The organism is Anaeromassilibacillus sp. SJQ-5, from assembly GCF_054108045.1.
In genome coordinates this window covers 2,535,793-2,649,681 of record NZ_JBPJWQ010000001.1, presented here as the reverse complement: position 1 = coordinate 2,649,681, position 113,889 = coordinate 2,535,793, and the positions used below count along the sequence as shown (strand labels likewise).

Below are 113,889 nucleotides of genomic sequence, written 5' to 3'. Positions count from 1 at the left end.
TGGAGGGGGAACGGGCGGCCTTGGCGGAGGCGCGGGAGGCCCGGCGGGAGAGCGAGGCCCGGCGGGCCCTGCTGGCCGACTGCCTAGAGCGGGAAACCACGGAAAGACGGCTGATTTTATCGCACAAAAGCGCGCAAAAGCGCGCCGAAGCGGCCCGGGAAGAGGCGGCGCGCGCACAATACCGCCTGATTCAGCTCCAAATCGCCCAGTTACAGGCCCAGGCCGGGTGGCTGGCCCGGGATTTGCAGGAGGGGACGCCCTGCCCGGTGTGCGGCAGCCCCCACCATCCGTCACCCGCCCCCCTGCCGGGGGAGGCACCTGACGAGGCGGCGGTGGAAACCGCCCGGCGGGAGAGCGAGCGGGCGGGGGAGGCAGCGGCCCTGGCCGACCGGGAGGAGGCCCAGGCCCGCACCCTGTGCGAAAGCCACCGGGAGGCCCTGGAGGAACGGCGGGAGGCGGCGGGCCTCGCCGCCGGGGAGGAGACGGCCCCCGCTCTGCGGCAAGAGGAGGAGCGGCTGGCGGCGCTGACCGCCCGGGAGGCGGCTGGACAGCGGAAGGCCGAACGGCTGGCGGCGCTGCCCGCCCGGCTGGAGGAAGCCCGCCGGGCGCTGGACGAGGCGGAAGCACGGCGGGGCGAGGCGGAGGAACGGCTGGCCACCGCCCGGGAAGCCCTGGCCGCCGCCCGGGCGGCCCGGGAGGAGGCGGGACGGAGCATCCCGGCGGCCTACCCGGCCCGCCGGGACGTGGAAGCCGCCCTCGAGACCGCCGTCCGGGAGCGGGAGGCCCTGGAGAACCGGCTGGCCGCCGCCCGGCAGGGCCGGGAGGAGGCCGCGGCATCCCTGCGGGCCCTGGAGGGCCGGGGCGAGGAGCTGCGAAGCCGCCTGACGGGAGCGGAGGAAGCCCTGGCCCGGGCCGCAGCCGCCTGGACGACCGGGCGGGAGGCGGCGGGCTTTGCCGACGACGAACAGGCCGAAGCCGCCCGGATGGCGCCCGAAGAGCGGGACGCGCTGCGCGGGCGGCTGGAGGAGGAGGAGATCCTTCTGCGTCACACGCGGCAGGAGGCGTGCCGCCTGGAGGAGGAGACCCGGGATCAGCCGGCGGATCCCGCCCCTCTGGAGACGGCCCTGCTGGAGGTCACGGCCTCCAGCGAGGAGCTGCGCGCCCAGGCGGGCCGCGGCCGAAGCCGCCTAGACAGCAACCAGCGGATTCTCCGGGAGCTGCGGGACATTCTCGCCCGGCTGGCCGAACGCCTGCCCCGGCACAGGACGGTGCAGGAGCTGGCCCGGGTGGCGGCGGGCAGTGCCAAGGGGGTGCGCAAGGTGCGTTTCGAAGCCTATGTGATGGCGGCCTTCTTCGACCAGATCCTGCGGCAGGCCAACAAACGGCTGACCCGGATGACGCAGGGGCGCTACCAGCTCATCCGCTACGAGTTGGACACGGATCTGTCCAGCCGTGGGCTGGAGCTGGGGGTGCGGGATCAGTACACCGGCAAGCCGCGATCGGTGCGCTCCCTGTCGGGCGGGGAGAGCTTCAAAGCCTCCCTGGCCCTGGCGCTGGGCTTGTCCGACGTGGTGCAGCGGCGGGCGGGAGGCATTTCCATCGAGGCCATGTTCGTGGACGAGGGGTTCGGCACGCTGGACGCGGAAAGCCTGGACGCGGCGGTGAACACCCTGCTCAGCCTGGCGGAGGATGACCGGCTGGTGGGCATCATCTCCCACGTGGACGAGCTGCGGGAACGCATCGACCAGAAAATTGTGGTGAGCAAGACCCCGCAGGGCAGCACCCTGCGGGTGGTAGGAAACGGCGCTTGAAGACACGTGAGAGAATCCCCATACAGGCCGTGAAGCGCGGCCCGTATGGGGGATTTTATCTGTCAGCGTTTATTCAGGTGGGTGTTGACGTACAGGCTGCGGTATTGGGTGGGGCTCATCTTCTCATGGTACTTAAAGTAGTGGGTGAATTGGTTTTCGTTTTCCCAGCCCAGGTAGGCGGCGAGCTGCTTGATGCTGTAATTGGAGGTGAGCAGCAGATTCCGGATATACTGCAGACGCTGCTCATCTATGTATTGTTTCAGGGGGGTGCCCCGCCATTTTTGAAACAGAGCGCTGAGGTGATCCGGATGATAACCGAACCGCTCGGCGGCCATGGCCACGGTGATGCGCCGGTCGCTGTTGATACGGATCCATTCGGCGCAGTCCTTGAGCAGAGCCGCCTGGGGCATGTCGTCGGCGCTGGAGGCGGCGGCCTGCGCCAAAATCAGCCCCACCGCCAGATCGGCGGCGTGAAACGGATAGGGCGACGGGGCGCCCGCGATATGCAGCAGCTGCTTGAACAGGGGAGTGAACCGGTAGCCGTCGGCAAAGGCCATGTGGGTGGGGAACCGGGCCATAACCGTCGCGTCGGACACGAGGAAATGCACCCAATAGAACGAGACGCCCGCCGGGCTGCTTTGAACGCCGCCGTGGGGAACGCCTGGACGCAGCAGAAGCAAATCGCCCTTTTCCAGCGTATAGGAGGCGTCCGCCTGCCGCATGTGAACGGCGCCGTTCAGCATATAGATCAGTTCCCAGGAGTCTATGACCCGGTCGGCGTGAATCCATTCGTCGTGGGCCACGAACAGGCCGGAGGATACATAGGAAAGGGAAATCGGGGGAGAACCCAAAGCGATCATACCGGATTTTCTCCTATCATCTCGTTTTTTCTCTCTTGTACTGTGCGAGAGGCCTGTTTATAATAGTACTATAGGCCTATGTCAAACGCAAGGAAAATCCCTGTTTTCAGCGAAAGAGAGGAGCATGAGGGTGAAAAGATACCAAGCGGTTCCCTTTCAGCAGGTGGATTTGGATCAAGGATTTTGGCAGGATCGGCAGCGTATCAACAGCGACGTTACCATTTGGAACGTGTATAAGCGGTTTCAGGAAACCGGGAGGTTTGACGCTTTGAGCTGCGATTGGCGAGAGGGAATGCCCAATAAGCCCCACGTTTACTGGGATTCCGACGTGGCCAAATGGATGGAAGCCGCCGCTTTCATCCTGGAAAGGAAGCCGGACCCCCAGCTGGAGGCGGCGGTGGACGAATTGGTGGATCGCATCGCGGACAATCAGGGGGCGGACGGGTACTTCAACACCTATTTCACCGTCTGCGAGCCGGAGGCGCGCTTTACCCGCCGGACGGATCACGAGCTGTACTGCGCCGGGCACTTGTTCGAGGCGGCCGTGGCTTATGCCCGCGCCACCGGCAAAGAAAAATTCCTTGGGCTGATGCGCCGGTACGCCGATTATATCGAGCGTGTATTCAAGGACGAAAAGTCCGCCGCTTTTGTCACCCCCGGGCATGAGGAGATCGAGCTGGCGCTGGTAAAGCTGTATCGCCACACCGGTGAAAAGCGATATCTGGAGCTGAGCCGGTGGTTTGTGGAGGAGCGGGGGCGGCATGAGGAAGGGCTGTATGAGATGTTCCCATCCAAACATGCCCAGGATCATCTGCCGGTGCGCCGGATGGAAACGGCGGAGGGCCACTGCGTCCGGGCGCTGTATCTGTACAGCGCCATGGCGGATTTGGCGTATGAATATCAAGACGAGGAGATGCTCGAGGCCTGCCGCCGGATTTTTCTCAACATCGTGCGCCGGCGCATGTACGTCACCGGCGGCGTGGGTTCCACCGCCTATGGCGAGGCGTTCACCGTCGATTACGACCTGCCCAACCAGACGGCGTATGCGGAAAGCTGCGCCTCCATCGCACTGATTTTCTTCGCCCGGCGCATGCTGTGCCTGGAGGCGGACTCCCTATACGCGGACACGATGGAGCGGGTGCTGTATAACGGCTTCCTGTCCGGCGTTTCCCTGGACGGACGAAAGTTTTTCTATGTCAATCCGCTGGAGCTCATTCCCCAGCTGCTGAATCCCGGCCAGCCGCAGCGGGAAGACGCGGTGCAGCGCGTCGAGGTGTTTAGCTGCTCCTGCTGCCCGCCCAACATCACCCGGCTGATGGCGTCGGTGGGGGATTTGCTTTATACATTGGACGACAGCACCGTGTATGTCCATCAGTATATGAGCGGCCTGGCCACGCTGCCCATGGGAGAAAGAGAGGTCGTCATCCGCCAGGAGACGGCGTATCCCTGGGAGGGCCATGTCCGCCTGGAGGTTTCCGGGCTGCGGGGAGGGCGGCTGGCGCTTCGCCTTCCCGGATGGTGCGATAAGGCGGCGCTTACCCTGGACGGCCGGGAGGCCGCGTATACCCTTCAGGGCGGGTATGCCGTTCTGACGGTGGAACAGGATGCGTGCGTGCTGGAGCTGGACATGGAGATGACGGCCCGATTGGTAGAGGCCTCGCCGCTGGTGCGGGCGGACACGGGAAAATGCTGTGTGCAGCGGGGGCCGGTGATCTATTGCGCCGAGGCGGTGGACAACGGCGAGGGCCTATGGGCGCTGGAGCTGGACGAGGACGTTTCGGCGGCGCGGCTGGAGTACGCGCAAGAGCTGGGGCTGAACCGGCTGGTGGTCAGGGGCTGGCGCAGGCAGCCGGAGGGGGACGCTCTGTATCAGCCGGCGCGGCAGCCGGTCAGGACGCCCTGCGAGATTCGGCTGATCCCATATTTTGCTTTTGCCAACCGGGGGGTCAGCGAAATGGCCGTCTGGCTGCACAAGCGGCAGGGATGAAGCAGGGGCGGACAAAGGCCCTTGAAAAATAGACGGCGCGGGTCAAATCACTGGGCAATGAACGAATAAACGGCCTCTCCCGGCGGAAACGCCAGGAGGGGCCGTTTAGGGCTTGAGGGGGCGGATGGATTCAGGTGATCAGCCGGATGATATCCTGCTTAAGAAATTTCCGGCAGGGCAGGGCGGCGGTCAACGCGCTGTAGCCCAGCACGGCGGCGGCAAACGCCAGAAGGGCGGGCAGGGGCAAAAACGCATGCACGTCAAACAGGAGAAGCAGGCCCAAGGCCAAGAGATGAAAGAGAATCAACGCGCCGGCCATGGCCGCGGCCGTGCGCAGCAAGCGTTCCAGGATAATACCGGCCTGCACCCGGCTTCTGGGAATATTAAACACCTGCAAATAGCCGATTTCCCTGCGGCGGTAGAACAGCTCCAGCTGGATTTCGCTGTACAGAAACAGCAGCGCGACAAAGGCAACCAGGAGAACCAGGGCCAGGACAAGCAGGGAAATGCTGTCTATCAGCGATTGCAGGTTCATGACCTTGGCGTCCCAAATGGAAATGGGGCGGTTCCCCAAATCCGCACGCAGCTGCTTATACAAATTCTGTTCGTAAACGGTATCCAGCCGCACCAGGATTTCGTTACAGGCCGCTTCCGTCCCCCTTTGACGGATCGTTTCATAGGGAATAAATACGTTGGCTGCGGTTTCCACCCGGTAATAGGGATTGTCATACACCAGATCCTGCTGCTCCTGGGTTTCCAGGGCGGAAAGAACGCCGGAAACGGTGTAGGAAGCGCCGCCAAGCACAATGGTTTTACCCACGCAGCTGGCATAATCGGTGGTATGCAGAAGCTGATTGGCATAGGGCTGATTAATCAAGACCTCGTTTCCAGCTTCCGGAAAGCGGCCGAAAGCAATAACGCCGCCATAGGCCAGACCGCTGTGCGCCTTTTCCAGCAGCGGCAGGCCTACGCAGTCTTCGGCCTGGACGCGGAAGTTTTGATAGGTCTCAAAGGCATACCGGCCATCCAATTCGCCGTATTGGTTATGGGTCAGCGGAAAAACGGTCACGGGATAGCGGGCCGTCATCCCACGGATAAATTCCCGCTGAAAATTGCTTTGCAGAGACAGACCGGCCAGCAGGATCAAAAGAATGAGAAGGGGAGGAAGCAGCTTATGCGGCCGCAGCTTCTCCCGGCTTCTTTTATACACGTATTTTAAGAGGGAATAGGCCTTGTGCGGCCCGTCGTCCCGCGCGGGCGGCTCCGGCTCCGGAAGGGGAGGAGGGGACGGGCGGGTGACCACCGAGGCGATCGCCCCATAATCTAACGTGAGAATTTCATCCGCGATATCGTCAAAACAGGACTCGTGGGTGGCAATGATGACCACGGCGCCCGTTGAGCGCAGACGATTCATCATTTGAGCCAGCGCGCGGGAATTGGCACGATCCAGGGAGGCGGTCGGCTCATCCGCCAGGATCAGGGTGGGGTTATGCAGGAGGGCCCGTATCATGGCCATCCGCTGCCGCTCCCCGCCGGACAGCTGATCGGGGAACTTGGTCAGCAGATCCTCCACCCCCAGTTCCCGCGCACAGCGGCGGATGCGCTCCGGACAATTTTCAATAAACAGCAAATTTTCCCATATAGTCATATGGGACAGCAGCAGGCTGTTTTGAAACAGGTAGCCTATGGAGCGGCGATAGCGGCTGATCTCATCAGGGTCCAGGGAGTTTACGGAAACCCCGTTGCTGATATACGCGCCTTGATACGCGGTGTCCAGGCCCCCCAGAATATTCAACAGGGTGGATTTTCCGCAGCCGCTGACGCCTTTTATCACATATATTTTCCCAGGGTAGAAGGTATGGCTTATGCCTTTGAGCACGGGGGTTTCCCCGTACGATTTGGTAACGGCTTGAAGTTGAATCACAGCAAATCCCTCTGTTCCAATAGAACCGCATACCAGCCGACGGAGCGAATGGAGCGGATGGTGCGAACCGACAAGAGCACGCAGAGCAGCAGAATAAAGCCGATCAGGACGGCCAGCAGCGCCAGGTTGAAGGTAAACAGCTGAAACGGGATAACCACCCAGTGAGAATTCGCCGCATTGACGAGGAGCATGACGGGAAAGGCGATCAACAGGGAAACCGCCTGGATTATAAGCATTTCCTTCAGATTCCCAAGCAGCAGACAGCGGCGGATCTCCTTGAACGAATAGCCCAGATAATCGTAAACGGAAAAAATGTGCCGGTTATACTGAAATTCGATTTTCTGCATTTGAAAGTAGAACAGGACGGCCAGCGCGATAATCACGAGGGCCATGGGAAACAGGATCACGAACAGATTATCAAACAGGGAACGCAGGTCGGGATCGATGTCGGTATACGAGACAATGGCATCCGGCAGGGAGGCGCGCAGGAAATCGCAGCCCTCCTGCATGGCCGAGAAGGAGCTGTAGTATACCACATAGACCCGTTCGCCGTGAGGCGTGAAAAATTCCGTGTCGGCTATATATCTTTCGGTGAACCCTCCGCTAATAAAGACATTCCCGAAATCGTCGTTCCCGATGCCGCTGGCCCGCAGATACTGCTTTTCCGTTTTGGTAAAGGGCTTGAAAATCCCCCGAATTTTCATCCGATAGCTTTTGTCGTACAAATCCAGCTGGAGTTCACTGCCGATGAGATCCGCCGGCTCGCCGAGCTGCGCGGCTTTTTCCGCGGAAAGGAGCACCTCGTCGGGCCCGGTGAAATAGGAACCGTACTGGATTCGATCCGCGAGGGCGAAGGCGTCCCGGTTTATGGGCAGCGTATCGACCGTCAAATCATAGGGGGTCGTCACGGTTCCGCCGTCTTCCACCGCCTCATAGGGAACCGACCGGTTATATTGCAGCACAACCTCCTTGACGGACGGATCCGCGCGCAGGCGCGCCAGCGTGGCCTCCTGAATGCCGGAGGTGACGATGGAGAGCTGGTTGAGCCCGTATGTATATTCCAAATTGGAATGCAGCTTGTTTTCCGGCGTATCGCACAGGCAGACGCAGAACACGGCCAGCACGACAACCAAGATCAGCTGCCATTTGGAACGCCGCTCCCGCTGGCCGGACGTGTACCACCGGTTGAAAAAGGGCCACAGCTTTCTTTTGGGCGGTTCTACCGCCGGAACGGCGGCGCAGGGCGGCGGCAAATCCGGCAGGGCCTCGGCCGGCGGCCGGAGGGCGTGAAAATCGAGAACATCGTCCGCGTACTTTCTGGCTTCCTCGTCATGGGAGCTGCAAATAATCAGCTTGGCGGATTTCAGCTTTTCCAGGATTCGGAACAGGTTTTCCTTATTCTCTTTATCCAGCGCGGAAGTCGGCTCGTCCAGAATCAGCACGTCTTTTCCGGCGAGCAGGGCCTGCATAATGGCCAGGCGCTGCTTTTCGCCGCCGCTCAGCGTGCCGGGAAAATGATCCCTCACCCGCTCCATTTCGAAGCGCTGCAGGAGGAGGGAAACGGCCTCGTCGTCCACCGAGCACAGCCGTAAATTGTCCTCTACGGTGAGATAATCGACAAAGTGGGGATCCTGCGTGATATAGCCGACAAAAGGGCGCACCTCTTCTTTAGACACCTGTTTTTCGTAGCGTTTGCCGCCGACCCAAACAGCGCCGTTATCAAACGGGATGAGGCCCGCCAAAATATTCAGCAGGGTGGTTTTCCCGCAGCCGCTTTCTCCATACAGCAGGACAAAGCCGGCGGCGGGAAAGGTATAGCTGAAGTTCTCAAGCACCCGTGTTTCCCCGTAATTTTTCGACAGATTTCTGCACGCAATCATAATAGTCCCTCAACGTTCCCGTGAGCCGGTTTCCTCAATTTGTCCGGCGAGGTGGGCAAGCCGTTTGAAGCTTACGCCATGCAGTTGTGCGGGAGAGGCCTCCAACAGAAAGGACTGTTTTTCCAATATAAACGTTTCCAGCTGCTTGGACGCCTCATAAATCTGGCGCTGCTCCGGCGTGGCTTTGCCGTCGGCCACCAAATCGGATAAATAGGAATCCCCTTCATACAGCAGCTCGATGCGCGCGGCCAGAATGTTGCCGTGGCTGCAGAAATAGCCGATCTGCCACCGGTAGCCGTCGATGGGGGTATCTTCTTGAAAAATATCCGCTTCCGGCAGCGCCCCGTATTTGCCATCGGGCTGGGGTTCCTGCGCCAGGGTATCGTTGACGATTTCCAAGAAGTCCTGTTTATTAAAATAGGTGAGCTCCAGGCCGTCCAAATCGGACATGTCAATGGAGGTTCCCAGTCTTTTTTCTTCGAAATACGTATTGATATTCGTAACGTCCTGAGTGACTTCCGGATTCAGAGAAAGATTGGGCAGAGAAGTCTTGGCATAGTCGACGACCTCGCCGGTGTCCTTATCCACAATCGGAATGTCATAGCCATCAATATGCTTGTATTTCAGGTTGTACGCGTTATAGGCAAAGCTGTTGTATCCGGTTGTATCCGTATAAGAGTAGGACGAAAAATAATACCAACCGTCTTCTCTTTCATTGACTACAGCTTTTGTTTCAAAATAGAAGGCTGGAGAGTCCGGCGCGGCGCAGCCGGCAACAAGAAAAACAAGAATGGCACATACGCTTAGAATCACACCTTGCTTCTTCATAGGAACTCCTTTTTATGGTTTCAATTGCTCTCACTATAACATATTTATAAAAAATGTCAATATTTTTCTGAAAATTCAGGACTATGATTTTATAATATGTGAGAAATATATGTTTTTACATGGCGAATAGGTGGGCGTTCCTTAATGTAAACCGAAAGTAAAATAAAGAAAGCGCCGGAAACCCTGACGGCTTCCAGCGCGGTTATTCCTGGTTATCTGGGATATACTCCACAATTTCAGTCAGCGAGCAGTCCAAAATCCTGCACAGGGCGTCCAGCGTGTTGGTGGACACCGATTCATTGGCCTTGAGCCGCCGGATGGTAGAGCTGCTGATTTCCCCTTTCACCTGCAGCGTGTAGGTAGTGGCGTGCTTTATCTTCATGGTTTCCCATAAGGGGGCATACGAAATCATATGAAGATTTTCACTCCCCTCCCCTTTACTATGATTCCATTATTGTCTATAATGGGATAGAAGTGTTATAGGCAATATTGTCTATATGCGCCGTGTTTGCATGAAGGGGAGGTACTATTTTGGAAAAAAAGAAACCATCTTTACCATTGAGCGAGCCTGTAACCATTCACTTGGCTGAACAAATGCGAAAGCTCCGCAAGCAACAGAAGTGGACACAGGCAGAGGTCGCGTCCGTCATATCCATGGATCGCTCTACCTATTCCTACTACGAAACCACACAGATTCGGCCTTCGTTGGAAAATCTCGTTAAGCTGGCCAAGATATATCATGTTACCCTTGAATACCTGATAGGGGTGGAATAGGCCGCGCCGGAGGCCTGACGGCCTCCGGCGCGGGCGCGGTGGAATTTACTTCTTCAGCTCGAAGGATTTGCAGTCGGTGCACTGATCCATGGTCGGATTGGTCTCGTGGGTACCCACGGTGATGCAATCCAGCGCGCAGTAGTTCTGCGTCTGGCAGTGGTTGGCGCACTGCTGCACGGTGCATTTGATGCAGTGGTTCGCTTGGCATTTGTCCATGATTGGCAGCTCCTTTCCAGCTTGGGGAATATTCATGGCCCGCCCGCCAGAGGCGGTTTCCCGCGATTCCCGGCGGACGGGCCTCTATCCATAACTAAATACCGTTTTACGCGATCCGGCGTCGGCCCGATCGGGCAAAGCTGTATTTAGCTGCTATTAGAATGCCCGCGCCGGGCGGATTTATCAGCGGATGCGGCGGTATTTTTCGGGAAATACCAGGATGGGCTGGATAGCGCTTCCAAAAAATTCACGAACGGCGGCTGAGGGCGATCCTATAAAAAATAAAAAGAGCGGCCGCCCGGTTTATTCCGGGCGGCCGCTGGCTTGTTCTGCCGGTTATTTCAGGATTTCGCCCATGGTGCCGGGGGCCACGCCCGCAGCGTTGGACTCGTCGGTGTCGATGTGCATGGCCAGGGCGAACTTATCGCTGACCCGCACCACCACGTCGCCGAAGGTCAGGGCCCGACCGTTGGCGGAGGGGACGCGCACACTCACGACGTCCTTATCTCGCAGGCCCATGGCCGCCGCGTCGGCGGTGGTCATGTGGATGTGCCGTTTGGCGGCGATGACGCCCTCGGACAGCGTGACCTCGCCTTTGGGGCCCACCAGCTTGCAGGGGGCGGAGCCGGCCACGTCGCCGGATTCCCGGATGGGGGCGCTGACGCCGATGGACCGGGCGTCGGTGAGGGACAGCTCGATTTGGGTGGCGGAGCGGACGGGGCCCAGAATGGACACGCCCGTGAGGGTTTTCTTGGGGCCGACAACGTCCACCCGCTCCTCGCAGGCGAACTGTCCGGGCTGAGACAAATCCTTTTTATGGGTCAGGGCGTAGCCCTTGCCGAACAGGGTTTCCAGGTCTTCCTGGGTGACGTGCACGTGGCGGGCGGAGGTTTCCACCAAAACGAGGTTCTCCATGGTAATCTGACACATCCTATACTTGAAAAATTCTGTAAACATACAGGCCTGTTGTTTATTGTACCCCCAACCCCCTGTTTTTTCAAGGGGAAATTGCATGATAAACAGGCGGTTTGCGCGGGGCTTTGCATTTTGCGCCTTGGCAGGGCGGCGGGTTTATGCTAAACTGGAGAGAAGACTGAAAAAGAAGGGGACGACGCCATGACGCCGGAAATGGACTGGAAAACGCTGGAGGAGACGTGCCGGGGCTGCACCGCCTGCCCGCTGGCGGCGACCCGCAAAAACGTGGTGTTCGGCGTGGGCAATCCCGCGGCCGAGGTGCTGTTCGTGGGCGAGGGGCCGGGGGCCAACGAGGACGAGCAGGGGGAGCCCTTTGTGGGCCGGGCCGGGCAGCTGCTGGACAAGATGCTCGCGGCGGTGGGGCTGTCGCGCCAGCACAATATTTACATCGCCAACATGGTCAAGTGCCGGCCGCCCCAGAACCGGGATCCGCTCCCGGAGGAGCAGGACGCCTGCCTGCATTGGCTGAAGGCGCAGACGGCGCTGCTGCGGCCGAAGATACTCGTGTGTCTCGGGCGGGTGGCGGCCTGCCGCCTGATTGCGCCGGATTTCAAGGTGACGAGGCAGCACGGGGAATTTTTCGAGAAAAAGGGGATGCTGCTGATGGGGACGCTGCATCCGGCGGCCCTGCTGCGCACCCCCAGCCAGAAGCCGGACGCGTTCGAGGATTTTCTGAAGCTGCGGGAGAAAATCGGGGAGGTCTGCGAACGGACCGAGCTGGTATACCCGGAATAAATGAAGAAGGGCCGTCCGAATGGGCGGCCCTTCTCAGCGTGTCGACAAAGTCGACACGCTGCTGGACGGGGATGCCGGATCGCGGCGGCTCGTTATACTCGCCTTGCTCCCTCTATCCCCGCCAGTACCACCCCTGCTCTTGAAAAATAGCGGAAACACACGTGTTTCCGCTATTTTTCGCCTATAAGGAGTGTTTGCGAGGCACATGTCCTCGCAAACACCGATCGGTAACCCGCCTCCGCCTTTTTCGTTTCACGAATGGCGGATTCCCCTTTTTCGACAGACTGAGAAGGGCCGTCCGAATGGGCGGCCCTTCTGTTTTTATTTCAGCAGCTCCTTGGCGGCGGCGGTCAGGCGGTCGGCCATGGCGGCGGCCGCCGCGGCGTCGGTGCCGGTGGCGGTGACGTAGGCTTTAACCTTGGGCTCGGTGCCGGAGGGACGGACCACCAGGCCCGCGTTCCCCTCCAGGGCGAAGGCCAGGACGTTGGATTTGGGCAGGTCGATGGCTTCCTCCCGGCCGGTGGCTAGATCCTTCTTCACGGACAGCAGGTAATCGGACACCTTGACCACCTTGAGGCCGGCGATGGCGGCGGGGTGGTTGTTCCGCAGGGAATCCATCAGGTTCTGCATGGCGATCATGCCCTGGGCACCCTCGAACTCCGCGTTGACCAGGGAATGGCGATAGACGCCGTGCTCCCGGTACAGGCCGTTCAGCACATCCAGGAGGGAGAGACCTTTTTCCTTATAATAGGCGGCCATTTCGCACACCAGCATGGAGGCCACCACGCCGTCCTTGTCCCGCACGTAGCTGCCGGACAGGTAGCCGTAGCTTTCCTCGAAGCCGAAGACGTACCGCTCGGGATGGCCTTCCTTCTCCAGCAGGCCAATCTGCTCGCCGATATACTTGAAGCCGGTGAGCACCTCCACCAGCTGGCAGCCGTATTTCTCGGCGATGCGGGCGGCCAGGTCGGAGGTGACGATGGTTTTGACCACCACCGGATCGGCGGGAAGGGTGCCGGCGGCGGCGCGGCAGGAGAGAATATAATCGAGCAGCAGGCAGCCCACCTCGTTGCCGGTCATGAGGGTATAGTCGTCCCCGTCCTTGACGGCGATGCCCACCCGATCGCAGTCGGGATCGGTGGCCAGGAGGAGATCCGGGCGCACCGTTTTGGCCAGCTTCAGGGCGCACTCGAAGGCCTGGCGGATTTCGGGATTGGGATAGGGGGCGGTGGGGAAACGGCCGTCGGGCAGCTCCTGCTCGGGCACGACGGCCACTTCGGAGACGCCGATGCGGCGCAGAATTTCCCGTACGGGCTTATTGCCTGTGCCGTTGAGGGGGGTGTAGACCACCTTCAGGGGCACCCGGGCGCAGACGCCGGGATTGACCTGCTGCGAGGCGACTTGGCTGAGGAAGTCCTCCAGCAGGGAGGGCCCGATGAGGGTGATGCGGCCGGCGGCGACGGCGGCGTCGTAGTCGGCGGCGGTCACCCCGTCGAACACGTCGATCTGGCGGATGAAGCCGGTGACCTCGCCGGCGTCCTTATCGGTCATCTGGCAGCCGTCGGGGCCGTAGCATTTATAGCCGTTGTATTTGCTGGGGTTATGGCTGGCGGTGACCATGATGCCGGCCTGGCAGTGCAGCTCCCGCACGGCGTAGGACAGGACGGGGGTGGGCTCCAGCTCGGGGAAGAGGTGCACGGTAATGCCGTTGCCGGCCAGGGTGCGGGCGGCTTCCCGGGCGAACAGGTCGGATTTGATGCGGGAGTCGAAGGAGACGGCCACCGAGGCGGAGGGGTAATGAGCCTTGAGGTAGTTGGCCAGGCCCTGGGTGGCCTTGCGCACGGTGTACATGTTCATCCGGTTGCTGCCGGCGCCGATGACGCCGCGCAGGCCGCCGGTGCCGAATTCCAGCTCCCGGTAAAACCGGTCGTATATCTCCTCGTCCCGGCCTTCCACGTCGCCGAGTTCCCGGACGAGATCCGGATCCTCCACGGCGCGGGCGCGCCACAGGGCGTAGCTGTCCTGAACTTCCTTGGTCATCATGAGGCATGCATCCTTTCTACGGTACGGTCGGTTTGGTTGGCAGATTCTTCCTTAAGGTGAGGGGAAGCGAACCCACCCCGCCTCAGCCGGTGTATTTTGCCATTCTGCCGCGTTATCGTCCTAGGTGGGCGCCAGCCCACCGTCGTCCTCTGCCTTGCCGAATGACAAAATACGCAGGCTGAGGTCAAAGAATTTTTGGGGCTGAGCGGGGGTTCACAGCAAGGCGGCCGATCGCGCCATGCTGTCGCATGGCAAGAGAGGCCAACGCCGCTGTGGGCGCTCGCTCTCCCAAAAATCGGAGGTTGTTCGCTCCCCCTCGCCTTATTTATACCATTTTTTCGGGGCCAATGCAAGACAAACCGCCGGACAGGCCTGCAAATCCGTCCGACGGTTTCCGACAAGGGAAAATTTTCCGGGGGGGTGCAACAAATGGCGGGCGAACCGCCACTCAAACAATATCAGGCATGAAAAAGGGAGGAAGGGAAGATGGGCAACTGGAAACGGGGGCTGCGGCTGGCGGCGCCGCTGCTGATCCTGCCGCTGGGCTTTCTGGCGTATCGGCCCCTCAACCAATGGGTGATTCTGCCCTGGCTGGGGTGCGGGTGCCCGGTGATGGACGCGGCGGGGAATCTGAGGGCGCCGGTGTTCTGCGCCAACGATTTCACCCGGCTGACGGCGCTGCTGCTGGCGGCGGGGGCGCTGGTGTTCGCGGTGGTCAACCTGCGCCGGCTCGAGAAGGCGCGCACGAAATGGCTGTATATGGCGGTGTGCGCGGTGTGGATCGGGCTGCTGGCGGTGGGGTTCGTGCGGGCGCAGCTGTGGAAGTAGGCGCTCAGCCGCGGCTTTTATCCCGCAGCAGGAAGGTACCGAAGAAGAGGGCGGCGGCCACCAGCACGATGGTGGGGCCGGCGGCCACGGCGTTGAAGTAGGAGAGAAAAAGGCCGAGGACGCCGGAGAAGAGGCCGAAAATCAGGGCCAGAAGATGATAGCTGCGCATGCTGCCGGCCACGTTGCGGGCGGCGGCGGCGGGGAGAATCAGCATGGCGTTGATGATGAGCAGGCCCACCCACTGGATGGCCAGCATCACCACCACGGCGATGATCACCACGAACAGGTTATCCAGCCAGCCCACGGGGATGCCCTTGCTGCGGGCGAGGGCGGGGCTGATGCTCACAGCGTGGAGCTGGTTGAAGCACAGGAGCCAGACCACGGCCACCACCGCCAGGGTGACCGCCAGGGCGATGAGCTCGGGCGCGGAGATGCTCAGAATGTCGCCGATGAGCAGGCTCTGGTATTTGGCGAAGCCGCCGCCCCGGGAGAGCAGCACCAGGCCGAGGGCCACCCCGCAGGAGGAGAACACGCCGATGACGGTATCGGTGGAGGACAAGCGGGAGTGGCGGATGCGGTTCATCAGCAGGGCGAAAACGATGGCGAAGACCACCATGACGGCGCTGTACCGGGTCATGCCCAGCAGCACGCCGATGCCCACGCCGGTGAGGGCGGAGTGGCCCAGGGCGTCGGAAAAGAAGGCCATGCCGTTATTGACCACCATGGTGCCCAGAAGGGCGAACAGGGGCATGATGAGCAGCACCGCGAACAGGGCGCTGCGCATAAAATCGTATTGCCACCAGCTGAAAAGCGCGTCCATATCGTTCCTCGATTCGTTGATTCGTCTGCCGCCCGGCCGGGCGGCGGTTTTTATTTGTGCCCGGGGAAGGCGTCTCGGAAGGCGGGGGAGGCGAAGACCTCGGCGGGGGTGCCGGCGGCTTTCACCGAGGTATCCAGCAGCAGCACCCGGTCGGCGCTGCGCCGGACGTAGTCGAGATCGTGAGAGATGAGAAGGATGACCAGGTCGGCGGTGGCCCGCAGCCGGTCGATTTGCTCATAAAAAAGCTGGAGGCCGGCGTTGTCCACGCCGGAAACCGGCTCGTCCAGTATCAGAAGGTCGGGCTGAGGGAGGGTGGCGACGGCCAGCAGCACCCGCTGCAGCTCGCCCCCTGACAGGCGGCCCACCGGCTTGTCCAGAAGGCCGGCGGCGGCGAAGCGGGAAAAATGGGATTCCAGGGCGGTCACGGCCTTTTTGCGGCGGGGGAGAAAGGCCGGATACCGGGAGGTGAAGGACAGGGCCATATCCAGCACGGTGGCGGGGGAGCCCTTGTCCACGTTCAGGGTCTGGGGCACGTAGCCGATGCGGGGGGTGCCCGTGGGACGGCGGCCGTCGTGGCCGCTGAATTCCACCGTGCCGGTGTGGCGGATTTCGCCGAGGATGGCTTTGAACAGGGTGGATTTCCCCGCGCCGTTGCGGCCAATGACGGCGGTCAGCTCCCCGCAGTGGGCGTGGAGGCTGACATCGTCCACCAACAGGGTGTCGCCGGCTTTGACAGTGATATGCTGAATCTTCAGGCAGTGCAGGCCGCAGCCGCTCATGCGCCGTCTCCTCCTTTCGCGCCGGAGAGCCCCTCCAGCAGGGACAGGTTATAGGTCATGGCGTCCAGCCAGGCGGACGGGACCGGGTCGCCCGACACGCCGGTGCGCAGGGCCAGCACCCGGCTTTCCCGGGCGGAGGCGCCCACGTAGGCGTATTCCACCGGGTATTGGGAGTCATACAGCAGCAGGATTTGGCCGGCGGCTTTGGCTTGCTGTTCCGCCTGGGCCAGGTCGGCGGCGGACACCCCCGACTCCTCCCCTATGGACAGGGAGGCGGCCACCGTCAGCCCCCAGTCGGCGGCCATGTAGGACAAGGAGTCGTGGAAGGTGACGCAGGTTTTGAAGGGCAGGGATGCGGCGGCGGCCTTCAGGCGGCCGCCGATGGCCTCGATCTGCCGGATGTAGGCGGCGGCATTTTCCTCGTACTGCTTGGCGTGGGCCGGGTCATGGCGGCACAGGCCGTCCCGCAGGTTTTCCACCTGCCGGCGGTACCGATCGGGGCTCGTCCAGATATGCTCGTTATAGAAAACCTCTTCCTGCTCCGAATGGTCATGACCCTCGTGCTCGTGGTGCTCCCCGCTTTCGATCAGGGGGACGCCCGCGGAGGTATCCACCACGGGGAGATCGGGAGACTGGGCCAGGACGCCGTCCAGGAAGGATTCCGCCCCCGCGCCGTTGACGGCCAGCAGGGACGCGCCGGAAAGGGTGATCCGGTTGTCGGGGGAGAGCTGATAATCGTGCAGGCAGCCGGTGGTGGGGCCGGTCAGGCTGACCACCTCCACCCCCTCCACCCCGTCGGCCAGGTTGAGGGCCGCGATATACACGGGATAGAAAGAGGCCACAATCCGGGTTTTCCCAGCGGGACGCCTGTCCACGCCGACCGCCAGGGTCAGCAGGACGGAGGCCGCCAGGATCCCCGCCATCAGCAGGGCGACCTTGCCGTAAATTCGAGTGGATCGGGTCATAGGAGATCTCCTTTATTGCAACTGGTTTGCAATAAACAGTATACACCGGTAAGGGGGAATGTCAAGCGCTTTTTGTCGTCCAGGGCCGATTCATTGACATCCGGAGGGGTTTTGACTATACTGAGGGAGAGGAAAACCGGAGGAAGGAGGCGGCACGATGGCGGGAAAGCCGAGGGTGACCAAGCAGAAACAGCTGATTATGGCCATCCTGAAGGAGTCGGCGGTGCCGCTGACCGCCGGGGAGATTTACGAAAGGGCCTGCAGGCAGCAGCCCACGTTGGCGAAATCCACCGTGTACCGCAACCTGGAGGCTTTGCGCGAGCGTGGAGAGGTGTCCCACGGGCTGCTGGAAAACGGGGAAAGCCTGTACGAGGCCGTCCGGCCCCATGAGCACAAGCATTACATGATCTGCAAGGGCTGCAACGCCATGGTGGATCTGCCCGCCTGCCCCCTGCACGCGCTGGAGGAGGAGATAGCCGGTGCGGCCGGGTTCACCGTCACCGACCACGTCATCCAGCTCTACGGCTACTGCAAGGATTGCCGGAAGGACGGGAAGGACGAACGGTAAGGATAAAAATCGGCCGGCCCCGCTAAGGGCCGGCCGATTTTGCAGCTTGTCGACAAGCTACTGGATGGGGACGCCGGATAGCACGTGCCCCCCTCCGCCCATTCGGGCAGAGGGGGGCACCCCACTGCCAATGAAAAAGCAGCGCTCTCCAACGGCTTCGTTCGCTGTGGAGAGCGCTGCTTTTATGCACGAATTTCCTCTGTCCGGCTTATTCGGCTTCGAACATGTCCTTGCCCACGCCGCACAGGGGGCAGACGAAATCGTCCGGCAGAGCCTCGAAGGCGGTGCCGGGGGCGATGCCGGCGTCCGGCGCGCCCTCTTCCGGGTCGTAGACATAGCCGCAGACGGTGCATACGTATTTTTTCATAATGCTCTTCCTTTCTGTTGGGAGATGAAGATATTCAGGCGGGGCAAGGCCCCGGAACCTGACAGTAGTATCGGCCGGGATCGGCCGATTATGCGGCGGGCCCGTCCAGCGCGTCGGCCAGGGAGGCGAACTGCGGCAGAGTCAGCTCCTCCGCCCGGGCGGTTTCCGAGATGGAGACGGCCCGCATGGCGGCCTGGACGGCCGCTTTGGAGCAGCCGGCGGTCACCAGGGCGTTGGGCAGGGTCTTGCGCCGCTGGCCGAAGGCCGACCGGATCAGGCGGAACAGCAGCGCCTCGTCCCGCACCGCGCAGGGCGGCGTTTTCCGGACGGTCAGGCGGATGACCGCGCTGTCCACGTTAGGAGCGGGCAGAAAGCTGCCGCGGGAGACGGAAAACAGGGTTTCGGCCTCAGCGTAATATTGCACCGCCAGGCTCACCGCACCGCATTCCCGGGTGCCGGGCCGGGCGCACAGACGTATCGCGGCCTCTTTTTGCACCATGACCGTGATGCCGGTCACCGGCAGGCGGCTTTCCAGCAGCCGCATCAGGATGGGGGAGGTGATGTAGTAGGGCAGGTTGGCGCACACAGCCACCTCCCGGCCTTCGAACCGCTCCCGGATGAGGGCGGCAAGGTCCAGCTTCAGCACGTCGCCGGAGACGATCTCCACGTTGTCATGCTCCGCCAGGGTTTCCCCGAGGACCGGCAGGAGGCGCTCGTCCAGCTCGATGGCCACCACCTTGGCGGCCCGCTGCGCCAGCTCGTGGGTCAGCACCCCGATGCCCGGCCCGATCTCCAGCACGCCCCCCTGGGGGGACGCGCCGCAGGCCTCCGCCATGCGGGGGCAGACCGAGGGGTTGATGAGAAAATTCTGCCCCAGCTTTTTGGAAAACTGGAAGCCGTGGCGGGATAAGATGTCTTTGATGGTGCCGATATCGGTTAATCTGGTCATATAAAAGTCCTTATGTTTGAATTTTTGGATACCGGTCACGCGAGATCCCGGCGGGTAAAGGCGTCCGGCAGGAGGGCGGACAGGGTGGTTTCCCGCAGGGGATCCCCCTGGGCTCCCGGCTCGCCGGCGGCGCAGATCACCGCCATATCCCCAAATTCGGCCAGCAGCTGCCGACAGACGCCGCAGGGGGGAACAGGCTCCTCCCCCGCCGCGACGGCCAGGGCGACAAAGGCGGTCTCCCCGGCGGTGACAGCGGCGGTCAGGGCCGCCCGTTCGGCGCAGATGGTGGCCCCGTAGGAGGCGCTTTCGCAGTTGACGCCGCAGTAGACCTCCCCGGAGGAAGCCAGCAGGGCCGCCCCCACGGGGAAGCCGGAATAGGGACAGTAGGCGTGCACCCGGGCGGCCCGGGCGTAGGCGACGAGCAGGGCGGAATTCACAGCCATAAAGGTCATCCTTTCTGAGGGGGCGAAGGGAGGCGAGGCGTCCCTCTTCGCCGGATGGTCTTGCATCCGGGCGGAAAATCCGGTATCATGGAGAGGTAGGATGCAGGCAATGCGGGACGGGAAAGGAGTTTGCGTATGCAGCGAAGGGACCGGGAAAACTATTATCTGGACATCGCCCAGGCGGTGCTGGGCCGGGGCACCTGTCTGCGCCGGAATTTCGGCGCCATCATTGTCAAGAACGATCAGATTCTGTCCACCGGGTATGCGGGCGCGCCGCGGGGGCGGCAGAACTGCAGCGATCTGGGCGTCTGCCTGCGGGAAAAGCTGGGGGTCCCCCGGGGGGAGCGGTACGAGCTGTGCCGATCGGTGCACGCGGAGGCCAACGCCATCATCCACGCCTCCCGCAGCGAAATGACGGGCGCCACCCTGTATCTGGTGGGCGTGGACGCCCAGACGGAGGAGCTGGTGCCCGACGCGAGCCCCTGCTCCATGTGCAAGAGGATGATCATCAACGCGGGGATTTCCCGGGTAATCATCCGGAACACGCCCGACTCTTTCACGGCCATTTATGTGCAGGACTGGATCGAAAACGACGGATCCCTCCAGGGGGAACGGGGCTACTGAGGCAGCCGCCGGAAAACCGCTTGCGGGCCATGGACAGTGGCCCGCCTTTTTTATGCGGCCGGGCGGCTATTTGTATTTTTTGACCTTCTGCATATTGTTTTTCCGGCGGTTGCGGTTGTGGACGATATTGAGAATAATATACAGCACGAGCAGGCCGACCAGCAGGCCGATGCCCGCGTAGAACCAGGGGGAGGACAGGAAGCCGCGCACCTTTTCCCACACGGCGAGAATCTGGCTTTGCTCCACCGATTCCCCGGCCACCAGCTCCACCTCGCCGATTTTTTGATCCAGGTTGACGTACAGCTCCACCTTGCCGTACACCGTCCCCTTTTCCACCGGCGCGTCCACCGTCTGCTTATACAGGGTGATTTTGGGCAGGATGTCCTCGCTTTTCAGGGCGTTGTACACCACGGTGGCGAACTCCTCCTTGGGCACAAGGGGCACCTTGTCCTTGCTCCAGGCCAGGTTCACGCCCACATGGGCCAGGATTTCGTTCTTGGTCAGCACCGGCTTATAGGTGAAGGAATTGAAGGCCCATTTATACAGGGCCTTGGTATCCAGATAAAACGGGTTGAGGGTGCCGTCGGCGGCCTTTTCCGGGCAGCCCATGACGATCACCATGTAGTCGTAGCCCTCGGCGCTGGCCACCGAAGCCAGGCACCAGCCGGCCAAATCGGTGAATCCGGTGCGCCCGAACTGCATAGGCTCATAGTAGTAGGGGGAGGAGGGCTTCATCATGCTGTTGCCGGTCGTCAGCGTCCAGGGCTTACCCTTGGCGGTGGGGTTGATGTCGTAGGACCAGACCTTTTTCGTCAGGGTGTTGAACAGGGGATAATCCATGACCGTGCGCATGATGCGGTAGATGTCCCGGGGGGTGGTGTACTGGGTCAGGGCGTCCAGGCCGGTGACGTTGGCGAAGGAGGTGTGGGTGCAGCCGAGCTCTTTGGCGTAGGCGTTCATCCCCTTGACGAAGTCCCCCACCTTGCCGGTGGGGCTGAGGGTGGCGGCCAGGGTGACCGCCGCGTCCCCGGCGGTCTGCAGCAGGGAGGCGGCCAGCAGATCCTTAATCGTCCAGGTCTCGCCGAAATCCATGTTGGCGGTGGAGATGCCGGTGCCGGCGACGAAGCTGTTGAACATCCACACCTCATAGGTGCCGGTGGCGGTTGCCACGTCAATATTGTTTTCCTCGATGAGTTTGAGGGCGTAGGCCCCCACCATCAGGCGCACCAGGGCGGCGGGGGCGCGCACCTCGTCGGCGTTTTTCTCAAACAGCACGGTGTCCTGCTCCGGCGTCAGGCCGAGATAGACCACCAGGGCGGCGGGAGAGGCGACGGTCAGGTCATCGGGCAGCTTATAGGGCGAATCCGCCGCTGCGGGCAGGGCGAGCCCCGCGCCCAGCAGGCAGACGGCCGTCAGGAGGGCCAGAGCAGATTTCCAACGATGTATGATTTTCTTCATAGACATTCCCCAATGTTCTCTGGTATACTATTGTACGGGGTGACCCCCGGTTCATTCGGATAAAAGGCGGCGGCTGTACGAGCCCTGACGGGCCGGCAGCTACCGGTTGTTCTTTAGTATACCACAATCATTTCCAATTTTCAGCGGGAATTTTGAGTTTTTGCGATTGTTTTTCAGAAAGTGTGGAGGAGTTATCGATGGTTTACATCACCGGCGACCTGCATGGGGATCTGGCCCGCCTGTCCGCGCCCGATATGCGGCAGGTGAAAAAAGGGGATACCCTGATTGTCTGCGGCGATTTCGGCTTCATCTGGAATGGGGACCGCCGCGAGAAAAAAATCCTCAAGCGGCTGGGGGCGCTGCCCTACACGCTGCTGTTCCTGGATGGTCGGCACGAGAACTACGATTTGCTGGCCGCGTATGAGGAAAGCGAATGGCATGGCGGGCGCGCGCAGGTGATCGAGGGAAACCTCGTGCACCTGATGCGGGGAGAAATCTACGACATCGAGGACGAGAGCTATTTCGTGTTCGGCGGCGGGGAAAGCGACGATCACGACCTGCGGGCCGACAGCAAGACCTGGTGGGAGGCGGAGATGCCCACTGCCGGGGAGATGACCCATGGGCTCGAGAACCTGGAGGCCCATGGCAACCAGGTGGACTACGTCCTGACCCATGAGCCCTCCGCCCGGTCGAGCGGGTATCTGGCCAGGGGGGCGCGCATCAACGGGGTGAACGTCTACCTCAACCAGGTGGAGGAAAGGGTGCGCTTCAAGCGGTGGTTTTTCGGCTGCCTGCACATGGATAAAACCATGAGCAAACAGCATATCGCCGTGTTCAGCCGGGTGGTGCCGGTGCACGAGCCCCATCACAAGAAAAAGTAGGGGACGGGACATGGAGCTGGACAAACATATCCGGGACAACGCCGCTCGCCGGGAGAGCTTTATGGCTTTGGCCGAGCGGGTTTTCGGGCTGTCCTTCCGGGAGTGGTATGCGGGGGGCTGGTGGTCGGAGCGATACCGGCCCTACGTGCTGGCGCACGGAGACCGGGTGCTGGCCTGCATAGCGGTTAACGTCATGGACACCGCCTGGCGGGGGAAGGATCGGAGGTATATCCAGCTGGGCACCGTCATGACCGATCCAGCCTGCCGCGGGCAGGGGCTGAGCCGCCGGCTGATGGAGGCGGTGCTGGCCGACTGGGAGGACGCCTGCGACGGCATCTATTTATTCGCCAACGAGACGGTGCTGGAGTTCTATCCACGGTTCGGCTTCGAGCGAGCGGCGGAGTACGAGTGGACGCTGCCCGTCCGACAAGAGGCGGGGCCCTGCCGGCGGCTGGACATGGACAGCGCCGCCGACAGGGAGCGGCTGCGCCGGGTGTACGATCGGGGAAGCCCCTACGCCGCGCTACCGGCGCGGAACAATTTCGGGCTGCTGATGTTTTACGCCGGCTCCGTATATAAAGAAGCGGTGTATTATATGGAGGATTGGGATATGGCCGCGGTGGCGGCGCGGAACGAGGGGCGGCTGATCTGCCTGGACGTGTTCGGCGGCGGGCAGGTTCCCCTGGCCGCGGTGCTGGCCCGCCTGGCACGCGGGAAGGAGGACGTGACCCTAGGGTTCGCGCCGCCGGACGGGACGGGGGCCGCCGTCCGTCCGCTGGGCGGGGACGACGCGCTGTTCGTGCTGCGGGGGAAGGAGAACCCGCTGCGGGAGGGGCGGCTGCGGTTCCCGGCCCTGTCCCATGCGTAAGGACGCAAAAAACCGCCGCGGAAGCAACTCTTCCGCGGCGGTTTTTTGTATTATCCGTTCATTTCGGTGGCGGTGGGGGCGAAGCCGCTGCTGCTCTGCCGCCGCAGGCGGCCGAGCACCAGGGCCACCGAGAAAAAGGCGGCGGCGAAGCCCAGCTGCACCAGTATGTCGCCCACGACAGGGGCGAGGACGGCCCAGTCGTATCGGGTCAGCGCGGTAATTTTCTCCAGCGCCGAGGTATACCAGAAGGTAGGGGTGAAGCGGGAGACGGTGAGGATGCCGTCGCCGAGCAGCTCCAGCGGCACGAAGGCGCCGCCCAGGAAGCTGAGAGCCAGGGCCAGAAAGTTGGCCACCGCATTTTGAACATTGCCCCCCCTGATGAACAGGGAGACGAGAAAGCTCAGGCTGAGGGCCACGATCAGGTAGACGAAGGAGTTGCCGATCATCAGCAGGACGGTGCGGGGATCCGCCCCGCCCAGCCGGCCGCCGTAGATAAGGAAGCCGATGATCACCGTCAGGCACCAGAAGGCCGCCCCCACCAGGCCGGTGCACAGGCTCAGCTGCAGGTTCATCGTCCGGGGGCGGATGGGGGCGCACAGGTTACGCATGCGCAGATCCGGACGGTTGAACACCATCATGACGTTGCTGACGGTGAGCACCAGCAGCACCATCAGGATATACCCCATCATCCGGTAGTATATCGCGAAGGTTTCGTCCACCGGGGAGCTGCCGCCGAACCGCTTTTTTTCCACCGGCGCCTGTACCTTCAAATCCTCCGAGACGGCGGCCAGGCGCTGGGCTTCGGACAGGCCGGGCAGGGCGGTTTGATACAGGCGGGCGGCGGACAAATACTGCTCCACCAGGCGGTTCATATAGGTGCCGGAGGCGGAACCGGGGACGGCGGTCTGCTCCACCCGCATGGATCCGCCCGCCGCAAAGTCGGCGGAGAAGCCGGCGGGGATGACCAGGATGTAAGAGACCTGGCGGAAAAACAGGGCGTCCTGCAGGGCCTCCTTGTCGTCCGGCAGCTCTTTGAGATCGGCGTTCTGGGCGAGATAGGCGATGAGGCCCTGGGAGAGGGGGGAGCCGCCGTCCCGATCCACGACGGCGACGGCGGTTTTGGTGCGGTTGAAGGTCTGGTCGTTCTGCTGCACAGACATGGAGGTCATCACCACCGACAGGGCGGTGAAAATCACCAGATAGATGAGAAACGCCGCGTACCGCCGCCGGATGACCAGGGCGCAGGCATTAAATACTTTCATATTTCCGCCTCCGAAGGAAGAGCACCGCGCCGCCGAACAGCGCCGCGGCCATGGCCAGCAGGACGCCGATGTCGAGGAAGAAGCGGTGGTAGGTGTCGAAATAATACAGGCAATAGAAGGCGTCCGCGATGCGGGCGGCCGGGTTGAGCCAGGCGACGGCGGGGGCGTTCTGGGCCACCTGGTAGCTGATGCCCTCCATCATCAGGCCGGCCAGGAAGCAGCAGACCATGGACAGGCTGACGAGCAGGCCGGTTTTGGTTATGGGGCTCAGGCGGGTGGCGGCCGAGAGGAGGGCGCCCAGGGAGACGCCCACCAGGCTGCCCGCCAGGCAGGTCAGCAGCACGAGGCCGAAATGCGGGCCGAAATCCACCCGCAGCACCAGGGCGATGTAGGCCAGGGTGGTCAGCAGGCAAGCGCTGTGGATGGTGAAGCCGCTGAGCAGGTCGGCCAGCACCATCTTCATCTTTTTCACCGGGGCCAGGCTGCGGCGCGCGCCCAGGGGGGAGAGGTTGGCCTGCAGATAGGTGATGATGTCCATGCCGGTGAAGCTGCCGTACAGGCAGACCATGGCCAGCAGGGCGTAATAGTAGTTAACGGTGGCGGAGGGCCTGGCGGCCGAGAGAGAGAATTCCCGGATGTAATCGGCGCCGCGGCTAATGGCGGCGATGGCGGCAGGCAGGGCGTCGGGGTTTTCCCGGGCGACGCGGGACAGGGAGGCGGCGGTCTGCCGGTACTCGTCCAGAAAGCTTTTCAGGATGGTCTGGTTCAGGCCGTCCTCCTTGACGATCAGGCAGGGGACGCCCTGCGCGTCCAGGCGAAAGTAGCCGGTGACGGCCCCCTTATCCAGCAGGGCGTCGGCCTCCTGCACAGAGGCGGCCCGGGTGAGGAGAAGCAGGCGGCCCTCCCCCTCGGCGGAAACGGCGTCCAGAGTGCCGGAAAAGGCGGGATCCGCCTGATAAGCCTCGTCGGCCACCACGGCGGCGGGGATGGGGGCGAAGGCATCGGCGCTGTCCAGACGGGAAAAGGCGAAGAAGAACAGGGTGGCCAGCAGGAGGGGGAACACCCAGGTCCAGAACAGGGTGTCCCAGGTGCGCACCGAAACCCGCAGGCGGTAGATATATTGGTTCCAGAACATGTCATTTCCGCCTTTCTCAGTCCCGCAGTTCCTTGCCGGTGATTTCCAGGAAAACGTCGTTGAGGGTGGGGGGCTCGGAATACACCCGGCCGAAGGACAGGTCCTGTTTGTTCAGGCAGTCCAGCAGGGTGATGAGGTTATGGCCGCCGCTTTGGCACCGGACGGTCAGCCGGGCGTCCGCATAGTCGGCGCCGGTGACGCCGGGCAGGGCCCGCACCGTCTCCAGGGTATCCGGCCCGAGGGCGTAGATCTCCACGGTGATGGTCTCCCCGGTGCGGATCATGGCCTTGAGCTCCTCCTTGGTGCCGGTGGCGATGGCCTTGCCCTTATCCATGATCATGATCCGGCTGCACAGCTGCTCCACCTCTTCCATGTAGTGGCTGGTATAGACGATGGTTGCGCCCTCCCGGTTGAGCCGCTCGATGCCTTCAAGAATGGCGTTGCGGCTTTGGGGATCCACCGCCACGGTGGGTTCGTCCAGGATGATGAGGCGGGGCTTGTGGGCGACGCCGCAGGCGATGTTCAGCCGCCTGAGCAGGCCGCCGCTGAGCTTTTTGGGCAGGAAGCGGCGGTAATCGCCCAGGCCGGTGAAGGCGACGGCCTCCTCGACCAGAGGGGCGCGCTTTCGTTTATCCGGCACATACAGGCTGCAGAAATAGTCGATGTTTTCCTGCACGGTCAGCTCGTTGAAGACCGCCACGTTCTGCATGACAATGCCGATGTCCCTCTTGATGTCGTAGGCGTCGGGGGACATGGGCTTGCCGAAGATTTCCACCCGGCCCTTGTCGTATTTCAGCAGGGACAGGATGCAGTTGATGGCGGTGGTCTTGCCCGAGCCGTTGGGGCCGAGAAGGCCGAAGATCTCCCCTTCGGCGATTTGCAGGCCGAAATGATCCAGCGCCACCAGGTCGCCGTATCGTTTGACCAGATTTTCCACTTGAATGACCATAGAGCAGCCCTCCGTTTCTATCTTCCAGTATACCAGGGTGCCGGGGTAAGGGCCAGTGAAAAGGATCACAACCGGACGTGACAAATGTCACCAGTTGGCGCGCCGTTCTGTACAAGGCGGGCGGGATATGCTAGAGTAAAGACAGCGGTTCTATAGCGAAAGAGGGGGATGTCGTGCGACGGTTGGCGGACAAGGGCATACTGCTGGCCTGCGGACTGACGCTGCTGTTTTACCGCCCGCAGGTGGGGGCGATAGATGTGGCGGCGCTGCTGACCGCGGTGACGCTGTGCGCGCTGGGCTCTTACTGCGGGGAGAGGTTCCGGCTGGCGGCGGGGATCCTATACCCCGCGCTGTGCTGCCTGAACGGGGCGTTCCTGCCCTTCCTGCCGGCGCTGACCTACGACGGCTTCAGCGGCCGGCGCCGGCTGCTGTATGGGCTGTGGCTGGCGCCGGTGCTGCTCCGGCTGGGAACCGTCCCGCCGGCCCTGACCGTGTCGGTGCTGGTTTTCACCGGGGCGGCGCTGCTGCTCGGGTTGCGCACCCAGGGGCTGCTGCGGTACCGTAGCCAGTACCAGGAGGCGCAGGACGGCGCCCGGGAACTGTCCCTCCATCTGGAGCGGCAGAACCGGGAGCTGCTGGACAAGCAGGATTACGAGGTGCGGCTGGCCACCCTCAACGAGCGCAACCGGATCGCCCGGGAGATCCACGACAACGTAGGGCATCTGCTCTCCCGCTCCCTGCTGCAGGTGGGGGCGCTGCAGGTGGTCAACCGGGACGAAACGGTGCGGCAGGGGCTGGACACCATGAGGGACACGCTGTCGGGGGCCATGGACAGCATTCGGCGCAGCGTCCACGATCTCCACGACGAGTCGGTGGATCTGCATATGCAGCTGGAGGCGATGCTGCGCGATTTCACATTCTGCCCGGTGAAGCTGGACTACGACTCGGGGGAGATGGACCGGGGGCTGAAGCTCGCCTTCCTGGCCATCGTGCGGGAGGCCCTGTCCAATGTGATGCGCCATTCCGACGCCACGATGGCATCCGTCACGGTGCGGGAGCATCCGGCGCTGTACCAGCTGATCATCCGGGACAACGGCACCAGGCGGCCCGAAAGCGACGGGCGCGGGATCGGGCTGAGCAACATGGCCGAACGGGTGGAGGCCTACCGCGGCACCTTCCGCATCGATAGGGACGCGGGCTTCAAGCTGTTTATTTCCATACCGAAGGAGGGGGTGCGCCCATGAACATCGTCCTGGTGGACGACGACGCGCTGGTGTGCGCGTCGCTGAAAACCATCCTGGAGGCTGGCGGCGAGGTGCGGGTGGCCGCCACGGGGAGCAGCGGGGCCGAGGCGGTGGCGCTCTACCGGGCGCACCGGCCGGACGTGCTGCTCATGGACATCCGCATGGCCGGGATGACGGGGCTGGAGGCAGGGGAAAGCCTGCTAAGGGAATTCCCCGACGCGCGCATCCTGTTCCTGACCACCTTTTCGGATGACGAGTATATCGTCCGGGCGCTGCGCATGGGGGCCAAGGGCTACCTCATCAAGCAGGATTTCGAGAGCATTCTGCCCGCGCTGCGGGCGGTACACGCGGGACAGAGCGTGTTCGGCGGCGAGGTGATGGGGCGGCTTCCGGGGCTGATGCAGAGCGGGGGCGGCTTCGACTACGCGGCCCGGGGTCTGAGCGAGAGGGAGCGGGACGTCATCGAGCTGGTGGCCAAGGGGTGCAGCAACAAGGAGATTGCCGACGCGCTGTTCCTCAGCGAGGGGACGGTGCGCAACTATCTCAGCGGGATCCTCGACAAGCTGGAGCTGCGGGATCGTACCCAGCTGGCGGTGTTTTATTACCACCACCCGGCCGGGTGAGGGCATGAAGGGCGGGCGGCCATTGGCCGCCCCTACAAACAAAAAGCTGCCGCCATCTGCAATCCGAGCAGACAGCGGCGGCTTTTTCTATTTGTTCACCGGCTTGTTATCGGTTCTTCCCACCAGATAATCCAGCGAAACGTCGAAGTAATCGGCAATTTTCAGCAGGATTTCCAGCTTGGGTTCCCGCGTCGTCAATTCATAGTTTTGATAGGCCTTTTCCGTTATATCGCAGTAAATTGCCACTTGATTCTGCGTGCAGCCTTTGTCCTTCCTGCACGCTTTCAAGCGTTTTGCTAGAATATCTCTCATTCAAAACACCTACAATCGTTCTTAACACAATCAGTTTAGGCGTTTACAATAGAGAAGATACTAACGATTGTTGGTGATCAGCCTTTTTACGGGTAAAATGGAGAGAAGCGGGAGAAATCCGGGCGATTTCTCCCGCTTATGGGCGCCCGCACCTATTTTCGGGGCGGTTCGTTGCGATTGGTCCGGCCGAGTATGTAGTCGGTGGATGTTTTGTAAAAGTCGGCCAGGATCAACAGGTGTTCCACCGGTATGGTTCTATCGCCCCTTTCATACCGGGAGTAGACCGTCTGGCGGATATGCAGCAGTTCAGCCACCTCCACCTGACGCAGATCCATGTCGTTGCGCAAGTCCTTCAGCCTGGGAAAGTACATGACACACACCTCCGTCGCCCTGAAGCAAGAGAAAATAGAGCCGGCGCGTCTGCCCGGGAAATCGATTCGGTCGGTTCCGTCACCCCTTGCTGGAATCACTTCCTGGTATTGACATTAGCATGTGAAAATATTACACTAATTATGGTAGTACCGTGTGGTACTATTTCACACCAGAAAACGTTTGGCGATGCCCGACGCCATATAGGCCGCCATGTCAATCGCCACATTTTTGCACAGGGGCGCGGTGTTTACAAAGGCGTCGTACTGGCCCTGGCAGGTGGCCCGGGCGATGGAGGTGATCAGCTGGGTCTGGTGGGAAATCATGGCGCTCCATTCCAGCTGTTTCCAGTGGGGGTTCATTTGGGACAGGTGGCGGGCCATCTGGGCGCCGTTCTCCGCCCATTTGCGCCGGGCGGATTCGACGGCGGCGGGATCCCGGTGGCGGCAGCGCTGAGCGTAGATGATGAACAGCCGGTTGTTTTCGTCCAGCAGGCTGACCTGCCGCTGGCCTTCCGGGCCGGGATAGTAGGCGGTGATCAGCCCTTCGTAGGGCCGCTTCTGGGCCAGCAGCTTTTCTTTGACCTCGCTCGCGTTGGGGGTCTGGAACAGGACGGCGTTCAGAAAGGTCAGAGACCAGAACAGGTTGTCGACGGCGAAATTGCCATAGTCCTGGTACAGCTCGAGTTCGTCCTGCAAACGGGCGGCGTCTTCCGTCATGGGCGCAATCTCCTTTCGTGCCTGGCAGAGTTACGATGGATTTCTTTCCAGCGTATGCGCCGCGGGCTCGTCCGGTTCCGGCAAGCGAAGGCATAAACGCGGACTGGTTCCCGTATACATGTTCCATAGCCTGTCTCCTGCGTGCGCGGGGGACGAAGGAGTGTGTCATACGTGAACGGAGCGGATTTCGAGCAGAAAGGACTGACGCCCGCCGAGGTGGTGCGGTCGCGGGAAGAGCATGGGTCCAACCAACTGACCCATAAGAAGCGCAACAGCTTTCTTCGTCAATTTTTAAGCAATTTTGGGGATCCCATCATCAAGGTGCTGCTGGTAGCCCTGGCGGTCAACCTGATTTTCTTGTTCCACCATTTCGACTGGTACGAATCGGCGGGCATCGCCATCGCCATTTTTTTGGCCACCTTTGTGTCCACGCTGTCGGAATACGGCAGCGAATCGGCGTTCAGCAAGCTGCAAGAGGACGCGGCCAGGCTGACCTGCCGGGTGCGCCGCCGCGAGGGGCTGCAGGCGCTGCCGGTGGCGGATGTGGTGGTGGGGGACATCGTGCTGCTCCAGGCGGGGGAACGGGTGCCGGCGGACGGCATCTTGCTGTCCGGCCGGGTGTTCGTGGATCAGGCGGCCCTCAACGGGGAAACCAAGGAAGCGGAGAAGCTCCCCGGCGGCGACGGCACGGATCCCCGGGATCTGCTGGCGGGCAACCGGCTGTTCCGGGGGAGCGTGGTCTGTTCGGGCGAAGGGGTGCTGCTGGTCCAGAAGGTAGGGGACAGCACCTTCTACGGCGGGCTGGCGCAGGAGATCCAGGAGGAGACCCGGGAGAGCCCGCTGAAGGTGCGCCTGGCGGGCCTGGCCAAAACCATCAGCAAGCTGGGCTACGCGGCGGCGGCGGTGGTGGCCGTGGCGGATTTATTCCACGCCTTTTACATCGACAGCGGCATGAACTGGGCCCGGATGGCCCAGGTGTTCGCCTCGCCGGCGGCGGTGTTCGGCCATGTGCTTCACGCCCTGACCCTGGCCATCACGGTGGTGGTGGTGGCGGTGCCGGAGGGGCTGCCCATGATGATCACGGTGGTGCTGTCCTCCAACATGCGGCGGATGCTTAAGGATCATGTGCTGGTGCGCAAGCTGGTGGGTATCGAGACCTCCGGCAGTCTGAACATCCTGTTCACCGACAAGACCGGCACCCTGACCAAGGGGCGCCTGGAGGTGGGCAATTTCCTGACCGGCAGTGGGGAGGCCTATCGGAAGGCGGCGGATCTCAAGCGGAAAAAGGGGCTGTGGGACTGGGTGGAGCGCTCCTGCTCCCTCAATTCGGAAAGCCTGACGGCGGCGGGCAAGGCCCTGGGGGGCAACGCTACCGATCGGGCGCTGCTGGACTATGTTCTGCCGCTGGCCCCGGGAAGGGAGGAGGCCAAGGGCCGGCACGTGCCCTTTGACAGCGCGCGGAAGTTTTCCGCCCTGGAGCTGCCGGGCAGGCGGCTGACCCTGGTCAAGGGGGCGCCGGAGAAGCTGCTGGACGCCTGCAACCGGTATGTGGACGACACGGGGGCGTTCCGGCCCCTGGGAAGCACCCATCTGCTGCGGGCCAAATGGCAGGAGATGACCAAACAGGCCATGCGGGTGCTGGCGCTGGCGATTTCCGAAACCGCGGTGACCGAGCAGGGGGAGTTCAGCCGGCTGATTCTGGTGGGGCTGGTGGGCATCCGGGATGAAATCCGGCCGGAGGCCCGCGCTTCCGTCGAGCAGGTGCGGGGGGCCGGTGTGCAGGTGGTCATGATCACCGGCGACAACAAGGAGACCGCTTCCGCCATCGCACGGGAGGCGGGGCTGCTGGACGCCGCGGACGGTGAGGACGCGGTGCTCACCGGCGGGGAACTGGCCGGCCTGAGCGATTTCCAGGTGCGCAAGCGGCTGCCGGCGCTGCGGGTCATCGCCCGGGCGCTGCCCACCGACAAGAGCCGGCTGGTGCGCATTGCCCAGGAGATGGGACTGGTGGCGGGGATGACCGGGGACGGCATCAACGACGCGCCGGCCCTCAAGCGGGCGGACGTGGGCTTTGCCATGGGAAGCGGCACCGAGGTGGCCAAGGAAGCGGGGGACATCGTCATCCTGGACGACAACATCGCCTCCATCGCCCGGGCCATCCTTTACGGCCGGACGATTTTCAAGAGCATCCGGAAATTTATCATTTTCCAGCTGACCATGAACCTGTGCGCGGTGGGGGTATCCATCATCGGGCCCTTCATCGGCATCGACACGCCGGTGACGGTGATTCAGATGCTGTGGATCAACATCATCATGGACACCCTGGCGGGGCTGGCCTTCGCCGGCGAGCCGCCGTTGGAGGAATATATGGCCGAGCCGCCAAAAAAACGGGACGAACCGGTGCTCAACCGCTATATGCTCAGCCAAATCGTCTGCATGGGACTGTTTACCATCGGGCTGTGCGTGGTATTCCTCAAGGCGCCGATTTTCAAGACCTGGTTCCGGTACGCGGGGGATCCGATTTACCTGATGACCGCGTTTTTCGCCCTGTTTATCTTCTCGGGGATTTTCAACAGCTTCAACGCCCGCACCCATCGAATCAATTTGTGCTCCCACCTGTTCGGAAATTTGTCCTTCGTGGGAATCATGACGGCGGTGGCGCTGGTGCAGCTGCTGCTCATTTATTTCGGCGGCAGCCTGTTCCGCACGGCGGGGCTGCAGCTGTGGGAGCTACGGCGGGTGATGGCGCTCGCCTTCCTGGTGGTGCCGGCGGACATGATCCGCAAGCTGGTCATGCGGCTGTTCGGCCGCAAGGGGACGCTGTAATGGGAGCGGGGCGCGTTGCAAAATCTTGTATTTTGCAACGCGCCCTGCGGAAGTGCCGGCTTTTCAGTCGCCGGAGTTGGCTTTGCGGAATTCGCTGACGACGCCGACGATGCTGAACATTTGGGACTCGGTCAGTCCATCCAGAGAAAAGGGCGATTCGGCTCCCACATGCACGTCGAGAAAGAAGTCGGCGGATACCTGAAAGATGTAACACAGTTTGACCAGAATTTTGTACGACGGGGTGCGCATATAGGTCTCGTACTGGCTGATGGTGGATTTGTCCACACCCAGCAGTCCGGCCAGATGCTTTTGCGTCCATCGCTTCTTCAGACGCAGATATCGGATTTTCTCTCCAACATCCAAAAGGTTTCCTCCTTTCTGAAAAGCAGTCCCCCTCATCCCCTTTGCCAGGCGGCTTTTTCTATTGTATAATTTTGAAATTTACATGATGACATTTTTTATGACAGCCAGATAATATAGCATAACATGTTTTCCACAAAATGAAAATACACCCAAAAATTAGAATACACAAATGCGTTTTAAACAGCAAGTTTCATGGGAATATGCAAACAATATGGAGAAAACCAAAGGAGAAGAGGAGGGAAACCGATGGGCTTATGCGGAGAAAAGCTGCTGTCTCTGCGCCAGAGAGAAGGGCTGACCCAGAAGGAAGTAGCGGTTCAGCTGCATCTGGAGCGTTCCTGTTATACCTATTATGAGCTGGGGCGTTCCAACCCGTCCTACCGGTCGCTGCTGGGGCTGGCGCGGTTGTACGGAGTGACGGTGGAATACCTCATCGACGACGAAATACCGGTGCTGCCGCTGCCGGGGCACCCGATGGGCCGGCCGCGGCGATAACGGCGCGGCGCGGGGAAAACGGAGGTAAACGATGGTCGTCGCGCTGCAGGTCGCGGGGCCGGCACCCCGCCGATGGTTCCGCCGGCGGAAGGCGTCGGCGCAGATGGAGAAAATCCGGGTCGGGGACGGGATGTATTATCTGATTACCGCCCGGCCGGACAAGCGGGGCCGGCTGCCTTGGGAGGAGATCCGCCGGCTGGCGGGCCGGGGCGCGGGGCGGATGCTGCTGCCGGGCGGGCTCGAGGTGCCGGACGAAGCGGGGATAAAGCCCTTTTGCGGGGAGCTGCTGGGGCAGGAGATGATGGCGATCACCGCCGTGCACCTGCTGCGCGTCGGGACGGCCGCGCCGCGGCGCACCATGGCGGCGATTTACGATCCGCGGGGGCGGATGCCGCAGCTGGCCCCCGCCCTGCTGCCTTATACGGCGGACGTACGGGTAGTGACCTCCCGGCCGGAGCTGTACGAGGAGCAGGAGGAGAAGGCCATGGATCAGTACGGGGCCACCTTTTTGGTGACCGGGGACACGGCGGCGCTCCACCGGGCGCCGCTGGTGCTGGCGCCGGAGGGGCTGGGCGGGCAGCGGGCGGGCACCCGCGGCTACGTGCTGTCGGGGGTGCAGGAGACGGGGCGCAACGTGGTGGGCGGCTACATCCCCCGGATCCCGTCCGATTGGCTGGCGGCCAAGCCCGCCTTCTGCGATCCCTGGATTTTTTTGTCCGCCATGTATGAATGGGGGGGCCTGCGGGGCATACTAGCCCGGCCGCCGGCGGCGCTGTGGATGAACGGGCGGTATATCCGCATCGAGGAGGCCGCGCTGAAGCTGGCGGGACTTGACATCGGGATTTCGGTTTAGTATAATACATCTATTGTGGAGCCGTACCTTCAGGGAGGCGGCTCCACCCAGGCCGGGAGGAGGAAAGCCTCCGGCATATCCGGCCTTCGATCATGACCCCGCCGGTTCATCCGGCCCCGGGAGAAATGGAGCGCGGCATGGCAAAAGAATCGATTATGACCAGCGAAGGGCTCAAACGCCTGGAGGATGAGCTGGAAGAGTTAAAAACCGTCAAGCGCAAGGAGATCGCTGAGAAAATCAAGGTGGCGCTGTCCTTTGGCGACCTGTCGGAAAACAGTGAGTACGACGAAGCCAAGAACGATCAGGCCATCATCGAGGGCCGGATCGCTGAAATCGAGAATCAGCTGAAAAACGTCCGCATTCTGGACGAGAGCGAACTGAATACCGAGATCGTACACGTCGGTTCCCGTGTGCGTATCCGCGATGAGGCCGACGCGTCGGAGGAAACCTACAAAATCGTCGGATCCACCGAGGCGAATCCCATGGAGGGAAGGATTTCCGACGAATCCCCGGTGGGCAAGGCGCTGCTGGGCAACGGGGTGGGCGACACGGTGGAGATCGAGATCCCCGCCGGCGTGCTGAACTACACCATCCTGGAGATTTCGAAATAAAGAACCGGCATGGCGTCATGCGGGTTCTTACGGAACCGGGCGAGGCGGCCGGCAGCGGAGAGCTGTCCGGCTCGCCCGCCCGTTTTCGCATACTAGTGTTTTGACCAAGTGATATTTTAGTTTCGCTGCTGCGCCCTCCGCCTTGCGGACAGCCAAGATTCTTGCAGGAATTCCTAATGTATAACCCGGTCAAAGCACGAGTTGACAAGTACAGCTGTCCGCTGCGGGCGGACAGGAAAGGACGGACATTATGAGCGAACCCACCGGTACCCCCTCCCCGATCAGCGAGGAGCTGAGCGAGCAGCAGCTGAGCGAGCTGCTGCAAATCCGCCGGGACAAGCTATTAGCGCTGCAGGAGGCAGGGCAGGATCCCTTTGCCATCACTAAATTCGACGTTGACGCCCATAACGCGCAAATCCGCGAACGCTTCGACGAGCTGGAAAACCAGCCGGTGGTCATCGCGGGACGGATGATGAGCCGCCGCATCATGGGCAAGGCCAGCTTCATGGATCTGCGGGATCACACCGATCGGATGCAGGTGTACGTCAAGCGGGACGACGTGGGGGAGGACCGGTACGCGGATTTTAAAAAGTGGGATATCGGCGACATCGTGGGGGTGGAAGGGTTTGTGTTCCGCACCCAGAAGGGCGAAATTTCCGTGCACGCCCAGAAGATCACCCTGCTGTCCAAGTCCCTGCTGCCCCTGCCGGAGAAGTTCCACGGCTTGAAGGACACGGACACCCGGTACCGCCAGCGGTATCTCGATCTCATCGTCAACCCGGAGGTCAAGGACGCGTTTGTCAAGCGTTCGCGGATCATCACCGAAATCCGGAACTATCTCAACGCCCGGGAGTTCCTCGAGGTGGAGACTCCGGTGCTGCACAACATCGCAGGCGGCGCGGCGGCCCGGCCCTTCATCACCCATCACAACACCTTGGACATCGACATGTACCTGCGCATCGCGCTCGAGCTGCATCTCAAAAGGCTGATTGTGGGCGGGTTTGACCGGGTATACGAAATTGGGCGGGTGTTCCGCAACGAGGGGATGGACACCCGGCACAACCCGGAGTTCACCCTGCTGGAGCTGTACCAGGCGTACACCGATTACAACGGCATGATGGACCTGACGGAAGAACTGATCCGTACGGTGGCGAAAAAGGTGCTGGGCACGGCGCAGATTTCCTACGGCGGCACGGCCATCGACCTGGAGAAGCCGTTCGAGCGGCTGAGCATGGCCGACGCGGTGAAGAAGTACGCGGGGGTGGATTTCACCGCCGTGTCCACGGTGGAAGAGGCCAGGGAGCTGGCTAAGGCGCATCACATCGAGTTTGAGGATCGCCATGGAAAGGGCGATATTCTCAACTTGTTTTTCGAGACCTATGTGGAGGAAAAGCTGATACAGCCCACCTTCATTATGAATCATCCGGTGGAGATTTCGCCCCTGGCCAAGCGGATGCCGGGCAACCCGGCGTATACCGAGCGGTTCGAGCTGTTCATCGTGGGCCGGGAGCACGCCAACGCGTTCTCCGAGCTCAACGACCCCCTCGATCAGCGGGGACGATTCGAGGCGCAGGCGGCCCTCAAGGCCGCGGGGGACGAGGAAGCCAACGACGTGGACGAAGATTTCCTCACCGCGCTGGAGTACGGCATGCCGCCCACGGGCGGGCTGGGCATCGGCGTCGATCGCTTGGTCATGCTGCTGACCGACAGCGCGTCCATCCGGGACGTGCTGCTGTTCCCGACAATGAAGCCACTGGGAAAGTAAAGAGGCTAAAAACCGCATAAAATCAAGGACTTTAGGGTTTTGTGCAGGATAAAAATACGCCAACTTACGCCAGTTTTACGCCAATATGTGCAGTGGTTTATACACAATAGGGTTGCTCTTAGTTCAAGAACCGTGTCTTGCATATAAAGTAAGACACGGTTTTTTGATACATATTTTTATGGTGTAAAGAGTGATGCCCATCCTTTGTTTGAGAAGGTCAATTTACGCGGCCCCGCATTTTTTAATGCGGGGCTTTTTTTATTTGGAGGTGTTTTATGTCAGAGTATCAGTTAGAAATAAAACAGGTCGTGGATTATCCGCGATGCCGTATCTACCGGAAATTTATACAGGCCCTTATAGAAGACCAGAGCATTCGCCTTGGAGGCAGCTCCGGTCTTTTTTATTACACCGTCCTTTGCAGCTATGCAAATTTCCGCACGTCATACAAACGCATAGACGGTATCAGCTATACCATATATCCCGGCGAGTGGCTGTGCCGGATAAGCGAACTTACAGAGTGGTTCCGCACACGGTTTCAGCATCAGGCGGTTTCCATTCTTCAGGTTTTACAGGAACGCCACCTGATTACCTATTCTCGTCTCGGCCGCGGGAAGCTGGTGAAATTCAAAATCCTGGGCTGGCAGAAGCATAACCGCGTGTTGGACTATAACGCGCCCTGTTCTAAGGACAACGGCTTTTTCTTCCTGCCGGTGTCTATCGCCAACGAACTTCTCAGCCAGGGCCGCTGCTCGGAGATGGACGCCCTGCTGGATTTGTGGATCAACACGGTGTATAACGATGAACAGGTACAGGGATCGGACGCTGGCCCAGTGGTGTATCTGCGCAACGGTACGGGCAGCCCTTTGCTCGGCTATACTGAACTTGCACAACGCTGGGGCATATCAAAAGCAACGGTTGGACGGTATCTTGGAAAACTTCGCAGCCAAGAATATATCTCTGTCTTATCCTTCCCTGGGGCTCATGGGAGCGTTATTTGCCCAAACAATTACCTGTCCACTATGTTTGAGGTGTCGGACGTAATGGTAGATAAGGACGAGATTGCCATGTTGCTGCACATCGGTTTGACATTACCAGAAGATAAACGAGAGGAAGAGGAATATGGTTCCGTCAGCGTTTCAGAAAATGAGCATAGCGTCTCAAATCCGTATATTGCATATATTCTTCAAAAAGTCGAGGGAGTCCTTGCCGTACAAGGCTTTTCGTGTTTTTTCTGCCCAAAGATTCAGTATAAGTTATTACCATTATCTCCCGATTGCGAAGGAGAAGTATTTCATATTTCTGGTGATGTAGTGGAGTTCAAAGCTTTACTGGTTATTTTATGCGGGGAAAGCCAGGAACTGTTTCGTTTTGAGTTAAGATTACTGCCGGAGGTGGAAAGAAGATGATAAAAGAGATGGAAAACACAGAGGCTGAGAATCCGCTGTACCATGACACATAGATGCTTCTCAGGAAATACCGGGACGTAGTGTGGAGCCTGGAGCTATCCGTCCAGCAGGTACGCCGCCAGTTCCAGATTGAGTTTGGCAGCAGCATTGAGGATTTTCTGGAATCTATTTACCTTGCCGGCGTGGATTTTGCAGATACCGATATTCAGGAGCACGCCCGGAGCATCGAACGCAGCTACAAAATGCTCAAGCTGATGGAAAACGCCGTCAACCTGCTGCGGAACAAGCACAAGTTTGGTGAGACCTACTACTGGATCCTGTACTACACCTACCTTTCCCCTCAGCAGTACAAAAACACCGAGGAAGTCATTGGACAGCTTCAGCCGCATATCCAGGATATCAGCTACCGCACCTATTTCCGCAAGAAAAAAGAAGCGATTGACGCCTTTTCTTCTATTCTGTGGGGGTATTCTTCCAAGGACAGCTTAAAACTTCTGGAGCATTTTTTCCCAGAGAACGAAAAAGGCAGATAATTGGCAGTACATTGGCTCGGTTTTGCGATTGAGGCGTAAATCCCCCTATGTTAAAATGAGTATGCTGAAAATTGTATCGAGAGCCGGAACAGGCAGTGAGAACACCATTTTGACGAATGGTGTTTTTTTATTGCCTTCTTCCTGCTTCCGACCGGCAGGCCGTCCATTCTATGGGCGGCTTTACTTATTTTCAAAGGAGGATTGCGCATTGAAAAACAAACCAGTTTCAGCGCCGCGTAAGCCCCGCAGGCATATCAATTACAGCCGTGTCCTATACATGACGTTTCTGACGGTGTGTATGTTGGCGTGCTTTTCTCAGCAGGCTTTTGCGGCGACTACCGTGTGGCAAAAAGCGGAAGAAATCATGAAGGACGTCTATAACCAGATCCTGCTGATTTCCACGATTGCGGCGGTTGTCACGGCGTCCATCGCGCTGCTGATGATGAATTTTTCCAAGAGCGGTAAAACAGTGGACGAGGCCCGTGCCTGGCTCAAGCGGATTATCATCACGTGGGCGATTTTAAACGGCTTGGGCTTCATCGTCAGCTACATCACGCCCTTCTTTGCGGGCGGCAAATGGGGCAGCCCGTAAGTACCTATAATCCAACGTCTTATGAATTCAAAAGGAAGGTGATGCCGTGGGCATATTAGACGGGATTGTGGCGTGGATAGCGGAACAGGTCATGCATGGGCTGGATTTAATCAGCACATCGGTTTTAGGCGCACTGGGCTGCGATATGAGTACATTTTTACGGTATTTCCCGGCAGCCCAGACCATGTATAACATCTTTGTGGCGTTGGCAATCGGCCTGATTCTCTTAAACTGGGCGTGGCAGCTTTTCCGGAACTACGGCCTCGCCGCAGGGCTTGAGGCGGAAGATCCGGTAAAGCTGTCCATCCGCTCGGTGCTTTTTATTCTATTGGCCTACTTCTCGGATGAGATTGTGAGCACTATTCTCAAAATCGGCGGAACGCCTTATCAATGGGTGCTTTCGTCCTCTTTGCCGCCATTGGATTTTGCCAACTTCAATTCGGCAATTACCACCATATTGGGTGTATGTGCCAGCGGCGCGGTCGCCATTATCGCGCTCATTCTTGTGCTGATTATGGCCTGGAACTACATCAAACTATTATTTGAAGCGGCCGAAAGGTATGTCCTGCTCGGCGTGCTGGTGTTTACGGCTCCAGTCGCTTTTGCGATGGGAGCATCGCAGACTACATCGGAAATCTTTAAGTCCTGGTGCCGGATGCTGGGCGGACAAATCTTCTTATTGATTATGAACGCCTGGTGCCTGCGGCTGTTTACCAGCATGGTCGGCACCTTTTTATCCAATCCACTTTCGCTTTGACCGGAGGTGATTTCAATGCGAAAAACACGAAAAATTCTGCTGGTTTTTGTGCTGGCGCTGGTTTTTACCAGCCTCTTTGCTGTCCCTGCCTTTGCGGTGACGGAGGACGAAGTACAGCAGCAGGTAAATGCCATAGGCCGGGAGGGCGTTACGGGAAATATCTTTATCTGGTTTCTCTGCGCTATCGGCTTTTTGAAAGTATCCCAGAAGATCGACAGCTTTATGTCATCGCTGGGCATCAATGTGGGACATACTGGCGGCTCCATGCTGGCGGAAGCCATGATAGCCGCCCGCGGCATAGCGTCGGTCAAATCCTTCGGCGGGCACGGCGGGGGCGGCTCCCGCAGCGGTGCTTCGTCCGGCGGGTCTTCCGGCGGCGGATTTGCCAGTGGTGGGCTTGCCGGTGTTGTCAGCCGCAGCTTCCGGAACAGTGCGGTCAAAAACGCCACCGGAAGCAAGGAAGGCGGCCTTGGCGGCAAGGCCTTTGCTTCCTCGTTGGAAAAGGGCGGCGGTTTCGCCAACCGCGTCATCGGCACTGTGGCAACCGGCAATATTTCAACCACTGGCTCCATGACTGGGGAAAAAGCTTCTGCCGCTTTGTCTTCCTATCTGGGCTATACCGCTTTGGGAGAAGATGCGGAAGACGTGCCCAACTTTTCCAATGTAGAAATCGGCGGCGGGCGGATCATGGCGACCGAGACTTCTTCAGAACACCCGGAAGGGATTGCCATAGGTATGTACCACACAGACCAGTATATGGCGCCCAGCGGGGAGTATTCCACGGTGACAGCCGCCGATGGGACGACCTGGTACAAGCAGTACGCGGCTGATACGGTAGAGCGTAAGCCCTATAAAGCGCCGGACGGCAATATTGCCTACAACGAAAGCATTATAAAAAAACTGCCTGATCCGCCGAAACGGAAGGATAGAATCTGATGGCAGAAGAAAAAAATAACCATTCCAATCTGGCCGCTAAAAGCGCACAGGCCGCCAACACGGTACGTGGTGCGGTCAAGACTGGGAAAGCGATAGCCGGGGCCGCCAAAGGCGCCGCTGCCGGCGGACCATACGGCGCGGTAGCCGGGCTGGTATGGGGAAACCGGCATCTGATCGGCAAAATCATCATGGTAGTGGTGGCTATTTTCTTACTGCCGATACTGTTTATCCTCATGCTGCCTGCCCTCATTTTCGGCGGGCTGGTGGATGCTTTTACCCCGGACGACCCGACAGTGCCTGTCTTAAACGACAGCGCCTATATCACAGAAAACATGACAGATATAACCAATTCCGTGAGTGATGTGCTGTCTGAAGCCCTGGAAGATGTGCTGGTGGAAATTGAGGATGATTTTTCATCGTCCGATGCCGATCAGCGGGAAATCATCAATCCCCATGAAAATGCGCCGGCATATAACGCCAACGCCTTTGTCTCCCAGTTCTGCGCCTCCAAAAACGAGGATTTTGAATCCATTACCTTTGACGATATGGAGTCCACCCTGCGGAATGCCAAAGGAGAGCTGTATTCCTTTACATCGAAGGAAGAAACCCGGACACGGGTAGAAGTGACGGTAACGGTGGACGCCAGTACCGGTGATGAAACAGAGACGTCTACTACCATAACGGAAACGTGGATGGTCTACACCATTGTCTACAACGGCGAGGATTATTTTGCCGACAATGTGTTCCACCTGAACGCTGAGCAAAAGGAGTTGGCGAACAACTACGCCCAAAACCTGAGCGTGTTTTTGGGAGACGGCATGTTCCAGCGCCTGCCGAATGGGTATGAAGCGATCACTTCCCTTGGCGACATCAAATTTACCGACGGGCAGACGCCGGTTGTCTATTTCAACCAGCTCGATGAACGCTATGCCGATAAGCCTTATGGGACGGACAACATCGGAGGCTATGGCTGCGGCCCTACCGCGATGGCGATTGTCGTTTCTTCTCTCACCGACGAAACCGTTGATCCGGTAGAAATGGCAAGGTGGTCGTATGAACACGGCTACTGGGCGTCGGGCAACGGCTCCTATCATGCTTTGATACCCGCTGCCGCCAAAGCATGGGATTTGCCTGTGGAGGGATGTGGAAAAGATGAAGGCCAGAAAATCGCAGACGCCCTCAGCGATGGAAAGCTGATTGTTGCGCTGATGGACAAAGGGCATTTCACAAATTCCGGCCATTTCATCGTTCTGCGGGGCGTCCGGGATGAAAAAATCCTAGTGGCAGACCCGGCAAGCTATCAGCGAAGCGAACAGGAATGGGACTTATCCATCATCCTCGACGAAGCCCGGGAAGGAGCGGCGGCAGGCGGCCCATTCTGGATTATCGGATAGGAGGCATTGATGAGCAAACAAAAAGATTCTGAATTTGAAACCTATACGATCCCGCCGAATTTCATTGAGGGTTCTACCCTGTTCGGCGGGCTTTTTAAGTTACGCAACGCAATCGAGGCCGGTGTCCTTGCCATAGGGGCAGGCTTGCCGGTTTCCCTGCTGAATATACCGCTGACGACGCGGATCATTATTTTGTGCCTGACAGCCCTCCCCCTTGCGTTGCTCGGGCTGTTCGGCGTATCGGGCGAGTGTTTGTCGTCCTTTATCTTTGCTTTCTTCAAGTGGCTGAAAAACCGGCGCGTGGTGGGCATCATTCCTGAAAAGGAGGCGCCTGCAAAGCCAGCAAAAAAAGAGAAGCCGGTCAAGAAAGCGGTTTGTGGAGAGAAGAAGGACGAGCGCAAAGACAAGGAGCCGTCCATGATGGCTGAAATTCTGGGGGTTATCCGGAAACGGTCGGCTAAAACCAAAAAAGAAAAACCGGCCAGGGAAACCGCGCCAAAGGAACAAAAACAACGGAAAGAAAGGGCGCGGCCACGCCGCCTGCAGTCCGAACCAGAATTTTTGAATCCGGTGGCTGCCTATCTTCCCATTGAAAAGATTGAAAACGGCATTATTTACACCAAAGACCACCGGTACGTCAAGGTTCTTGAAGTGGAGCCGATCAATTTCCTACTGCGCAGCGCCAGAGAGCAGCGTAGCATCATCTATTCCTTTATCAGCTATCTTAAAATCAGCCCGGTCAAAATCCAGTTTAAGGTGCTGACAAAACGGGCGGATATCAACAAGCATACGGAAATCGTGCGCAGGGAGATGGAACGGGAGACAGATCCCCATTGTCATATGCTTCAGGAGGATTACCTGAAGCTGGTGGGGCGCATCGGTTCCCGCGAAGCGACGACCCGCCGATTTTTCGTTATCTTTGAATATGAAGCATTCGGGCGCCACGGCGGCGATGAGGAGGCGGATGCGGTATCCACCTTGCAGGTGGCGGCCCGTACTGCGGTCAATTATCTGAAGCAGTGCGGGAACGAAGTGCTGATGCCGGAAAACGAGGACGAGTTCACGGTGGATGTGCTGTATAACATTCTTTGCCGGCAGGAAAGCTCGGATATTCCGCTGCCTGCTCGCGTACAGGATATTGTATCTCGGTATGTGGAACAGGGCAAGAATACCGACGCTATCCCTTGCACCGAATTTTTTGCACCGAAAACCATTGATTTCACTCACGCAAAATACATCTGCATCGACGGGCTGTACCATTCGTATCTGCTGATTCCGTCTGACGGGTATAAATCCCGTGTTACGGCTGGATGGTTAAGCCTGCTGGTGAACGCAGGCGACGGCATCGACATCGATCTGTATTTGGCAAAGCAGCCCAAAGAACGTATGGTGCATAAGCTGGGACAGCAGCTGCGGATCAACCGTTCCAAAATCAAAGAAACAAGCGATACCAACACCGATTTTGATGACTTGGATGGGGCGATCCGCAGCGGCTATTTTTTGAAAGACGGCCTTGCTAATAACGAGGACTTTTACTACATGAATATCCTAATTACCATCACCGCCGAAACGCCGGAGGACTTGGCCTGGCGCGAAAGGGAAATGAAAAAGCTGCTGGTCTCTCAGGATTTAGCAGTGAGCGCCTGTTCTTTTCGGGAAGAGCAGGCTTTTTTGTCAGCGCTGCCGCTCACCAGTTTGGAAAAGCACCTGTTTGGGCGCTCCAAGCGCAACGTGCTGACGGCCGGTGCCGCAAGCTGCTACCCATTCACGGCTTTCGAGCTGTGCGATGACAACGGTATCCTGCTCGGGACAAACAAAATCAACAATTCCCTCGTCATCGTGGATATCTTCAATTCCAAGGTTTACAAGAATGCGAACATGGCGATCCTGGGAACCAGCGGCGCGGGAAAAACCTTTACCATGCAGCTCATGGCATTGCGGATGCGGCGCAAGGGTATCCAGGTGTTTATCGTCGCGCCCCTCAAGGGCCATGAGTTTCACCGGGCCTGCAAAAACATCGGCGGCGAGTTCATTCAAATCAGTCCGGCGTCAAAAAATTGCATCAATGTCATGGAGATTCGGCCGGCTGATACATCGGTGGACGAACTGCTGGAAGGCGGCACCTTGGAAAAGTCGGCGCTGGCGTCCAAAATCCAGCAGCTGCACATCTTCTTTTCCCTTTTGATACCGGATATGAATCACGAAGAACGTCAGCTTTTAGACGAGGCGATGATTAAGACCTACAACCAAAAGGGCATCACCCACGACAACACATCGCTGGACGATCCGAAAAATCCGGGCCATTACCGGGAGATGCCCATACTGGGCGATTTATATGAGGTGCTGGTGTCTTCCCCGGAGACCAAACGGCTGGCAAATATCTTAAACCGTCTTGTCCACGGCTCCGCCCGTTCGTTCAATCAGCAGACCAACGTGGATTTATCCAACCGGTACACAGTGTTAGATATATCAGAACTGAGCGGCGACCTGCTGACTGCTGGTATGTTCGTGGCGGTCGATTTCGTCTGGGATAAAGCGAAGGAAAACCGGACGATGGAAAAGGCTATCTTTATCGACGAATGCTGGCAGCTCATCGGCGGGGGCGGAAACAGCCTGGCCGCCGAGTATGTGCTGGAGATTTTCAAAATTATTCGAGGGTATGGCGGCAGCGCAATTTGCGCCACTCAGGATCTGAACGACTTTTTCGCACTGGAAGGCGGGAAATACGGGAAAGGCATCATCAACAACTGCAAGACCAAAGTTGTGCTCAATCTGGAAGACGAAGAGGCTCAGCGGGTGCAGGATGTCCTGCACCTTTCTGAAGCTGAAGTGATGGAGATTACCCACTTTGAGAGAGGAAACGGGCTTATCAGCTCGAACAATAACAATATCACGGTGGAGTTTAAGTGCAGTGATTTGGAAAAGTCCCTGATCACCACCGACCGCCGTGAGCTGCAGGAGTTGGTAGAACAGCACAAACTTCAGCAGGCAGCAATGCCGACTTAATACGGTCGGAATACGCATTAGCCGCCCGTATGCGGCTTTTTTACGGATTTAATACGCATTGAAGGAGATGTGGAACAATGAAAACCAGAGAACAGCTTTACGGCAAGGAGGCCGCCAGCCTGCTGCGGGACATATCCAATTATCACTGCATCCGACACGAACAGATATATCGGCTTTATCCCGACAAAGACAAGGCGGTGATGGATAACCTGCTTTTCTATTTGACAAAGCAAGGGCGGATTTTTTACGACCAGCCGGCCGACATCTTCTGCGACAGCCCCGATTTGGAGGTTGACAGGGAGATGCTGGCTGCCCTGTGGGTGCTGGCAGATTTCGCAGATCGGGCGGAATACCATTCCCCCGATGACTTCCCGACAAAAATCATCTTTTTTGCAGACGGCGAAACCTATGAAATCATCTGTGTCCCGCCGGATAAGGAGGCGCTGATTGAACACGCGCTTTCCCAGTCCGGCGAAGAGGACGGCAGACGGATTTTTATTGTCGAGGACGCGGAGCAGATTGCCCGGCTCCGTGTCTCCGGTTCCGCCGCTTTCTGCATGGTAACAGACACGGGCGAAATTCAGTATTTTAAGCAGAAACAGGAGGAACCTTATTGAACCGAGCACATATTTCAAAATACATAAACAGTCTGCTTGCGGATATCTCCAAGCTGTCCAATACGCTGTGCGCGATGAACAATACGGATATAGAGCGATACCCGGACAATTACGGGATGCTTTCAACCGACGCCGCGCTTCACAGCGAATTGATTGCCTGTAAGATGCGGCATCTGCTGTATGGCAGCACGAACATGAAAAAGTCCGAGTATCTTACTTCTGCCGGTGTCGTACAGGGCATTCGGATTTCTGAAAAAGACGGTGTACTGAACATCTTTCTTCCCCGCCTGATGCCCAGGCGGAAGGGACGGAAAAATTCAGAGTTTCTGACAGATCCGCTGTACTTCACCCTGAGCCAATACGCGGACAGCCATGAATTGCCGAAGTTTCAGCATTGTGTGATTTGCTTTTCCCATATTTACAGCAAAGAGCTTCCCTTATCACGGGTAAGGGATTACGACAATCTGGAATTAAAGCAGCTGCTGGATGTGATTGCCGCTTTCGTCATGGAGGATGACAGCGGCCTTTTATGCGACGCCTACAACACGACGGAACTTGGCGAACAGGATTGTACCTGCATCTCCGTTATGGGAAAGGAACGCTTTTTTGAATGGATCGCAGAGCGTGAAAACCGCCTGAAATCCATATCCGATTTTTAGCGTTTTCCGGGGCTTCCAAACGGGACGCGGGAAATCGGCAAGAAAAATACGGCTTTGCCCGCATCCAGCCGGCAAGCCGAAAACAGATTTTTACCCAGGTCAATCGTAACTGGGTAATTTTTATGAAGGGAGGCGTCCGCTATTCCATCCCCGCAAATACTTCCCGGCAGACACACGGCGGGCTATCGTCTTCTGGAGCTTATCGCCATATCCGGCGAACTTCCGGCCGGCCAGCTTTCCCGTCTGCCCGGTGGAGACTATTACAAGGAAAATGTTGTGAAGGAGCTAAAACGAAAACGCCTCCTCCGCACCTTTTACAAGGACGGGCTGCGCGGATACCGCCTGACGGCAAAGGCAAAGGAACTTCTCATAGCCGACCGGCCGGAACGGTTTTTCCCATTCCTGACCGGCGCGGCGGAAACGAACCACATCAAAAGTGAGGCCGCCCGCCGTTTGCGCCTTCATCGCATTGCCGAGTCCACCGTCACCATGCAGAACGCAGGCGCGGCGGTCTACCGGGATGAGAAGCCCGAAATTTTTTCTCCTGTGTGGGACGAAAGCGCAGGGGTTTCCATCACAGCTCCTGCTTTCTACAATTCCCGCGAAATCAAGGAACTGGGCACGGTATTCGTCAAAATCAAAGGCGCCCGTTCGGTCGGCGTCCTGCTGACAGAAAACGCTGTTTTTGTGGTATATAACCTGGGCGGCTCTCTGATGAAATGGCAGTACCGGGCGGAGATGCGTACAAAGGCTCTGATGCAGACCATCCTTTGCCGGGAACGTCTGCCGGAGCAATACGAACCGGAATCTATAAGGGGCCTGCTTTTGGGAGACGGTATGGAGCTGGCGGCGGCTATCCTTACCGGAGACGGCGGCAAGCAGTATTTTCTCCTTGACGGCAGTTATGAGCATTTTCATTATCTTACCAACGACCGCAGGGGCGAAAAGCTGCTGCGGATGCTGTGCAGCACAGAACTGTCCGAAAGGCTGGAAGCCCTCCTGCTGACGGATCTGTGGGAGAAGGACGAAGGGCTTCCCATAGAAAACGACGCCATCGACGGCAGCGGCCGTCCCGTCCTTTTCGCCTACACCTGCGACCTGCCCCGCATCAAGCGGTTTGACACGGCGCTCCGGCTCCAGAATAAAGCCGGCACGCTTATCTGTTTTGATTTTCAGGCGGAAGCTCTCCGCCGCTGCTGCGGGGAGCAGATACGGTTTCAAACCATCGACTTTGAAAAATGGGAAAGGAGATTTTGCATATAAGACGCAAAAGACTGTTTTCGATTCTCTTCGGACTGCCGCCGCTTCTTTTCGCCCTGCTCTACGGCGGCGGGTACATCGCGCAGTTTATCCGCAACTACAGGGAATGGCAGGCCGCGGGCGGCACACCCGGAGGCGGGACGTCACCGGAAATGCCGTCCTTTTCTTTGGATGCCTGCTTTGAGGCCATGTTCACTTTCCCGTATGGGATTATCGGCGCACTCATTTGCGTCGGCGTGCTGGCTCTGCTCATTGTTATGGTGATGCGGATGGGCTATGGGGATACAGGCGAATATGACAAGGACCGGAATTTCATCTATTCCAAGAAGGGCACTTACGGCACATCCGGCTTTATGTCCGAAAAGGAAGCAGAGGAAGTGCTGGATTTGACCTCCAGCCTGAAAAAGCACACCGGCACCATACTGGGTACGTTAAACGGCAAGTATGTGTGCGTGCCGGAGAACAGCAGGCTCAACCGGAATATCGCCGTATACGGCGCCAGCGGCTCGATGAAAACCAGAGCCTACTGCATCAACCGTATCCTCCAGGCAGCAGCGCAGGGTGAATCGTTGATTATCTGCGATCCCAAATCCGAACTGTATGAAACGACCAGCCAGTATTTGCGGGACAAGGAATATACTGTCCGCGTTTTCAATCTGGTGTCGCCGGAAAATTCGGACTCCTGGGCCTGCCTTTCGGAAATCGAAGGCGACGAACTGATGGCACAGCTCTTTTGTGACGTCATTATTAAAAATACCGGCAGCGAGCGGGGCGATCACTTCTGGGACAGCGCAGAAATGAATCTCCTCAAGGCTTTGGTTTTGTATGTGGAACAGGGATACCCGGAGGGACGGAAAACCATGGAAGAGGTCTACAAGCTGATTACGCACACATCGGAAAAGGAACTGAGCAGCCTGTTCGACCTGCTGCCTTCCACCCATCCGGCCAAAGCGCCCTATGCAATTTTCAAGCAGGCGTCCGATACGGTGCGCAGCGGCGTCATCATTGGTCTCGGCTCGCGTTTGCAGGTTTTCCAGAACAAGAAGATCTGCAACATGACAAACTTTGATGAAATCGACCTGGAGCTGCCGGGGCAAAAGCCCTGCGCCTATTACGTCGTCAATTCCGATCAGGACAGTACCTTTGATTTTCTTTCGTCGCTGTTTATATCCTTTTGTTTTATTAAGCTTGTCCGGTACGCCGATAAAAACTGTCCGGGCGGCAGGCTGCCTGTCCCGGTCCATGTGTTGGGTGAAGAGCTGACCGCCTGCGGGGTCATAGAAAGCTTGTCACGTCGCATTTCAGTCATTCGTTCGAGAAATATCAGCATGTCGTGCGTGTTCCAGAATTTGGCGGGGCTTCAGAACCGTTATCCGCAGAACCAGTGGCAGGAGATTTTGGGAAACTGCGACATCCAGTATTTTCTCGGCTGTTCCGATCCGCTGACCGCTGAATATATCAGCGAGCGGTCCGGCGAAGTGTCCGTCCATGTGCAGAGCAAGGCCAAGCAGCTTGGCACATGGCGGGTGAGCAATTATGTGCCGGAGTACCGGGAAACCAGCGGCGTCGGACGGCGCAAGCTGCTGACGATGGACGAAGTTCTGCGGCTCCCTGTATCCCAGGCGCTGGTGATAATCCGCGGGCGGAAGATTTTGAAGGTGGATAAGATGGACTACACCCAACATCCGGAGGCCTCCAAGCTTCACCCCTGCAAGGCTTCCACCCATATTCCGGAGTGGAGCAAATTCCCGCGAGAGGAGGTGAGCGTTCCGCCAAAGCCCAGAAAACGCACCGGCCGGAACCCAAAACCGCCGGATGCGCAGAAATCCCAGCCGGGCGTTATTCCGGCAACCAAGGACGATATCATGTCGTCCGACCATTAACCGAAGGAGGTAACCTATGCCAAAAAAGAACACAGAAAATTTGGATGCGGCTGAGGAATTAACGGTACATCCTGAGATTTTAGCCGCTGAAACGGAGAAAATGGATGAAAAAACAGACGCCGCGCAGGTTCCGGTTTCAGAAATTCCAGAAGAGGCACCCGCTGAAGCTGTGGAAGTTCCCAAGCCCAAACGCACTCGCCGCAGGAAAGCGGCTGCTGAGGAGGCCGACAGCGTACCCCTCACTGAAACACCGGAGGCCGCGCCCACGGAGGAAACCGTGCCGGCCGGCGAAGAACCGGCAGTTGGGCCCGCTGTTTCAAAACCAAATCCCACATCATCGCGTCCGGCACCGATTCTGACGCTGGAGGCGGGCGCTGATGTTGAAACTGAAGAAAACCTTGCCGATATTATCTGGCATGAAATTCACAATGCTTACCGTACCCGCAGGATGCTGACCGGGACGCTCGGCGGCCTGGAGCAGACGGACAACGGGAAGACCATCGCCATAGTGGAGTACAAAGGATATCGCGTTATCATCCCGCTGAAAGAGATGGTGATGGGATATCAGAACAATCTCACCGGAGAGGAATACACTGCCATGATTGTCCGCCAGCATAAGCTATTGAGCCGTATGCTGGGCGCGGAGATCGATTTTATCGTCAAAGGGATTGATTCCAAGACGCGCAGCGTCGTTGCCAGCCGAAAGGAAGCTATGCTCAAAAAACGCAAAATCTTCTATATGGATACCGACGCCGGAGAGTACCGTATTTATGACGGCCGGATTATCCAGGCGCGGGTTATTGCAACAGCCGAAAAAGCTATCCGTATTGAAGCGTTCGGCGTCGAAACATCTATCATGGCGAGGGACCTGTCCTGGGATTGGATCGGCGACGCCCGCGACCGTTTTTCGGTGGGCGACCAGGTGCTGGTGCGTATTCTCAGTGTCAGCCGGGAGGATATTGAGCATATTTCCATCAAGGCAGACCTGCGCAGCGTATCGGACAACCGGCAGGACAATCTCCGCCTGTGCCGGGTGCAAAGCAAGTATGCTGGGACGATCACCGATGTTCACAAGGGCGTGGTGTATATCCGGCTTACCAACGGGGTCAACGCCATCGCCCATTCCTGCTACGACCGCCGCCGTCCCGGGAAAAAGGACAACGTCAGCTTTGTCGTCACCGGCATTGATGAAGATCGCGGCGTAGCTTTGGGTATCATCACCCGCATTATCCGTCAAAATCTCTGATTGTTGAAAAACGGCGGCGCTCGGTAGTATTATAGATACAAAGACGAAATTTCCATTCAGGAGGGATATACATGCGTAAACTATTCTTCGTCTTGCTGTCTGCCTTGCTGATTGCTTTCACCGGCTGTCAGTCAGGAAATACACCGGATGCCGCAGTTTCTTCTTCACAACCGGAGGGGGCGGAAACCGTATCAGGCACATCTTCTATGGATACCAGCCACAATGAGGGGGAATCATCGGAGAAACCGCTGGCTTCCAGTACAGGTGATGCTTCCTCAACCGCATCTTCTGATGCAGCGGAAAACCCATCCTCTGCTGGACGGCCGAATACGGCGGGTACGGTTTCCCAGAAACCTGCTACATCTGCGGAGCAAAAGCCAACGGCAGCGCCGGAACAGACCAATCCGCCGGAGAGCGCCAGCGGCAGCACTTCTTCTGCATCGACTTCGTCCAGCCCGCCGGTAACACCGCCTTCGGAGGAACGACCTACTACACCGGAGCCGGAGATATCTGAGTTACCCGAACCGGTGAAGAGCATTTATGATTATCCATTTGATATTGAAAGCATCAAGGCGGCAATGATACAAATAGGCATGGAGGAAATGGGGTGGCGGCATCAGACGCATTATGACGATGGGACGCTGATTACGCCGGACAATTCTTCCTGGAGCGAAACGGTTGTTGCAAACCAGAATATCCAGAGGGAACGGCTAAAGAAGCAACTCTATGAATTGATAACACTCTTTACAGATGAGTTTATGGAAAGCTACGGCGGGAACCCGATCACGGAATTCACCGTCTATACCGAGCCCCTCGGAAACGGCTCATTTGTTTTCTATCTGCTCTACTGAAAATGAAATATCTACGACTAAAGAGACATTCCAAATTTCAATTGGAATGTCTCTTTTATTTGAACAAGGAGGATGATTTGTTGAAAAAACGGATCTTTGGACAAAGCAAAAAATGGGCGGCTTTCTTGATGGCCTTTGTCCTGATGATAGCCGCTATCCCCATGAACGCCTTTGCGTTTAATTACGCAAGCGGTGAAAAAGTGCTTGCCCGTGTCGGCCGGCAGTTCGTGGGGTACGACGGTTCAAAAGTATATAGCAATCCAGACGATCAAGCCCTGCGGTACCGTTCCGACGGCAGCACATACTTTCAGGCATATGGGAATTCTGTGGCCCGAGGGCATCTTTATCTTTACAAGGAATTTAACAAAGATGAACAATGGGTATTTTGTGTTGAGTTCGGTGTAGACTTTGGAAATGGGCACCAGTACATTTCCGAGAACGGGAACAACTCCGACTACTTTATGAATCTGCCTGCCGACGTAAGATACGGCATACGTCTGGCGTTGGCTAATGGTTGGCAGCCGGGGAAAGCCCTACCCATTTCCGGAATCAATGATGACGACTTTTTCTATGCCACGCAGGTTATTATCTGGGAATATCAGCAGGGATTACGGAAAAGCCCGACGACAATCGTGGACAACGGGCCGATTAAAGCCGACCAGTTCTACAAAGCAATCAAGGGGACCAGCTATGAAAAAGCCTACCAGTGGATTTTACAGCAGATGGCCAGACATGCAACTGTCCCCAGTTTTGCCAATGCGAATAGGGACGCGGCACCTACCTACGAACTGAAATATGACAGTGCTACTCAAAAATATAGTCTTACTCTAACAGATAGCAACAATCTCGGCATCGACCTGACGAAGGTAAGCGGCGGGAATGTGAGCGTTATCCGAAGCGGCAATCAGTACACATTTACTTCTTCTGAAATCATTCAGGAGCCAGTTCTTTTTGAATATAAAAAGAATATTACGCTCCCTAATAACCCCCTGTTGCTGTGGGGTACGCCAGAATATCAGACGATGGTAACCGGTTTGGAAGATCCCGTTCGGTTCTACCTGAATATTAAGACTGAATCCTTCGGAAGCGTCAAACTGGTGAAAACCAGCGAGGACGGCAAGGTGGGCAACGTCCCGTTTCATATCAGCGGAAATGGTGTCGATCAGAATATCCGCACCATGTCGGACGGAACCTTTTTGCTGAAGGATCTCCGTCCCGGCATCTATGAAATTACCGAGCAGACGGAAAACAAGTATGAGCCGCAGGCCACGAAAAGAGTCACGGTTGTCCCGGGCCAGACGGCCACGATAACTTTCAGCAATACTCTCAAGCGTGGGGACTTAACCGTTACCAAAACCGCAGAGGACGGTTTTGTGGAGGATAAGACATTCCACCTGTACGGCACTAGTTTATCCGGTCTTCCTGTTGATGAATACGCTGTCACCGATGAGCGTGGCGTCGCCACTTTTGAGGACGTTTTAATCTCCGGAAGCCAGACTTATACCCTCGAAGAGGTGGGTACGGAGAATAAATACGTTATCCCCGACCCGCAGCAGGTCACGATTGAATGGAACAAGGTAACAAACAAATCCTTTCATAATACTTTGAAAAAATGGCGGGCCACCCTGACAAAATCCGACAGCGAGACCGGTACGGCCCAGGGCGATGCCAGTCTGGAAAATGCCGAATATGGCGTATTCAAAGGCAACCAGCTTGTGAAAAGCTATTTCACGGGGCCGAACGGCGATTTTACGACGGACTGGTACAACTGCGGCGATGACTGGACGATCAAGGAACTGGAGCCGAGCGAGGGTTACAAATTGAATCCGGAGGTCTATCATGTCGGCGCGGAACCGGAGCTGTATGAACTGGAGTACAACGAGGTAGCCGTCGATGCGGACGAAGACGTGCTGAAAGGCCGGGTTGCCATTATCAAGCACAGCGACGACGGCTCCACAGGAATTGAAACGCCGGAAGCCAGCGCGGAGTTTGAACTGTTCCTGCGTTCCGCCGGCTCTTACGAGAACGCCAAGGAGACTGAACGGGATATCCTGATTTGCGATGAATTCGGTTATGACGAGAGTATCGACCTGCCTTTCGGCTGGTACCGGGTGCATCAGACAAAAGCCGGCGTCCCGGGAACAGAATTCGTCAAGGATTTTGATGTGTTCATTTCCAGAGATGGCGCGGTTTACCGCTATCTGTTGAACAACGCGCAGTTTGAAAGCCGCGTGATGGTTGTCAAAAAGGATGCCGAAACGGGCAATACTGTCCCGCTGGCCGGACACGGTTATGAGCTATACGATCCGGACGGCAATCAGATTACTATGACCATCACCTATCCGGAGATCGTGGAGCTGGATACCTTCTACACGGCGGAGGACGGGACGCTCATCACCCCGGAGAGCCTGCCCTACGGCGAGGGATATTCCCTGGTCGAGGTACAGACGGTGGAGCCCTATGTGCTGGATTCCACGCCGGTCTATTTCAATATAGTACCGGAGGAAGCCAGTGAGCAGGATGGTGTGACGATAGTTGTCGTTGAGAAAGCAAACATGCCGCAGAAAGGCACCATCTCCCTCTACAAAGACGGCGAAGTGTTTTCTTCTGTCACCACTGCCGGCGGCGGGGACAGCCCGCTGTTGTATCAGCCGGTCTATGCCAAAGCCGGGCTGGCTGGCGGTGTATATGATGTAGTCGCCACAGAGGATATTATCTCCGGCGGCGTGCTCCGCCATCACAAAGGCGATACGGTTGCCACCTTAACCACCGGCCCGGACGGTTGGGCGACCAGCGAGCCTCTGTATTTATCCACCTATCAAATTTTTGAACGGCAAGCCCCCTACGGCATGGTGCTCAATCCCGAACCGATTACGATTGTATTGAATTACGCGGGCCAGCATGTGCAGTTCACCACCGCTGAGGCACACATCACCAACGAGCGTCAAAAGGTGCAGATTGACCTGACAAAAGTTCTCGAACAGGACGAAACCTTCGGTTTAGGGATGAACGGTGAAATCCAGCACGTCGCTTGGGGCCTGTATGCCGCCGAGCAACTGACGGCTGCGGACGGCAGCATTATTCCGGCAGATGGACTGCTGGAAATCCTTTACTGCGATGAGAACGGCAAGGCGACGTTCAAAACTGACGTGCCGGCGGATTCCAAGTTGTATGTAAAGGAGTACGCTACCGACAGCCATTACATTATCTCCGATGAAAAGTTTCCGGTCGTGTTTTCTTATCAGGGCCAGGAGACGGCGCTTGTCCACATCAGCGTGAACGATGGGCAGCCTATCGAGAATGAGTTGATCCGCGGCGACATCTACGGTCTGAAGGTAAATGAAGACGGCGAAGGGGTTGCCGGAGCAGTATTTGGTTTATTTGCGCCGGATGAAACCGAATTCACCGAAAGGACCGCTTTGATGACCGATGAAACCGGGGATTCGGGAGAATTTTCCTTTTTGGGTATCCCTCGTGGCGACTGGGTCATCAAGGAATTGTCCTGTCCGCCGCAGTACGTTTTATCCGGTGAGCTCTTCCGGGTGACGGTGAGCGAGCAGGCACAGCGCATTGAAATCGAGGCGATCAACAAGTGGATTACCGGTTCGGTTCAAACGACCAAGGTGGATGCGGACTATCCGGACAACAAGCTGTCCGATGCGCTGTTCGGGATTTATCTCGACGTCAACGGCAACAAGACCTACGATAAGGACATCGACACCTTTGTAGACCATATGGCAGAGATCGAGCCGGGCGTCTACCGGCTGGATGGGCTGAAACATAACGGGTATTTTCTTTACGAAGAGCGCAGCCCGGAGAATTTCATCAAGGATGACCGCTACTATTACTTTGAAATTCTTGAAGACGGTCAAACCGTTGTGATCGAGAACGAGGCCGGTATCGGTTTCATTAACCAGCCGATTATTCCCCTAGAAGAACCGGAAGAACCAGCGCAGCCGCCTAAAACCGGGGATACATCAAATCTCTGGCTGTGGGTTGGGCTTGCTTCCACTTCTCTCGGCGCCATTGTTTTCATGGTGATGCGAAACCGCAAAAACCGTACTTCTGTGGAATAAGGAATGGAGGTGTGCCGGGGCATTGCGCAACGCAGTATCCCGGCCTCTCTCCCCTTTTGAAAGCGACTGCCGGGGGATCTTCGGAAAAAAATTGAATAATAATAGTAGAAGGGTATTTTTTACCCGGCTTGAAAATTGGAGGGGAAATGAATAGCCAGATTACTGAACTTTATGCGTTCCTGCGTTCGTGCAGGGGCAACTGGCGTGAAGCCATATACATAGAGTGCCGATGCTGCCCTTATGGCAACCTGGCATGTTCGGGTTACCTGCTGACCGCAGATCGAGACGGCACGCCGCTTCCTTTTTCTATCGGCCGTTTTTTTCAACTGACCGGAGACAAGGTTCAAAAGGAAGAATGTGCTGCTGTTTTGAGCAGGCAGGCGTTTGAACATCTGTATTCCTGTTGGCTGGCCTGGAGAGTCGATAATCCCAGGCAGTGTAGCCTCCAACAGATGGAGAAAGCGTTAACACACGGCAATGCGTATTAAATCTGTATTAAAACCGTATTGGAGGTGATGATTATGAAAAAAATTCAAGTCCGTTGTCCTTACTGCGGCGCAAAGGCCACGCTGCGCCCTTCAAGTGCCATTTACGGCGAGGCAGCAAAAACAGACAGGTATCTTTACGTCTGCGACCGATACCCGCAGTGCGACGCCTATGTTGCAGCCCATCGGAAATCTAAGCTGCCGATGGGGACCCTGGCGAACAGCGATCTGCGGCACAAAAGAATAGAGGCGCATAAAGCCTTCGACTGGATGTGGCGGAGCGGTTTGATGTCAAAGCAGCAGGCCTACAAGTGGATGCAGGCAAAGCTGGCGCTGAACGAGAAACAGGCACATATCGCCATGTTCAGTGAGTATATGTGCGACCAGTTGATCGCCATCTGCACACAAGCGTATGACAATATCCAGTCGGCAGCATGAAATGCGAAGGAGGCTTCGAAAATGAGGAGCGTGAAAAAGTATGGGAGAAAGGATTTTCCTGAGTGACAGCCAGCGGCGGTTGGCGGAACAAAATTTGAATATTGTGTCCTGGGCTATCTACCGGTACATTATCGTAAACGAGACCATGGTTGGTTTTGAATATGACGACTTATATCAGGAAGGCTGCATCTGGCTGTGTAAAGCAGCAGCCAGCTTCCGGCCGGAAAAGGGTGTCCCATTTACAGTGTATGCGGAAACAGTGGTTGCCAACGGGCTTCGTACATATTGCCGGCTGATGGGCGGCAAGCAGAAATGGAGCCGATGTATCCCTATGTATTCTGATTCGGATATCATGCGGTCCACTTTGGAGCAAATTCCGGACTCTGCACATCAAGAAGATGAAATGCTTGCCGAACTGGACGCCATACAACTCTTGCATCATATGAAGCAGCAGTATACCGGCACAACCCGGCTCGGCATTGAGGCGATTGAACTGAAGGTAAAAGGCTATTCCGGAAAAGAAATTGCAGCCATGTATGGCGTCAAGCCCAATCTGGTTGGCGCATGGATTTCAAGAGCAAAGCAGAAATTGCGCCAAAATCAAGTGTTTATTTTATGGATGGACGATTATATGGGACAAGCTGCATCATGATGTAAAAATTGAGAGGTGTTGTTATGAACAGGTTATTGACGGCCGTAGGCCATTTTCACATCGAGAAGCGAAACAAGGGCGGTAAAATTCCCGTTGTGATTTTGAAAAACCGGGAGTACATACTGGACATTCAGGAATTTGTGGTGTGGTCATCCTTAAATTGGAGGATTCTCAGGCCTGACCAGATTCGGGAATTGTATCAGAAAAAAGAGCTGGAAACCGGCTTCTATTCTTCCCGCAGCTTTGATGACTGTATGTGTAGGCTGATTCAGCGCGGCCTTGTTGCCGAGGGCTGTGGAGATACGGAGGTGCAGGCATTGTATCGTCTACTGTCTGACTTGTATATCATGCCGATTTCGGAGAATCCACTTCTTCGTCTTTGCTCTTTCTTTCGGCTCTGCGTTTTTGGAGAGGTTCCTTATTCCACAGCGAAAAAGATATTTTGTAAGGACAAGCGAACGGCTGACGAAAAGAAAGTAATCCGTTTGGCGAAGCAGACGCTTCTTTCTACAGCGGAGATCATCAAGTGCTTTGAAAGAAACAAGCTGGACTTTTGCTGTGAAGAGGAACTGCTGGATACTTTGTATTATGATGAATTTACTACCAGCGACAATATCGCCGATATGGTATCCTACTTGCCGGAATGCCGTCCTGTCATGCTATCCGTGGCGAACCTTTATCTGCGTAAGCAAATCATCTTTGAAAGGATCTGAGAAATGGATAAAATCTTAAACGCTCCGGCACCGCTAAGGCGTCGGCTGTTACTGACGGTACTTCTGGGCTTCGCCTGCCTTTTAGTCGGGCTTGCCATGTTTCTGTTTGCAAAGGACAGGATCATGCTGCTGTTGAGCGCCGCAGTCTGTATTCTCAGCTTTTGCAGGGCATACACGTTTTACCGGGCCATCAGCAAAAAGGAATATGAAGTCGTGGAGGGCACCTGTGTCGGTATTGTACCGAAGCCTTTGCGCAAATACCGGAAAATCCGGATTATGGACGATGACGGCAACGAGTCTGCCCTTCTGCTGGGCAAGCACTCCAAAATTCAGATCGGCTTCCGCTACCGCTTTTATTTCAAAAAAACGCAGCGGCTGACATTGGGCAGCGAGTATTTTGATTCTGCCCTTTCCTCCGACTGCTTTCTCGGCTTTGAAGAGCTGGGAGAATTGGACGACCATTCCGAACCGCCAGAAAAGGCGGATTGAGATCTCTTTCTATGTTCATTGACAAACCGCTTTTTTGATGATATAATAATTGCAGAATAAAAGAATATATTTTGCATATAATATATCAAAAGGAGGTGCGGCGATGAAAGAGCAAACTTACACCCAGTTTATTCAGGAAGCGATTGATAGCTTTCAATCCGGTGAGCCGATCCTTATCCGGGAGCTTGGAAATCGAATTGCTGATGCGTACCACATGGAGAAAAAGAAAGCCTGCGCTGCAGCAGCTGTTGCAGTAAAGCGGCTGATCGATACCGGCACATGCCCCAACCTTCGCTTTTTTGCAAAGGGCGTCTACTATGTAGCAAAGCAAACCGTTTTCGGCGAAACTGGCATCAACAAAGATAAATTGATTGAGCTGAAATATCTGAAGGACGGCACCGGGTATGAGACGGGCGCTGCGGTTATGCACAAGCTGGGCCTTACGACGCTTATGCCGGCCGAAAGGACCTTTGTTTCCAACAGCGCACAGCACAGAGCCAAGCGGGATGACGCACTGGGTATTGTCATTCGTGCGCCGCGGATTCCCGTAAATAAAGAAAACCGCTTTTATCTTCAGTTCTTGGATTTGCTCAACATGTATGATGACGTGCCGGTGGACGCAGAAGATCCGTACCTGCTGCTCGGCCGGTTTGTGCAGGCAAGAGGATTGGATTACGGTACGCTTCTGCATCTGGCAGATACCCACTATAACGGAAATACAATTATGAAGCTTGCCCATGTGGCAGGCAGACAAGGAGTATAAAAATGAAGCTGCATTTGGACTCGGATGCTTTTCGCGTCCTGATAGAGCAGGTATCCGAAAACACCGGATACCGTCAGGACGTTATTGAAAAAGATTACTACGTTTCTATGCTTTTGCAGGAGCTGGCACAGTTCCAAAGAGAGGGTCTGCCCGCCTATTTTAAGGGCGGCACAGCTCTGTATAAGGCGCTGCACAGTGTCCGGCGTTTTTCAGAAGACGTCGATTTATCCGTCGATGTCCGGGAGTGCAGCCGCACGCAGGGAGACAAGCGCCTGGAGCGGGCGACCAAAAAATACACCTGTATGGAGCGCAATCCCAACGAGGGCCGCACCAACCGCTCGGAGGTAATTTCCTACTACCGTTATCTCCCGGTTGTGGAATACGATTTTAACGACGTTTTGCAGCGGTTCGGAAAAGTAAAAGTTGAGGCCACGTCCTTTACCATCAGTGAACCGTATGAGCCTGTGGTAATTGCCCCACTGATTTACGAGCAGGCGGGGCCAGACCAGCAGCTTATTTTGCTTCAACAGTTCGATGTCCACCCCTTTGAAATTCTCACTATGACAATTGAACGGATTTTCATAGATAAGCTGTTTGCAGCGGAAGCCTACACCCGAAACGCAGAAAAGGAGCACCGTGCCTTTGAAGCGTCAAAACATATCTATGATTTGGCAGTTATCGCAAGCGAACCGCGCATCGTTTCATTGCTCCAGGATAAAGAGCAGTTGGCAAAGCTGCTGACAATTCGGCTGACCGAGGAACAGAACCGCTTGGACGGTATCCCTGGCGTTCTTCCCAAAGACTTTATCTTTTTTGACAAAGCATGTGCAAATACGCACATTACGAAGGCTTATGCAACGATGCAGAATCAATATGTCTTTATTCCGGACGACCGGATTTCGCTGGATGAAGCGCAGTACCAACTGCATTGTTTGCAGGATCAGTTAAACCTAAATCCGGCATGGAGCCTTACAACTATTAGGGAATAGTTTTCAAGTCGGCCCGAATAAAATCCTCCTCATGGCCTTTGAACGCCGTGAGGAGGATTTCTATATAGGAGGATAAACTGTACTCATGAAAGAATCGCCTTTGGACGTACTGTATAGGTTAGTCGGATGTGAATACCTGTCGGACATGCGGCTGAAAGAATACGATAATCGAAAAGCGCGAACCATATTGCATCAGTTGGATCCAAAAGATTTTTCTGCTGCACAGTGGAAAGACACAATAGAGTATTTGTATGGGGACACATAAGAATTTATTACAGTAAATATCTATATATTGATTATACGCGCTTGACAAACACAAGATATAGTGTTACAATACCCTTGTAATTGATTTTTTGTGCGTGATCCGTTAGGATTTGCAGGCATACTTGCTTGTATCGTGGGAAGCTTCTCACATTGCACACGTTTGTCAAGTTTGTATTCAAAGTGCCGACAGTACGGTTTTGCCCTCATGGGCGAAACCTGTGTGCCGGCGCTTTTTTGTATATAGATATTTTAGCCGAAAGGCAGAAAGGAGCGAGATGGCACAGACCTATGTAATTGGCCGGGTAACCGCTGATTTGGAACTGAAGACCAGTATCAACAAGCATCCGTATGTGCGCTTCGACATTGCTGAGAATATCGGCAGCAAGGAGCATCGCAGGACGCAATACCTTCAAATCTGCGCGATGGGAGACGATGCTGAAAGACTTGTCCGGGCCCGCGTAAAGAGAGGCAGCCTTATCTGGGTATCCGGCTCTTTGGAACTGGAGGTATACACCAGGAGGGACGGTACTGCTACGGATAAGCGGCTGAAAGTATTGCTTGATAACTGGGGTTTCGTCCCGGTCGGTACAGACAAGGCGGCAACAAAAGCCTTGGACAGTAAATTCTCCGAATCACTGGAAGAAATTCCGAGGGTGATTGACGGGGAAAGAGAAGCCTTGCCGGACTGAGTTCGGCGCCAAGAGGGACCGTATGTGTTCAGAAAGGAACGCATATGGTCCCTCTTTTTTTATTTTAGGGGAAAAAGTCTCAGAAAGGATGAAACGAATGAATAAGAAAACAAGCCTGTGGTCAGGCGTATCGGTACTGATTGTAGCCGTGCTGGCGGTTATGGCCTTTATCCGGGGAGATGCACAAATCTGGCTGTTAAGTGCTGCTTTTGCGGCATGGTCGATATGGGCGGCAGTAAAATTTCTGTTTCCCTATCTGAAAGCACAGAAGTACCGCTACGAGGCCAAGAAGCTGCGTAAAAAGAGCAAACAGCAGTCTCCAAAGAAAGCGTTGTCCATACCGGACATTTCCGATCCGGTGGGCCTTGTCCTGCTTCGTCATGTGAACTTCCGTATTTCCGCCTATTTGCAATCGGCTTACCCAGAGGCAACCTGGCAGTGGTTAGAGGAATTTCCTGAAAAAATCATCGCCAAAGGTGGAACGGGTAGGATTCAGCTGCACGGCGTACCGGATTTTAATTATGCCGATGTCAGCTTTGACCAGAAAGCAGATATTAGCTGCTCACTGCTGAAAATCGTGCCGATGGCCGAAGTACAGCAGAATTCAGGGGAAAAGAAGACCATCCCCCAGCAGCAGACCCCGGTAGACCCCCAGGTTTGGTACGAGAAGCAGGGGCGCAGCGTGCTGGAGAGCTTGATTGCTGACCTGCATTCCCGCGGCCATCACAGCCTGACAATCCGGGAGAACGGAGAAATCGCTATTCAGCAGGCAGATTCTGAAATTACCCGTTCGGCGTTTGAAAATGTACCGGAGAAAACCTACTGGCCGAGGCTTGTAAAGGTTTTTGAGCGCGAAGGGATGGCAGCCGATATTACAGAAAGCGGCATGGTGCTGTCCTGGTGAAAGCCAAATCAGAAAGAAAGGAGTGACGAATAATGAAATCCGGGTTGACAATCCAGGAGCTGGCAGCGGAAATTCTGCGTCAGAAGGATTCCAAGGAGGATTATATCGTCAGTACCCGGCGTTTGCAGATGGAGAGCTTCGGTTCTGATGTTGTCCTGCGTGTACTGGATGAAAATGCTTCCGACCGTATTGAGCCTTTGGACATTGGGCCAAACGCACACCGGCAGATCGGCACGCATTTATCCATACCCGTAAAGTATTACGAGAAAATGCGGGAGGAAAATCCTGAGTTGTTGAGCGTCAATGTCAACAGCTGGTTTGAGCGTTCCGATTCCCAACGGATGCTGCGGGTGATGGACGGTAAGGCACGGGCTTTTCTCAGCAACCGCTATCTGCGCCTGGATCATTTGCAGATAGCCGAGGCGGTCTTGCCGATCATCGGTGAAATACCGGACGCACGGTTTGAGAGCTGCCAGATTACAGAGGACAGAATGTATATCAAGGTGGTAAACCCCCGGCTCCAGCAGGAAGTCGTACCGGGCGATATTGTGCAGGCCGGCGTCATCATCAGCAACAGCGAGGTGGGGCTTGGCTCGGTCAATATCCAGCCTTTGGTTTACCGGCTGGTGTGCAGCAACGGCATGGTGGTAAATGACGCCGCAACCAGGCGCAATCATGTGGGCCGTATCAATTCGGCGGACGAAAACTTTTTGCTTTATTCCGCTGAAACATTAGCGGCAGACGACCACGCATTTATGCTGAAAATTCAGGATACCGTCCGTGCGGCGGTTGATGAAGTGAATTTCAGCCGTGTGGTCGGCATGATGCAGGAAGCAGCTACCGTCAAGATGAATACGGCAAACGTGCCGGAGGTAGTCCGCCTGGCAAGCCGTGATTTTGGTATTACGGATGAGGAACATCTCGGCGTATTGCAGCATCTGATTGAGGGCAAAGACCTGACGCTTTACGGGCTTGCCAACGCGGTTACGCGGTACAGTCAGGACGTGGCAAGTTACGACCGGGCAACCGATTTGGAAAGCATCGGCTACAACATCCTGTCGATGCCCGCAAAAAGATGGAACAGTATCAACCAAATGGCAGCGTGATTGCTGCCCTAAAATGATATTAGGAGGATTTGATTTATGACGTACAACAATGAGAATGCTTTGGCTGAGGTCAAAAACTTCACCCTTCCCGCTATGATTGAGAGCGATTTTTCCAACGAAGAACTGTCCGAGGATTTCGACGGCTTGCAGATGAGTTTTCAGCGGGTAAAAATTCCTTCCGGCGGCGCACTTCAATTTGAAGTGCCGGGAGATGACCCGGAAGATCCGGATTACGAAAAGACACTGAAAGGCGTTATCGTCTATAACCATCAGGCCGGCGCTTACTGGCCGGAGGGTGCGGAGTATGACGATAACGTGGCTCCCTTGTGCTCTTCCGTTGACGGGAAGCTCGGGATCGGTACGCCCGGCGGGTCCTGCGCCCTGTGCGAGCTTAACAAGTTTGGCACAGACGGGAAAGGCAAGGCCTGCAAAAATATGCGGCATCTGTATATCCTGCGCAGCGGGGAATATATCCCGATTCTTCTTTCGCTGCCGCCCACAAGCATCCGCCCGTTCAGCGATTTTATGAACGTATCCTTTGTCTCCCGCCGCCGCCCCGCCTGGAGCAGCATTGTGGAGATTGGGTTGAAGCGTGTGGACAACGGCTCAAACACCTATAGCGTGGCGACTTTCCGGAAACTGTATGACTTTTCCGGGGAAGAGCTGGTGCAGGTGAAGCAATATGCGGACAATTTCCGGGAGCAAATCAAAATGATGCTCCAACAGCGCGCCGCAGATTCAGAAACCCGCACGGAGGCGGAAGGCATGTATGACAATGATTCCCGCTATTCGACACTGGAAAGCGGCGAGCATTTCGCAATTTCCAGCCCAGGGACAATCGACGGCGAGCGTGAGGCTTTGCCGGCATAAAGAAACCATATGCGCGGCTGTGCTGCGCGAAAAGTTGGGAAAGAGGATGCTGCTGGTTAGAGCTGGCAGCACCCCTTTCTATTTTTGGAGGGATAAAAATGACGATGAAAGCCTTGACGGATGAACAGCGAAAATTCGCTGAAGAAAACCACGACCTGATGTACGCGTTCTTAAAAGAGAACGGTTTGGAGTCAAGCCAGTATTACGACATAGTGGTCTTTGGATATTTGTGCGCGGTACAGGAGTATTGCGAGAAACCAAAGCTGCAAAAATATAAATTTGCTACTGTGGCATGGAAGAAAATGCTGTGCGCCCTGAAGAACCATTATAAGCATATGGCCAGGGATATTCTGTTTCAGGAAGACACGGTTCATATTGAGGATACGAGCGCTAAACGTGCCCATGTCCCACTGGAAAATATCGCTGGCAGACAGGATGAGCTGATGGTGCAACTGGAGACGGAGTTAATCCTCCATGCGCTGGCAAAAAAGCTGCCGTCCAGAGAAATGCGGATTATCTGCATGAAGCTGGATGGCGCCGGAATGCACGATATTGCCAAAGCCGAGCGCATTACCTTCCATGATATTAAGCAGCTGCTGGCCGGAACATATGATACGGTCGTGCAGGTCTTACTGGGATAAGAAAAAAGCAAGGAGGTCAGCACAAGAATGAAAAGACATGTTTCCCTGAGCGGACGCCTTCTGTTTCCCTTAAAAGAGGGACAGTGTGCGCTTATACAGCGCGGCGGCGACATTATCCGCACCTCAAGGGTTGTGGAGATTTTGGAAGTCACCGATGTATTCGTTCATTTTGAAACCATGAACACTATTTATCAGATATCAATGGCTCCCGTCCCTGCTGCCCCAGCGATCCAAACGCTGCGCATGTGCGCATGAATTTAGGACAAAGGAAAAGTGGAAGAGACAGCGCAGCTTACCGGCTGTGCTGTCTTTTCATTTCATTATTATTAAATATGGAGGATCCTATGAGACAGCAAATCATTGCCTGGAACACACAGCAAGCATTGTTTTTGACGTGGCATCAGCTACGGCGTTTCGTAGCCAAACGACTTTATGAAGTTTTAGGACGAGATATTCATCCGAAACCTTTTCAGGATAACGGATATTGGGATATGTTAACCAATAAAATGCAACTGGCTGAAATTGAGAAACTATGCCCGTATTTTACCGAAAACGCCAGAGAAAAGCGGTCGTTTTGGGCGTATTATTCCAGATGTAAGCGAGAGATAGGTTCAGAATTTATAGAAAAGTTGGTAGAAAAAGAAGCCCCGTTCCCTATCGTGGGGAGTGTTGCCAACCATGCAGGCGTTTGGTTTCTCGGCAAAAGCACGCCATATTTTATAAATTATGAAGATAGGAGGAACAAAAGGTGAACGCTTTAGATAAACTGGCTGCCGTACAAATTGAAGCGGACAACCGGGTTTCGGAGACGGACAGGCAGTTTTGCGAGGCACATCAGGCGGCGTATATGGACGCAAAGGCTTCATTAAACGAATTGGAGTATATGTGGACAGATATTGTCAGCCGGCAGTCAAAGCTTTTAGAGTCGGCCACAGCGGTCTGGAACAATGTGCAGGAGTATACGCATCTTTCTCGATTTTCCGAACAGGACATTCGAAATCAGCTGGAAGAGTTGAACGACCTGTTTATTTCCAATCTGGTGCGCTATTTTAACCACAGGTATAAGGTATCCCTCGATGCCGACAGCATCATTGATATGCTGCTGCCGCATAAGCCCAAGAAAGATTATTTTTCTCCGAATACGGAGGCAGTAACCGAATACCATCAAAAGCTGCGCACTATGACGGTGGACTACAAGGAGGTATTGGAGCAAATATTTGTCCAGCTCGGGGGCCGGACTTTTCTGGAACGGGCGCTGGATGAAATCAAGGAAGGGTGCCATAAGGCGGCCTGGTGTACTTACAACGGGAAGGCGGAGTATGAATTGAAAAATGATACTGTCCGGTTTACCTATGGCTGCCGTTTTGACACGATATTTGAGAAATGGAGTTTGAACGACAGCATGAAAGAAATCCTGCGGGGGCTGGCATATTTTGAAACAGAGGCTTTAGGATATTATCCCGCCGGCATCGCCAACCTGCTTGACTGGAGCTATAAGGAGGAACCGGTTATCAGTTTTTCTACTTACACCAAGCTTCAATCGCTGCGAATGTTCAAGAATGGCCGCGTAGATATCAAATTCAAAAGCAAGGACTACGCGAGCCGATTTGTTTCCGAGTTTTTGGGACTTGTCTGCTGATGGAGGTGAGAAGATGAAGTATGCGGTTTATGATACCGTTGTACCGCATGACAAGCGGCAGGAAACGAATGAAAAACTGCTGTATCTCATTGACAGCGGCAAAGCCGAGAATTATGGGATCAGCGGCGATGACATCTATAACCTGTATACAGGTGACGGAGGCTTGCACGGCCTGCGCCGGCAGGATTATGAAAATTATGCTTCGTACAGTGAGGCAAAGAAGGGGATTGAGAACGGACAGTTTTTTACCCCGCCTATGCTTTGCAGCCTGGTGGCAGAAGCATTATCCCCACCGTCGGACGCGGTTGTTGCCGATCTGACCTGCGGTGCGGGTGCCTTTTTCAATTTCATGCCGGCAGAAAACAATCTGTACGGCTGTGAGCTGGACATTAAGGCATATAAGGTAGCGAGGTATCTCTATCCCCGGGCGAATCTGGTAAACGGCGATATCCGCTCCTACCAGCCGTCTGTCCGCTTCGATTATGTGGTCGGGAACCCCCCGTACAATCTTCGATGGTGGGTGGACGATGATGATGAGGTGCTTTCACAGCTTTATTACTGCCGGAAGGCGGCGGAGCTGTTAAAGCCTTTTGGGATTCTGACAATGATTGTCCCTGCGGCCTTTTTGTCGGATGATTTTTCTGATGGGACATCTATCCGGGAGATGGAAGAACGCTTCAGCTTTTTGGGGCATGTCGCCCTGCCTGCAAACGCTTTTTCTTCTTTGGGAGTGCAGCACTATCCGATTAAGCTGCAGTTCTGGCAGAAGCGCGGTGAGGGCGTTGAGGCACAGCCGTATCACATCAAAGTGGACCGGTTTTTAACCATCGGCTTTGATCGTGAGAAAGAAGCGGCGTGGATTTCCGAGCATCTGCTGCAAGCCGCCGCCCGGCTGCTGGAAAAGAACCGGTATTCCGCCGTGCGGGAGCTTGCAAAGGAAAAGGAAGTGTCGTCGGGATTTCTGTATCAGGTGCAGAAAATGCTCTATCAGATAAGGTGCCATCCGAAGCTGAAGGAAAGCTATACCAAGTGCTACGAGTATTTTTACCGGTTTTGTACGGAGACGCAGCCGATAAATATGGAGTACCAGGAATGGGCAAAGAAGAGGCTGACGGAGGCTAAGGTGCTTGCCTATCTGAAACGCACCCTTCAAAAGCAGAACGCCCGGCCGCCGCAGGATAAGATTGCCCTGGTGAAACGGGACTATGATTTTGTTTATAAGGGCTACAGCGGCAAGACACGCCGGCAGATTCCAGAGGAAAAACGGGAGCCTGTCCCGATATACGAGATTGTTTCTTCCGACGGCGCATGGGAATTTCCCGGCTATGAACGTCTGGTGAGAAGAAAACAGCGAGAATATGTCGAACAGAACAGGCCCTTTGCTACTATGGAGGAAGACCCGGAGATCGGCGCATGGTTGGAGAACTTTCACCTATGGGATTCGGAGAACGAAGAAGAAATCCGTCTCAACGATATCCAGCGGCACGATCTGAACCTGATGCTGCAAAAGCGGTACGGGCTGCTTCAGTGGGAACAGGGCAGCGGCAAAACGCTGGCCGGTATCGCCTCGGGGTTGTACCGGATGGAGAAGCAGCACATCCACCATACCTGGGTGGTATCCCCTGCTATTTCTATCCGCAACAACTGGGACGTGGTCTTACCAAACTACGGCTTGTCCTATGTATTCGTGGAGCATCTTGCGGATTTGCAGAAGATACGCCGGGGCGATTTTGTCCTGATTACACTGAACAAGCTGGGCACATATCGCCGCCAGATTAAGCGGTGGGTGCGAAGGCATAGTCAAAAGCTGCACCTTATCTTTGATGAGAGCGATGAGATGACCAACCCTTCCAGCATCCGGGCCAAGTCCGTACTGGACTGTTTCCGGCGCTGCCGCTACAAACTGCTGACAACCGGCACAAGCACACGGAACAACATTTCGGAGTTTGCGCCGCAGCTGGAACTGATGTATAACAATTCGGCCAACATGCTGTCATGGAGCCCGAGGATTTATCATTATGACCGCGGCGATGATTTTCTGTCCAGTAAGGATAATCCCTGTTTTGGGAAGCCCATCCCTGCCTATAAAGAGGGTTACCGACTTTTTACGGCATCCCATCTGCCGGAGAAAATTACTGTATTCGGCGTAGGGCAGCGTACACAGGACATCTACAATGCGGACGCGCTCAGCGAAATTCTCGGCAAGACGGTCATCACCCGTACCTTTCCGGAAGTCGTCGGCAGAGAAATTCGACGGATTCATCAGGAGCCGGTATCGTTTACCCAGGATGAACGAGTCGTGTATCAGATGGCGATGGAGGAGTTCTGGAAAATGCGGGAAAACTACTTCGCCAGTACGGGAAATTCCCGAAAGGACGCCATGATGAAGCTGATGCAGCAGATTACGTTACTTTTGCGGATCAGCGCGGCGCCGGATACGGTTGTAGAATACCAGGGCAGCTTGCCCACCAAAATACGCCGTGTTGTGGAGATGGCCGGCCAGTTCGACAATGAAATTGTAGCCATAGGCGTCCGCCATAAGGTGATTCTGGATTCTTACAGGGCCGCATTGGAGGAAGCATTCCCTGACCGCCCCATTTTTGCGGTGACAGGCGGGACAACCAGCTTTGCACAAAGGCGGAAGCTGCGGAAGACGCTGAAAGAGAGCGGCAACGGGATTTTGCTGTGTACGCAGCAGAGCCTTCCGTCAAGTGTCAATTTCGAGTATGTGAATAAGGTTATTATCCCGGAGCTGCACTACAACAACGCGAAAATGAGCCAGTTTTATATGCGGTTTGTCCGCTACAATTCTACAGAATGGAAGGACATCTATTTTGTCACCTATGCGGGAAGCATTGAGTCCAACCTAATGCAGATGGTGCTGGCGAAGGAAAAAATCAATCTGTTTATGAAAGGACAGAACACTGATTTGGATGAGATTTACGACCGCTTCGGCGTGGATTATGACCTGCTCTCTCTTCTCATGCACCGTGAGATGGACGAAAAGGGGAATTTCCATATCCGCTGGGGCGAACAGCAAATAGCATGATAGAAAGGATAGATTACAATGCGAGACTTACTATTTCGGGGACAGACCCGCAAAAAAGGAGAAAAAGTTTTTATGGACGGCAGACCCATGGATGCCAACTGGGTTTACGGTGGTATTTTTCAAGGGAAATGTGATTTTTCCGTTATGTATACCTATGAGCCGATTGAGAAGAGGCCGGTTTACACAGACACAGTGGGCCAGTACACAGGGTTCGACGACAAAAACGGCACGAAGGTCTTTGAAGGCGATATTCTCAAATTGAAGCGCCACTTATATGTGATTGAGTGGGTAAATGGCTGTCTATATGCTTCTCAAAAAAACTTTCTAAAAAGCAATGTCAGTGCAAGATATCTTCTGATTAAGGGTCTTGTTAAAGATGGCGCAGAGGTTATTGGAAATATCTATGAAAATCCGGAACTACTGGAGGGATGAACAGATGAGATATTACAGTACACAGCGCCCACTCACACCGGGCAGCTATCCTGAATCTGCTTTTAATCAGGTAACAGCTATCCACAATTATGATTTCAAGACCTATTGTGAGGAAATCGGACGGGAGGCATGGGGATATATCGAATACAAACAGCCCCTTCACCCGGAAAATGCCATTGACTTTGAACTGACTCCGCCGCCCGGCAAGATAAAGAAAATCAGGTTTATCGGCATAGACAGCTGGAGATGTATGGTTTTTAAGGATGAATCCGGAATGCTGTGGAAATATGCGGAACCGGGAGACCTTCCGATGAAACGTCACGACCGCTTATATTCATCCACGAACAATGCACTCGATGGAGAACCGTGCTGGCCGATGAAGCCGGACATTGACTACCGGATTGAAACAGACCGCCAGGACACGAAATAACGGCAAGTACTTAACCTGCAAATAAACTTGTTTGATTGACGTACAGGTTAAAACATGGTATACTATGAAAGGAACCGAAAATGAATAATAAAGATATTCCGTCATGCCCGTTCTGCGAACAATTTGAAAAGTTCAAGCAGGTAGAGGCCGACTATATTGAAATGCGGCGTGGTTAACCAGGTAAAGCAACGGCAGCATATAAAGCCGCTTTGATACATGAATTATATTATGATAGCTACCCCTGCGGCAGTACGGCATATCATACGGAAAAATTGAATTATTGTCCCGTGTGTGGGATCAAATTGAAAGTGGGTGATGCGGATGGATAACGCTATTGTGAGCGAGTATACGGAGTTGCTGGAGAAAAAGGCAAGATTGGAAAAAGACTTGTCCGTTCTTCCGCAGGGGTATATCTCGAAAAAGAATATCAGCGGCAAGACTTATTACTATCTGCAAAACAGAGTCTCAGGGAAAATGACCGGAGAATATCTGAAAAAGGACGAGGTGGACAGGGTTTACGAGCAGATTCGTCTGCGTAAACAGTACGAAGCAGAGCTTCCAAAACTGAATACCCGTCTTAGCGAGCTGGAACAGGCCACCCGGCTGATCGGTCACGGCTTGGACCGCCGGTTGCTTTTATTAAAACTTGGAGCGGGAATGGATAAACTTTCCGCCGAGCAGAAAGAGCGTTGTATTTCCTTTGCTGACGCGATGAACGCTATCGAGGGAGTCCCGGCCAGCGAGCAGACCGCCAAAGGGCTTACCGACTGGCAGAATGGGAAAATGTCTTACCTTTCCGTTTTTGAAGCAACGCTTCGGCGGTATGGCTTTGGAGCAGAGGTGTAGTCATGAGGGACCCTTATTTGTATGATGATGCGGATGTGCTGAAAAACCTTGCCGGCATTAAGGACGCCGATCTTTTGCGACAGGCAGAGGCAGACATCACGAATTTAGCTATGGCTGGTATCTATAACCGGCAGTATGAAAAATTCAGTACAGAAACCTTGCAGGATATTCACCGCACAATTTTCGGCCAGATTTACGAGTGGGCCGGAGAGTTTCGGGAAATCCAGATGATGAAACCGGAAGATGTGCTTAGCGGCGATACCGTCCGGTATGCCTATCCCAAAGAAATCAAGAAGCAACTGGCGGCTTCTATGAAGGAAGTTGCTAAGCTCCGCCGAAACGGTGAAAATGACCGGGAGATTGTCTTCCGTATGGTTCGCATTATCGCGCAGATTTGGCAGACGCATCCCTTCCGCGAGGGGAATACCCGGAGCGTGATTGTGTTTGCCGTACTGCTTGCCAAATCGCTCGGGTTTGAGGTGGAACATGAGTTGTTCCGCGTCCATGCGTCGTATGTGCGAAACGCACTTGTCTGGGCGTCACAGGGAATCTATTCCAAATATGAATATCTGGAACGGATATTTTATGACGCTGTTCTCGGGGAAGAAACCGAGCAGGAAACTGCCGGGGATTCTTCCAACGGGAAATATGAAACAATCGGGGACTACAAGGTATCCGATTACAAAGAACGGCCGCATCAGTATCTGGATGAGAAATAATCTGGAGCACTGTGCAAACAGGTCAAGAGAGAACGAAGCCGAGAAATCAGCTTCGTTCTCTCTTTTTAATTAGAAAGGTGGATTATACAATGAAGAACCAAATATTTGAATACGGCGGATTCCATTTTATCCCGGAAAGACAGCTTACAGCGGAAGAGGATTTTTGGGAAATATCTCACCGGCAGCGTATCGATCAGGGCCTTGGCTTTTGTATCCCTGGATATATTTACGAAAGCAGGTACCCCTATTCGCACGAGGCCTTTTATGAGGCGGCATCGGATAAGGACTGTGACTTGTTCCGCTGTATCGAGAATGGAAAGCTATACCTGCCTTGTGAAAACGACTTACAGGAGTATATCGAAAACAAGCGCCGGAAGAATGAATGCATGGAGTGTGACTGTTACGATCCGGACGAGGGCTGTGCGTTGGAAAGCGAGCTGAAAATAGAGTATTGCCCGAAGTGCAGCGGATACAGTGAAATATGCGGACTTTACCGCGAATTCTATGATGACATCACCGCACTGCACGACTGCGATGACTGCGGTATAAAATCAAAATGCAAATTTGCCCCGGAGCCAGGTCAAATGGTCCGTATCAACTGCCCTCTATGGGTGGAGAAATAAAAGGAGCGATAATCTTATGAAAAAAGTTTCGATTTTATCTGAACTGAAAACCCAGCGCCCGTATCTACTGCGGGAATATGGCGGCATACCGGGCAAAATGGGAAACGGCCTTGTCAGCTGTAAAAAAATCTGCCATATCCGCGCCGATTACGATGGATACAGATGGTGGAACAGTATTTGGCCGTGCCGTAAAGAGCTTGCTACACCGCAGGTCTCCCAGGAAATCGACCAAACTTATGAGCGCCTGATTGCGGATGACGCTTTTCGGGATCTTGCGGCTCTCAGAGAGTTTTGCAGGCAGCACCCGGAGGCGGCAGTCAGTGGGTACAAGGACGAATACAACTTCTATTTTGAAGGTGAGTTATGCACATATTGGCTGCGCTGCATCACGCGGAGTAAGGACTACAACATATACCTGCACGCTTACGATAACAAGGAGGAGCCGCATGGATAAACTGCGCTGGCTTGGAATCTCCTGCCCGGTCTGCGGGCAGGAGTTGAACAGTTGGGACGTCCGCTGCTCGAAAGCGGTCGGGTATCTGAAATATCAGGTATGCGAACGCTGTCTTTGCAGAGAGTACGATTTAGACATTGATGTTTTTCGTGACCGTATGGAAACCTATTTCGGAATACGTCCATGCAAGGGGCTGTGATGATGAAACTGAATTTGTTGACACAGCGGCTGTTGAGCGAGGGATGGACAAAAGAAAACCATCCGGATTTTGTAAGGGACTGGGCCTATTACAGTGATTTCTATGGAGGATTCGAATACACCGCTGAAAGGCTGCATCGTATGGTCTTTTCTACGCCATGCGGCTTATTGGTAAAAGGTTCTCATTGGAGCAGCGGCCATATGTCCTATATGGGAGTGGAGTGGATGCCGGAGAATGATAATCCTGCAATCAACTGCCCATACCGAAAGTTAGGCTGTGAGAAAAACCATCAGCTGCTCCGACATCATGCGTCAGGCGGTGGTTTAAGCAAAATGGTGTTCTGTGCCTGTCACGAGGTGCCTGTCCCATACTGCTATGAACTGTCGATCGACAAGGCGCTGGATGAACGTGCTCAGAGAAAAGAGTCGCTATTTCAGGAATTTGCAAAAGGTCAGCAACGGATTTGCCGTCACCACTGTTATTTCGATGAGCATAACGAAACGTGGACGCAGCGTTATAATCCGTTGGAATGTGCCAGAAGCCATGTCGGTTGCCGGTACTGTACCATTCTTGAAAAAGAATTGGATACACGAAAAGGAAATGTGTTCTATGATATCAAGATCACCAGCAGGCCGGAGGAAAGGACGCTGTTCAGCAAGGAGTTTGAAGTAAGCGTTCACAAAGATAAAAGACTGCTGGAGCGCAGCGTATCGCTGGACATTTGCAAGGCCATTTTAGAGGTATGCCCGGATGCGGCACAAGAGCAAGTGGAATCCAAATTCTTCAGCGAGCTTTTCTTCGCCAAATATCATGGCAAGTATTTCACGGCCGAGGCCGTCAATGTCCGAGCAGAAAATCGGGTCAGCCGCGATTTGATGCAGGATCTCGCCGATGTGCAAGCCGGTTATACCGTGACCCATGAGGCGGATGTCCTTGCAGCGGTGAAAAAACAAAAATCTGAGCGACGACAAAAGGCATTGCAGGCCCGTGTTCGCAAAGCAAAACGGTTACTTTTAGAACATGGACTGGAAGACATGGACGCAGCGGAACACCATTGGGTGCAGAAAATGATAGACAAAGGACTGATTACCGATGAAGAACTTTCAAGGATCAACCAACTTCGTCAATCGCAGCAGGCGGTTGAACAATTAACTTTATTTTAGGGAGGGTTATATATTGCACATACATGAATTGGCGGACTACTGTACCTTTGACGAAGTGGCAATCGGCGGCACTCTGCCGGCCACAGAAGAATACCGCGCCTTTCTGAAGCGCCTGCACCCAAAGCAGATGCTGAATATGCGGATTACGATACCACTGTACCGTGTCCGATATTCCTACACAACGCGGCGCGGAAACACCCGGCAGAGCGAGAAATTCTTTTTTGCCACAGCTGGTGAACACGAGGAACTGTCTCTTGAAGTGGAGATGAAGCTGAAGGACTGGTTTGAGGACGAAAACCGGGAGCGGCCTTACAGGGCGGTATCCAACGTAGAAATTCTGGATATCGACCGTGTGGCCTACGCTACGCTCCCGCTGTGATTTTATCCTTTTACAAGATGCGAGCCGCTTCCCTTGTTTAAGGGTTGCCGCGAGGCGTCAGGTGATTGCGCACCGAAACGCCGAAAAAGGTATCGGCCAGCGGTGTAAAAGTACACGCCGGAAAGGATGGACTTTTCCGTTTTCAGCAAAATACTTTGTTGGAGATGGAATGGTGAAGCATATTGTAAGCTGGTCTGGCGGCAAGGACTCGTCGGCCATGCTGATCCGCATGGTGGAAGAGGGTATGCCGATTGATGACATTGTTTTTATCCACGTAATGGCGACACCGACGCTCGGGGGCGAATTTCCGGAGATGTATGAGTACATTCACCGGATGGAACGCTACATCGACCGGAAAATTACCATTGTCCAGTCGGTTTTGGATTTTGATACGGTCTTTCACAGAACCTATCAGAAAGGCAAGTGGGTCGGTAATATCTATGGATTTCCTCGAACATGCGGCGCATGGTGCAACAGCCGGCTGAAGATACGGACAATCCAGAAGCATTATAAAACCTATGGCGAACATATCCGGTATATCGGTCTGGCGGCTGATGAGCCGGAACGGATTGCCAAACTGGAGCCGTTTTGCCGTACTCCCTTAGCTGAATGGGGCATGACGGAGCAGGACTGCATAGGTTTTCTGAAAAAGCGGGATATGCTAAATCCCCTGTATCAGAAATTTCGGCGGCTCGGCTGCTGGTTCTGTGTCAAGCAAAGCCTGGGCTCCCTGCGCGTACTGCGGCGGGATTATCCCGAATACTGGGCGATGCTGCTGGAATGGGATAAGGAAAGCTTCCGGACCTTTAAGCCGGAATATACAGTTGCGGATTTAGAACGGCGGTTTTCAATGGAAGACCGGCAGCTCAAACTTGCTGCGGCTGATGAGGCGCCATTGAAGGCGGCATGAATCGCTGAGACTTAACAATAAACAGAATGATAAAGGAGAGATGCTCCATGGAAATGAATTACAAAGCAAAAATCAAGAAGCTGCTGGCGCTGGCTGAAAGTCCTGTGGAGGCAGAAGCCCAGGCGGCTTTGCTGAAAGCCCGCGAACTGATGGCAAAACACAAGCTTTCGGAGCGTGATCTGAAAGATGTGGGCAAGCGGGAAGTTAGAGACGTCGAGCTTGAAATCACCTGCAGCAAGCGGCGTGATCCGTGGATTGTAAATCTGTCAGGGGTTATCGCGGAAAATTACTGCTGCCAAGGCTATCGGCGGCATTCGCCAGGAAGCCAGACACAGCGCATGGGCTTCATTGGATTCGAGGATGACGTGGAGATTTGCGCTGCAATTTTCAAATATGCTGTGGATTGCGTTCTGGCGAAGATAAAGAAAATCAAGAAAGAATACAAGCAGTATGGACTTCGAGCTGATTACATCAAGAGAATGTGCGACAGCTATGGGTACGGCTTCGTGAGCGGTACAGATAAGGCTTTCAAAAGGCAGCAGGAAGAAAAACAACAGGAATGGGGACTTGTGCTGGTGACGCCCAAAGAGGTACAGGAAGCATCAGCGCACTGGAGCAAACGTGGGTTTAACGCACGTGCAGCTCAAAGCGAAAACCTCCACATGAGCGCATTTAACAGCGGATATGCGGATGGCAAACGGTTTGACCCCAAGCACAGATTGAATGCGGGCGCATAGGTTACAAAAGGCATTGGTGGGAGCAGAAGATTTCTGCTCCCATTCTTTTTTGTTGAAATAACACGCATTCAAGTCGTATTAAATAAGTATAAACCAAATTTCAAAGGAGTTAATGCCATGTTAATCAGTATCGACCATGGAAACAAGCAAATCAAAACCATCCACAAAACCTTTACTTCCGGCCTGTGTGAAAGCGACACACGGCCGCCGTTCGGCCGGGATGTTTTATCCTACAACGGGAAGTATTACACTCTGTCCGATCAGCGTATCCCGTATATGCGGGACAAGACCACGGATGAGCGTTTCTTTATCCTTACGCTCTTTGCTATCGGCTTTGAACTGCGGCGGATGCTGCCGTCGGAAAAAACGGTCAGCATTCAGTTATGCGTCGGACTGCCGCCTGCCCATTATGGCACGCTGTATCGAAAATTCGAGCAGTATTTTCTTGATCGGGGTATACTCGATTTTCAGCTCGACGAAGAGACTTTTTCCGTACATATCACCGAAGCCGAGTGTTTCCCACAGGCTTATGCGGCGGTCATGCCTGTCTTCCAGAATCTCAGGCAGATGCCCAAGGCGGTGATTGTGGATATCGGAGGGTTTACGGCGGATTATCTTCAAATCAAGCATGGAGAAGTAGATCTTTCGGTCTGCGATTCGCTGGAAAACGGCGTCATTGTCCTTTACAACCGAATCCGTTCCAAAATCAACGCGGATTTTGATATGTTGCTGGATGAATCGGATATTGACGCTATTCTAATGGACAGTACGCAGGAGTATGTCGAGCCAGTCTGCCAGATTGTCCGGGAACAGGCGCAGCTTTTCATCGATGACCTAGCCGGCAAGCTGCGGGAGCGGATGATCGACCTGCGCTCCGGTAAGACAGTTTTCGCGGGCGGCGGGTCTATCCTGCTGAGAAAGCAGATTGAAGCGTGCAGCAAAATTGGCCCGGCTCTTTTTGTGGATGAGCTTTCAGCAAACACCAGGGGATATGAACTGCTGTACCGGGCTTCCAAACTTGGAGGATAGCCTATGGCGGAAAAAAAGGAACAGAACAAATTTACCATCCAGTTCAATGCCGCTGATCCGTCCCACCGGCAGGTTGCTGATCTCCTCAACCAACAGGGGCGGCGCAAGGCGCAGTTTCTCGTCAACGCCGTCCAGCACTACCTGCACTGTCCTGAAACACCGGATATTCCCCAGCCGGCGCCGGTGGATATCCATACCATCGAAGATATTGTCCACCGTATTGTAGAAGAGCAGAAAAAACTGGCTCCGAAAAAACAGGAGCCGGTAAAAGCACGATCATCCAGCCCGCAGATTGAAAATTTTTACGATGATGATTCAGAAGAACAATTGGGCAAAGAGGGACTGACGGCTATCGCCCATACAATAGCCGCATTCAGGAAAGGCTAAACAGGCATCTGTTTAGCCTTTGTAAATACCAGTATATTTGTATTACGGCAGTCCACCATACAATGTCAATTCCTACGCTGCGGACGGTGCGTAAACCACTTGACAAACAGGAAAGAAAACACTATAATAAATTCAGTTAGCACAAACTAACTAAAAACGAGTCAATAACCAGTAAGCCCAAATCGGGAGGAAAGCACCATGTGGAAATATACAGTCGAAGTCAACGGAATGATGTGCGGGATGTGTGAGGCGCATATCAATGACGCTGTACGCAAAGCTTTCCCTGTAAAAAAAGTGAATTCGTCCCGCGGTAAAAAGCAGACTGTAGTTCTTTCCGAAACGGAACTGGACACAGCGGCGCTTGCGGACGCTATCCGCAATACGGGATATGAGGTCGGCGAAATTCAAAAAGAGCCGTACAAAAAGAAAGGGTTATTTGGTTAAATCCTGCAATACGAAGATTCGGAAAAAGGCGTTACCAAGAATTTGCCTGCCGTTTTTCGCGCCGCATTTTTTTGCGCATAAGTTAGTCTATGCTAACTTATGCGCAAAGGAACGGTTGCTTTTGCCGTAAATTACGAAGGGAAGGTGTCCATGTCAGAATATTTAGTGATCCGTCATTGTTCCCCCACCCTGGCGGGGATCAAAACCGGCAACCTGTTTTCCTGCGACTGTCCATGCAGGAAAGAACTGACGAAGGCCTTATCCGGCTTAAACCGAAAACTGGTTTCCAGAGGGATCCGCATCCTGCCGCTCAGGGTTTGCAGGGGGCGCGCTCTAATCTATGCCTACCGCCCTCATGCGCTGGAGAGTGATTTGGCGGATCAGCACGCCAGGGAACTGCTTCTGCAATACGGCTACACGCCGGAAAATCTCAACGCCTGTGTACTGCACCTGATTCGCCGTCTTCGGACTGCGGATGAATTTCCTCATGAGATCGGATTGTTTTTGAGTTATCCTCCCGAGGATGTTCTGGGATTTATCCATAACAAAGCCTGTAACCACAAGTGTCTGGGTTGCTGGAAAGTATATGGAGACGAGCAGAAAGCAAAAAGCACTTTTGAAAAATATAATCTGTGCAGCAGGATTTATTTTCAACAGTGGCAGCAAGGGAAATCCATCGAGCAGCTTACTGTAGCTGGTTGATGTTTCTACCATAATAGATCAGAGAGAAAGGTTGTTTTGTCTTATGAGTAAAGTTGCAGTTGTTTATTGGAGCGGTACCGGCAATACCGAAGCTATGGCGTCAGCCGTCGCGGAAGGCGCCAGAGAAAAGGGCGCAGAGGTGGCCCTGTTCACCGCCTCCGAATTTTCGGCAGAGCAGGTCGGCAGTTACGGTGCTATCGCCTTTGGTTGCCCTTCTATGGGGGCGGAACAGCTGGAGGAGAGCGAATTTGAACCGATGTTCGCCGGCTGCGAGGGAGGCTTGCGCGGAAAGAACATCGCCCTGTTTGGCTCCTATGGCTGGGGTGACGGAGAATGGATGCGCAGCTGGGAGGAACGCTGCAGCGATGACGGAGCCAACCTTGTCTGCGACAGCGTAATTTGCAATGAGGCGCCGGATGACGACGCCTTGACGGCGTGCCGTGAGCTGGGCGCAGCACTGGCTTAAAAAGAAAACGGATGCAGCGGCGGGAGGCAAACATATCGTCTCCTGCCGCTGTGCTGTTTTGGTGAAAAATGCTTTTAATAAGGAATGATAGGATGAAAATAAGTGGAATTGAGCAAAGTGGTATTCATCTCAGAACAGACGGAGAAGATTATGGAAGCTGAATGTCTGCCCCTATATTCTATCTTCTGGCTAAAATCGCCGACGGGCCGCTGCATTTGCAAATCGTGCGGATGGAATTTAAGGAGGTGCCCCGATGAACTGGATGCGGACGATATTGGACGGATTTGCCATGGCAGCCTATTTTAACCTGTTCGCCGCTACCGTGGCGCTGTATAACCCCCGGCTGATGTTTCCTAGCTATCCGCCGGCTATTATCAGGGACGCGCCGGAACCGCCCACAAAAGCGGAGAACCGCTTTTACTGGCTGTGGATCTGTTTTGGGGAGCTGCTGCCCCTTTTGATCTACGGCGCAGTCAGCATGGTGGAAGGCGGCACGCAGGGGTTTTGGCAGATGGCGCTGACAGGATATATCCAGTGGATGATGGTAAACCTGTGCGACCTGTTTTTTCTGGACATCTTTCTCATCCAGAAAAAGGCGAAGCGCCGTTTTGTCATTCCCGGTACGGAAGGGCACCCCGGCTATGGGTTCAAGGCATGGATGAAAAGCTACGCCCTGCCGGAACATCTGCTGCAATGGCCGCTGATCCTCTGCCCCCTGATGGCGGCGGCGCAGGCAGGGCTGGGAGTGCTCATGGATATGCTGCGGTAGGAACAATAAGGAGGGATATTATGCCGGAATTCAACGCTGTAGAGAACACTTTGTTTATTCCAATGCTGGGCAGGATCTACGCAAGCGAGCATTTTCAAAACATTTTGTATGATGAAAAGGCCCTATCATTGAAAGATGTGCTGCCAAAAGGCCTGGCGGAAACAGGTTCCCAGAGCCAGTACACCCTGCTGGCTTCTGCTTCCCGTTCCGCCAATATGGACCGGTATATCCGGGACTTCCTCCGCCGCAAACCAGACGGCGTAATCGCGGAACTGGGGTGTGGACTGGAGACCACCTTTTACAGGAACGACGATGGGCATACCCACTGGTACGCTGTCGATTTGCCGGATGTCATGGAATATCGAAAGACGTTGCTCCCGGAACCGGAACGGCAGGCATACTTTGCCGGCGACGCCTTTTCCGATGGCTGGATCAGGCAGATTCGTATCGATGCACCGGATGCGCCGGTGCTGGTTACTGCCGGCGGTCTGTTCCACTATTTTGAAGAGGAAAAAGTGCTTGCCCTTCTGCGGATGCTGCAAAGCTTCGGAAATATGGAGCTAGTATTCGACAGCGTGAACAAAAGAGGAATGGATATGATGCGGAAGAAATACATGAAGCAGATGGGCCATGCCGACGCGAGGATGTTTTTCTATGTGGATTCTGCGGCGGAGCTTGCCCGGAAAATTGGCAGTGATGCCTGCGCCATTACGGAGGAGCCCTATTACCGGCATATCGGCAGGACCGGACTGAAGCTTTCCACAAAACTCAGCATGAGTGTATCCGACCGATTTTGTATGGTGAAGATGGTGCATGTGGAATAAAACAAGAAGGATTTAACTAAGTAAGGAGATGATCGTATCATGCAAGACAGCAATTCCCGACAGGCGGCAATCCGTCTTGGCACTCACGGCGAGGACTATGGAAACTGGATGTCCAATCCGGTATTTTATATGGTTGGCGGGCTTCTGGCTCTGGCAGTGGCGCTGGCCGTACTGTCGTTCACGGTGTTCCGCCTTACAGTGCTTGGCGTGATATTCGTTATCACCGCAGCCATATTCCTTGTGCTGCTTGGCTGGATCACCTGGATCCGGCGGCAGTATGCCTTCGGTGGGGGCGGTATGATGGAACGGGTGCATCACACCATCCTTTCTCATTTGGATTACGACGGAAAGGGTACGCTGCTGGATGTAGGCTGCGGCTCCGGCGCGCTGACCATCCGGGCTGCCCTGACGTGGCGGTCGGCAAAAGTAACGGGCATCGACTACTGGGGCGCGGCCTACGGATACGGCCAGGCTATGTGCGAGAAAAACGCCGCCAGTGAAGGCGTGGGTTCCCAGTGTACCTTTCAGCATGGTGACGCCAACAGGCTGGATTTTCCCGATGAAAGCTTTGACGCCGTGGTGAGCAACTATGTCTACCACAACATCACCGGGGCGGATAAGCACGAACTGTTGCTGGAAACGCTGCGGGTGCTGAAAAAGGGCGGTGTGTTCGCCCTGAACGATGAGATGAAGCCCCGGATGTACGGAGATATGGAGGCTTTCGCGCAAAGGCTCCGGGATATGGGCTATCAGGAGGTGCGGCTGATCGATACCGCGAAAGAAGCCTTCGGTTCCCGCCGCCGGGCGGCGCTGATGATGCTGGGGGATTCCAGGTTGCTGGTGGGAAGGAAGTAACGCGGGCGAAGCATCTATTTCGGGAGGAAAACATGAGCTTGGAGGAGTTCCGCCGGAAGTATCCGGCGCAGACAATGACCTTGGGCAACGGGAAGCCATTTACATACCGTTATTACAGAAATCCGAAGGCGGCCGCAACGGTCGTTTTATTGACAGGCGGGATCGGCCTTTCCGATCTGTTCTACCGGCATTTTGAATGGTTTGCAGGGGATTTTTCCGTATTGACCTTTGATTATCAGATCCAATTTGCCGACAACGGCGAGTTTGCCGGCACCGTGGCAGAGCTGCTGCGGCGGCTTAAGGAAAAGGCCTGGCTGGTAGGCCAGTCCCTGGGCGGCGTGGTGGCCCAGGTCATTGCCTCCCGCCACCCGGAAGTGGTGGAGGGGCTGGTGCTTTCCAACACCTGCTCCCTGGCAAAGGATATGGGCGATGAGGCATACAGCCATCTGAAAAAGATGATGGAAAGCCAGAAGAAGTCCAAAAAGCTTTTATCGGTTCTTCCTTTCTCCCTTTTCAAGCGCATGATGAAATGGGCGGTGATGAAAAAGAAAACAGACGGTTTTACCCGGCGGGAGAAAGCTATCATGGAAGAGCTGTGCGGCGCCATGCTGGAGCTGCTCACCAAGCCCTATGAATACCACATGATCGACTTTCTCTGCGATGCGGAAAACTATTTCGGTATGACAGAGCAAGACTTTGCCAGGTGGGACGACAAAGTCCTGCTGATCCTGTCCGAAGACGATATCACCTTCAACCAGGCCTGCAAGGATGCCCTGATTGCCATTATGCCAAACCCTACCGTTGTCACAAACCTGACCGGCGGGCATCTGGCGCTGATGGTCCGGCTGGAGCGGTATGCTGAACTTGTGACGGAGTATATCAGGGAGCGGATATAGGGAAAAACACCGCAATCATGCAAAACCCGCAGGATAGAGGAACCAATGAAGTAATGCAAAAATACTGACCTATACCAAGTGAACGTGAAATAGGAAAACTCTATTCCATAATAATTTCTATCACTGTAACGATAAAACTTAATTTTAGGAGGTGAATCGTATATGAAAAAGTTTAGAACTGTTGCCTCTGTTATCACAATGGTTATTGCTGGAACAGCCGGTTTCTTTATTGGTGCGGCTTTGAATAACGCGCTGGGCGGGGCAATTCTGTTTTCGATGATTGCCGGGATTGCCTGTGTGATTTATACAATAGACAATCAAGAGAAATAAGACCCGCAGGAAACGAGGAAAAATCTCTTTCCTGCGGGTCTTATTGATATGCTTGCAATATAAAGCCTGTGCCGTATACGGAAACCGTTTATCCCAGCTTCCAGTCGGCGCTTTGCCGCTGCAGCTCTACCATCCGGCGGAACAGGCCGCCCTTTTCCATCAGATCCGATGGGGAGCCCTGCTCCGCTACTTTGCCGTCGGCCAGGACAACGATTTTGTCCGCCGCCTCCACGGTGCGCATCCGATGGGCGATGACCAGCACCGTCTTGCCGGCCAGCAGGCGGGAGAGCGCCCCCTGCACCTTGGTTTCGTTCTCCACATCCAAACTGGCGGTGGCTTCATCCAGCAGGATGATAGGCGCATCTTTCAGCAGTGCCCGGGCGATGGAGATGCGCTGGCGCTCCCCGCCGGAGAGCTTGGCGCCGTTTTCCCCGATGGGGGTGCCGTAGCCTTTGGGCAGCCTGCGGACAAACTCGTCGCAGTTGGCGGCTTTGGCGGCGGCAAGCACTTCCTCGTCGGTGGCTCCGTGTTTGCCGAGACGGATGTTTTCCATCACCGTGTCGTCAAACAATACCACGTCCTGAAACACCATCGAGTAATCACTGAGCAGCACTTCCGGGTCCACGGTGGAAATGTCCACGCCGCCCACCTTAATAGAACCCCTGGTGACATCCCACAATCTGGCGGACAGCCTTGCGCAGGTACTCTTGCCCGAACCGGAGGGGCCGACCAGCGCCGTGATTTCCCCCTCTCTGGCGGTAAAGCTGACGTCTTGCAGGACGTCCTTTTTGTCATAGGCAAAGCCCACATGGTCGAATACGATATCGTGGCCTTTCGGCTTAAAGGTTTCCGACCCCTCCGCCGCAGGCGTGTCGTAGATCTCATTCATGCGGTCGGACGATACCTGGGAGACGAACATCTCCGCAATCAGGGCAAGGCTCTGGTCAAAGGGAGCGTAGATGCGGGTGATGACCAGCAGGAACAGGAACAGCAGCATAAAATCGATCTGCCCGGAGAGGATCAGGCTTGCGCCCACAAGAATGGTCGTCGCCACACCCAGGCGCATGATGACGCTGGCGGCGTTGACGAACAGGCCGGTGGAAAGCTCGCCTTTGATCATGACCTTTTCATGGTCGTCAATTTTCTTATTAAGGCCTTCCAGATACCGTTCCTCCTGATTGGTGGCGCGGATCTCCCGCACATTCTCCAGCGCCTCCTGAATGCCGTCGGAGACCCGGACGGCCGCTTTTTTCGTCCGCTCGGAGGCGCGGGCGGCCAGCTTCCTGCTGCCGAACAGCAGTCCGAAAGCCACCGGCACGCCCCACAGGCAGGCGATGGCCAGACGCCAGTCGTAAATGAGCAGGCAGACGGCAATGATTGCCGTGGAGATGTATGCGCCATACAGATACCCCAGCACATGGCTCCAGACGTGCTCCATGCGGTTGACGTCCCCCATGAGGGTTTCGGTGAGGTCGGCCAAATCCCGCTTGCCGAAGTAGCCCAGCGGCAGCTTGCGGAGCCGTTCCGCCAGACGCAGGCGGGTCGTTTTGACCTCGCCGTACACCAGCCCGTAGGTGGCCTTGTACTGCTGCAGATGGGTAATAAAGGACAGCAGGACAAATAAAACGGTCAGGCCGATGGGAAGCCAGACGCCGGGCAGCGGGCTGCCGTCGGTCAGCGCCCCCATAAAGCCGGACATCATCAGGTACAAAACGCCGATGCCGACCATGACGACTAGATTGACGATCACCGTCCAGAAAGCGCCTTTTTTGGTGTTTTTCAGGCCCTGATCGGTCAGGGCGTATTTCCGCTGAAACTTTTTGCTGAACATTTACTTCGCCTCCTTTTCGCCGGTGGAACCGCCTGTCAGCTTCCACTGCACCGCCCGGTTGTAATCCGCCCACATCCGGGCATACAGACCGCCCGCGGCGGTGAGCTCTTTGTGCGTCCCCTGCTCGGCAACGCGGCCTTCCTCCAGAACGATGATCTTATCCGCCCCGACCACGGTAGACAGGCGGTGGGCGATCATGATGACGGTGCGGCCGCGGGTCAGCACGGCAAAGGCCTTCTGAATTAAGACCTCGTTTTCCGGGTCGGCAAAGGCGGTAGCCTCGTCCAGCACTACGATGGGCGCGTCCTTCAAAATAGCCCGGGCTAAAGCAATACGCTGCTGCTCGCCGCCGGAGAGGTAGGTGCCCTCCGTGCCGATCTGCGTGTCGATGCCGTCCGGCAGTTTTTCGAGGATATCCCCGCACTGGGCGGCTTGCAGCGCCTCCAGCACCTGCTCCCTTGTGGCGTCCGGACGGGAAGCCCGGACATTTTCCAGAATGGAAGCCTTAAACAGCCGGCTGTTCTGAAAGACGAAAGCCACCTGATCCATCAGCACATGGGGATCGATCTGCTTTACGTCCACGCCGCCAACCTCCACTGTACCGGAGGTGGCGTCCCAGAACCGGGGGATCAGGCTGGCGGCGGTGGTCTTGCCGCCGCCGGAGGGCCCGACCAGCGCCACCGTCTGCCCCGGCTCCGCTGTGAAGGAAACGTGGGAGAGGGCGGGGACGTCCGAACCGTCATAGGTAAAGCTCACATCCCTGAACTCCACCCGGTTGTCACGGGGCTTCTGCGGGTGGGCAGGCGCTTCCAGAGTCGGAGCGTCCATCACCTGATCGATGCGCCCCAGAGCGGTATGCGCCAGCATCGTCCCGGCGGAAGCAAACATGATGCGGGCCAGCGCCGTGGAGATGATAGCAGAAAATACCGCATAGAAAACAAAATTTGTGATGAACCCGGCGAAATCCCCGCCGGCCAGCGCGCCGGGGGCAAGGAACAGAACGACCGGAACCAGGAAGACAAAGGCCCCCTCCGTAAAGGTCAGATTGACAGACTGCGGCACCCGGCACACCTTGTCCTGATAGTATCCGGCCTTGCTGCTGTAATCCTCAATGGCTTCTTTGAACGCCTTGAAGGAATAGACCGTCTGCTGGAAAATCTTCACCACCGGAATGCCGCGGACATACTCGGTGCCCGCCTTGGTCATCCGATCCTGGGCCGCCTGATATTCTGCCATCAGCTTGGCGTTTTTTCCGCCCATCATGGAGAACATGGCGATGACGGAAATCACCGCCGCCAGCAGGCAGGCAGCGCCCATCCGCCAGTCAAAGACGAACATCAGCACCAGCATCGCAAGGAACATGACGACTGTGCCGACGATGTCCGCCAGATTGTGTGCCAGCAGCGTTTCGGTGTCGGCCGCCGCCGCGTCCAGCCGTCCCCGGATAAGGCCGGAGGCGTTGGCGTCAAAATAGCCTAACGGGGCCTTCATCACACGGGCGACGCCTTGCTTGCGGATGTTGGACGCCGTGCGGAAAGCCGCCAGATGGGTACACATCAGCCCCAGAAAGTAGATCACAATGCCGCCCACCGCAAAGGCAAAGGCCAGCCAGCCGTACTGCGCGACAGATTCCGCCTGCGTCCAGTCCGGCGCCACGGCGATCAGATCCCGCGCCGCCAGCCAGATGCAGATGTAGGGGGCCATGCTCAGCAGCATGGCGATCCCCGACAGGGCCAGGCCCAGAAAGGTCAGCCCCTTGTGGCCGCCCGCATAACGGAGCAGAGCCGCCACATCGTTCTTTTTTCGCTCTTTCATAAAATAACCTCCTCTAATGGTTAGCTGAAACTAACTTTTGAGTAAAAAAAGATAGGACTATTGTCCCATCAATTTCAGCCAGCCGGCTGTGTAGAAATCCCGGAACTGCGCCACGTCCCGGAACGCCTGTTCACGGGGCATATCGTGAATCACAATTTCAAAGAGCCCGTTGAACATCCCGCTGGCGATGATATGGCAAAGAGAGCGGCTTAACGGAGGGATGTCTTTCCCCAGTCGGCGGAGCACCTCCATATATCGGAGGGTGGAATCCACTTCCACCTCCACCATATTGTGAATAAAGTGCTCATAGGAAGTCCCTTCCGCCCGGCACAGCAGCAGCTTGACCGGTTCCCGATGCTGGCAGATGTAGTCCACCATCCAGTCCACATAGTTGCCGGAGGCCTTGCCCATGTGCTCCGGCTGCTCTTCCTCCGGCAGCTCGGCAAAGCCGGTCTGGGCTTCCATGAACCGGCCCATTAGGGCGGCGGCGTGGGGCTCCACTATGGAGGCAAACAGAGCCTCCTTGCTGGAAAAATAGCCGTAAAAAGCCCCAGTGGTCACCCCGGCGTTCTTGACGATCTGTCGCAGGGAAGCGCCGAGAAATCCTTTCTCGGAAAATTCCTCTAAAGCGGCCTGCTGTATCCTTTCTAAGGTATCCGGTGATGTTTCTTCCATGACAGCCTCCATATAACAGTGCTATGTAACAATGTTATAATACATCGTGCAGAGGGTCTTGTCAAGAGAAAATTATGATGATGGGGGAAATATATGCGGCTCTCCTGTCTGCCGGCGCATAAAGCAAAGGTGGGGAGCCGCAGAATACGCGGCTCCCCATCTTTGCATATCATGATCGTTTTTCCGATTTTGTTTCTATTCCGCTGTAGGGAAGAGAAGTCATGCTGTGTAGGCTGATCCCCAGCGTGGAAAGGTTGTGCAGGGTCGCTGACGTGGACGGCGGCAAAACTCCGGCAACGCCCAGGGCGATCAAGCTTCCGTTAAAGCCAAGCACAAAGCGGTAAATTGCATGGATGCGTTTCATCAGATCCATGGAGAGCAGCCGCAGCCGAACCAGCTCCCACAGGCTCTCCGCCGCAATGGTGATGTCGGCAATCTCCTGCGCGATGGCGGCACCGTCGCTGATGGCGATTCCCACATCGGCTTCGGACAGGGCGGGAGAGTCGTTGATGCCGTCGCCCACCATAATAACGGTGTGCCCCTGTGCCCGCAGCGCCGCAACATAATTTGCCTTATCCTCCGGCAGCACCTCAGCACGAAATTCATCGACCCCGATATGGGAAGCAACCGCTTCGGCCGTGCGCCGGCTGTCACCGGTCAGCATGACGGTCTTTTGTATCCCAAGCCTGCGCAGGACGGCAAGAACGTCCGGCACCTCCTCCCGCAGAGGATCAACGATGCAGATGACAGCCGCCAGTTGACTGTCGATTGCCAGATACAGATGAGAATATTCCAAAGGCAGGGCGTTGAATTTCTCCTGTTCCCCGGCGGGAACCGTGCAGCCTTCGTCCTCGAAAATGAAGTGGGCGCTGCCGATGAGCACACGCTCCTGCCCGACAAAGCTGGAAATCCCATGCGCCACCAGGTAATTGACCTTGGAGTGGAGCTCTTCGTGTTTGAGGCCCCGGCGCTTTGCCTCCTCCACAACAGCGTTGGCCATAGAGTGGGGGAAATGTTCCTCCAGGCAGGCCGCCAGCCGCAGCATCTCCGTTTCCTTGTGTCCGCCGAATGGTATCACCCGGGCTACCCTGGGACAGGCGCGGGTCAGGGTGCCGGTCTTATCGAATACCACCGTATCGGCCTGGGCGATCTTTTCCAGAAACTTCCCGCCCTTTACCGTGATATGCTCCCGGCCGGCCTCACGCATGGCGGAGAGTACGGCCAGCGGCATAGCGAGCTTCAGCGCGCAGGAAAAGTCCACCATCAGCACCGATAGCGCCCGTGTGATGTTCCGGGTCAGGATAAGACTGAGCAGGCTGCCCGCAAAGGTATAGGGGACCAGTTTATCCGCCAGATTAGCCGCCTTGCTTTCCGCGGCCGATTTCATCTGCTCCGAGTGTTCGATCATGGCGACAATCTGATCGTAACGGCTCTGGCCGGAGGTTTGCCGGACCTCTATCGTGCAGGCCCCTTCCGCTATGGTGGTTCCCGCATAGACAAGGCTGCCCGGCCGTTTGGCCACCGGTAAGGATTCCCCCGTTAAAGGAGCCTGGTTGACCATCACTTCGCCGTCTGTCACCATGCCGTCCACCGGTATGACGCCGCCGATACGGACCACAATCCGATCCCCCGGCCGGATTTGGGATACTGGGGTCAACACTTCGCCAGCCGGCGTGCTCAACCAGACGCGGTCTACATTCAGAGACATACACTGCGCCAAATCCTGCACCGATTTTTTCCTTGTCCATTCCTCCAGAAGCTCACCCAGCTCCAGCAGGAACATCACCGAACCGGCCGTGGCAAAATCCCGGCGGATCATGGAAAGGGAGATAGAAACGGCGTCCAGCAGTTCCACCTTTATTTTACCCTGCTTCAAACAGCGCAGCCCTTTGCGCAGGAAAGGGACAGCGTGCCACAGCACCCGGGCAATCCGCAGGGGTGCGGGGAAAAACAGCGTGCTCACAAGCTTTAATGCCGCCTTTCCCACCAGCTTTTCCTCAAACTGGCGGTTGAGCATGCGGCTGCTGTGAGCCGGCAGGGATACGCTTTGTTCCGCCTGTTCCCAGGAAAACCGCCGTACAGCCTGCAGAACCTGGTCCTGATTCCCTGTATAGTACAGGATGATACAGCCGGTACGTTCATGTACCGTTACCCGGCTGGTCCAGCTCTGCTTCTGAAACCATGCTTCCAGCAGATCTGCCTGACGCAGGCTCATTTCCTTCTGCTTCAGCCTGCATTGCAGCCGCATCCTGCCGCGGCTCTCGTGTATGATTACTGCATTCATTGAAAACCTCCATGAAAAAAGGAGCCGCAGTCACGGCTCCCTTTGCTGCGGATGATTCATTCTTCCGGCTCTTTGTTTTCCTCATCGTTTTCGTCAGCGATTTCAGCGGCGGCTTTTTCCTCCGCTTCTTTCGCGGCCCGCTTTTCGTTGATATCCTTGGCGGAGGCCAGAATATCCCCGGCGTTTTCCTGCACCGAAGTAACGGTCTTCATCGCCGAATCCTTCATGCGCAGGCCGGCGGCAGTTATATGGGTATATGCCTTTTTGGCATCCTTGCTGGAAAGCAGCTTAATTCCGACAGAACCGAACAATACGCCGCCGATAAAGCAGGCCAGTTTTGAATAAATACGCATCTTCATTCATCCTTTCCCTTATTTGTGTTTGTAGCCCGTAATGATCACCATAATCATACAGATCACAGCGCCCCAAGCCCAAAAACGATGTTGTTTCACAATAAAGCCTCCTTGCAGAACGATTTTACTTCACATAAGCCTGCCGTCAGCATTCTTCGGCTTTTTCCGCCTATGCTGGCTGTTTCACCGAAAATTTTTTCCATAAAAAGAGCCCGTTTACAGACGGTTAGTAATAACTAACTAAAGTATACTCCAAATTTCTCCCTTTGTCAAATGATTTTTCGCTTGACAAAGGGAGAAAGGGATGATATATTAAATATAGTTAGCGATAACTAACCAAGATATTCCCTAAAGCCTGAAACTGTATATAGAAAAAAGATGCCGGTTCGCTGCTTCAAAGCGCGCAGGCTTGTTTTCGTATACATCGAATAACAGGAAGAGGGGATTTTTTTATGTCTGAAAATCTGAACGGTATCCAAATCCAGCTGCTATTATATTTTTTGGAAGCGGAACCGAAAAAGCGGACGGTGACCGACGCCGCCCGATATTTGAATAAGCCGAAATCCACCCTGACACATATCCTGGACAGCCTGGACGAGCTGTCGTTGATGGAGCGTGTAGAGGGGCGAAAGTCGGTGTTGACCACTGCGGGGAAAAGAACGGCCCAACAGCTGTTGCACCAGCGAAAAATCCTGGAGCAGTATATGCAGTACCAGGACATCCCGCCCGCGCAAATCAAAGAAAATGCCCTGCGGGCGCTGTCGGCCGGATTCTCCGATCAGTTTATGGAGCGCCTTGCTGAACAGGAGGGGCGGATGCGCCTCAAGGAGATTTTTGCCGGGCACCGGGACTTTCACGGCGGGGATATCTGCAACTACCTCAAGGACGGCAGCTATTACTTCCCGTTCATCATTTACCGGGAGCAGATCAAAAACCATAACAACCTTTCCATGGCGAACCGTGGGTTTGAAAACCCCTGTGAGCTCATTGTCAAGGATCACGAAGGGTTGGTGTATCTGGCGGTGAGAACGGTGTCCGCCGAGTCCATGTCCAGCGGCAAGAAGATGGAGGGCCGGATCAATAAATTGCAGTACCTGTACGACGGCGGGTTCCGGGACGGCGGGATCGACGGGCGTTATGTATATTTTCCGGTGACGGCGCTGAACTTCATCGCCATGGGGAAGGGCCGGGACACCCTGCTCCACGGCAGCGTATGCCTGAAAATGCAGTGCAGCGTGGGAGATATGCACATGCCGGAAAGCACGGCGATTTTCACCATGTTTATCCACTGAAACGGGGCTGTCAAGGACAAAATAAAAATTTTTTGAACCAGATTTGGTACAAGTGCAGTTTTTCTTTTGCCATGCGGGTTCCGGGGCTTTTTCAGGCCGAAAAAAGGCCGTTTGAACCGGGTTTGGTACAGAAAATCGATTGACAAGGAAAAGTCAACTGGTTATACTGAAACTGCTTTAGGGAAACTGCGGAATAAATTGGAAAAGAAAAAACAGTTTGTGAAGCAGAAAAATACAACTATTTATGCGCCGAGGGAGAAAGCTGGAAAAAACAGCGCCCTTCGGGACAAAGGAAGGCTTTTGAGATATGGGGCGTCTCCATAGGGCAAAGCCGAAAAAAGAACAGGTGAAGCAGGCCGCCGCAAAAAACTCCGAAAGGGGTATTTTTTCAGGGGTTTAGTTAGCTATTGCTAACTTCGGATAGGCGGCCTCCTGCACAAAATGAATATACCAGGAGGGCGAGTTCACAGCTCGGCCTCCTGACCAGAAACAATAGAAGGAGGAGCCCATGAGCCGTATCAAGGATTCGCCGTAGAAGCGGCAAAAATTTTTTGAAAGATGGTTAGAAATCACTAACCACAATATTTACTTTCCCTTGAGGGAGAACATGAAATGGAGGTATAAACAATGACAATCACAAAGCAGTCCGCCTTCAAGCGAGGATTGGCGGCGGTTCTTGCCCTGGCTATGGTATTCAGCATCGGCTTATTCCAGACATTTTCCTTTCAGGTAAATGCTGCTTCCTTACGGGCGTCAGGAACTCCTGTCCGGCAACTTGATGTACCGGTGGAAGACGGCGTATATTACGCCGATATTGAACTGATGAATGCAACCGATGGAAGAGTCTCCATGGGAAACACGGCTCTCCGAGGAAGTAGCAGCTATGAAGCGAAGCAAACCGGCGATACCGCTTACCGCCCGTTGATCGTTGTGAAAGACGGAAAGGCGACCGCTATTTTAGAGTATATGCCAATGGGCTATCTGTCGCTTTACGGATTTCTTTTGGAACTCAATTCTGTCAACACAACGCTTTTCAACCTGTCGCCGGTTATTGAAAACAGTACCTTTACCCCGGCGGCTGTCCTTGCGGAGCATCGAACCACAACGGGTGAGGTTGTTTTCGACCAGTTTAATGATCCGAATTCCGATTATGCAATCGACGGCAGTAACGCTTCTGACCATACCCGCCCCGCCGGCTTCGGGCATGATGAGATCCTGATGGATGTGACCAATCAGGCCTATCCGCATATCGTCACTGCGGATGCGACCCCGATCATGATCGGTGAGGGTGAAGCGCCTGGATCGGCAGATGAGTACACCTGGGAAAACGCTGCCTATGTTTCTGTGTTCGTACCTGTGATGTTCAGTATTTCTCCATCTACCGGCGAGCAATATGCCCGGCTTCAGGTGGATTGGACCAGCCTGGAAAAAGTAGAAAATCCGGAAAATAATGTCCAGTACCAGTTATATCTGGCGATGCAAATCGAAAAAGGAAATTATACAGATGCTTCCTATCAGGCGCTGCAGGATGTGATCGCAGAAACCGAAGAAACGCTTTCCAACGTCTGGCCTTCCCAGAATATTGAAGTGTCTTCCGGCTTTCCGCCTGTCCCTGTTCTGTCCTTAAAGCAATTTACGGATGAAGAAAATGCCGCTATGGCTGCCAAGCTGATTGAAGCGATAAATGCTCTGGAAGAAAAGGGAGATAAATCCTCTTTAGATGCTTTGATTGCTGAAGCGGAAACTAAAGAAGAAACTGCATATACGCCCAATAGTTGGAATGCTTTCCAAGAAAAACTGACGACCGCCAAAGAAGTGCAAAACAATCAAGATGCCGGTGTGACGCAGGTTACCGCCGCGGTCAATGAATTGACTGACGCAATGGAGGGACTGACTGCCCGCGCCAACTTGAGTAGCCTGAATCAACTGTTGGATGAGGTAGGAGAGCTTCAGGAAAGTGCCTATACAGAAGAGTCCTGGCGGGCACTGCAAATGGCAATTACTGACGCAAAAGAAGCTGCCGCAGATCCAAACGTCTCCCAAAACACAATCGATACTTTGAGAACAGCTTTGGAAAATGCTGTGAATAGTCTGATTCCCAGCGGTGTTTTGGACAAAAACAACCTGGAAGACGGCGTATACTCGATTTACGGTGAGATGATCAAGACCAACCGTCAGGAAAAGTCCATGAGTAACGATGCCATCAACCATACCGTTAAGCTGACAGTGGAAGACGGTAAATATTATCTGACAATGGATTTCCATGGCCTGGCCTATCTAAACCGCTTTGGTTATCTGGCCAAGCTCTCCTATTATGACAATGGCTATACCTACGGCCAGTACGGAACTGTCGAAGGCACCTTGATTCCTGCTACTGTCCTTTCTACCCAGAAGAACGCCGACGGCAGTGACCTGTACGACGAATTCAATCAGGCGGGCGGCTCCTATGAAGGCAAGCTGTATCCCGACCAGATCAAATTCCCGCTGGTCGCGGGCGCTTTGGCAGATGAAGACGGCTATGTGCCGCTGCATGTGTTCGTGCCGGTCATGGAAGACATTTCCGCCGGCACCGGCGACCAGGATGTGCTGCTGAAACTTGACTGGTCAACCCTGAAAGAGACCACTGAAGACGATCCTGCTTTTGAACCGGAAGAACCTGTAGAGCAGTCTCCGGCTGTAGACTTCACCGATTCCGCTACGGGCGTAAAGGTGAATGCCGACAAGGGCGTATTTGAAGAAGGCGTGCAGATCGTGGTTTCGGAAATCACGCAGGGCGCAGACTATGACGCTGCCGTTTCCTCCCTGAGCGATGTAGGCAAAAAATTCAAACTCTATGATGTGAAATTCCTGGATGCGGACGGCAATGATGTAACTCCCAACGGTACGGTGAGCATCAGCCTTCCCATTACCGCAGGCTATGATTCCGCGAATCTGGCAGTCTATCGTTTGGACGACAGCGGCAAGGTGCTGGTAAGAGGCACGGTGGAAAACGGTTATTACACGGTTATCACCAAGACCGCCGGGACCTATGCGCTGGTGGAAAAAGGCAGCACCATCACCGATGCGGAAAACACGGCCAACATCCCCCAGACCGGCGACGACTCCAACGTGGCGGTGTTTGCTCTGCTGGCCTTGGCCGCTGCGGGCATGATGGGCGTTACTCTGGTGACCAGAAAGCGCAAGTCCAACGAAGCCTAAACAAAGGAGAAACAATATGACAAATACTGCATCAAAGCTGAAAAGGGCAATATGCAGTATGGTGGTGATGCTCGCTCTTGTGGCGGGCATTACTTCCATACCGGTGTTAGCAGCATCTAACGGCATCTATACCGCAACCGCAACCTCCCACTACAAGCATCCGACCACCGGAAAAATCGAGGATTCCGGCGGCGAGGGTTCCTACGTCCTGGGCCAGTCCATGACCGACAGTGCCCTTAACAAGGCTGCTCTGGTTAAAGTGGATCCGCAGGGTAATACCTTTGTTACCGTGCGGCTCAACCTTATGGACAATATCCAGAATCCGCAGTTTCAGGTGGACGGCAGCCGGAACGGGAATTTTTCATCGGTTTCCGCTACGGTCATGCAGGAGGATTTCACCAACAATACCACCGACTTCCGGATGCAGGTACCCAGCGAAAACGCCATCATCCGCTGCAATATGTATGTGATCCCCATGGGACGGGACGTGATCTTCTACATCACGGTTGGGAACCTCCAGTCCGGCTCCGGGGATTTCGTCACCAGCATTACGGTGCAGGAGCCTGAGCCGGAACCGGAGCAGCCTGCGGTAACCACTCCCCAAACACAGACTCCTTCCAGCCAGACCTCATCGGAGCAGACACCCTCTTCCAGTCAGGCACCAAGCTCCGCAGCTCCTTCCTCTTCGGAAGCATCCAGCAGCAATGCGTCTTCCGCTGATTCTTCCAGCGAAGACAGTTCCTCCGAAGCCCTTGGCCTGGAAGAGTTCGACGCTTCCGGCAACAAGGTGAGCGATACCTCCACCGAAGCGGAGCAGGACAGCAGCACCGGCAATCCGGTGATCTGGTGGGTCATCGGTGGCATTGTGATTGTTGCCATTGCGGGAGGCTGTGTGTGGTACTTCTGCTTCTTCAGAAGGGGTAAGAACCCCTTTCAGAAAAAGTAAGGGAAGGTGCGGGCAATGAAACTCAAAAAAATCCTATCCCTTGTTTTAGCCGGTGTGATGGCGCTGTCCGTCACCGGCTGCGTCAACCAGCACCCGGAGGAAACCGGCAGTACAAACGCCAATGAAAGCGGTGAAGTCCGCCTGGTAGCCACCTCCCCGGCGGTAGCGCAGATCTGTAACCGGCTGAATCTTGACCTGGTGGGCATCTGCCAGTCCACCAGCGAGCTGCCGGAGCGGTACGACGGCGTTACCACGGTGGGCATGGCGATGAATCCGGATCTGGAGATCATTAAATCTCTTGACCCGGACTACATCCTGTCGCCGGCAACTCTGCAAAACGACCTGCAGCCCAAATACGCTTCCATCGGGGTCAGCTCCCTGTTTTTAAACCTCAAAAGCGTAGAAGGCATGTACGCCTCTATTGAAGGGCTGGGCGAGAAATTCGGCCGTGAGGAAGAAGCGGCTGTCATGCTGGAGGAATTCGATTCCTTTATGACAGAATTTGCAGAAAAAAACGCCGGTAAGGAATCCCCCAAGGTACTGGTGCTCATGGGCCTGCCCGGTTCCTACATTATAGCAACCGACAACAGCTATGTAGGCAGCCTGGTCAAACTGGCGGGAGGTACCAACGTCTACGGCGATGGGGACGGACAGGAATTCCTGTTCGCCAACACCGAGGATATGAAAACCAAGGAGCCGGACGTGATCCTTCGGGCAGCCCACGGCCTGCCGGATGAGGCCAGGAAAATGTTTGCGGAGGAATTTTCTACCAATGACATCTGGCAGCACTTCAAGGCGGTGCAGGAAGGCCGGGTGTACGACCTGGATTCTGACCTTTTCAACATGAGCGCCAATTTCAGCTATGAGGAAGCGCTGAAAGCGCTTCAGCCTATGCTTTACGGCGAGGAATAACCTACAATCTCAAAAGGAGGAATGATATCCATGACAACGACAAAACAGTCGTGGCTCAAACGGAGCCTGGCAGTCCTGCTGGCCGTGATGATGGTCATGAGCATGGGCGTTGCTAACGTTTTTGCAGCAGGAACGGAGTCATCAGAGAAAAGTGTAAAAGAGCAATTACAGGAACTTGTTGATTATGCAGATACATTAGATCCGGCTGATTACACCCCGGAATCGTGGTCGCCGGTCAATATCCTTTTGACCGGAATAAAGGCAAATATAAACAATGAAGAAATGTTGTCTCAGTACGGGGAACAGTGGCTGAGTACACTAAAGCAGAAATTAGATGATCTGGTTCTGGTAGAAAAAAGTGTAAAAGAGCAATTACAGGAACTCTTGGATTATGCAGATACATTAGATCCGACTGATTACACCCCGGAATCGTGGTCGCCGGTCAATATCCTTTTGACCGGAATAAAGGCAAACATAAACAATGAAGAAATGTTGTCACAGTATGGAGAACAGTGGCTGAGTACACTAAAGCAGAAGATTGACGAGCTGGTGCCAACTGCGGGTCAAAAGCCCGATGAAGACGTAACGAATCTCGAAAACGGGATTTATAGAATTCCTGTAAAAGGCTATCTCAACCTAACAAACTATGAAGGGCAGACAGATAGTGCGTTATATCCATATGGCTTGTTGGAAATAACAGATGAAGAAAAACAGATAACAATTAGGTTAAATGGTTACTCTGCTTTCGACAACTTTTTTGTTCTTCATCAGGAATATATGGATGAATACAGAAAAAGCGGAAAATGGACTACGTTTTCACCAAATGCATCTGACATTAAAGACGATAATCAGTCAAAAGAGGATTGGCTGAATGATGGATGGCTTTCGCAGACTGACAACGAATATTACATGGACAGTTCTGAATTTACAATCGTTGTAAATGAGGAAATGGACTATGCAGACATTACAATTCCTCTGGAAAATATAAATGACGATATGGTCTATCAAGGCTATCCTAAATATGTTTCGAACGATTCTATGTCGAAAAATGGCCGAAGATTTGTATTAAAAATGGAGCCTACAAACGCAGAAAAAATACATATACCCGAAAACGGAGAATATTCGTGGAGTGTAGTTGTTGACGATGGCTCGCAAGGATCGAATTTGAGCAATAATGAAATGACAGACCAGATTCAGTCAATGTTGTCTAAAGATGGAATTGCAACAGCCATGGTAGACGGGGAAAAAGCAACAATAGAAGTGGAATTGAGTAACAAAGATATTGTAGATGTCAAAACGATGACAAAGAGAACATTATCCGGTGCTAGCAGTATGTTAATTTCAAGATTTAAGATGAAGAGTACAAATGCAAGCGATTACGAAAGTGTTCTTAAAGACGGCAACAAAGCAGTTTTTACTGTCGACATATCTTCTTATAAAGACTTGGTATTTGGAAAACGTATTCTTATAACATTAAAAACAGAACAAACTCCTTTTTATGGATTAGTTTCTTTTTTGACAAGTGAAGTAGAGGATCTCAATTTAACAGATGCTACTACGGGATTGTCTTATAAAACCCAATCCTCTAATGTTTCTAAAGGAACTACATTTACAGCAATGCCACTTACAAAAGAAGATGATTCTTATTCAACATATGAAAGCTTTTTTGGAACATCTTATGCAAACTGGAGTGCGTGGGAAATTAAGCTGGAAAGAAACGGAATAGAAGTGATTCCGACAAGAAATGGGACGTTAAGTATTCCGATTCCAGATGGTTGGGATTCAGACTTAATTCATCTTTTCCGCGTGAATATGTATGGCAATTATGAAGAACAAGATATTTCAATAGATGGTGGTAATATAGTAACGCAAACATCAGAGATGGGAACGTACATCCTATGCGTTGAGCGAAATTACGCAACGGACGGTTCAAATCTGGAAGAAGGAACTTACTCAGTTGACGTCGCAGTATGGAATATGATACAAAATCAGCCATCCATGGCGGATCAAGGAGTAAAATCGCCTGCGAAACTTGTTGTCGAGAATGATAAAAAGATATTGTATTTAGAATTTGAGGCAGTCAGTAACTTGGATTTATCATCATATATGACGCATATGTGGATTTATAATGATGATGTAGTATATTCAGACGCAGGATATCCACAGGGCGATACATACGAGGCCACAGTTTACGAGTATTATCGTACTAATGAGGGTGAGTTTTTAACGGATGTCTTTAACGAAGGAAGTCTGAACTATTATCCAAAACAGATTTACTTTGTGCTGCCAAATGATAAGGCTGAGTTTCCGGTGCGTTTTCGCGTACCTGTTATGGATCAAATCGGCGGAGGTGATTTTGCCCAAGATGCTAGATTCCGGATTGACTACAGTACAGCAGAGAAGATTTCTGCTGAAACTCCGGACGTGCCGATCAAAAATGCTTTAATTGAGGAAATTGCTGTAGCGGACACTCTGAACCAAGACGAATGGACATATTCTTCTTGGTCTGCTCTGAACGCAGCATATAACGCTGCTAAAAAGCTGAATAACGATTCTTCGGCAACTGTAGAAGAATTGATGGATGCTCATGCCGATTTAAAAAATGCTATGGATAATCTCGTTTCTTCCACAGTGGATACATCCAAATTGGAAGAGTTGATTGCCGAGGCTGAAAAGTACAAGTCAGAAGACTACACCGCTGAAACCTATGATGCTCTCGTTGCAGCGATCAAGAATGCTAAAGCAGTCCTCAATAGTGATATGGCTACCCAAGTTGAGATTGATGCGGAAGAGACATCTCTACAAAACGCCATTGACGCATTAAAGACCAAGGACAGTGAAGAACTCGACATTAACAATTTGCCGGATGGAAAGTACACCCTCTACGCCCAGATGATAAAAACTGACCGGGAAAACTTCTCTATGTCGAACAATGCCATTAACCACAATGTTTGGCTGGAGGTCATTGACGGGGAATATTATCTGACCATGCAGTTCAAAGGCTTGACCATCGAGAACAAATTTGGTTATCTGATGAATCTCTCTTATTATGATGCGGGTTATACATACAACGATTTCGGGATTCCGCAGGGCACACTGATTCCGGCCGAAGTGCTTTCTACCCAGAAGAATGCAGACGGAACCGACGTGATCGACATTTACAACGACGCCGACCATCTGTATCCGGAAATGATCCGGCTGAAGTTAGTGGATAAAGCGGCCGGCGAATATGTGCCGCTTCATGTGTTCGTCCCGATTATGGAAGCAATTTCTGAGGGTACCGGAAGCCAGGATGTCCTGATGAAGCTCGACTGGTCTTTGCTCAAGCTCGATAACGGCGAAATCAAGCCGGAAGAACCGGTAGAGCAGTCCCCGGCTGTGGAATTCACCGATTCCGCCACTGGCGTAAAGGTCAGCGCCGACAGGGGCGTATTCGATGAGGGCGTGCAGATTGTGGTTTCCGAAATCACCAAAGGCGCTGACTATGACAACGCAGTTTCTTCCCTCAGCGACGTGGGCAAGAAGTTCAAGCTGTACGATATCAAATTCCTTGACGCGGACGGCAATGAAGTAGCCCCCAACGGTACAGTAAGCATCAGTTTCCCGATTGTGGCAGGCTATGATTCCGCTAATCTGGCAGTCTATCGTTTGGATGATGGCGGCAAGGTGCTGGTAAGAGGCACAGTGGAGAACGGCTATTACACGGTTATCACTAAGACCGCCGGAGCCTATACGTTGGTGGAAAAAGGCAGCACCATCACTGATGCGGAAAACACCGAGAACGCAGGAAACCAGAATCAGGGCAATACCAACATCCCGCAGACCGGCGATACTTCCAATATTGCGGTATATGTGCTGCTGGCTCTGGCAGCGGCGGGTATGATGGGCGTTACCATGGTCACCAGAAAGCGCAAAGCGGAAGAAAAGTAAATAGAAACGCACCTCATATTGCGTGCCGAGAGCGTTGGCCGGGCTGCCTGTCGTTGGCGCTCGGCCAAACGCCTATAAAGGAGGAATGTATTCTGTGGTAAGCAGAAAAAAGAAAATACTTTCCTTTGTCATCACCGCTCTGGGGCTGCTGGCGCTATTCTTGTTTGCCGTTAACACCGGCAGCCTGAAGGTAACGCCCCTGGAGCTGTTCAAAGGACTCTTTATTGAATATAACGAAAACGTGGCGACCATTTATGACCTGCGGTTTCCCCGCATCCTCATCGCCATCTTCGGCGGAGCGGCAACCGCTGTATCCGGCGTGCTGCTGCAGGCTGTGATGAAAAACCCACTGGCAGACCCCGGCATCATCGGCGTCAGCTCCGGGGCCAGCCTGACGGCGGTACTCATTACCGCCTTTGTGCCCACCCTCTACTTTTTCACGCCCCTGTTCGCGTTTATAGGTGGGATGATCGCCTTTCTGCTGGTGTACTCTCTTTCCTGGAAGGGCGGGCTTTCGCCTCTGCGCATTATCCTAGTCGGCGTGGCGGTCAACGCCATGTTTACAGGGCTCATGAGCGCCTTCAACTCCGGCACAGGGAGCAATTATTCGGGCGTTGCCAGCATCGTCAACGCTAACATCACCATGAAGACCTGGGACGATTTCCAAACCCTGCTTTTGTATGTAGTGATTGGCCTCATCGCCTCCATCTTTGTGCTGGGGCAGTGCAACCTGCTGGCGCTGGAGGATAAAACGGCCCGTTCTTTGGGCGTGAACGTCACCCGTAGCCGGATCATCATTTCGGTGATCGCTGTCTTGCTGGCTTCCATCAGTACCGCCGTCATCGGCCCCATCAGCTTCCTGGGCCTGATTGTCCCTCATATTGCACGGTTGCTGGTAGGCTCGAACCATAAAGTGCTGGTGCCCTATTCCATCCTGCTGGGAGCATTCACCCTGCTGCTGGCGGACACCCTGGGACGCACCATTGCGGCGCCCTATGAAATCAGCGCGGCCATTATCATGTCGGTGGTAGGCGGCCCGTTCTTTATCCTGCTGCTTAGGAGGTCGAAACAAAGCTATGGACAATAACGTGTTTACCGTCAAAAACCTTTCCTTTGCCTACGGCAAACAGCAGGTGCTGAAGAACCTCGACCTGGAGCTTCACGAAGGGAAAATCACCACCCTCATCGGGGCCAATGGCTGCGGAAAGAGCACACTGTTCAATTTAATGACCAAAAACCTCCGTCCGGACGAGGGCGAAATTTTCCTGCGGGAAGAAAAGATTGCCGGTATGAAATTAAAAGATTTCGCCAGGGAGGTTTCCATCGTCCACCAGTACAACACCGCCCCGGTGGATCTGAGCGTGGAAAAGCTGGTGGGCTACGGCCGGACGCCCTACCACACGATGGGGCTTTCACCCGACCCCAAAGAAGATGAGGAAAAAATCCGCCGTGCCATGGAGATCACCCATACATACAAGCATAGGGATAAACCGGTATCCGAGCTTTCCGGCGGACAGAAACAGCGGGTATGGATCGCCATGGCGCTGGCGCAGGATACGAAGGTGCTGTTCCTGGACGAACCAACCACCTATCTGGATATCCGGTACCAGCTGCAAATTCTAAAACTCATCCGGCAGTTAAACCTGGAGTTCGGCATCACCATTGTCATGGTGCTCCACGACATCAACCAGTCGCTGTATTACAGCGATGAGATCGTCGCCATGAAGGATGGCAGGATGATCGCCCACGGCCTGCCGGAGGAAATCCTCACAGGCGAGCTGGTGCAGGAGGTTTATGATGTAAATCTGGATATCCGGACCGTGGACGGCAAGCCCTTTGTCATTCCGGTGTAAGCGGAAAGGAAGGAGGATGCGGCTTCGATGAAGCTCAGACGCACAACGGAAGATTACCTGAAAACCATTTACCTGCTGTCCCAAAAGACGGAAGTCCACGGCGCACATATCGCGGAGGAGCTGGGCGTATCCAAGCCGACAGTCTCCGTTTCCCTCAAGGCGCTGGAACGGGAGGGATACCTGACGCGGGACGAAAACCACGCCGTTTGCCTGACGAAAGCGGGATTGAAAATCGCAAAGGCCACCTACGAACGGCACCAGACCTTCCGGACGCTGTTGGAGGATCTGGGCGTAGACGGGAAAACAGCCGCGGCGGACGCCTGCCTCATGGAGCACGCCGTCAGCCCGGAAAGCTACGAGGCCATTAAGGGGCTGACAAAAAGAAAGAAGGCGGACGGGGATGAATGATGCGATGCAGTCTCTGGGATACGGCCTATTGGCCGTCCTGTTTTCAGCGGCCATCCTTGCGCTATGCGCGGTCATCAAAAAGGCTGCAAAAAATTTTTTAAAGGGCGGACGAAACCATGATGATCAACAAACGGCTCATCGGCACGGTAGCTGAGAGCAGAAAATACATCGCCGGGAACGTCGTATTGCAGTGGTGCTCCCTGGCGGCGAACATCGCCATGATGTTCAGCATTACAAACCTGTTTGCCGGGCTTTACTACGGCAATACCAGTTCCCATACCCTGTGGGCGACGGCGGCCGTGGTCGTTCTGGCTCTGGTGATACGCTTTCTTTGCACCACCGGGGCCAGCCGGATGAGCTACCTGTCCTCCAAGGCGGTGAAGAAAACCCTGCGGGAGAGTATTTATGAAAAGCTGCTGCGGCTGGGCGCCTCCTACAACGAACAAGTAAAAACCAGCGAAGTGGTGCAGGTGGCGGTGGAAGGCGTGGATCAGCTGGAAACCTACTTCGGCGCCTACCTGCCTCAGTTTTTTTACGCCATGCTGGCCCCGCTGACCCTGTTTGCGGTGCTCTGCTTCGTGAATGTCCCGGCGGCCATTGTGCTGCTGGTCTGCGTGCCGCTGATTCCTATCGCGATTGCGGCGGTGCAGACCTGGGCGAAAAAGCTGCTTTCGAAATACTGGGGACAGTACACGGCGCTGGGGGATACCTTTTTAGAGAATTTGCAGGGCTTAACCACCTTAAAAATCTACCAGGCGGACGAGTTCAAAAACAAAGAAATGAACGCGGAGGCCGAGAAGTTCCGCAAAATCACCATGAAGGTGCTGACCATGCAGCTCAATTCCATCACCATCATGGATTTGATTGCCTACGGCGGGGCGGCGCTGGGGGTCATCATGGCGGTGACGCAGTATGCAGGTAACCATGTATCGTTAGCCGACTGCCTGCTGATCATCCTGCTGGCAGCGGATTTCTTCCTCCCCATGCGGCAGCTCGGCTCCTTTTTCCACATCGCCATGAACGGCATGGCCGCCAGCGACAAAATCTTCCGCCTGCTGGACCTGCCGGAACACAAACAGGAGGTTTCCGAGAGCTTTCCATTACAGCATGACATCGTCTGCTCCGGCCTGCGGTTTTCCTACGAAACCGGCCGGGAAATTCTCCATGGTGTGGATTTACGGTTCCCCCAGGGCAGCTTTACCGCGCTGGTGGGAGAAAGCGGCTGCGGGAAATCCACCATTGCCGCCATCCTCATGGGGCGGAACAAGGGCTATACCGGTTCGGTCACCATCGGCGGTGTGGAGCTGCGGGAAGTGAACGAAAGCTCTCTGCTGCGCAATGTCACTTATGTCAGCCATCAAAGTTATCTGTTCAAGGGCACGGTGCGGGACAACCTGCTCATGGGCAAGCTTTCCGCAACCGACGACGAACTGTGGGCGGTGCTGGAACGGGTCAATCTCGCCGGATTCCTGAAAGCAGAGCAGGGCTTGGACACGCCACTGCTTGAAAAGGCGGGGAACCTCTCGGGAGGGCAATGTCAGCGACTGGCCCTGGCCAGGGCGCTCTTACACGACAGCCCGGTCTACATCTTTGACGAGGCCACCTCCAACATCGACGTGGAGAGCGAAAACGACATCATGGCGGAAATCCATAAATTGGCCAGGACCAAAACCGTAATTCTCATCTCCCACCGCTTGGCGAACGTCATAAAGGCAGATAACATTTATGTGCTGGACGATGGAACCATCGCAGAAAGTGGCAGCCACAAAGAACTGCTGCAAAAGCACGGCCTGTATGAACGGCTGTGGACAGCACAGCAATCCTTGGAGAACTACAGGAAGGAGGGCGAAAACGCATGAAGAGACGAAGCGGATTCCAGGTGATGGCACGATTGATTGGGCTGGTGAAGCCTTTAACCGGTTTTATGCTCTTGGCTATCCTTATGGGGCTCATCGGCCATCTCTGCGCCGCCTTTATCACCATCTTCGGCGGCTATGCGGTGCTGGAGGCACTGCACTTTGACACGCCTTTTACCCTCACCGCCCTGTTCGTCTGTGTGGTGGTATTTGCCGTCGTGCGGGGGTTCCTGCGGTATGCGGAACAGGCCTGCAACCACTTTATCGCCTTCAAGCTGCTGGCCCTTTTACGGGATAAGGTGTTCCGTGCGCTGCGGCGGCTCTGCCCTGCCAAGCTGGAAGGCCGTGACAAGGGAGACCTCATTTCAGTGATTACCTCCGACATCGAGCTGCTGGAAGTGTTCTACGCCCACACCATCTCCCCGGCGGCGATTGCGTTCCTGTTTACTGTTGTGATGTGCCTGTTTATCGGCTCCTTTCACTGGCTGCTGGGTCTCATCGCGCTGGCGGCGTATCTCACCGTGGGGATTGTCATTCCTTTGGTGACCTCTAAGTTCAGCGGGGACGATGGGATTCGGTTCCGTACCAAATCCGGGGAACTTTCCGGCTTTGTGCTGGACAGCCTGCGGGGACTCTCAGAAACCCTGCAATATGGGCAGGGTAAAAAGCGGCTGGCGCAGATGAATGAAAAAACCGATGACCTTGCCAAAGACGAGGAACGCATGAAACGCACGGCCGGCCGCAACTCGGCAGTGACCAATACGGTGGTGCTGGCCTTTGACCTAATCATGCTGTTTGTTTCCGCCCTGCTCTGCCAAAGCGGTGCCGTGGGCTTTGAGGGAGTGTTAATTCCCACCATCGCCCTGTTCTCCTCCTTTGGGCCGGTAATCGCCTTGGCGGCGCTGGGCAGCACCTTACAGAACACCTTTGCGGCGGGTAACCGGGTGCTGGATATTTTGGACGAAACCCCAGTGGTGGAGGAAGTCATTGGAAAGCCGGAAATCGCCTTTACGGGCGCGGCGGCGGAGCACGTTACCTTTTCCTACGGGAGCGAAACCATCCTGTCCGATGTGTCGGTGGAGATACCGGAACACGGTGTGGTCGGCATTGTGGGGCGCAGCGGCAGTGGAAAGTCCACTCTGCTCAAGCTGCTCATGCGCTTCTGGGACGTGCAGAAAGGCAGTGTAACGCTTTCCGGCACAAGTGTTGCGGATATTAACACGGCAAATCTTCGGCGCATGGAAAGTTTTGTCACCCAGGAAACCCACCTGTTCCACGACAGCATTAAAAACAACCTGCGGATTGCAAAGCTCACGGCAACGGACGAGGAGATCGAGTCCGCCTGCAAAAAGGCGTCGGTGCATGATTTTATTCTAACGCTGCCGCAGGGCTATGATACCCCGGTGGGCGAACTGGGCGACACCTTATCCGGCGGGGAGCGGCAGCGACTGGGACTGGCGAGGGCCTTCCTGCATGACGCCCCCTTCTTGCTGCTGGACGAACCCACCAGTAACCTGGACAGCCTGAACGAAGCGGTCATCCTAAAATCCCTCCATGAAGAACGGGAGGGGAAAACGGTGGTGCTGGTGTCCCACCGTCAGTCCACCATGCGGATTGCGGACACCGTCTATTCCGTTGAGCATGGGAGGATGAGCTGAAAACAAAAATACATAGATTACAATAGGGGGATTTTAAATTCCATGAAACTAAAACGGCTGATATTTTTGATTTTGGGCTTTCTCTGCCTGGGGCTGGGGTGCGTCGGCGTGGCGCTGCCCATCCTGCCCACGGTGCCCTTTTTCCTGCTGACGGTATTTTTCTTTGCAAACTCCTCCCAGAAGCTCCACGACTGGTTTGTGAGCACAAAGCTTTACAAAAAGCATTTGGATTCCTTTGTAAAGAAGAAGGGTATGACGGTGCAGACCAAGCTCGGCATCATCATCCCGGTGACGCTGGTGATGGGGATCGGATTTTTCATGATGATGCGGGCGAATGTGGTGGTGCCCAGCGTCATCCTTGCCATCGTCTGGGTTTGTCATATCATTTATTTTGTTTTCGGGGTCAAGACCATACGAAAAGGACAATCCGGCGAAAAGGCCTCCGCAGAAGAAAAATCTACAAGTACATAAGGCAAACAGGACAGCAGCATATGCAGGCGTCTGAAGGAAAAGGGGAAGTTGTCCGAAACAACTTCCCCTTTTCTTTATGGATTATCGAGCAGCATATCAATAATAGATTTAATAACCTTGCGATCCCGTTCGTTGCATTGCTGAAACAGTCGCAGCAGTTGTTTTTCTTCCGGCTCGGATTCCTTTTCCGGATAAAAGATGCTGTCGGCAGATAAACCGAGATTACGGAGCAGCTTGGATAAAACCTCATAACTGGGCCGCCGTTCCTCATTTTCAATGGCTGTTAAATATCTATGACTGATGCCGACACGCTCAGAAAGCTGATCTCTGGTATATCCCATTTTCAGCCGTGCCTGCTTTAAGATATATCCCATATTTTTGATTGATATTTCCTTTTTATTTGCCACTATTAGTTCATCCTTTTTCATTTTAAGGATTTCCTGCGGTCCTTAAAACGATACGTTCGTGGTTATTTATTAGAACTAATAGTTCCAAATATAATGAAGAGAGAGGGCAAAAAATGAGGAGTAATCCTATTTGTCTGCACACAAGCTTGTGCAGACTGCGGTGATAAGAAAAAGACATTCCGCTTTGGCTTATATGGATTTTAGAGCTTTTTAAAATCCGGTTTGCTGAAGCAACCGTTTTATGTAATGAAAAGGAACTGTTAGTTCCAAATAATTACACCTGTAAAGAAGCGCACAATCAGACGGGATTCTCCCCGTTTTGTCTGTGTGCTTTTTTAGCCCGTAAGCATATTCGCTCTCCTCCAAATGACCTGGATTTTTAGAAAATTCAGATTAGCTTGGAGGAAGAACGATGTATAAAAGAAACGACGGTCTAACCGAAGACCATAGACTGCAAAATCAATTTACGGCGTACCTGCGCAGCGCGGTTCATAACGGTCGGATAGATTATCTCCGTGGGAAGGACAAGCCGCAGCGAATTGAAATAATGCTGGAGGACATGGATTATCTAATGGCTGAAGAAAGTGACTTTCTTTTGCAGCTTGCTGAATATGAGGCGTTGCGTCAGGCCCTGCAAGAGATCAAGGAACAAGAACGGTACATACTGCTGGCAAGAGTCATTGATGAAAAGGGCTTTGCTGAAATTGCCGATGAGGTCGGCCTGAGCTATAAAGGGACGGCAGCAGTGTATTACCGTACCCTTGAAAAGCTGAGAAAACTTCTGAGAGGTGAAGAAAATGAATTTTAGAGAACTGCTCATATTGGCGAAAGCAAATCACCCGCAGGCGATGGAAACGCTGCTCTCCATGTACCGGCCGCTTCTGATGAAAGAAGCAGTGGTCAACGGTACATTTGACGAGGATCTGTATCAGGAACTGTGTATTGTTTTTCTGCGCTGTGTCCGGAATTTCCGGGCATAGAAACAGGTAAGAAAAGCAAAAAGAAAGGGGGCGCCGCAAGGCGTCCCCTTTCGTCCCCGCTGGAAGCGGCGCCAGCGTATCTACCACCGGCAATCGTTCATTACGCTGCGTTTTCCATGAGATCGCTCATCAGGACATCGACGAGTAGTTTCCCGGACAGGGTTCCCGTGCGAACGGTAACTTGGTCTTTGCGCAGCTGTTCAAATTCCTCCGTACGCAGTGCCCGGCTCTGTCTGGCAAGCGACCGGTCTTCAGTTGTCAGGCGCTTTGCCACAACCTGCTGCCATTTGAGAAGAAAGCCCGTGGCCTGCTCAATATCCTCATATTGTTCATTGAGTGTGGAGCGTTTCTGCCGTATCGTACCGTCCGGCTCAATTTCCAGCGTATAAAATGCTTTCGTTGGGTCGGTACTCTTGCGTAAAAAGAGGATGTACGACTCCCGGTTTTCAATCCGATCCCAGTAGCGGTCGCTGTTCGCAATACAGTGAGTGAGGGCATTCCCTTCAAGAATAATATCCTCAACGCCGGTGGGGGCAACAATCATGTACTCTTCATCGCTGTATTCATACTTTTCTTTGAGCGACTGACAGATTTCATCAATATGGGGATACTCATTCAGGATTTTGCCCACACGGATCGTCATGCTCGTCCCGTACTTCTGACAGCTTTGAACCAATTCGTTGTGCCGCCTTTTTAGATTCCGCACACGGTAAATGAGTTCATCGTCCGTATTCATGTGCAGCCCTTTCGCCATGGAGAGATAGTCGGCCCATGTGTTGATAACATTGTGGCTGGACATATGCTCTTTTGACATCTGCCGGGCAATATAATTGTGGATTTGAGAAATGCTCATTTTCTCTCGGATAAATTTTAAGTCGCTGGGCGTGATTTCTTCCCTGCAAAGCCAGGAAATGGTGCGGTCTGGGATTTCCTTTCCGGAAGCCTTTTCGTATTGCAGCCAGTTCAGGAAACCGCTGCCGCCGTTGTTTTTCCGAAGCCTCTTCAGCTTCTGCCCGTCAATACCGAGCAGCTTTGTCAGGCTGCTTTCCTGGATAGACAGGGGAACGTCATCACAGCCGTATTTATGACGACCTTTCACGTGTTCCTTTGCCAGACGGGAAAGCCCCGCCTTCACAAACTTTTCGATGTACGGGCGCTTTTCGTAGGCAATCAGGTATTCCTCCGGATCAACATATTTGTTGCCGCGGACATATTCCAGAAGCCCGGTTTTCTTTAGTTCACGCTTTGAAAGGGCTGGAAGTGTTTTGCCGTACACCATACCGGAATAGTCCGTATACCAGCCGCTCTTGTTAATATATCCATTTATCCATCGATAAGTTTTCTGCTTATAAAGCCCCCAGTAATAAGCACGCTGGGGAATAACGTTTTTATCGCAGATCATGCGGCGGATTTCATGGACATAGCATTCCGGCGTCATATACTCTCCCTTTCGATAGGTGCGGTGACCTTCAAATTCCCGAACCATGACGCCATCTTTGCAGCGTTGAATCAGATAGAAATAAACATTCTGGGTATGGAAAAAGCCTGACCGTCCGATGCTTTTGAATGTAATCTTGTGGCGGCAGCAGGGGCAGCGCCCTTCCTTATTATACAGAGGCTTATGGATAGGGACTTCCTTATCACAATAGGAACAATAGCCGGTTTTTGCGCCTCCCTTTTTGTAGTGGTAGAAAATGTAGTTTTCGGGAATTGCCACTTTATCCACCCATCGGCTCCAGTCCTTGGGAAGCGGCGGCGTTTGTGCCAGGTCACTATCCCATCTGTCAGTCTCTCTTTTGTGCCTTTGCTCCAGCTGTTCCTCACGGATTTTAAGCTGGTAGTCAAGCATGTCGGAAAAGCGGCCGTTTTCTATCCCCAGGTAATTCCGTATGGTGATGCGGGTTCGCCGGCTGATGTATGCTTTCATGTAGTAAGCAGATCTGTACTGTGGCCAATCAAGACGGTCCAGTTTGGAGTCCAGCCACTTGTTATAGGTGCAGTCATAGGTGATAAATTTCTTTTCCTCACGGGAAAAATACACTTCATAAATCGGCAGATTTCCGCCCTTGTGCATATTGGCTGTCCAGAACAGGGCAACCTTCAGGATACCGTTCTGCACACGGCAGCGAAGATACAGGTCGTACTTGTACTGCTCCCGCATTTCCCGATAACCTAATGTGACCGTCGTGGGGGAATCGTTCCTCGCGTGCCGCATCATATCCGGCGTGGCTGTCAACCGATCCATTTTTAATAAGTCAGCTTTCTTCAAAATATACCTACCGTCCTTTTCTCAAAATTCACATCATACCATACACCCGGAAGCAGAACTTTCCCGTCCACCTGTGCAAAGGCGATTTGCTCTATCTTTCCGCTTGCCGGGTCTTCTTTGGCAAACGCAAGATAATCACCGATGCTTCCGCAGGCAAGGGGGTCGGGGCCGCGTACAACGGCATAACCGCCGTTCGCAAGGACACGATCCGCTGTCACATGACTGCTCCATTTCCGATGCGGGTGATCCACCATATAGGCCAGGGCGTGCAGGAACAATTCCTTCTGGCTGAGCTGCTTGAGAATCCGAAGCTCCGTACAGGAAATTTTAGAATCCGTGTTATCCTCGTCAATATCGCCGCCGGCATCCACCAGGTAAAATTCCGAGTCTTCAAAAGGATAATACGACAGGCAATCCAAAGGATTTTCCGCCGAATGAAATCCGTTTCTTGCACAATTTGCCTTATCGGTGACATTTAAGCCCATGACAAACTGGTAGCCCCGGCATATTAGTCCGGGGCGAAACGCTTTGTATGCAATCATCAATAACACTCCTTTGTTTAGCCGGCCATTTTCTCCGGTTGGAGAAAGCTGTCCAGGGTAATCTGGTTATCCATAGACAACTGCTCCGGTTCCTTTGGCTTCTCTTTTTTCACAGGCTGCGGCTTTTTCTTCTCCACCTTTTTCTTCGGCGTGGAGGAAATACCACGGTATGGCCTGGGGACAAATTTTTCGTCCTCTTCTGTTTTGTCTTCTTTGACGTCCAGATCACGGAAATACTCTTCCGCCCACTGATAGCACAACTCGTCGGGTACGTCTCCGCCATAACCGCCGGCCATCGGTTTTTCGTCATTGTCCTTCATCTCTTTTTCCAGATACTCCCGCGCCTTGCGGTTGATATAGTGGAAGCAGTTTACCATGCTCTTGCGGGGATGCATCACCAGCTTGGCAAAAGCCATGTCCTCATAGCACAGGGTTTGCACATATTCAGTAACACACAGCTTCATGTTCCTTCGCGTGAGACGTTCGGTGGCGTCTCCCAGCCGTTTAACCGATGTGGCGATCAGCGTGTCGTTGTCCATGGCAATCGCTTTTTCCCATTCAAGCCGTTCCTTTTCCTTGCGCTTGCGCTGGTTTTCTTCCCATTCGGCTTTCCGTTTGGCTTCAGCCTCCTCGTGCGCTTTGCGCTTTTCCTCTTCAGTCTGTTCGGACTGAGGTTTTTCTTCCTCAGCCGGCTTTGAAGCTTCAGACGATGGCGGCACTGCTGTCATACCGTCCGCCGTATTCGCAGGCGGCACAGACTGCACCGATTCGTTCTTCTGCTCAAACATCTCCGTCTGACAAACGGCGACCTGCTCCCGGTCGCTCTCCTGTTCCATGTTCAGATTCGAAAAAAAGCCCATATGGATACTCCTTTCAAAAAATGAAGGCACTGCATGAGAAGAACCCATACAGCGCCTTTGATTTTGTTTGGCCTAAAGGCCTTATTCCTTGTTTTGCTTGAGTGGTTTTGCCAGCATCGGCGAAAATTTCACCGGACAGAAGCCGTCCGTATCGCAGTAGTAATAACGCCGGTTCTCATCGTCATAAAGCTCAATGACATCTGAGGGAGCGATACTCCTGCCGGGATAGCCGTCCGGCAGCTCGTCGTTGTACTGCTCGAAGATGCGCTTCAGCCGGTGCTGTTCATTTTCACCGGCAATATAGAACAGCACACCGTCGTACACCCGGTTGTATTCGGATGCTGGTGGCTGTTGAAAACCGGCCTTACGCAGCGCCTCGATACCGCCAAAGGCAAAAGGGGCGGTGGGATGTTCCTCGTCCAACCGGAGCTGGTAAATCCGGAAAGCTTGCTGACGGCGCTGTGCAAGAAGCATTTTGAGAAGGGTTTCCTCCTCACCTTTTATGAATAGAGACTGCTCCTCATTGGTAAAACCCAGTCGTTCTTCCAGAGTTTCGGTTTGCTCCGGTGCTTCGTGCCATGCGGCAACCTCTTCATCGATGGCGTCGAAATCACACAGCCCATACAAAAAACGTGTCTTGAAATTCATTCGTTCAGCCCTTCTTTCTGATTTTTGTTTGATGGCAAGCTGCCAGTCGTCAAATCCCTTATAATTTGGGTTCCATGTCAGCCGCCTGCATTCCATTCCAGCCGTTTTTGCAATTTGGCTGACTTTGGAGGCACCTGCGTAGATCTGCTCGTTGCGGTATTTATCCATGTCTTCCGCTTCCACAATCATCTCCGTGCCGTTGGCGGCCAGCAGGGAAAACAATAGCTTTAATGGCTCCGTATTGTTGGCCCCGGCTATCGCCACAAAGGTACGGCCCGACAGACAGTGGGACACATCCGCTTTCAGAAATCCCTCCGTAACATATACCACCCGTGCAAACGGATCGCCGACAAAATGCACCGGGCTTCCGGAACTGACGCCCATCGGCTTGCTGCCGGAGGAAAGCCAGATGTATTTGGCTCCCTCTTTCTCCGGCGGGTCGTTGTCATTTTTCAGCGGTATGTCCAAACGAATCTGGCAGCCATGTATCATGCCGTCGATGCCGCGCACGGGAATCAGAAAGCCGGCGGTTATCGTGGAGAAATTTACCGTCCACTTGCCGTTTTTCTGATAAAATCCCGGAACACCTTCCACCGTATAGCCCTGGGCGATTAGCTGGTTTGCCAGCTTCCCGCATAGATAAAAGGGCGGGGTGCTTTTATATCCCAGCCGATCAATCTGTTCATCGGTCAGCCCGCGGACAGTGCGCAGATGCTCCCGGTGCCGCTCGGACAGCTTGAGCAGTCCGAGCAGCCCGGAAAGCGTATGGTGAATCACAGGATTTTTCGCACGGGCAGATTGAGGGATTTCCTGGCGCTTTTCTTTTTTGGGATTGGACGGAAGGCCGACGGGAAAACAGGCGCCGTTTTGAATGGCGTCGCAGATTTCCCGATAAGCCTCCGATGTTGTAATGCCCCTTGCTTTGGCATAGAGCTTCAGCATACCGCCGCTCTCACCGCAATAATTGCAGCGCCAGACATTCTTGACATAGCTGACCTTCATTTTGCCCCGATTGTCCCCGCAGAACGGGCAGTCGGTATAAACGCCGTCTGCACAACGCCTGCGAATCCGCAGACGCAGCAGCTCGGTAA

The 113,889-nt window shown here is 54.7% G+C and carries 113 protein-coding genes (2 of these 113 cut by a window edge); 80 read left to right on the top strand and 33 right to left on the bottom strand.

The annotated features are described in order from the left end of the window. Positions 1-1,811 carry the 3' portion of an AAA family ATPase gene (locus ACSAMM_RS11405; protein WP_457791494.1) on the top strand. Its footprint begins 1,321 nt before the window's first position, so 1,811 of the gene's 3,132 nt are visible here — the last part of the coding sequence; the start codon falls outside the window, past its left edge; its stop codon occupies positions 1,809-1,811. A gap of 62 nt (positions 1,812-1,873) precedes the next feature. On the opposite strand, the gene ACSAMM_RS11400 is transcribed toward ACSAMM_RS11405, so the two are convergent. Continuing rightward, positions 1,874-2,671 carry an AraC family transcriptional regulator gene (locus tag ACSAMM_RS11400; protein WP_457791493.1) on the bottom strand — a complete coding sequence of 266 codons (798 nt, stop codon included), beginning with the start codon at positions 2,669-2,671 and terminating at the stop codon, positions 1,874-1,876. A gap of 130 nt (positions 2,672-2,801) precedes the next feature. On the opposite strand from ACSAMM_RS11400, the gene ACSAMM_RS11395 reads away from it, so the two are divergent. Beyond that, positions 2,802-4,658 (top strand): glycoside hydrolase family 127 protein, encoded by a 1,857-nt coding sequence (locus ACSAMM_RS11395; RefSeq protein WP_457791491.1) that lies wholly within the window; start codon positions 2,802-2,804, stop codon positions 4,656-4,658. 130 nt (positions 4,659-4,788) lie between these two features. Here the strand turns inward: ACSAMM_RS11395 and ACSAMM_RS11390 are convergent, their stop codons facing one another. The 4 genes from ACSAMM_RS11390 to ACSAMM_RS11375 form a co-directional block, all read right to left on the bottom strand. After that, on the bottom strand, positions 4,789-6,582 hold the full coding sequence (locus ACSAMM_RS11390) for an ATP-binding cassette domain-containing protein (protein WP_457791489.1): 1,794 nt from the start codon (positions 6,580-6,582) through the stop codon (positions 4,789-4,791). After that, positions 6,579-8,462, bottom strand: coding sequence for an ATP-binding cassette domain-containing protein (locus ACSAMM_RS11385; RefSeq protein WP_457791487.1), 1,884 nt, complete (start codon positions 8,460-8,462; stop codon positions 6,579-6,581). Before ACSAMM_RS11385 ends, ACSAMM_RS11390 begins: the two co-directional genes overlap by 4 nt. Before the next feature lie 9 nt (positions 8,463-8,471). After that, positions 8,472-9,290, bottom strand: a complete 819-nt coding sequence (locus tag ACSAMM_RS11380) for a hypothetical protein (protein WP_457791486.1) — start codon at positions 9,288-9,290, stop codon at positions 8,472-8,474. Positions 9,291-9,492: 202 nt separating this feature from the next. Next, positions 9,493-9,702 (bottom strand): helix-turn-helix domain-containing protein, encoded by a 210-nt coding sequence (locus ACSAMM_RS11375; RefSeq protein ID WP_457791484.1) that lies wholly within the window; start codon positions 9,700-9,702, stop codon positions 9,493-9,495. Positions 9,703-9,821: 119 nt separating this feature from the next. On the opposite strand from ACSAMM_RS11375, the gene ACSAMM_RS11370 reads away from it, so the two are divergent. Further along, positions 9,822-10,064, top strand: coding sequence for a helix-turn-helix domain-containing protein (locus ACSAMM_RS11370; protein WP_457791483.1), 243 nt, complete (start codon positions 9,822-9,824; stop codon positions 10,062-10,064). Positions 10,065-10,109: 45 nt separating this feature from the next. Here ACSAMM_RS11370 and ACSAMM_RS11365 read toward each other — a convergent pair whose 3' ends face one another. Further along, positions 10,110-10,280, bottom strand: a complete 171-nt coding sequence (locus ACSAMM_RS11365; protein WP_457791481.1) for a DUF1540 domain-containing protein — start codon at positions 10,278-10,280, stop codon at positions 10,110-10,112. A gap of 336 nt (positions 10,281-10,616) precedes the next feature. Then, complete coding sequence (locus ACSAMM_RS11360) at positions 10,617-11,195, bottom strand: PduL/EutD family phosphate acyltransferase (protein WP_457791479.1); 579 nt, start codon at positions 11,193-11,195, stop codon at positions 10,617-10,619. A 213-nt stretch (positions 11,196-11,408) separates the two neighbouring features. Between ACSAMM_RS11360 and ACSAMM_RS11355 the strand changes: the two genes are divergently transcribed. Continuing rightward, on the top strand, positions 11,409-11,990 hold the full coding sequence (locus ACSAMM_RS11355) for a uracil-DNA glycosylase (RefSeq protein ID WP_457792183.1): 582 nt from the start codon (positions 11,409-11,411) through the stop codon (positions 11,988-11,990). A gap of 321 nt (positions 11,991-12,311) precedes the next feature. On the opposite strand, the gene ACSAMM_RS11350 is transcribed toward ACSAMM_RS11355, so the two are convergent. Then, the gene (locus tag ACSAMM_RS11350; RefSeq protein WP_457792182.1) at positions 12,312-14,030 is read right to left on the bottom strand and encodes a phospho-sugar mutase; all 1,719 of its coding nucleotides are present in this window, start codon (positions 14,028-14,030) and stop codon (positions 12,312-12,314) included. Positions 14,031-14,519: 489 nt separating this feature from the next. On the opposite strand from ACSAMM_RS11350, the gene ACSAMM_RS11345 reads away from it, so the two are divergent. Further along, positions 14,520-14,861: a hypothetical protein gene (locus ACSAMM_RS11345; RefSeq protein WP_178725119.1), complete on the top strand. Its 342-nt coding sequence runs from the start codon at positions 14,520-14,522 to the stop codon at positions 14,859-14,861. Positions 14,862-14,865: 4 nt separating this feature from the next. On the opposite strand, the gene ACSAMM_RS11340 is transcribed toward ACSAMM_RS11345, so the two are convergent. Genes ACSAMM_RS11340 through ACSAMM_RS11330 form a run of 3 tightly spaced genes read right to left on the bottom strand, consistent with a single transcriptional unit; the run spans position 14,866 to position 17,425 of the window. Then, positions 14,866-15,681, bottom strand: a complete 816-nt coding sequence (locus ACSAMM_RS11340) for a metal ABC transporter permease (RefSeq protein ID WP_178725121.1) — start codon at positions 15,679-15,681, stop codon at positions 14,866-14,868. 50 nt (positions 15,682-15,731) lie between these two features. Then, positions 15,732-16,460 (bottom strand): ATP-binding cassette domain-containing protein, encoded by a 729-nt coding sequence (locus ACSAMM_RS11335; RefSeq protein WP_178725123.1) that lies wholly within the window; start codon positions 16,458-16,460, stop codon positions 15,732-15,734. Continuing rightward, positions 16,457-17,425 (bottom strand): metal ABC transporter substrate-binding protein, encoded by a 969-nt coding sequence (locus tag ACSAMM_RS11330; protein WP_457791478.1) that lies wholly within the window; start codon positions 17,423-17,425, stop codon positions 16,457-16,459. Before ACSAMM_RS11330 ends, ACSAMM_RS11335 begins: the two co-directional genes overlap by 4 nt. Positions 17,426-17,582: 157 nt before the next feature. Here ACSAMM_RS11330 and ACSAMM_RS11325 point away from each other — a divergent pair, with 157 nt between their 5' ends. After that, positions 17,583-17,993 carry a Fur family transcriptional regulator gene (locus ACSAMM_RS11325; protein WP_457791477.1) on the top strand — a complete coding sequence of 137 codons (411 nt, stop codon included), beginning with the start codon at positions 17,583-17,585 and terminating at the stop codon, positions 17,991-17,993. A gap of 208 nt (positions 17,994-18,201) precedes the next feature. Here the strand turns inward: ACSAMM_RS11325 and rd are convergent, their stop codons facing one another. The 3 genes from rd to ACSAMM_RS11310 all read right to left on the bottom strand — a co-directional run bounded on the left by rd (position 18,202) and on the right by ACSAMM_RS11310 (position 19,752). Beyond that, positions 18,202-18,360: a rubredoxin gene (rd, locus tag ACSAMM_RS11320; protein WP_178725130.1), complete on the bottom strand. Its 159-nt coding sequence runs from the start codon at positions 18,358-18,360 to the stop codon at positions 18,202-18,204. A gap of 88 nt (positions 18,361-18,448) precedes the next feature. Next, a complete protein-coding gene (gene rsmA / locus ACSAMM_RS11315; RefSeq protein ID WP_457791476.1) occupies positions 18,449-19,309 on the bottom strand; it encodes a 16S rRNA (adenine(1518)-N(6)/adenine(1519)-N(6))-dimethyltransferase RsmA in 861 nt (286 codons plus the stop codon). Positions 19,310-19,344: 35 nt separating this feature from the next. Next, positions 19,345-19,752 (bottom strand): cytidine deaminase, encoded by a 408-nt coding sequence (locus ACSAMM_RS11310; RefSeq protein WP_178725135.1) that lies wholly within the window; start codon positions 19,750-19,752, stop codon positions 19,345-19,347. 135 nt (positions 19,753-19,887) lie between these two features. Between ACSAMM_RS11310 and ACSAMM_RS11305 the strand changes: the two genes are divergently transcribed. Next, a complete protein-coding gene (locus ACSAMM_RS11305; RefSeq protein ID WP_178725137.1) occupies positions 19,888-20,376 on the top strand; it encodes a deaminase in 489 nt (162 codons plus the stop codon). 66 nt (positions 20,377-20,442) lie between these two features. On the opposite strand, the gene ACSAMM_RS11300 is transcribed toward ACSAMM_RS11305, so the two are convergent. Next, the gene (locus tag ACSAMM_RS11300; protein ID WP_178725139.1) at positions 20,443-21,834 is read right to left on the bottom strand and encodes a D-alanyl-D-alanine carboxypeptidase; all 1,392 of its coding nucleotides are present in this window, start codon (positions 21,832-21,834) and stop codon (positions 20,443-20,445) included. Between the two features lie 197 nt (positions 21,835-22,031). Here ACSAMM_RS11300 and ACSAMM_RS11295 point away from each other — a divergent pair, with 197 nt between their 5' ends. Both ACSAMM_RS11295 and ACSAMM_RS11290 read left to right on the top strand, forming a co-directional pair. After that, positions 22,032-22,715, top strand: a complete 684-nt coding sequence (locus tag ACSAMM_RS11295; protein WP_178725141.1) for a metallophosphoesterase — start codon at positions 22,032-22,034, stop codon at positions 22,713-22,715. A gap of 10 nt (positions 22,716-22,725) precedes the next feature. Then, positions 22,726-23,583 carry a GNAT family N-acetyltransferase gene (locus ACSAMM_RS11290; RefSeq protein WP_457791473.1) on the top strand — a complete coding sequence of 286 codons (858 nt, stop codon included), beginning with the start codon at positions 22,726-22,728 and terminating at the stop codon, positions 23,581-23,583. Between the two features lie 50 nt (positions 23,584-23,633). On the opposite strand, the gene ACSAMM_RS11285 is transcribed toward ACSAMM_RS11290, so the two are convergent. The 3 genes from ACSAMM_RS11285 to ACSAMM_RS11275 are packed head-to-tail and all read right to left on the bottom strand — an operon-like array spanning position 23,634 to position 26,929. After that, the gene (locus ACSAMM_RS11285) at positions 23,634-24,845 is read right to left on the bottom strand and encodes an ABC transporter permease (protein WP_457791471.1); all 1,212 of its coding nucleotides are present in this window, start codon (positions 24,843-24,845) and stop codon (positions 23,634-23,636) included. After that, the gene (locus ACSAMM_RS11280; RefSeq protein WP_457791470.1) at positions 24,832-25,980 is read right to left on the bottom strand and encodes an ABC transporter permease; all 1,149 of its coding nucleotides are present in this window, start codon (positions 25,978-25,980) and stop codon (positions 24,832-24,834) included. Before ACSAMM_RS11280 ends, ACSAMM_RS11285 begins: the two co-directional genes overlap by 14 nt. A gap of 16 nt (positions 25,981-25,996) precedes the next feature. Further along, a complete protein-coding gene (locus tag ACSAMM_RS11275; RefSeq protein WP_457791469.1) occupies positions 25,997-26,929 on the bottom strand; it encodes an ATP-binding cassette domain-containing protein in 933 nt (310 codons plus the stop codon). A 173-nt stretch (positions 26,930-27,102) separates the two neighbouring features. Here ACSAMM_RS11275 and ACSAMM_RS11270 point away from each other — a divergent pair, with 173 nt between their 5' ends. Further along, positions 27,103-28,173, top strand: a complete 1,071-nt coding sequence (locus tag ACSAMM_RS11270; protein WP_457791468.1) for a sensor histidine kinase — start codon at positions 27,103-27,105, stop codon at positions 28,171-28,173. Further along, on the top strand, positions 28,170-28,796 hold the full coding sequence (locus ACSAMM_RS11265) for a response regulator (RefSeq protein ID WP_178721339.1): 627 nt from the start codon (positions 28,170-28,172) through the stop codon (positions 28,794-28,796). The genes ACSAMM_RS11270 and ACSAMM_RS11265 overlap by 4 nt, the downstream gene beginning before the upstream one ends. Positions 28,797-28,883: 87 nt before the next feature. Here the strand turns inward: ACSAMM_RS11265 and ACSAMM_RS11260 are convergent, their stop codons facing one another. The 3 genes from ACSAMM_RS11260 to ACSAMM_RS11250 form a co-directional block, all read right to left on the bottom strand. Then, positions 28,884-29,108 (bottom strand): helix-turn-helix domain-containing protein, encoded by a 225-nt coding sequence (locus ACSAMM_RS11260; protein ID WP_457791467.1) that lies wholly within the window; start codon positions 29,106-29,108, stop codon positions 28,884-28,886. 152 nt (positions 29,109-29,260) lie between these two features. Then, positions 29,261-29,479 (bottom strand): helix-turn-helix domain-containing protein, encoded by a 219-nt coding sequence (locus ACSAMM_RS11255; RefSeq protein WP_178721335.1) that lies wholly within the window; start codon positions 29,477-29,479, stop codon positions 29,261-29,263. A 165-nt stretch (positions 29,480-29,644) separates the two neighbouring features. Then, positions 29,645-30,196 carry a hypothetical protein gene (locus ACSAMM_RS11250; protein ID WP_178721333.1) on the bottom strand — a complete coding sequence of 184 codons (552 nt, stop codon included), beginning with the start codon at positions 30,194-30,196 and terminating at the stop codon, positions 29,645-29,647. A gap of 171 nt (positions 30,197-30,367) precedes the next feature. Between ACSAMM_RS11250 and ACSAMM_RS11245 the strand changes: the two genes are divergently transcribed. Continuing rightward, positions 30,368-33,022: a calcium-translocating P-type ATPase, PMCA-type gene (locus tag ACSAMM_RS11245; RefSeq protein WP_178721369.1), complete on the top strand. Its 2,655-nt coding sequence runs from the start codon at positions 30,368-30,370 to the stop codon at positions 33,020-33,022. Between the two features lie 63 nt (positions 33,023-33,085). Here the strand turns inward: ACSAMM_RS11245 and ACSAMM_RS11240 are convergent, their stop codons facing one another. After that, a complete protein-coding gene (locus ACSAMM_RS11240) occupies positions 33,086-33,385 on the bottom strand; it encodes a helix-turn-helix domain-containing protein (RefSeq protein ID WP_178721331.1) in 300 nt (99 codons plus the stop codon). A 246-nt stretch (positions 33,386-33,631) separates the two neighbouring features. Here ACSAMM_RS11240 and ACSAMM_RS11235 point away from each other — a divergent pair, with 246 nt between their 5' ends. From ACSAMM_RS11235 to ACSAMM_RS11150, 18 genes are all read left to right on the top strand, one after another. Then, a complete protein-coding gene (locus ACSAMM_RS11235) occupies positions 33,632-33,880 on the top strand; it encodes a helix-turn-helix domain-containing protein (RefSeq protein WP_178721329.1) in 249 nt (82 codons plus the stop codon). Positions 33,881-33,983: 103 nt separating this feature from the next. After that, positions 33,984-34,733 (top strand): hypothetical protein, encoded by a 750-nt coding sequence (locus ACSAMM_RS11230; RefSeq protein ID WP_457791465.1) that lies wholly within the window; start codon positions 33,984-33,986, stop codon positions 34,731-34,733. A gap of 137 nt (positions 34,734-34,870) precedes the next feature. Continuing rightward, positions 34,871-35,344: a transcription elongation factor GreA gene (gene greA / locus ACSAMM_RS11225; RefSeq protein ID WP_178721325.1), complete on the top strand. Its 474-nt coding sequence runs from the start codon at positions 34,871-34,873 to the stop codon at positions 35,342-35,344. 250 nt (positions 35,345-35,594) lie between these two features. Continuing rightward, entirely contained in the window at positions 35,595-37,109 is a 1,515-nt protein-coding gene (gene lysS, locus ACSAMM_RS11220) for a lysine--tRNA ligase (protein ID WP_457791463.1), read from the top strand. A 275-nt stretch (positions 37,110-37,384) separates the two neighbouring features. Further along, on the top strand, positions 37,385-38,515 hold the full coding sequence (locus tag ACSAMM_RS11215; protein WP_457791462.1) for a MarR family transcriptional regulator: 1,131 nt from the start codon (positions 37,385-37,387) through the stop codon (positions 38,513-38,515). A 53-nt stretch (positions 38,516-38,568) separates the two neighbouring features. Further along, complete coding sequence (locus tag ACSAMM_RS11210) at positions 38,569-39,048, top strand: hypothetical protein (protein ID WP_457791460.1); 480 nt, start codon at positions 38,569-38,571, stop codon at positions 39,046-39,048. Positions 39,049-39,412: 364 nt separating this feature from the next. Next, complete coding sequence (locus ACSAMM_RS11205; protein ID WP_457791459.1) at positions 39,413-39,640, top strand: hypothetical protein; 228 nt, start codon at positions 39,413-39,415, stop codon at positions 39,638-39,640. 46 nt (positions 39,641-39,686) lie between these two features. Next, complete coding sequence (locus ACSAMM_RS11200; protein ID WP_178721318.1) at positions 39,687-40,397, top strand: hypothetical protein; 711 nt, start codon at positions 39,687-39,689, stop codon at positions 40,395-40,397. Between the two features lie 15 nt (positions 40,398-40,412). Further along, positions 40,413-41,333, top strand: a complete 921-nt coding sequence (locus ACSAMM_RS11195) for a hypothetical protein (RefSeq protein ID WP_457791458.1) — start codon at positions 40,413-40,415, stop codon at positions 41,331-41,333. After that, positions 41,333-42,727, top strand: coding sequence for a C39 family peptidase (locus ACSAMM_RS11190; RefSeq protein ID WP_457791457.1), 1,395 nt, complete (start codon positions 41,333-41,335; stop codon positions 42,725-42,727). Before ACSAMM_RS11195 ends, ACSAMM_RS11190 begins: the two co-directional genes overlap by 1 nt. Positions 42,728-42,736: 9 nt before the next feature. Next, positions 42,737-45,733 (top strand): VirB4 family type IV secretion system protein, encoded by a 2,997-nt coding sequence (locus ACSAMM_RS11185; RefSeq protein ID WP_457791456.1) that lies wholly within the window; start codon positions 42,737-42,739, stop codon positions 45,731-45,733. Between the two features lie 77 nt (positions 45,734-45,810). Continuing rightward, on the top strand, positions 45,811-46,350 hold the full coding sequence (locus ACSAMM_RS11180) for a DUF5697 family protein (protein WP_457791455.1): 540 nt from the start codon (positions 45,811-45,813) through the stop codon (positions 46,348-46,350). Beyond that, positions 46,347-47,009 (top strand): DUF6100 family protein, encoded by a 663-nt coding sequence (locus ACSAMM_RS11175; protein WP_178721308.1) that lies wholly within the window; start codon positions 46,347-46,349, stop codon positions 47,007-47,009. Before ACSAMM_RS11180 ends, ACSAMM_RS11175 begins: the two co-directional genes overlap by 4 nt. A 276-nt stretch (positions 47,010-47,285) precedes the next feature. Beyond that, the gene (locus ACSAMM_RS11170) at positions 47,286-48,272 is read left to right on the top strand and encodes a hypothetical protein (RefSeq protein ID WP_457791454.1); all 987 of its coding nucleotides are present in this window, start codon (positions 47,286-47,288) and stop codon (positions 48,270-48,272) included. Continuing rightward, positions 48,263-50,152: a VirD4-like conjugal transfer protein, CD1115 family gene (locus ACSAMM_RS11165; RefSeq protein ID WP_457791452.1), complete on the top strand. Its 1,890-nt coding sequence runs from the start codon at positions 48,263-48,265 to the stop codon at positions 50,150-50,152. Before ACSAMM_RS11170 ends, ACSAMM_RS11165 begins: the two co-directional genes overlap by 10 nt. A gap of 16 nt (positions 50,153-50,168) precedes the next feature. Continuing rightward, positions 50,169-51,398: a S1 RNA-binding domain-containing protein gene (locus ACSAMM_RS11160; RefSeq protein WP_457791451.1), complete on the top strand. Its 1,230-nt coding sequence runs from the start codon at positions 50,169-50,171 to the stop codon at positions 51,396-51,398. Between the two features lie 71 nt (positions 51,399-51,469). After that, positions 51,470-52,249 (top strand): hypothetical protein, encoded by a 780-nt coding sequence (locus ACSAMM_RS11155; protein ID WP_457791449.1) that lies wholly within the window; start codon positions 51,470-51,472, stop codon positions 52,247-52,249. Positions 52,250-52,308: 59 nt separating this feature from the next. Further along, complete coding sequence (locus ACSAMM_RS11150; RefSeq protein ID WP_457791447.1) at positions 52,309-56,325, top strand: SpaA isopeptide-forming pilin-related protein; 4,017 nt, start codon at positions 52,309-52,311, stop codon at positions 56,323-56,325. Positions 56,326-56,444: 119 nt separating this feature from the next. Here the strand turns inward: ACSAMM_RS11150 and ACSAMM_RS11145 are convergent, their stop codons facing one another. Beyond that, a complete protein-coding gene (locus ACSAMM_RS11145) occupies positions 56,445-56,717 on the bottom strand; it encodes a hypothetical protein (RefSeq protein WP_457791446.1) in 273 nt (90 codons plus the stop codon). 129 nt (positions 56,718-56,846) lie between these two features. On the opposite strand from ACSAMM_RS11145, the gene ACSAMM_RS11140 reads away from it, so the two are divergent. The 36 genes from ACSAMM_RS11140 to ACSAMM_RS10965 all read left to right on the top strand — a co-directional run bounded on the left by ACSAMM_RS11140 (position 56,847) and on the right by ACSAMM_RS10965 (position 83,610). After that, positions 56,847-57,248, top strand: a complete 402-nt coding sequence (locus tag ACSAMM_RS11140) for a zinc-finger-containing protein (RefSeq protein WP_457791445.1) — start codon at positions 56,847-56,849, stop codon at positions 57,246-57,248. Between the two features lie 40 nt (positions 57,249-57,288). Beyond that, on the top strand, positions 57,289-57,900 hold the full coding sequence (locus ACSAMM_RS11135; RefSeq protein WP_457791444.1) for a sigma-70 family RNA polymerase sigma factor: 612 nt from the start codon (positions 57,289-57,291) through the stop codon (positions 57,898-57,900). A 23-nt stretch (positions 57,901-57,923) separates the two neighbouring features. Then, entirely contained in the window at positions 57,924-58,613 is a 690-nt protein-coding gene (locus ACSAMM_RS11130) for a hypothetical protein (RefSeq protein ID WP_457791443.1), read from the top strand. 123 nt (positions 58,614-58,736) lie between these two features. Next, positions 58,737-59,102 (top strand): hypothetical protein, encoded by a 366-nt coding sequence (locus ACSAMM_RS11125; RefSeq protein ID WP_457791441.1) that lies wholly within the window; start codon positions 58,737-58,739, stop codon positions 59,100-59,102. 103 nt (positions 59,103-59,205) lie between these two features. After that, positions 59,206-59,865 carry a hypothetical protein gene (locus ACSAMM_RS11120; protein ID WP_457791440.1) on the top strand — a complete coding sequence of 220 codons (660 nt, stop codon included), beginning with the start codon at positions 59,206-59,208 and terminating at the stop codon, positions 59,863-59,865. Positions 59,866-59,867: 2 nt separating this feature from the next. After that, positions 59,868-60,854 (top strand): nucleotidyl transferase AbiEii/AbiGii toxin family protein, encoded by a 987-nt coding sequence (locus tag ACSAMM_RS11115; protein ID WP_457791438.1) that lies wholly within the window; start codon positions 59,868-59,870, stop codon positions 60,852-60,854. A 539-nt stretch (positions 60,855-61,393) separates the two neighbouring features. Then, entirely contained in the window at positions 61,394-61,807 is a 414-nt protein-coding gene (locus ACSAMM_RS11110) for a single-stranded DNA-binding protein (protein ID WP_457791437.1), read from the top strand. Between the two features lie 97 nt (positions 61,808-61,904). Continuing rightward, a complete protein-coding gene (locus ACSAMM_RS11105; RefSeq protein ID WP_457791436.1) occupies positions 61,905-62,711 on the top strand; it encodes a hypothetical protein in 807 nt (268 codons plus the stop codon). 32 nt (positions 62,712-62,743) lie between these two features. Beyond that, positions 62,744-63,817 (top strand): DUF932 domain-containing protein, encoded by a 1,074-nt coding sequence (locus tag ACSAMM_RS11100; RefSeq protein ID WP_457791435.1) that lies wholly within the window; start codon positions 62,744-62,746, stop codon positions 63,815-63,817. Between the two features lie 36 nt (positions 63,818-63,853). Further along, on the top strand, positions 63,854-64,687 hold the full coding sequence (locus ACSAMM_RS11095; RefSeq protein ID WP_457791433.1) for a hypothetical protein: 834 nt from the start codon (positions 63,854-63,856) through the stop codon (positions 64,685-64,687). A gap of 98 nt (positions 64,688-64,785) precedes the next feature. After that, a complete protein-coding gene (locus tag ACSAMM_RS11090; protein ID WP_457791431.1) occupies positions 64,786-65,328 on the top strand; it encodes a hypothetical protein in 543 nt (180 codons plus the stop codon). Positions 65,329-65,355: 27 nt separating this feature from the next. Then, complete coding sequence (locus ACSAMM_RS11085; RefSeq protein WP_457791430.1) at positions 65,356-65,583, top strand: hypothetical protein; 228 nt, start codon at positions 65,356-65,358, stop codon at positions 65,581-65,583. Positions 65,584-65,672: 89 nt separating this feature from the next. After that, positions 65,673-66,080, top strand: a complete 408-nt coding sequence (locus ACSAMM_RS11080) for a hypothetical protein (RefSeq protein WP_457791429.1) — start codon at positions 65,673-65,675, stop codon at positions 66,078-66,080. Then, a complete protein-coding gene (locus ACSAMM_RS11075) occupies positions 66,077-66,967 on the top strand; it encodes a hypothetical protein (RefSeq protein ID WP_457791427.1) in 891 nt (296 codons plus the stop codon). The genes ACSAMM_RS11080 and ACSAMM_RS11075 overlap by 4 nt, the downstream gene beginning before the upstream one ends. Before the next feature lie 13 nt (positions 66,968-66,980). Then, entirely contained in the window at positions 66,981-70,016 is a 3,036-nt protein-coding gene (locus ACSAMM_RS11070; protein ID WP_457791426.1) for an N-6 DNA methylase, read from the top strand. Between the two features lie 18 nt (positions 70,017-70,034). Beyond that, entirely contained in the window at positions 70,035-70,448 is a 414-nt protein-coding gene (locus ACSAMM_RS11065) for a YopX family protein (RefSeq protein ID WP_457791425.1), read from the top strand. Between the two features lie 4 nt (positions 70,449-70,452). After that, the gene (locus ACSAMM_RS11060) at positions 70,453-70,878 is read left to right on the top strand and encodes a defense against restriction DarA-related protein (protein ID WP_457791424.1); all 426 of its coding nucleotides are present in this window, start codon (positions 70,453-70,455) and stop codon (positions 70,876-70,878) included. Positions 70,879-71,199: 321 nt separating this feature from the next. Next, positions 71,200-71,724, top strand: coding sequence for a hypothetical protein (locus tag ACSAMM_RS11055; protein ID WP_457791423.1), 525 nt, complete (start codon positions 71,200-71,202; stop codon positions 71,722-71,724). A gap of 2 nt (positions 71,725-71,726) precedes the next feature. After that, positions 71,727-72,443 (top strand): Fic/DOC family protein, encoded by a 717-nt coding sequence (locus tag ACSAMM_RS11050; RefSeq protein WP_457791421.1) that lies wholly within the window; start codon positions 71,727-71,729, stop codon positions 72,441-72,443. An 89-nt stretch (positions 72,444-72,532) separates the two neighbouring features. After that, positions 72,533-73,066, top strand: coding sequence for a hypothetical protein (locus tag ACSAMM_RS11045; protein ID WP_457791419.1), 534 nt, complete (start codon positions 72,533-72,535; stop codon positions 73,064-73,066). A 16-nt stretch (positions 73,067-73,082) separates the two neighbouring features. Further along, the gene (locus ACSAMM_RS11040) at positions 73,083-73,520 is read left to right on the top strand and encodes a hypothetical protein (protein WP_457791418.1); all 438 of its coding nucleotides are present in this window, start codon (positions 73,083-73,085) and stop codon (positions 73,518-73,520) included. Further along, positions 73,513-73,719, top strand: a complete 207-nt coding sequence (locus ACSAMM_RS11035; protein WP_457791417.1) for a hypothetical protein — start codon at positions 73,513-73,515, stop codon at positions 73,717-73,719. Before ACSAMM_RS11040 ends, ACSAMM_RS11035 begins: the two co-directional genes overlap by 8 nt. Further along, positions 73,719-74,882 carry a hypothetical protein gene (locus ACSAMM_RS11030; RefSeq protein WP_457791416.1) on the top strand — a complete coding sequence of 388 codons (1,164 nt, stop codon included), beginning with the start codon at positions 73,719-73,721 and terminating at the stop codon, positions 74,880-74,882. The genes ACSAMM_RS11035 and ACSAMM_RS11030 overlap by 1 nt, the downstream gene beginning before the upstream one ends. A 13-nt stretch (positions 74,883-74,895) precedes the next feature. Further along, positions 74,896-75,261 (top strand): hypothetical protein, encoded by a 366-nt coding sequence (locus ACSAMM_RS11025; protein WP_178721263.1) that lies wholly within the window; start codon positions 74,896-74,898, stop codon positions 75,259-75,261. Positions 75,262-75,430: 169 nt separating this feature from the next. Then, the gene (locus ACSAMM_RS11020; RefSeq protein WP_457792181.1) at positions 75,431-76,171 is read left to right on the top strand and encodes a phosphoadenosine phosphosulfate reductase domain-containing protein; all 741 of its coding nucleotides are present in this window, start codon (positions 75,431-75,433) and stop codon (positions 76,169-76,171) included. Between the two features lie 47 nt (positions 76,172-76,218). Beyond that, positions 76,219-76,908, top strand: a complete 690-nt coding sequence (locus ACSAMM_RS11015) for a DUF7168 domain-containing protein (RefSeq protein ID WP_178721259.1) — start codon at positions 76,219-76,221, stop codon at positions 76,906-76,908. 117 nt (positions 76,909-77,025) lie between these two features. Then, a complete protein-coding gene (locus tag ACSAMM_RS11010) occupies positions 77,026-77,937 on the top strand; it encodes a ParM/StbA family protein (protein ID WP_457791414.1) in 912 nt (303 codons plus the stop codon). A 3-nt stretch (positions 77,938-77,940) separates the two neighbouring features. Beyond that, on the top strand, positions 77,941-78,324 hold the full coding sequence (locus tag ACSAMM_RS11005) for a hypothetical protein (RefSeq protein WP_457791412.1): 384 nt from the start codon (positions 77,941-77,943) through the stop codon (positions 78,322-78,324). 198 nt (positions 78,325-78,522) lie between these two features. Continuing rightward, positions 78,523-78,768, top strand: a complete 246-nt coding sequence (locus ACSAMM_RS11000; protein WP_457791410.1) for a heavy-metal-associated domain-containing protein — start codon at positions 78,523-78,525, stop codon at positions 78,766-78,768. A gap of 150 nt (positions 78,769-78,918) precedes the next feature. Next, positions 78,919-79,470, top strand: a complete 552-nt coding sequence (locus tag ACSAMM_RS10995; RefSeq protein WP_457791408.1) for a DUF3793 family protein — start codon at positions 78,919-78,921, stop codon at positions 79,468-79,470. Positions 79,471-79,513: 43 nt separating this feature from the next. Next, positions 79,514-79,936, top strand: coding sequence for a flavodoxin (locus tag ACSAMM_RS10990; RefSeq protein WP_457791406.1), 423 nt, complete (start codon positions 79,514-79,516; stop codon positions 79,934-79,936). Positions 79,937-80,189: 253 nt separating this feature from the next. Next, positions 80,190-80,705 carry a hypothetical protein gene (locus ACSAMM_RS10985; protein ID WP_457791405.1) on the top strand — a complete coding sequence of 172 codons (516 nt, stop codon included), beginning with the start codon at positions 80,190-80,192 and terminating at the stop codon, positions 80,703-80,705. Then, positions 80,591-81,529 (top strand): class I SAM-dependent methyltransferase, encoded by a 939-nt coding sequence (locus ACSAMM_RS10980; protein WP_457791404.1) that lies wholly within the window; start codon positions 80,591-80,593, stop codon positions 81,527-81,529. The genes ACSAMM_RS10985 and ACSAMM_RS10980 overlap by 115 nt, the downstream gene beginning before the upstream one ends. 39 nt (positions 81,530-81,568) lie before the next feature. Then, positions 81,569-82,384, top strand: a complete 816-nt coding sequence (locus ACSAMM_RS10975; protein ID WP_457791403.1) for a class I SAM-dependent methyltransferase — start codon at positions 81,569-81,571, stop codon at positions 82,382-82,384. A gap of 32 nt (positions 82,385-82,416) precedes the next feature. Then, positions 82,417-83,280, top strand: coding sequence for an alpha/beta fold hydrolase (locus ACSAMM_RS10970; RefSeq protein WP_457791402.1), 864 nt, complete (start codon positions 82,417-82,419; stop codon positions 83,278-83,280). Between the two features lie 162 nt (positions 83,281-83,442). Next, positions 83,443-83,610 carry a hypothetical protein gene (locus ACSAMM_RS10965; RefSeq protein WP_457791400.1) on the top strand — a complete coding sequence of 56 codons (168 nt, stop codon included), beginning with the start codon at positions 83,443-83,445 and terminating at the stop codon, positions 83,608-83,610. A gap of 88 nt (positions 83,611-83,698) precedes the next feature. On the opposite strand, the gene ACSAMM_RS10960 is transcribed toward ACSAMM_RS10965, so the two are convergent. The 5 genes from ACSAMM_RS10960 to ACSAMM_RS10940 form a co-directional block, all read right to left on the bottom strand. Then, positions 83,699-85,441 (bottom strand): ABC transporter ATP-binding protein, encoded by a 1,743-nt coding sequence (locus tag ACSAMM_RS10960; RefSeq protein WP_457791399.1) that lies wholly within the window; start codon positions 85,439-85,441, stop codon positions 83,699-83,701. Further along, the gene (locus tag ACSAMM_RS10955; protein ID WP_457791398.1) at positions 85,442-87,256 is read right to left on the bottom strand and encodes an ABC transporter ATP-binding protein; all 1,815 of its coding nucleotides are present in this window, start codon (positions 87,254-87,256) and stop codon (positions 85,442-85,444) included. Positions 87,257-87,313: 57 nt separating this feature from the next. Beyond that, positions 87,314-87,931, bottom strand: coding sequence for a TetR/AcrR family transcriptional regulator (locus tag ACSAMM_RS10950; RefSeq protein WP_457791397.1), 618 nt, complete (start codon positions 87,929-87,931; stop codon positions 87,314-87,316). A gap of 169 nt (positions 87,932-88,100) precedes the next feature. Continuing rightward, the gene (locus ACSAMM_RS10945) at positions 88,101-90,215 is read right to left on the bottom strand and encodes a heavy metal translocating P-type ATPase (RefSeq protein WP_457791396.1); all 2,115 of its coding nucleotides are present in this window, start codon (positions 90,213-90,215) and stop codon (positions 88,101-88,103) included. 56 nt (positions 90,216-90,271) lie between these two features. Continuing rightward, on the bottom strand, positions 90,272-90,568 hold the full coding sequence (locus tag ACSAMM_RS10940) for a DUF6110 family protein (RefSeq protein WP_457791395.1): 297 nt from the start codon (positions 90,566-90,568) through the stop codon (positions 90,272-90,274). 452 nt (positions 90,569-91,020) lie between these two features. Between ACSAMM_RS10940 and ACSAMM_RS10935 the strand changes: the two genes are divergently transcribed. The 12 genes from ACSAMM_RS10935 to ACSAMM_RS10880 all read left to right on the top strand — a co-directional run bounded on the left by ACSAMM_RS10935 (position 91,021) and on the right by ACSAMM_RS10880 (position 107,092). After that, on the top strand, positions 91,021-91,860 hold the full coding sequence (locus ACSAMM_RS10935; RefSeq protein ID WP_457791394.1) for a hypothetical protein: 840 nt from the start codon (positions 91,021-91,023) through the stop codon (positions 91,858-91,860). 627 nt (positions 91,861-92,487) lie between these two features. Next, positions 92,488-95,058 (top strand): NEAT domain-containing protein, encoded by a 2,571-nt coding sequence (locus ACSAMM_RS10930; RefSeq protein ID WP_457791392.1) that lies wholly within the window; start codon positions 92,488-92,490, stop codon positions 95,056-95,058. Positions 95,059-95,116: 58 nt separating this feature from the next. After that, complete coding sequence (locus tag ACSAMM_RS10925; RefSeq protein WP_457791390.1) at positions 95,117-96,004, top strand: heme-binding Shp domain-containing protein; 888 nt, start codon at positions 95,117-95,119, stop codon at positions 96,002-96,004. A gap of 15 nt (positions 96,005-96,019) precedes the next feature. Next, positions 96,020-96,916, top strand: a complete 897-nt coding sequence (gene isdE, locus ACSAMM_RS10920; protein WP_457791389.1) for a heme ABC transporter substrate-binding protein IsdE — start codon at positions 96,020-96,022, stop codon at positions 96,914-96,916. A gap of 30 nt (positions 96,917-96,946) precedes the next feature. Then, entirely contained in the window at positions 96,947-100,846 is a 3,900-nt protein-coding gene (locus ACSAMM_RS10915; RefSeq protein WP_457791388.1) for an NEAT domain-containing protein, read from the top strand. 94 nt (positions 100,847-100,940) lie between these two features. Further along, the gene (locus ACSAMM_RS10910) at positions 100,941-101,933 is read left to right on the top strand and encodes a FecCD family ABC transporter permease (protein WP_289072001.1); all 993 of its coding nucleotides are present in this window, start codon (positions 100,941-100,943) and stop codon (positions 101,931-101,933) included. Beyond that, entirely contained in the window at positions 101,923-102,699 is a 777-nt protein-coding gene (locus tag ACSAMM_RS10905) for an ABC transporter ATP-binding protein (RefSeq protein WP_457791386.1), read from the top strand. Before ACSAMM_RS10910 ends, ACSAMM_RS10905 begins: the two co-directional genes overlap by 11 nt. A gap of 27 nt (positions 102,700-102,726) precedes the next feature. Then, positions 102,727-103,107 carry an iron dependent repressor, metal binding and dimerization domain protein gene (locus ACSAMM_RS10900; protein ID WP_178721218.1) on the top strand — a complete coding sequence of 127 codons (381 nt, stop codon included), beginning with the start codon at positions 102,727-102,729 and terminating at the stop codon, positions 103,105-103,107. Next, positions 103,100-103,261, top strand: coding sequence for a hypothetical protein (locus ACSAMM_RS10895; RefSeq protein WP_178721217.1), 162 nt, complete (start codon positions 103,100-103,102; stop codon positions 103,259-103,261). Before ACSAMM_RS10900 ends, ACSAMM_RS10895 begins: the two co-directional genes overlap by 8 nt. Next, entirely contained in the window at positions 103,227-104,966 is a 1,740-nt protein-coding gene (locus tag ACSAMM_RS10890; protein ID WP_457792180.1) for an ABC transporter ATP-binding protein/permease, read from the top strand. The genes ACSAMM_RS10895 and ACSAMM_RS10890 overlap by 35 nt, the downstream gene beginning before the upstream one ends. Next, the gene (gene cydC / locus ACSAMM_RS10885; RefSeq protein ID WP_457791384.1) at positions 104,963-106,621 is read left to right on the top strand and encodes a thiol reductant ABC exporter subunit CydC; all 1,659 of its coding nucleotides are present in this window, start codon (positions 104,963-104,965) and stop codon (positions 106,619-106,621) included. The genes ACSAMM_RS10890 and cydC overlap by 4 nt, the downstream gene beginning before the upstream one ends. Before the next feature lie 42 nt (positions 106,622-106,663). Next, on the top strand, positions 106,664-107,092 hold the full coding sequence (locus ACSAMM_RS10880; protein WP_457791383.1) for a YbaN family protein: 429 nt from the start codon (positions 106,664-106,666) through the stop codon (positions 107,090-107,092). 74 nt (positions 107,093-107,166) lie between these two features. On the opposite strand, the gene ACSAMM_RS10875 is transcribed toward ACSAMM_RS10880, so the two are convergent. Next, positions 107,167-107,499 carry a helix-turn-helix domain-containing protein gene (locus ACSAMM_RS10875; RefSeq protein ID WP_457791382.1) on the bottom strand — a complete coding sequence of 111 codons (333 nt, stop codon included), beginning with the start codon at positions 107,497-107,499 and terminating at the stop codon, positions 107,167-107,169. Between the two features lie 412 nt (positions 107,500-107,911). Between ACSAMM_RS10875 and ACSAMM_RS10870 the strand changes: the two genes are divergently transcribed. After that, complete coding sequence (locus ACSAMM_RS10870) at positions 107,912-108,307, top strand: sigma-70 family RNA polymerase sigma factor (RefSeq protein ID WP_457791380.1); 396 nt, start codon at positions 107,912-107,914, stop codon at positions 108,305-108,307. Further along, positions 108,297-108,479: a helix-turn-helix domain-containing protein gene (locus tag ACSAMM_RS10865; RefSeq protein WP_457791379.1), complete on the top strand. Its 183-nt coding sequence runs from the start codon at positions 108,297-108,299 to the stop codon at positions 108,477-108,479. Before ACSAMM_RS10870 ends, ACSAMM_RS10865 begins: the two co-directional genes overlap by 11 nt. A 100-nt stretch (positions 108,480-108,579) precedes the next feature. On the opposite strand, the gene ACSAMM_RS10860 is transcribed toward ACSAMM_RS10865, so the two are convergent. The 4 genes in view from ACSAMM_RS10860 to ACSAMM_RS10845 are tightly spaced (at most 33 nt apart) and all read right to left on the bottom strand, a layout consistent with a single transcriptional unit that may run on beyond the window. Further along, the gene (locus ACSAMM_RS10860; protein WP_457791377.1) at positions 108,580-110,748 is read right to left on the bottom strand and encodes a PcfJ domain-containing protein; all 2,169 of its coding nucleotides are present in this window, start codon (positions 110,746-110,748) and stop codon (positions 108,580-108,582) included. Next, positions 110,745-111,290, bottom strand: coding sequence for a DUF7666 domain-containing protein (locus tag ACSAMM_RS10855; RefSeq protein ID WP_457791375.1), 546 nt, complete (start codon positions 111,288-111,290; stop codon positions 110,745-110,747). The genes ACSAMM_RS10860 and ACSAMM_RS10855 overlap by 4 nt, the downstream gene beginning before the upstream one ends. Positions 111,291-111,307: 17 nt before the next feature. After that, complete coding sequence (locus tag ACSAMM_RS10850; RefSeq protein ID WP_457791373.1) at positions 111,308-112,198, bottom strand: Cas9 inhibitor AcrIIA9 family protein; 891 nt, start codon at positions 112,196-112,198, stop codon at positions 111,308-111,310. A gap of 33 nt (positions 112,199-112,231) precedes the next feature. Then, positions 112,232-113,889, bottom strand: partial view of a YodL domain-containing protein gene (locus tag ACSAMM_RS10845; RefSeq protein ID WP_457791371.1) — the 3' portion only. 40 nt of this gene lie beyond the right edge of the window; 1,658 of the gene's 1,698 nt are visible here — the last part of the coding sequence; the start codon falls outside the window, past its right edge — the gene reads right to left on this strand; the stop codon is at positions 112,232-112,234.

What these genes read in the sequence shown, in the direction of transcription:
- lysS (WP_457791463.1), top strand. Translation starts at nt 35,595, where the DNA reads ATGAGCGAACCCACCGGTACCCCCTCCCCGATCAGCGAGGAGCTGAGC.
- ACSAMM_RS11235 (WP_178721329.1), top strand. Translation starts at nt 33,632, where the DNA reads ATGGGCTTATGCGGAGAAAAGCTGCTGTCTCTGCGCCAGAGAGAAGGG.
- ACSAMM_RS11055 (WP_457791423.1), top strand. Translation starts at nt 71,200, where the DNA reads ATGGATAACGCTATTGTGAGCGAGTATACGGAGTTGCTGGAGAAAAAG.
- ACSAMM_RS11345 (WP_178725119.1), top strand. Translation starts at nt 14,520, where the DNA reads ATGGGCAACTGGAAACGGGGGCTGCGGCTGGCGGCGCCGCTGCTGATC.
- ACSAMM_RS11265 (WP_178721339.1), top strand. Translation starts at nt 28,170, where the DNA reads ATGAACATCGTCCTGGTGGACGACGACGCGCTGGTGTGCGCGTCGCTG.
- ACSAMM_RS10900 (WP_178721218.1), top strand. Translation starts at nt 102,727, where the DNA reads ATGAAGCTCAGACGCACAACGGAAGATTACCTGAAAACCATTTACCTG.
- ACSAMM_RS11020 (WP_457792181.1), top strand. Translation starts at nt 75,431, where the DNA reads ATGGTGAAGCATATTGTAAGCTGGTCTGGCGGCAAGGACTCGTCGGCC.
- ACSAMM_RS11070 (WP_457791426.1), top strand. Translation starts at nt 66,981, where the DNA reads ATGAAGTATGCGGTTTATGATACCGTTGTACCGCATGACAAGCGGCAG.
- cydC (WP_457791384.1), top strand. Translation starts at nt 104,963, where the DNA reads ATGAAGAGACGAAGCGGATTCCAGGTGATGGCACGATTGATTGGGCTG.
- ACSAMM_RS11300 (WP_178725139.1), bottom strand. Translation starts at nt 21,834, where the DNA reads ATGAAGAAAATCATACATCGTTGGAAATCTGCTCTGGCCCTCCTGACG.
- ACSAMM_RS11135 (WP_457791444.1), top strand. Translation starts at nt 57,289, where the DNA reads ATGGGAGAAAGGATTTTCCTGAGTGACAGCCAGCGGCGGTTGGCGGAA.
- ACSAMM_RS11255 (WP_178721335.1), bottom strand. Translation starts at nt 29,479, where the DNA reads ATGTACTTTCCCAGGCTGAAGGACTTGCGCAACGACATGGATCTGCGT.
- ACSAMM_RS10925 (WP_457791390.1), top strand. Translation starts at nt 95,117, where the DNA reads ATGGTGGTGATGCTCGCTCTTGTGGCGGGCATTACTTCCATACCGGTG.
- ACSAMM_RS11285 (WP_457791471.1), bottom strand. Translation starts at nt 24,845, where the DNA reads ATGAAAGTATTTAATGCCTGCGCCCTGGTCATCCGGCGGCGGTACGCG.
- ACSAMM_RS10995 (WP_457791408.1), top strand. Translation starts at nt 78,919, where the DNA reads ATGTCAGAATATTTAGTGATCCGTCATTGTTCCCCCACCCTGGCGGGG.
- ACSAMM_RS10930 (WP_457791392.1), top strand. Translation starts at nt 92,488, where the DNA reads ATGACAATCACAAAGCAGTCCGCCTTCAAGCGAGGATTGGCGGCGGTT.
- ACSAMM_RS10850 (WP_457791373.1), bottom strand. Translation starts at nt 112,198, where the DNA reads ATGGGTTCTTCTCATGCAGTGCCTTCATTTTTTGAAAGGAGTATCCAT.
- ACSAMM_RS11045 (WP_457791419.1), top strand. Translation starts at nt 72,533, where the DNA reads ATGAAGAACCAAATATTTGAATACGGCGGATTCCATTTTATCCCGGAA.
- ACSAMM_RS10880 (WP_457791383.1), top strand. Translation starts at nt 106,664, where the DNA reads ATGAAACTAAAACGGCTGATATTTTTGATTTTGGGCTTTCTCTGCCTG.
- ACSAMM_RS11050 (WP_457791421.1), top strand. Translation starts at nt 71,727, where the DNA reads ATGAGGGACCCTTATTTGTATGATGATGCGGATGTGCTGAAAAACCTT.
- ACSAMM_RS11335 (WP_178725123.1), bottom strand. Translation starts at nt 16,460, where the DNA reads ATGAGCGGCTGCGGCCTGCACTGCCTGAAGATTCAGCATATCACTGTC.
- ACSAMM_RS10855 (WP_457791375.1), bottom strand. Translation starts at nt 111,290, where the DNA reads ATGATTGCATACAAAGCGTTTCGCCCCGGACTAATATGCCGGGGCTAC.
- rd (WP_178725130.1), bottom strand. Translation starts at nt 18,360, where the DNA reads ATGAAAAAATACGTATGCACCGTCTGCGGCTATGTCTACGACCCGGAA.
- ACSAMM_RS11190 (WP_457791457.1), top strand. Translation starts at nt 41,333, where the DNA reads ATGGCAGAAGAAAAAAATAACCATTCCAATCTGGCCGCTAAAAGCGCA.
- ACSAMM_RS11360 (WP_457791479.1), bottom strand. Translation starts at nt 11,195, where the DNA reads ATGGAGAACCTCGTTTTGGTGGAAACCTCCGCCCGCCACGTGCACGTC.
- ACSAMM_RS10975 (WP_457791403.1), top strand. Translation starts at nt 81,569, where the DNA reads ATGCAAGACAGCAATTCCCGACAGGCGGCAATCCGTCTTGGCACTCAC.
- rsmA (WP_457791476.1), bottom strand. Translation starts at nt 19,309, where the DNA reads ATGACCAGATTAACCGATATCGGCACCATCAAAGACATCTTATCCCGC.
- ACSAMM_RS10890 (WP_457792180.1), top strand. Translation starts at nt 103,227, where the DNA reads ATGATCAACAAACGGCTCATCGGCACGGTAGCTGAGAGCAGAAAATAC.
- ACSAMM_RS10915 (WP_457791388.1), top strand. Translation starts at nt 96,947, where the DNA reads ATGACAACGACAAAACAGTCGTGGCTCAAACGGAGCCTGGCAGTCCTG.
- ACSAMM_RS10990 (WP_457791406.1), top strand. Translation starts at nt 79,514, where the DNA reads ATGAGTAAAGTTGCAGTTGTTTATTGGAGCGGTACCGGCAATACCGAA.
- ACSAMM_RS11090 (WP_457791431.1), top strand. Translation starts at nt 64,786, where the DNA reads ATGACGATGAAAGCCTTGACGGATGAACAGCGAAAATTCGCTGAAGAA.
- ACSAMM_RS11015 (WP_178721259.1), top strand. Translation starts at nt 76,219, where the DNA reads ATGGAAATGAATTACAAAGCAAAAATCAAGAAGCTGCTGGCGCTGGCT.
- ACSAMM_RS11340 (WP_178725121.1), bottom strand. Translation starts at nt 15,681, where the DNA reads ATGGACGCGCTTTTCAGCTGGTGGCAATACGATTTTATGCGCAGCGCC.
- ACSAMM_RS11385 (WP_457791487.1), bottom strand. Translation starts at nt 8,462, where the DNA reads ATGATTGCGTGCAGAAATCTGTCGAAAAATTACGGGGAAACACGGGTG.
- ACSAMM_RS11060 (WP_457791424.1), top strand. Translation starts at nt 70,453, where the DNA reads ATGAGATATTACAGTACACAGCGCCCACTCACACCGGGCAGCTATCCT.
- ACSAMM_RS11355 (WP_457792183.1), top strand. Translation starts at nt 11,409, where the DNA reads ATGGACTGGAAAACGCTGGAGGAGACGTGCCGGGGCTGCACCGCCTGC.
- ACSAMM_RS11280 (WP_457791470.1), bottom strand. Translation starts at nt 25,980, where the DNA reads ATGTTCTGGAACCAATATATCTACCGCCTGCGGGTTTCGGTGCGCACC.
- ACSAMM_RS10865 (WP_457791379.1), top strand. Translation starts at nt 108,297, where the DNA reads ATGAATTTTAGAGAACTGCTCATATTGGCGAAAGCAAATCACCCGCAG.
- ACSAMM_RS11205 (WP_457791459.1), top strand. Translation starts at nt 39,413, where the DNA reads ATGAAGGACGTCTATAACCAGATCCTGCTGATTTCCACGATTGCGGCG.
- ACSAMM_RS11310 (WP_178725135.1), bottom strand. Translation starts at nt 19,752, where the DNA reads ATGGCTGTGAATTCCGCCCTGCTCGTCGCCTACGCCCGGGCCGCCCGG.
- ACSAMM_RS11260 (WP_457791467.1), bottom strand. Translation starts at nt 29,108, where the DNA reads ATGAGAGATATTCTAGCAAAACGCTTGAAAGCGTGCAGGAAGGACAAA.
- isdE (WP_457791389.1), top strand. Translation starts at nt 96,020, where the DNA reads ATGAAACTCAAAAAAATCCTATCCCTTGTTTTAGCCGGTGTGATGGCG.
- ACSAMM_RS10935 (WP_457791394.1), top strand. Translation starts at nt 91,021, where the DNA reads ATGTCTGAAAATCTGAACGGTATCCAAATCCAGCTGCTATTATATTTT.
- ACSAMM_RS11080 (WP_457791429.1), top strand. Translation starts at nt 65,673, where the DNA reads ATGAGACAGCAAATCATTGCCTGGAACACACAGCAAGCATTGTTTTTG.
- ACSAMM_RS11145 (WP_457791446.1), bottom strand. Translation starts at nt 56,717, where the DNA reads ATGTTCAAACGCCTGCCTGCTCAAAACAGCAGCACATTCTTCCTTTTG.
- ACSAMM_RS11095 (WP_457791433.1), top strand. Translation starts at nt 63,854, where the DNA reads ATGACGTACAACAATGAGAATGCTTTGGCTGAGGTCAAAAACTTCACC.
- ACSAMM_RS11085 (WP_457791430.1), top strand. Translation starts at nt 65,356, where the DNA reads ATGAAAAGACATGTTTCCCTGAGCGGACGCCTTCTGTTTCCCTTAAAA.
- ACSAMM_RS11065 (WP_457791425.1), top strand. Translation starts at nt 70,035, where the DNA reads ATGCGAGACTTACTATTTCGGGGACAGACCCGCAAAAAAGGAGAAAAA.
- greA (WP_178721325.1), top strand. Translation starts at nt 34,871, where the DNA reads ATGGCAAAAGAATCGATTATGACCAGCGAAGGGCTCAAACGCCTGGAG.
- ACSAMM_RS11215 (WP_457791462.1), top strand. Translation starts at nt 37,385, where the DNA reads ATGTCAGAGTATCAGTTAGAAATAAAACAGGTCGTGGATTATCCGCGA.
- ACSAMM_RS10960 (WP_457791399.1), bottom strand. Translation starts at nt 85,441, where the DNA reads ATGTTCAGCAAAAAGTTTCAGCGGAAATACGCCCTGACCGATCAGGGC.
- ACSAMM_RS10945 (WP_457791396.1), bottom strand. Translation starts at nt 90,215, where the DNA reads ATGAATGCAGTAATCATACACGAGAGCCGCGGCAGGATGCGGCTGCAA.
- ACSAMM_RS11325 (WP_457791477.1), top strand. Translation starts at nt 17,583, where the DNA reads ATGGCGGGAAAGCCGAGGGTGACCAAGCAGAAACAGCTGATTATGGCC.
- ACSAMM_RS11230 (WP_457791465.1), top strand. Translation starts at nt 33,984, where the DNA reads ATGGAGAAAATCCGGGTCGGGGACGGGATGTATTATCTGATTACCGCC.
- ACSAMM_RS11330 (WP_457791478.1), bottom strand. Translation starts at nt 17,425, where the DNA reads ATGACCCGATCCACTCGAATTTACGGCAAGGTCGCCCTGCTGATGGCG.
- ACSAMM_RS11350 (WP_457792182.1), bottom strand. Translation starts at nt 14,030, where the DNA reads ATGACCAAGGAAGTTCAGGACAGCTACGCCCTGTGGCGCGCCCGCGCC.
- ACSAMM_RS11035 (WP_457791417.1), top strand. Translation starts at nt 73,513, where the DNA reads ATGGATAAACTGCGCTGGCTTGGAATCTCCTGCCCGGTCTGCGGGCAG.
- ACSAMM_RS11160 (WP_457791451.1), top strand. Translation starts at nt 50,169, where the DNA reads ATGCCAAAAAAGAACACAGAAAATTTGGATGCGGCTGAGGAATTAACG.
- ACSAMM_RS11305 (WP_178725137.1), top strand. Translation starts at nt 19,888, where the DNA reads ATGCAGCGAAGGGACCGGGAAAACTATTATCTGGACATCGCCCAGGCG.
- ACSAMM_RS11155 (WP_457791449.1), top strand. Translation starts at nt 51,470, where the DNA reads ATGCGTAAACTATTCTTCGTCTTGCTGTCTGCCTTGCTGATTGCTTTC.
- ACSAMM_RS10955 (WP_457791398.1), bottom strand. Translation starts at nt 87,256, where the DNA reads ATGAAAGAGCGAAAAAAGAACGATGTGGCGGCTCTGCTCCGTTATGCG.
- ACSAMM_RS10970 (WP_457791402.1), top strand. Translation starts at nt 82,417, where the DNA reads ATGAGCTTGGAGGAGTTCCGCCGGAAGTATCCGGCGCAGACAATGACC.
- ACSAMM_RS11040 (WP_457791418.1), top strand. Translation starts at nt 73,083, where the DNA reads ATGAAAAAAGTTTCGATTTTATCTGAACTGAAAACCCAGCGCCCGTAT.
- ACSAMM_RS11250 (WP_178721333.1), bottom strand. Translation starts at nt 30,196, where the DNA reads ATGACGGAAGACGCCGCCCGTTTGCAGGACGAACTCGAGCTGTACCAG.
- ACSAMM_RS10905 (WP_457791386.1), top strand. Translation starts at nt 101,923, where the DNA reads ATGGACAATAACGTGTTTACCGTCAAAAACCTTTCCTTTGCCTACGGC.
- ACSAMM_RS11115 (WP_457791438.1), top strand. Translation starts at nt 59,868, where the DNA reads ATGAAGCTGCATTTGGACTCGGATGCTTTTCGCGTCCTGATAGAGCAG.
- ACSAMM_RS11100 (WP_457791435.1), top strand. Translation starts at nt 62,744, where the DNA reads ATGAAATCCGGGTTGACAATCCAGGAGCTGGCAGCGGAAATTCTGCGT.
- ACSAMM_RS11125 (WP_457791441.1), top strand. Translation starts at nt 58,737, where the DNA reads ATGCTGCTGTTGAGCGCCGCAGTCTGTATTCTCAGCTTTTGCAGGGCA.
- ACSAMM_RS11010 (WP_457791414.1), top strand. Translation starts at nt 77,026, where the DNA reads ATGTTAATCAGTATCGACCATGGAAACAAGCAAATCAAAACCATCCAC.
- ACSAMM_RS11110 (WP_457791437.1), top strand. Translation starts at nt 61,394, where the DNA reads ATGGCACAGACCTATGTAATTGGCCGGGTAACCGCTGATTTGGAACTG.
- ACSAMM_RS11290 (WP_457791473.1), top strand. Translation starts at nt 22,726, where the DNA reads ATGGAGCTGGACAAACATATCCGGGACAACGCCGCTCGCCGGGAGAGC.
- ACSAMM_RS11275 (WP_457791469.1), bottom strand. Translation starts at nt 26,929, where the DNA reads ATGGTCATTCAAGTGGAAAATCTGGTCAAACGATACGGCGACCTGGTG.
- ACSAMM_RS11375 (WP_457791484.1), bottom strand. Translation starts at nt 9,702, where the DNA reads ATGATTTCGTATGCCCCCTTATGGGAAACCATGAAGATAAAGCACGCC.
- ACSAMM_RS11140 (WP_457791445.1), top strand. Translation starts at nt 56,847, where the DNA reads ATGAAAAAAATTCAAGTCCGTTGTCCTTACTGCGGCGCAAAGGCCACG.
- ACSAMM_RS11400 (WP_457791493.1), bottom strand. Translation starts at nt 2,671, where the DNA reads ATGATCGCTTTGGGTTCTCCCCCGATTTCCCTTTCCTATGTATCCTCC.
- ACSAMM_RS11195 (WP_457791458.1), top strand. Translation starts at nt 40,413, where the DNA reads ATGCGAAAAACACGAAAAATTCTGCTGGTTTTTGTGCTGGCGCTGGTT.
- ACSAMM_RS11365 (WP_457791481.1), bottom strand. Translation starts at nt 10,280, where the DNA reads ATGGACAAATGCCAAGCGAACCACTGCATCAAATGCACCGTGCAGCAG.
- ACSAMM_RS11180 (WP_457791455.1), top strand. Translation starts at nt 45,811, where the DNA reads ATGAAAACCAGAGAACAGCTTTACGGCAAGGAGGCCGCCAGCCTGCTG.
- ACSAMM_RS11000 (WP_457791410.1), top strand. Translation starts at nt 78,523, where the DNA reads ATGTGGAAATATACAGTCGAAGTCAACGGAATGATGTGCGGGATGTGT.
- ACSAMM_RS10950 (WP_457791397.1), bottom strand. Translation starts at nt 87,931, where the DNA reads ATGGAAGAAACATCACCGGATACCTTAGAAAGGATACAGCAGGCCGCT.
- ACSAMM_RS10980 (WP_457791404.1), top strand. Translation starts at nt 80,591, where the DNA reads ATGGATGAAAAGCTACGCCCTGCCGGAACATCTGCTGCAATGGCCGCT.
- ACSAMM_RS11120 (WP_457791440.1), top strand. Translation starts at nt 59,206, where the DNA reads ATGAAAGAGCAAACTTACACCCAGTTTATTCAGGAAGCGATTGATAGC.
- ACSAMM_RS11005 (WP_457791412.1), top strand. Translation starts at nt 77,941, where the DNA reads ATGGCGGAAAAAAAGGAACAGAACAAATTTACCATCCAGTTCAATGCC.
- ACSAMM_RS11380 (WP_457791486.1), bottom strand. Translation starts at nt 9,290, where the DNA reads ATGAAGAAGCAAGGTGTGATTCTAAGCGTATGTGCCATTCTTGTTTTT.
- ACSAMM_RS10870 (WP_457791380.1), top strand. Translation starts at nt 107,912, where the DNA reads ATGTATAAAAGAAACGACGGTCTAACCGAAGACCATAGACTGCAAAAT.
- ACSAMM_RS10940 (WP_457791395.1), bottom strand. Translation starts at nt 90,568, where the DNA reads ATGCGTATTTATTCAAAACTGGCCTGCTTTATCGGCGGCGTATTGTTC.
- ACSAMM_RS11295 (WP_178725141.1), top strand. Translation starts at nt 22,032, where the DNA reads ATGGTTTACATCACCGGCGACCTGCATGGGGATCTGGCCCGCCTGTCC.
- ACSAMM_RS10965 (WP_457791400.1), top strand. Translation starts at nt 83,443, where the DNA reads ATGAAAAAGTTTAGAACTGTTGCCTCTGTTATCACAATGGTTATTGCT.
- ACSAMM_RS11030 (WP_457791416.1), top strand. Translation starts at nt 73,719, where the DNA reads ATGATGAAACTGAATTTGTTGACACAGCGGCTGTTGAGCGAGGGATGG.
- ACSAMM_RS11185 (WP_457791456.1), top strand. Translation starts at nt 42,737, where the DNA reads ATGAGCAAACAAAAAGATTCTGAATTTGAAACCTATACGATCCCGCCG.
- ACSAMM_RS11130 (WP_457791443.1), top strand. Translation starts at nt 57,924, where the DNA reads ATGAACAGGTTATTGACGGCCGTAGGCCATTTTCACATCGAGAAGCGA.
- ACSAMM_RS11105 (WP_457791436.1), top strand. Translation starts at nt 61,905, where the DNA reads ATGAATAAGAAAACAAGCCTGTGGTCAGGCGTATCGGTACTGATTGTA.
- ACSAMM_RS11210 (WP_457791460.1), top strand. Translation starts at nt 38,569, where the DNA reads ATGCTTCTCAGGAAATACCGGGACGTAGTGTGGAGCCTGGAGCTATCC.
- ACSAMM_RS10985 (WP_457791405.1), top strand. Translation starts at nt 80,190, where the DNA reads ATGAACTGGATGCGGACGATATTGGACGGATTTGCCATGGCAGCCTAT.
- ACSAMM_RS10895 (WP_178721217.1), top strand. Translation starts at nt 103,100, where the DNA reads ATGAATGATGCGATGCAGTCTCTGGGATACGGCCTATTGGCCGTCCTG.